We start from the raw sequence: 114,899 nt of genomic DNA, 5'->3' as shown, positions 1-114,899 counted from the left end.
CCGAGAAAAGACTCCCGGGCTTTCCCAGCCCAGGCTGCACTGCAGGCCATGTCACTCAGGAATCCGTCTCGCTCTCGCCGAGCTTGCGATAGAGCGTCTTGCGCCCGATCCCCAGGATGCGCGCGGCGCGCTGCTTATTGCCCTCGACGTGTTCCAGAACCCGGTGCAGGTAGGCCTGCTCCACCTCCGCCAGGCTGGGCCAGTGGCTGTCATCGTCGGTACCAGGAACCGGCAGATCGGCACCGGAAACCGCCCCGGACGGTTCGCCCGAGCCGCTCGCGGGCTCTGACTGGCGCACCCGCTCGGGCAGATCCCGAAACTCGATCACCTCGCCAGACGCAAGGGTGGCCGCGCGCTCCATCAAGCTGGCCAGCTCCCGCACGTTCCCGGGAAAGCCGTAGCGCAGCAGGGCACGCATTGCCTCCGGGCTGAGTTCTCGAACGGGGAGCCCTCGCGCCAGCGCCTGCTCGCGCAGGAACTGCTGCGCCAGGCGCTCAATGTCGGCACCGCGGTCGCGCAGGGGCGGAATCTCGATTCGGAACGTCTCGAGGCGGTAATAGAGATCCTCGCGGAATTGCTCCTGACGGATCCGCTCCTGCAAGTCCTGATGCGTGGCGGCCACAATACGTACGTCCGTTTCGATCTCCTCGTTGGAGCCAACCGGTCGCACGCGCCCGTCCTGTAACAGCCGCAACAGCTTGCTCTGCATGGCCACTGGCATCTCGGCGATTTCGTCGAGGAACAGCGTGCCACCGTCAGCCTCGGTAAAAAGGCCGCGGCGCGCGCCCTTGGCGCCACTGAAGGCCCCGGCGACATGGCCCAGGAGTTCCGACTCCAGCAGGGTCTCCGGGATCCCCGCACAGTTCAACGCAATGAAGGGGCCGTTGGCGCGGTCGCTTTCCGCATGCAGGGCACGGGCAACCAGTTCCTTCCCGGTCCCCGACTCGCCAGTGATGAGCACACTGCCGTCAGCAGCGGCAATGCGCCGGATCAGATCGTGCAGCTTGAGCATTGCCGGGCTCTTGCCCTGCATGCCATGAAAGCTCTCGTCACCAGCAAGGACTTCGCGATACTGACGGACCTCTGCCCGCAGGCGGCGGGCCTCGGCGACACGCTCGGCCGCCAGGCGCAGGTGTTCCAGATCAACCGGCTTGGTCAGGAAATCGTCCGCACCCGCCTTGAGCGCCGTCACGGCCTGATCGATGGTGCCGAAACCGGTGAGCATGATGAAGCCGGGCACCGGCACCGTGTCACGCGCCACCTCCAGCACATGGAAACCGTCGGCGCCGGGCAGACGCAGATCGCTGACCACCAGCGAAACCGTTTGCTGACGCAGGACCTGTTCGGCCTCCTCGGCCGACTCCACTGCGGTGACCGCATAGCCGACTTCCGCCAGTTCCTCGACCAGTAGCTCGCGATGCCCGCGATCGTCTTCGACAACCAGAACGCGGTCGCTGAACCCACCTTCCCGGGACATGCTCATGCCGTTCCTCCATGCGATACCCGAGCGCTGGGAGTCACCTCCGGCCCTGCCGGTTCCGGCTTGCCGTCACGACGGGCGCCGGAGCCGAGCGGCAGCGTCACCACGAAGCGCGTGAGATCCGGATCATGGCGATCCAGCGTCACCTGCCCGCCATGATCCTCCAGCGCCACCTGCGCAACCGCCAGGCCCAGGCCGGTTCCCTCGCCTGTCGGCTTGGTCGTAAAGAAGGGCTCGAACAGGCGCTCGGCCCGCTCGTCGGAGATCCCGCGCCCCGCACGCGGTCCGTCGTCGGCGATTACGCATTCGAGGGTGTCGCCCCGACAACGCCAACTCACCTGCACGCAACCATCGGCCGCCTGAGCCGCGTTGTCGATCAAGTTCTCCAGGGCCTGACCCAGACGCAGACGGTCAGCCGCCACGGTCAGCGGCTCGCCCGCGAGATCGAAACGAACCCGTTCGCACCCCTTGCCGCGCTGCTGCACGCGCGCCACGATCTCGCGCACCAGCCCCTGCAACTCCAGCGGACGCTGTTGCAGCGGGTTGCGGCGAGCGAAGTCTAGAAGCTGGCGCACGATGGTTTCCACGCGCTCCAGTTCCACCTGCAATTCCTGCATCTCCTTGCGCGCAGGGTCGCCGTCGGGCAGCCGTCTTGCGGCACGCTGGGCGCGACCGGCGATGATGCCCAGGGGCGTACCCAGCTCGTGCGCGACCCCGGCCGCCAACTGACCAATGGCCGCCAGCTTTTCCGAATGTCGCAGCTTTTCCTCGAGCCGCGCCTGTTCCTCGCGCTGGGCCTGGAGCGCCGCCTCGGAAGCCTCGCGACGCTCCAGCATGCCGTTCATCGTGATCGCCAGACGGCGCAGTTCCCAGGGGCCCTTTTCCGGGACCCGCAGCCCGCGTTGTCCTTCGCCAATATCACGCATGGCACCAATCAGGCGTCCCACATGGCGTCCGATCGCACGGTGATGGCCAATCAGCACCACCAGCAGAAACAGGACGCTCACCGCGAGCATCACCATGACCCCCTGCCAGCGCAGCTGCGACACATACGCCCGGAAGGGCGACACGTCGCGCGTTACCTGTAGCAGACCGACTATCCGTCCCGCGGAATCCGACAACGGCAGGAAAAACGAAAAGACTTCGCGCCCCTGGTGCTCGTCGAACGCGCCGAGGCTGCCGGTTTCGCTGATTGCCTGAGCCTCGCCCGGGTGACGGATCGTGGGGCTGGGCGGGCCACTGGTGGCCACCATATCGCCCTGGGCATCGTAGACATACACACCAAACACCTGGTCAATCTGGAACAGCGAATCCAGCGACTGCTGCACCGTGGTCACGTCCTGGTCGATCATCGCCGTTGCCACGGGCAGGCGAATGGAGCGCGCCACCAGCTCGATATCGGCCTGCATGCGGTTTTCCATCTGTGTCTGGAATTCCTGCAGCCCGAGCGTCACCGTGCCCCCAACCACCAGCAGCAGGGGCAGCAGGACAAACAGCAACACCGCATTGCGCAGACTGTTCAGACGTGTAGGCATCGAGCGTTCGGGGGCCAGGGCATCGCTGCCATGTTAGGGAAACACTGACGGAATGCGAATTCCGGACAAAAAAAAGCGCGGGTTGAGCCCGCGCCAAGAAAACCACCAAAGGAGGATGGAGGAGTCCGCTGATGCTGACAGGGGGTGCAGCAATCAGCGTATGCAAATCTTCTAATATAACGATCTTCTTGTCAAGCAGCCTCGTACGCAGGGGGTCGTACTCTTGGGCTACTCCGCTCGATCGCTTTTTCTAAAGACTTGCACACCCTTAAAGACGCAGGCGCGCGCGTTCTATTCCCGGATTCTCGTCACGATTTAAAAAAGGCACAATCCGCGTTCTCGTCACGGATCGTTACGCCCTATGCTCCAGCACTTGAGTCACCCGGTAACCGCACTGGCGCAGAACGCGACCTTGATCTGGTGCGACCGGACGCGAACCGGCGCCTGGGTGGACCCCGGAGCCGAAGCCGGCACGCTGATCGAGATTGCGAGCCAACAGGAGGTTCAGCTGGATTGCATCCTGCTGACCCATGGGCACCTCGACCATGTCGGGGCCGCCTCCGAATTGGCGGACCGCTGCCAGATCCCGATCCTGGGGCCGCAGGCCGAGGACGCCTTCTGGCTGGATCAGTTGCCGATGCAATGCCAGATGTTCGGGTTTCCCGAAATGCCCCCACTGGCTCCGGATCGCTGGTTGCACGATGGCGAGGAACTGTCTCTGGGCGAGGTCACGCTGGAGGTACTGCACTGTCCTGGACACACACCGGGGCACATCGTGTTCTTTGACCGCGAAAGCCGCCTCGCGCTGGTGGGTGACGTGCTGTTCCACGGCGCTATCGGCCGCAGCGACTTCCCGCGCGGCAACGGGCCGCAACTGATCGAGTCCATCACCCGTCGCCTCTGGCCGCTGGGCGACGATGTGCGCTTTGTGCCCGGACACGGCCCGGGGTCGACCTTCGGGGAAGAGCGCCGCAGCAACCCCATCGTCGGAGATGCGGCACTCGCCGCTGGCGGTCAGCCCGGGCGCGGACGCTATTATTGATGCGTTTCGCTTCGCTCAACGCATCCTACGAGCGGACCCGCCCCCAAACGAAGAAGGCCGCCCTGTGGGCGGCCTTCCCGATTCCTGCCTGACGACCCGATACGGATCAGCTGTTTGCCCGCAGTGCCGCGATGCGCTGCTCGATCGGTGGGTGACTCATGAACAGCTTCTTCAGCCCCTGAGCCATACCCCCGCGGATGCCGAAGGCCGCCATCTGGTCGGGCATGTCCACCGGGCGTCCCGATGCGCGCGCCAGCGACTCCAGCGCACCGATCATCTTTTCGCGGCCGGCCAGCTTCGCACCCGCCTCGTCGGCGCGGAACTCGCGCTGGCGCGAGAACCACATGACGATGATCGAGGCCAGAATCGCCAGGATGATCTCGGCGACGATGGTGGTGATCCAGAACGCCGGGCCATGACCTGCCTCGTTCTTGAACACCACGCGGTCGACAAAATGACCGGCCACACGGGCCAGGAAGATCACGAAGGTGTTCACGACCCCCTGGATCAGCGCCAGCGTGACCATATCGCCATTGGCGACGTGCCCGACCTCGTGGCCCAGGACCGCCTCGACCTCGCCCTGGCTCATGTTCTGCATCAGCCCGGTGCTCACCGCGACCAGTGCATTGTTCTTGCTCATGCCGGTGGCAAAGGCATTCGGGTCCGGCGAGTCATAGATGCCCACCTCCGGCATGCCGATCCCGGACTCGCGGGCCTGACGCTGCACGGTCTCCACCAGCCACTGTTCGGTGGCGTTGCGCGGCTTGTCGATCACGTGGACCTTCATCGTCTTCTTGGCCATCCACTTGGAGATGGCCAGCGAGATGAAGGAGCCGCCAAAACCGAATACCGCGGCAAAGATCAGCAGCGCATTGAGGTCGAGGTGGACTCCCTCTTCGTCGAGAATGCGCTCCACGCCCAGCAGGCGCAGGGTAATGCTGAGCACGATGATGATGGCGAAGTTCGTCGCCAGAAACAGCGCAATACGTTTCATGAAGCCTTCCTGTACTCCATCAATAAACTCTTCGGGATGTGCTTATAGTCGGGGCACGGCCGCAAAATTCAAGCCCGACCCCCTCCACAGACCACCGTTGGCGCTCGCGGTTCAGGCCGGCCGCACCTCGATCCAGTCGGCGTTCTGGTAGCCGCGCGGCAGCTGGCGACCGCGCCGCGCGCGCTCGCCAACATACTCCGCCCACTCCGCCGGGGCCAGCGCCTTGAAGCGCTTGCCGGCATGCACGACCAGGGTGTCCTGCGGAGAAAGTACGGCCACGCCAAGCACCCGCTCGGAACCGTCCTTGAGTGCCGCGGAAGGGATGCCAATCAGCTTGTTGCCCTTGCCGCGCGCCAGTTCCGGCAGATCGGTGGCCGGGAACAGCAGCAGATAACCGCGCGAAGTGACGACGGCGATGTGATCCTCGTGCGGGTTGCGCACCGGCGCCGGCTGCAGCACGGCGGCCCCGTCGGGCACGGTCAGCACGTTCTTGCCGGCCTTCTGCCGCCCCAGCAGATCACCCAGCTTCGCGACGAAACCGTAGCCGTAATCCGAGCCCAGCAGCCAGCGATCTTCCTCCGCCCCCGTGGCCATACCGACGAAACGCGCGCCCTCCGGCGGGTTCACGCGGCCGGAAAGCGGCTCGCCCTGCCCGCGCGCGGACGGCAAGGTATGGGCGGGGATGGTGTAGGTGCGGCCGGTGGAGTCGATGAACGCGACCGGCTGGTTGCTGCGCCCGGTGACCGCGGCCTGGAAGGCATCCCCGGCCTTGTAGTTCAGACCGCGGGCATCCACATCGTGGCCCTTGGCCGCGCGCGCCCAGCCCTTTTCCGACAGCACGATGGTCAGCGGCTCGGTGGGCACCAGGGCGGATTCGTCCAGTGCCTGCGCGGCGGCGCGCTGGACCAGCGGCGAGCGGCGTTCGTCACCATAGTCCGCGGCGTCCTTCTCGATCTCGCGGCGGACCTGGGTGCGCAGGCGGCGTTCGGAATCCAGGGTCTTCTCCAGCTGGTCACGTTCTTCGCTGAGTTCGTCCTGCTCGCCGCGGATCTTCATCTCCTCGAGCTTGGCCAGATGACGCAGCTTCAGCTCCAGGATCGCCTCGGCCTGGATGTCGGACAGGCCAAAACGGCTCATCAGTTCGGGCTTGGGCTGGTCGTACTCGCGGATGATCGCGATCACCTCGTCGATATTGAGATAGGCGATCAGCAGGCCTTCCAGCACGTGCAGCCGCGCCTGCACCTTCTCCAGACGCCACTGCAGGCGCCGGCGCACAGTCTCGATGCGGAAGGTCAGCCATTCACTCAATAACCCGGCCAGGTCGCGCACCTGCGGGCGCCCGTCAAGGCCAATCACGTTCATGTTCACGCGGTAGGTTTTTTCCAGATCCGTGGTCGCGAACAGGTGCGCCATCAGCGCATCGACATCCACGCGGTTCGAGCGCGGGGTAATCACCAGGCGGGTCGGGTGCTCGTGGTCGGACTCGTCGCGCAGGTCCTCGACCATCGGCAGCTTCTTCGCGCGGATCTGGCTGGCGATCTGCTCCAGCAGCTTGGCCCCGGAGACCTGATGCGGCAGCGCGGTGACCACGATATCGTCGCCTTCGCGTTCATAGCGCGCCCGCGCGCGGATCGAGCCCTGTCCGGTCTCGTAGACCTTTCGCAGTTCGGGGGGCGAAGTGATGATCTCGGCCTCGGTGGGAAAGTCCGGCGCCGGCAGGTGCTCGCACAGCTCCGCGACGGTCGCCTTCGGATGCTCCAGCAGGTGCACGCAGGCCGTGGCCACCTCGCGCAGGTTGTGCGGCGGGATGTCGGTGGCCATGCCCACGGCGATCCCGGAACCGCCGTTGAGCAGCACGTTCGGCAGCCGGGCCGGCAGCACCTTCGGCTCGTCCAGCGCGCCGTCGAAATTGGGCACCCAGTCCACCGTGCCCTGCCCCAGCTCCGAGAGCAGCAGCTGCGCGTAGCGCGACAGACGCGACTCGGTATAGCGCATCGCGGCGAAGGACTTGGGATCGTCCGGGGATCCCCAGTTGCCTTGCCCGTCAACGAACGGGTAGCGATAGGAGAAGGGCTGCGCCATCAGCACCATCGCCTCGTAGCACGCCGAGTCGCCATGCGGATGGAACTTGCCGAGGACGTCACCGACGGTGCGTGCGGACTTCTTGTACTTGGCCGTGGCCGAGAGCCCCAGCTCGCTCATCGCGTAGATGATGCGGCGCTGCACAGGCTTGAGCCCGTCGCCGATGTGCGGCAGCGCACGGTCCAGGATCACGTACATGGAGTAGTCCAGGTACGCCTTCTCGGTGAAGTCCTTCAGCGGCAGCTGCTCGCCACTGTTGGCGAACAGGCTGGGGGTCTCGATATCGGTCATCGGCTTCCTCTAAAGAAGCACTGAATAAAGCCATCCTGGCTTTCTCAGCGCGCACGGCACTGCATCGTCTTGCATACCTTTGCGCTGGCAAAGGGGGTTGCAGCTTGCTTCGGGATCAACCATCTACGGTGGTCGATTCCGGCGGCACGTCCCTGTGCCGCAGGGAAACGCCGATCAATCAGCGTTTCCCTAAGGGCGAATGGATCACCATGGCGGCCTTTTACCGCTCGCCCGGCCCGCGTACTGTAGCGATCACATCGCCACCATTCCATTCCCGGGGAGAATGCCGTGCTGGGTACCGGCTGGACTGCCAGTATCACTGCCATCGCTGTTTTCGCACTGGCCGTTGTCAGTGTCATGCACGCGCTGCTCCAGCGCCGCGAGACCGGCACCGTCATCGCGTGGGTGGGCCTGATCGTTCTGCTGCCGCTTGGCGGCTCGATCCTGTACTGGATGTTCGGGGTAAACCGTATCCGCCGCCGGGCCCACGCCCTGCGCGAGGGACACCTGCTGGTCGATCCCGCCGCCCGCGAGGCCAACGGCCCGGGCATCCCATCGCGCTGGGCGCGGCTGCTGAGCTCTGGCGACCGTCTTGCACCCTTTCGTACCAGCGCGGACAACTCGGTGCGACCATTAACCGATGGCGATCAGGCATACGCGGCCATGCTCGGGGCGATCGACCGCGCATCCCGGAGCATTACCCTGGCGACCTACATCTTTGATTACGACGTAATCGGACAGCGCTTTGTGCGCCACCTGAAGGCCGCCCGCGACCGTGGTGTCGAGGTGCGTGTCCTGATCGATGGCATCGGTGCACGCTACAGCCGCCGCAACACCCTGCGGTTCCTCAAGCGGGCCGGCATCCCGGCCGCCGCCTTCATGCCCGTCCACCATCTGCCGCGCACGCTCGCCGCGTTCAATCTGCGCAATCACCGCAAAATGCTGCTGGTAGATGGCGAGCACGGCTTCACCGGGGGAATGAATATCCGTCGCGGGCACAGTGCAAGCGATCCGGGCCCCCACCCGATACAGGATCTGCACTTCGAGGTCCGCGGCCCCATCTGCCTGCAGCTCCAGCGGGTGTTCGCAGAAGACTGGCAATTCAGTACCCAGGAGGCGCTCGAAGGTACTCCCTGGTTCCCGGAGGAGACCCGCCCGGCCGGTGCGCTCATGTGCCGCGCACTGCCGGACGGCCCCGATGAGGACTTCGAGGTGATCAAGTTTACCCTGCTGGCTGCGATCGCCGAGGCACGCGAGCGCATCACCGTGGTGACGCCCTACTTCCTGCCTGACCTGGAACTGCTGGGCGCCCTCAAGGCTGCGGCTTTGCGCGGCATCGAGGTCGATCTGCTGCTGCCGGAACGCAACAACCTGCGCCTGGTCGAGTGGGCGACCCGCCCCTTGCACGGCGAGTTGCTGGCGCGTGGCTGCCGCATCTGGCTGACACCCCCTCCGTTCAACCACTCCAAGATGATGCTGGTGGATGGTGAATGGCTCCTTGTGGGGTCGGCCAACTGGGACCCCCGCAGCCTGCGGCTCAACTTCGAGTGCAATCTCGAATGTCTGGACCGTGATCTGGGCCAGCAACTCGGCGCATGGGCAGAAGACCTGCGTACGCGCTCCCACCCGCTCACCCTTGAAGATGTCCACGCCCGGCCCCTCCCTGCCCGTCTGCGCGACGGCGCGGCCCGTCTGCTGACCCCGTACCTGTAAATCGCCCACCGCGCGCAAGCCGTGCGCGGTTGTGCTTAACTCAGCAGTACGGAAAGGGATTTCCGCCGCTCCAGGGGGGTTGGTCATGGGTGGTCCAATGATCGCAGCGTTGTATCTGCTCGCCGGGCTGTGCCTGTACGCCACGGCCAGCCACCTGTTGTATGCCGCCCATAGCCTGCGCCGTACGGAGCATCTGCTGTTCGCCGCCATGTGCCTGCTGATGACGGGTGCCGCGATCAGCATTGCACTGTCCTACCAGGCGCCGTCCCTCGAGGCCTATACCGGCCCCATCAAGACCTACTACGCCCTGGTCGCACCCCTGTATGTGCTGTTCGCGGCATTCATCGCACGCTATACCCAAACCCCCGCGCGGGGCCTGCTCGCGATACTGGCACTACTGATGGTCGCCATGTGGATTGCCAATGCGCGGCAACCGCACGGGCTGCAGTTGGGCCAAGTCGCCGAACTGCACATGGTGACCCTCCCCTGGGGCGAGACGTTATCGCTCGCGGTGGGGCCCTCGAGCCCGTGGTACCTGCTGGGCCTGGCCGGCTTGATCCTCGTGTTTGGCTTCGCCCTGTGGGCGCTGATCCGCCTTTGGTACCGCGACAGGGGTCCCGCCCCCCTGATTCTGCTGGCCGCTATCGTCCCGTTCCTGCTGGCCACGCTTCAGGGCACCCTGGTGCGCCTCGGCGTGATCGATTCCATCCCCCTGACGACGTTCGGCTTTCTGGGCATGATCCTGGTGATGAGCCTGGCGCTGCACCGGGAAACCCAGGAACGCATCCGTGAATCCGAACACCGTTTTCGTGACCTGGTGCAACAGGCGCCGATGGCGGTTGAGGTGCTGACACCCGAGGGCCGCGTGCGCCAGGTGAACGCCGCCTGGGAAGCGATGCACGGCCGTTCGAGCGAAGAAATCAGGGGTTCGAATGTCCTGCACCACCCTGACCCCATCGACGGCCAGGTGACCGAAGCGATCCGCGCGGCGGCCCACGGCGACCGGCGGTCCATTGGGCCCTTCGCTTGCCGCATGGGCACCGGTCACGTTGCCGCACCAACCGGGATCCGCTGGCTGAAGGGTCGCGTTTACCCGCTGAAGAATCACCGCGACGAAGTCCAGGACATCATCGTGATGCAGGAGGACATCACACTCGCGCGGCGCGGCGAGGATGCTTTGCGCGTCATCGCCCAGGGTTTCCGCACTGGCGACCGGGAGAGCTTCTTCCAGACCCTCGTACTCCGACTGCGCGAGGTGTTTCGCGCGGACTATGCACTGGCCGGCGTCAACGTCCCGGGTCTGCCCGGCCACGTCGAGACAGCCGCGCTTTGCCGGGATGGCGAGTTAGTGGACAACATCCACTATGCGCTGGCCGACACGCCCTGTGACGAAGTGCTCTCGAAGGGCGTGTGCGTCTATGCGGACCGCGTTCAGGAACTGTTCCCGCACGACGATCTTCTTGTCGAGATGGAAGCACGCAGCTATCTCGGCGCCCCGATGCTCGACAGCCAAGGGCGCGAACTCGGACATATCGCGATCCTGAATCGCTACCCCCTGGACGAGACCGAACAGGCCGCAGGCATTCTCGAAATCTTTGCCGACCGGGCTGCGGCCGAACTCGAACGACTTGAGGGCGAGGAACATATTCGCCGACTCGCCTACCACGATCCGCTGACTGGGCTGGCCAACCGCACCCAACTACACGACACCCTGACCCGGGACATCGAGCGGGCCCAGCACGGAAACCAGCAGGGAGGTCTGATCCTGATCGACCTGGACCACTTCAAGACCATCAACGATGCGCTGGGGCACGCAGTCGGCGACACCGTACTGGCCGCGGTGGCTGACCGCCTGCGACAGCACACGCCCGAACACGCATTGGTGGTACGCCTGGGCGGAGACGAATTCGCCACCTTGATCCACCCCCGGCGCGCGTCACGCCAGGCGATCGAGGCGACGGTAAACGACACCGCTCACCGATTGCTGGACGCCTTGCAGCGGCCCATTGTGGTGGGGGAACGCACCTTCAGCGTTGGCGCCAGCCTGGGATGCGTACTGTTCCCGGATGCAGGCCAGACCTCCTCGGATGCGCTGCGCCACGCCGATATTGCGCTGTACCAGGCGAAACGGGCTGGTCGCGGAGGGGTACAGTTCTACCGTCATGTGCTGCAGGACGAGGCGCGTGCCCGCCTGCACATTGAGGAAGGGCTGCGCCAGGCGCTGGTGAACCACGAGATGCACCTGCACTACCAGCCCCAGTTCGATGCCCAGGACAATCTGGTCGGGGCCGAGGCGCTGCTACGCTGGACACACACAGAGCTGGGCCCGGTCGGCCCGGTGCTGTTCATCCCCATCGCCGAGGAAACCGGACTGATCCATTCCATCGGCACCTGGGTGATTGAGCGTGTACTCGAGAACCTGCAGAACTGGCGCGAACGCGGCCTGCCGCTCCCCCCACGCGTGGCGATCAATATCTCGCCATGGCAACTCGCCCGTCCCGACTTCGTCAACCAGCTCACTCAGCGTGTGCAGGCATCCGGAATCAAACCCGGCCAGATCACGCTGGAGGTCACCGAATCGGGCCTGCTACGCGATCTGTCCGATGCGGTCGGCAAGTTGCGAGCCCTACGCGAATTCGGTGTCCAGATCGCACTGGACGACTTTGGCACGGGGTACTCCTCGCTGGCCTACTTGCGAGATCTGCCGCTGGACGAGATCAAGATCGACAAGTCGTTCGTGGACGAACTCGTGGACAAAGGTGATCAAATGCTGATCGAGAACATCCTCGACATCGGCCACAACATGGGCCTGCGCGTGATTGCCGAAGGCGTGGCACAGCAGGCCCAGCGCCAGCGCCTGCTGGCACTGGGCTGCGCCCGCTTCCAGGGATTTCTCTACGGCCAGCCCATCGCGGAAGACGATTTCCCCGGGTGGCTGGAGCAGCGTGCTACACAGGTAACGCAACAGCAGAATTGATCACGGCGTCTCCAGACCAAGGCCGCAACCCAGCGGCCCGCGCCGCCGATGCCGCGCATTCGGGCGACTGGCGCGGCTGGCATCGACCTGCTCGTACAGCACGATCCCCCCGCCCCCGGCCTCCTTGGCCGCATACATCGCGCGATCCGCCTGCAGCAGCAGGCCCTCCGGATCCGCGCTGTCATGGGGAAAAAGGGCCGCCCCCATGCTCAGCCCAACCTGCACAGCCTCGCGATTGACCTCGATGGGCTCGGCGAAGCGTTCGATCAACTTCAGGCCGACCCCGAGCAGGGCGTCCGGATCGTCCATGTTCTCCAGCAACAGGACAAACTCGTCCCCCCCCATTCGGGCCACCACATCGCTTTCGCGCACCCCCTCGCGCAGACGCCCGGCCACAGTCACCAGCACGACATCACCCGCGTCGTGGCCCAGGCGGTCATTGATTGGCTTGAACCCGTCCAGGTCGCAGACCACCAGAGCCAGCCCCGTCCCGTTGCGCTGGGCGCGGAGCAGGGCCTGGCGCAGGTGCTCCTGGAACAGGCTGCGGTTGGCGAGGCCCGTCAGGGAATCGTGATGGGCCTGATGCCACAAACGCTCCTCCGAGGCCTTCTCGCGTGTCACATCGCGCACCATGCCCAGGACCTGCAGGGGCCGGCCGGTGTCGTCTCGGGCGATCTCGCCTTCCACACGGACATGACACACCCCGCCATCCGGCCGCACGACCCGGTGATCGACGCGATAAACCGCTTCGCGGGCAAGGGCCTGGTTGATGGTTCGCCGCACACGCGTCCGGTCATCCGGGTGCACTGCATGGATATAGGACTCGAAGCCCGCCTCGTCCGACCCGGGGTCCAGCCCGAATAGCTCGAACACATGAGCGGACCAGTTCAGTTGGCCATTGCGTATGTCCCAGTCCCAGAACCCCGCACCCGCACTGCGCTGTGCCTCCTCCAGGCGCGCCGTGGTCTCCTCCAGCTCCGCCGTTCGGCGCGCCACCGCGGCCTCCAGCCCCCCCTGGGTCTCGCGCAGGCGCGCCTCCACCCGCATGCGCTCGTGCAATTCGTCCTGCAGGGCCTGGTGGTTGCGCCGCAGGCGGTAGCGTACGCGCGCCCCAAGAAGGATGATCAGCACCACCGCCAGCGCGGTCGCCCATAGCATCCATTCCTGGCTTCGCTCATGACGCTGCGCCATGGCTTCTATGGCATCCGCATTGTCGCGGTGGAAGGCCTCCAGTATGCGCTCCATCTGACCCAGGACTTCTTCCTGCACCGGCATCAAGTCGGCATACAGCATGCCCAGGGCCTCGTTACGGTCCCCGACCAGGGCGAGATCGACAATATCTTCCAGAAGCGGAGCGCCGATGGAAGTCAGCTCGCGCAACTCCTGCATGCGCTGGCGCTCTGCGGTCCCGGTGGCCTGGGCCTCCGCCGCGGCCAGCGTCTCCACGAACTCGGGTGCGAGATCGCGAAACTCCCGGTAATAGCGCTCCTGCAGCGCGGTGTCCTCCGCGCTCACCACCAGCGATGCACGCAACACGCGCTCGCGCACCAGGCTGCGCATACGGTGGACATGATCAACCCTCTGGATGTGTTCTTCGGTGAGGGTCTGAATATCCTGCTGCAGGTGTTGCACCCGCAGCCAGCTGAACACGGCGATCGCCGCGACCAGCAGCAGCACCAGCGCAAAGACACTGGTGATTCCCGGGGCACGCAAACGTCCGGCGGACATGGTCAGCCCGCCGAGCTTCTGGCCATTACGTCAAACGCCAACGCCCTTGCCGGGTCATCACCGGCCGCGAGGCGGGGCTGGGTCAGGTCCTTGACGCGCATGTTGTCTCCCTGTGTGATCGTGGGTAAACACGACCACACGCGAGAGTGCCCCGGGATGGCGCCAAACTCAAGAGGTAGCCTAGTACCGCCCAACCCGCCCGGGTCCCGCGCGGCACTGGCCCGGGCCTACGCCTCCACGCATTATCAGATCACCCTACCCGGGCAGACGCTCGTCCTGCACATCGGCCAGCGCGAGCCCCGCCTTGAGGCCTTCCTGCAAACACAGGGGGTCGACCGGGCCAGTCTGCTGACCGCATGGAATCCGCGCAGCCACCCCCTGCCGGAGCGGGAGAACCGCAAACACCACGCCCGGCTCGCGCGCGAGCTGGAGCATGGCGGCTGGTCCTGCTGGCCCACTGTCCATCGGGACCCCAACGGCCACTGGCCCGACGAGCCCGGCTACTGCGTACTGGGTATGGGCACCTCCGAGCTGGACGCCTGGCTGGTCGGCTTCGACCAGAACGCGGCCGTGGTAATCGAACCGCCCAGCGTGCCACATCTGGTCTGGCATCCGGCCCTGCGGACAACGGATTAAGAGGGCGCAACGCTGCGCCTCCGCACCGGCTGCCCGGCGCAGCCCCTATTGCGGCATCAGCGGACCACCGGAGGCCACGATGATGGTGACCAGCCCGATCAGGGTGTTGATACCCACCAGCCGGCGGATCTGTCCCAGACGGCGCAGGCCCTCCGCGGTGTCATTCGCCGCGATTGCCTGGCGCATACGGCGGTACGGGGCAAATACCACATGGGCGAAGATCGCCATCATGATGAGACCCAGCGCAAGCATTGTGTGCACGCTGGGATGCACGCTGTCCATACCGCCAAACACCAGGAAGATCATGTGGAAGCCGGTGATCAGCAGCGCCACGACCGCCGCCCACACCCAGGGGAAGAAGCGCTGGAACACCTCTTCCCACAGGCGCAGCCGCGCCATGTCGTCGAGCTGCCGTGCCGCCGTCGGCCGCAGGAACATCCAGGCGAAGAACATCCCGCCAACCCAGATCACGACCGCCAGCACGTGCACCACGGTGGCCAGTGCATACCCTTCCATATTCCGCTCCTTGTCCGTTTCGGATGATTCCGTGGCGCAGTGTAGCCGGGCACAGCGGACTCTGCCGACCCCTGTCTCGCCAACCACCATCCGCCGCTGCCTTCGCGGGTTCTTGCAGCGGCGACGTCCCGAGACGACGATCGACCAATGATCGCCGAGATCCTGAGCGCTACGCTGGAGCTTGCCCTGACGGCCGCGCCGTGGCTGCTACTGGGCCTGGCCGCGGCCGGACTGGTCAAGGCCTTCCTGCCAGAGGCGGCGCTGCAGCGCTGGCTGGGCGGCACCGGTCTGGCACCGACCGCCCGCGCCGCCATTGCCGGGGCACCCCTGCCGCTTTGCTCCTGCGGGGCGATCCCGACCGCCCTGGCACTACACCGGGTCGGCGCGGGACGGGGCCCGACCACGGCGTTCCTGATCGGCACCCCGGGCGTAGGCGTGGACTCGGTCGCGATCAGCTATGCCCTTCTCGGCCCCCTGATGACCGTGGCCCGCGTCGCCGGCGCCCTGGTGACGGCCATTACCACGGGCCTGCTGGTCGGCCGCACGCGCGCTCCCGAGGCGCATGCGGACGATACGCGGACGTCACAAGACTGCTGCACCGCTTCTTCCTGCGACGAAGTGAGCGCACCAGCAACCGCGGCCCCGGGCCCATGGACCCGCCTGCTGAAAGGCCAGCGCTACGCGTTCGGCGACGTTCTGGACGATATCCGTCTCTGGCTGGTGATCGGACTGTTCGTTGCCGGGGCCCTGCTGGCCTTGGTTCCACCGGCCGCACTGGCGGAATACGGCAGCGGGCTACCGGTGATGCTGCTGCTCGCCGTGATCGGCATCCCGATGTACCTGTGTGCGACCGCGGCCACCCCCATCGCGGTCGCCCTGCTGGCAGCCGGGGTTTCTCCTGGCGCCGTGCTGGTATTCCTGCTGGCCGCCCCGATCACCAGCCTCGCCACGCTGGGGGTGTTCCGGCGGGAACTGGGCAACGCGGCACTGAGTCTTTACTTACTGGGCATTGGCGCCAGCACTATCGCGCTGGGTCTGATACTGGATGCCGGGCTGGGCATAACCGGGTTGAGCCCCGGGATCACCCCGGGACAGGCCACCGAATGGATCCCGCCGGCTGTCGAGTGGGCCGCACTGGTCGTGCTGGTGGGGCTCGCCCTGCATCCACTTCGCTGGCCGTTGACAAGGAGCCGTGATGTCCAACCGTTCGATCGGACTCGATGACCGCCTTCAGGCCTATGTGCTGGACCGCTCGCTGCGCGAGTCCAGCCTGCTCGCGGAGTTGCGCGCGGAAACCGCGGGGATGCCTGAGCACAACATGCAGATCGCCCCCGAACAGGGGCAGTTCATGGCCCTGCTGGCGCGGCTGGTCGGGGCCCGGCGCTATCTGGAAGTCGGCACTTTTACCGGCTACAGCGCATTGGCCGTAGGGCAGGTCCTTCCCGAAGGCGGCGAGGTCGTCTGCCTGGATCACAGCGAGGCCTGGACCGCGATCGCCAGACGCTACTGGGACCGGGCCGACTTGGACGCGCGCATGGACCTGCGCCTGGGCGATGCGCGCGCAAGCCTGCAGCAACTGGAGGCCGAAGGGCAGAGCGGCCGCTTCGATCTTGCATTCATCGACGCGGACAAGACCGGTTATCCGGAGTACTTCGAGGCCTGCCTGCGACTGGTCCGCCCGGACGGACTGATCATGGTGGACAATACGCTCTGGCATGGCCAGGTGGCCGACCGTGACTGCGATGACGAAGACACCCGGGCCATCCGCGACTTCAACCAGGCGCTGCATCGGGACGAGCGCATCGACCTCTCGCTGATACCGATTGGCGACGGCCTGACCCTGGCCCGTCGCCGCTGACACTCGGCTACACCGGGGCCAGGAGTCAGCGGCAAAGTCCGTCGCCGGACAACCCCCTGCGGCAGATCACGCGGCGTTCCACCCCCGTCACCGCCCAGCCGTCCTCGCGTTCACGGAGTGTCAGCCGGTATTCATGGTCACGTACGGCATCGTCCCGCAAGTTCTTGACGAAGACCTCGGCCCGCTCCCGCCGCTGGTGGTGAATCTCCAGGCTGGAGTAGTCCGTACCCAGACCCTCGCGCCAGCCGCTGGCACCCACCCAGTCCATCACCGCCGCTCCCGGCGTCGCCGCCGGCTCGAGCTCCGGGATCTCGAGCGTCTTGCGCTCGGTCGGCTGCGGCTGGAACACGTCCGTTGCGCGCTTTTGCTCCGACGGGAACGGCGCACAGCCCACCATTAGCCCGCCCAGCAAAAGCACCCCGATCAGTCGTCTATCTCTCATGGCTGGTCACCCATCGCGTGTCGTGCGTCGCAAATCCATCATCCACTGCAACAAATTCCACTGCACAAACGTCTTATCATCACAGAATCACAAGCCCAATCCCACGGGAGATACGATGATGGACCATATCCGCACGACAGGAATCGCCCTGGTGGCCGCGGCCGCGCTGGCACTCAGTGCCCCGCTCGTGCTGGCCGAGGAGCAGGCCGCCGAGGACGAAACCGCAACCGAAATGGAAGAACTGCGCGAAGAATGGGCGCAGACCCGCGAAGAACTCCAGGCCGATGCCGAACGCGACGACGAAGCGACCCGCTCGCGCACCCGCGAAACCCTGGACGCGATGGACCAGCAGCTCACCACCCTGCGCGAGCGCACACGCGAGGGCTGGGATGACCTGAGCGATGCCACCCGCGAGCGCCGCGAACAGGCCTACGACGGTCTGGTACGCGAACGTGACAATCTGGCGGAATGGTCCGCCGAGACCCGCGAACGTTCCTCCGGCGCCTGGCAGGGTGTGCGCGAAGGGGCCCGCGATGCCTGGGGCGGCGTGCGCGACGGTTCACGCAAGGCTTGGGGATCGGTTCGCGATGCCTTCCGCGGCGATCAGCCGCCAGCCGAACGGGATGATCCGGATGCACAGGAAAATCCGGCCGATCCCGACGACCCGGCCATGGCCAACGATTAAGCACGGAAACGGACCCGAACGATGTTCATTGAGATGGGGGCTGAATGAGCCAAAACCGACACGGACGCCGGCCCGTCATGCTGATTCCGACCCTGGCCACCCTGCTCGCCAGCACGGCTCTGGTCGGTTGCGACGGCCTGCCCGGCCTGGACTCCACCCCGGAACACCACCAGCGGGACTGGGACGACGAAACGCTGCAATATGGCGAGCGGCTGTACATGCAGCATTGCGCGGTATGCCACGGCGAGAATCGCGAGGGTGCGGAGAACTGGCGCCAGCGCGACGAGGACGGCTACATGCCGCCCCCGCCTCTGGATGGCAGCGCCCACACCTGGCACCACCCCTACTGGCAGCTGAGGGACATGATTCGTTACGGCGCCGAAGCGCGCGGCGGCGCCATGCCCAGTTTCGAGGACACGCTGTCCTACGACGACGTGGAGGCAATCATCGCGTACCTGCAGGCACAGTGGCCCGACGAAATTTTCGAGGCATGGATCCGCTACGATCAGAATCACCCGACCCAGGAAGCCTGGGAAGAAGAGATGGGTGAACCCTGGGTCACACACACATCAGATCCGCGCCAGCCTTCTTCCGGACACGATCATCACTGACTAGGGAGACGCTCCAGGCGGTACTCGCGTCACTGCAGCTGCCGGCCGCGCACCTCCCCGGCGCGGGAATAGCGGCCCGGTCCACGACGTCTGCCGAGAAGCAAAGGGCGAAAAGGGGTTATGATCCGCCGCGTTCACGCCCAGGGAATGGAGACGCCGGGGAAGCCCATGCATGAAGCAGCCAGTGGCCGCCGCGAACACGGAAGCCGCCCATGAACCGCCGCCGTAGCGACGTCCTTCCGGACGAAGAGCGCACACGCCTCGAGGGCCTGGTCCAAGAGGAACGCGAAGCACGGCGCCGCGCGGAATCGCTGGCGGAGACCCGCCTGCAGGACCTCTATGCCAAGCAGCAGCAAATCGAGCTGCTCAATACCATCGCGTCCGCGGCCAACCAGTCCGACTCCATTGCCGAAGTCCTGCGCACGGCGCTGTCCGCCATCGGGCAATTCCTCGACTGGCCCGTGGGCCATGCCTACCTCGCGCGCAAGACCGCGAATGGCGAGATGGAACTGACGCCCACCGGCATCTGGCACCTGCACATGCCCGACCCGGTCGAGGCCTTCCGCGAATGTACGGAGGACACGATCTTTCGGCCCGGAGAGGGCCTGCCCGGCCGGGTGCTTGAACAGCGTGTCCCGGTCTGGGTCGAACACCTCGAGCACGACCCGAACTTCCCCCGGCGCGTGGCGGCGGCCCTGAGCGGTCTGCGCTCGGGCTTCGCCTTCCCGGTCATGGTCGGACACGAAATCGCCTGTGTGCTGGAGTTCTTCACCACCGAAACCGCGTCCAGGCAGCCAGACGTGCTGGCCCTACTGGCTCAGGCCGGTATTCAACTGGGCCGAGTGGTCGAACGCAACCGCCACGCCGAACGGCTGATCCATCATGCCTCCCATGACCCGCTGACAGGCCTGCCCAACCGCCGGTTGTTTCACGACCGCCTGGAACACGCGATCGCCCGTTACACACGCGAACCGGAGTCGCTGTTCGCGGTGCTTTTTGTCGATCTCGACCGTTTCAAGCTCGTCAACGACAGTCTCGGTCATACGGCTGGCGACGAGTTGCTGACTCAAGTTGGCCAACGCCTCCTGACGGCCCTCCGGCAGAACGATACGGTATCGCGTCCCGGCAGTAACAGCAGCACGCGACCGGATGACACCCTCGCCCGGCTTGGCGGCGACGAGTTCACGATTCTGCTGGAAGGGCTGCACGAACCCGTGGACGCGCTACGCGTCGCCGAGCGTCTGCAGGCGGTGCTGCACAAACCCTTCTCGATCGCCGGCCAGACGGTTTATGTGACCGTCAGCATCGGCATCGCCACACGCCCCTATGGCCAGGTCTGCCCCATAGCCGGAACGGACGGCGACGGCCCGACCCGCGCGGAGGATCTGATGCGCGAGGCGGATATGGCGATGTACCGTGCCAAATCGCTCGGCAAGGCCCGCTGCGAGTTCTGCGACCCCGGCATGCAATCCCAGGCGCTGGAGAGCCTGCACCTGGAGACCGACCTGCGCGAGTCGGTGGAGCGCAACGCCTTTGTCGTGCACTACCAGCCGATCATGTCGCTGGCGGACAATCGCATTACCGGATTCGAGGCCCTGGTGCGCTGGGAGCGAGACGGTGAACTCCTGTCCCCGGACCGGTTTATCTCGATCGCGGAGGATGCCGGACTGATCCACCTGATCGACATGCAGGTGTTGTACGCGGCCTGCCACCAGCTGCAGCTCTGGAATGCACAACGCAGCGGCCCGCCGCTGACGATCAGCACCAACCTCTCCGCGCGGCAACTCACCCGCCCGGAACTGGTGGACGAGGTCGCGATGATCCTGCAGGGCACGGATACGCCACCGGAGCAACTGCGCCTGGAAATCACCGAGACCGCGACACTGGGCAACCTGGACGAACTCATCGCGACCCTCAAGGGGCTCAAGGCCCTTGGAGTCAGCCTCGCCATGGACGATTTCGGCACCGGGTATTCGTCGCTCAGCTATCTCCACCGTCTGCCGCTCGACATCCTCAAGATCGATCGTGCCTTCGTGGCCGGACTGGATCGCGACGAATACAGCCAGCGCCTGGTGCAGACCGTGATCAATATGGCGCGCAATCTTGGCCTGGAAGCGGTGGCGGAGGGCGTCGAAAGCAATACGCACGCCGCCACGCTGCGGGCCCTTGGGTGCGCCCGCGCCCAGGGGTACTACTACTCCCGCCCTGTACCGGCCGCACAGGCCAGCGAACTACTGGTCGTCGACCGCCTTCCGCCGAGCAATCCCTGACAGCAGTACCCGGGGGAAGCAACTAAACCGCGGCCGGGGCAATCCCTCGGCGGCGGGCCAGCACCTGGCGCACGACCAGCTTCTCCAGTTCCACGACCACGAAGACTGCCAAACCAAACGCCAGAATACGCAGCCAGTCACCAGGACCAATCGCGGTCGTGCCGAACAGGGTGTGCATCACCGGGGCGTAGGTAAACGACACCTGAAGCAGGACGAGAATGCCGATCGCAATCCACATGGTGTGCGAGCGGAACAGCTCCAGGCGCGGCAGTACCGGCTGGTGGATCAGGCGCAGGTTCAACAGGTAAAAGGCCTGGCCGGCGACCAGCGTGTTGATCGCGATGGTACGCGCCAGTTCCTCGCTCACTCCGGCCACCGTCTCCATGTAAACGAAATGCCCGAAGGTCCCGAGCCAAAGAAGGACCGCAACAAACGGGATGCGCCACAACAGGAACCCGGACAACAGCGGCTGATCCGGGTCACGCGGCGGACGCTGCATGACCCCGGGCTCGGCGCGCTCGAAGGCCAGGGCCATGGCCAGGGTCACCGAGGTCACCATGTTCACCCACAGCACCTGCACCGGTGTCAGCGGCAGGGCCAGCCCCATCAGGATCGCCATCATGATGGTCAGTGACTGCCCCGCATTGGTCGGCAGCATGTGCAGGATGGCCTTGCGGATGTTGTCGTAGACGGTGCGTCCCTCCTCGACCGCATGGGCAATCGAGGCGAAGTTGTCGTCCGCCAGCACCATCTCCGAGGCTTCCTTGGCCGCTTCGGTCCCCTTGCCGCCCATCGCGACGCCGACATCCGCGCGCTTCAGCGCCGGGGCATCATTCACCCCGTCCCCGGTCATGGCGACAATCCGGCCGCTGCTCTGCAGGGCCTGGACCAGGCGCAGCTTGTGCTCGGGCGAGGTGCGTGCGAACACGTCGGTGGACTCCGCCATCTGCGCCAGGCGGTCGGCGTCCACGTCATCCAGCTCGTGCCCGGCGTGCGCCTCGGCATCGCGCCCAAGCCCCAGCTGCTCACCGATAGCCCGCGCAGTCGCCAGATGATCGCCGGTGATCATCTTCACGCGGATGCCCGCCTCCCGGCACTCGGCCACGGCCTGGATCGCCTCGTCCCGTGGCGGATCGATGATCCCCACCAGGGCCAGCAGGACAAACCCGCCCTCGTCTATATGTTCGTAATCCAACTCGCGCTGATCGCGCGCCACTTCACGGGTTGCGATGGCCAGCAGCCGCTGCCCCCGTGCGGCGATGGTCTCCATCGCCTGATGCCAGTCATCGCGAGCGAGGCTGTCCACGCCCTCGGCCGTCCGTACCTGGTCGCACAACTCCAGCAGCCGCTCGGGGGCACCCTTCAGATAGATGTACGCATGCCCCTCGTGGTCGTGATGGAGGGTGGCCATGTAGCGGTGGTCGGACTCGAACGGGATCACATCGGTACGCGGCAACCGCTCCGACTCCAGATGCGGGTCGAGCCCCGCCTTGCGCGCGGCCACCACCAGCGCCCCCTCGGTCGGGTCACCCTCCATCACCCAGTCGCCGTCGCGCTCGAACACCTGGGCGTCGTTGCACAAAAGGCCCGCGCGCAGCACCTCCAGCAGGGTCGGCTGCTCGTCGGCCTCCACCGCCTGATCGTCTATCGAAAAATGGCCCTGCGGGGCGTACCCGACCCCGGAGATCCCGTACTCTTCAATCCCCGTGCGCACCGTCTGCACGGTCATCTCGTTGCGCGTCAGCGTGCCGGTCTTGTCGGAGCAGATGGTCGAGACCGAACCCAGCGTCTCCACCGCCGGCAGGCGGCGGATGATGGCATTGCGCCGCGCCATCTTCTGCACGCCGATCGCCAGCGCAATGGTCATGATCGCCGGCAAACCCTCGGGAATGGAGGAGACCGCCAGACTGGCCGCCGCCAGGAACATCTCGTCCAGCGGATAACTGCGCACCCAGTAACCGAAAGCAAACGTCGCGGCGGAGATGACCACGACGACGCCCGCCAGCCAGCGGCCGAACTGCTCCATCTGGCGGACTAGTGGTGTCTGCAGGCTTTCGACCTCGCCCAGCATCGACGAGATGCGACCGATCTCGGTGTGCTCGCCGGTGGCCACGACCACCCCGTGCCCGCGCCCGAAGGCAACCAGCGTGCCGGAAAAGGCCATGCTGGTGCGGTCGCCCAGATCCGCCTCGCGGTCCACGGCCTCGGGGGATTTCTCCACCGCCACCGACTCCCCGGTCAGTACCGCCTCCTCGACCCGCAGATTCTTGACCTCGAGCAGGCGCAGGTCCGCCGGGACACGGTCACCCGCCTGCAGATACACGATATCGCCCGGGACCAGCTCCTCGGCCGGAATCTCGCGCCGGTGCCCATCGCGCAGGGCCAGCGCGTGCGGCGAGAGCATCTTGCGGATGGCATCCAGCGCCTTCTCCGCCTTGCCCTCCTGGACAAAGCCGATCAGCGTGTTGATCAGCACCACGGCCAGGATCACGCCGGTGTCGACCCAGTGGCCCAGCACGGCCGTACCGGCCGCCGCGGCGAGCAGGATGTAGATCAGGATGTTGTGGAAGTGGCGAAAGAAGCGCCGGATCAGGCCCGCCTGCTCCGGCGGACGGAGCTGGTTCCTGCCGTACTCGTCCAGACGCTCCCGCGCCGCGTCCGCAGACAGACCCTCGCGGCGACTGTCACGCTCGTGCAGAGCGGCATCGGGATCCAGGGCGTGCCAGGGGGTCGGCTCGGCCTTTGAAGCCTGCGCGTTTTGTGATTCGTCCATGCCGTATCGGTGACGAGATATGATCCCCCATCCTCGGCGAAGACCCCGCGACCGGCAAGCCTGGCCGCGGGGTTTGTCCCAAGCCTGCCAAGTGGCCTAGAAATTCATGCCCACCTTGGCCATCACGCGAAAGTTGTCCACGTCTTCGCGGCCATTGCGAAAGCGATCACTTTCGGTGAACTGGTGGCGTGCCTCCAGCCCGAGAAACATGCGGTTATCCATGTTGTACTTCAGGCTGCCCCCCAGCTGTGCCGCCCAGACGCCGTTGGTTTCGTCACCCAGCTTGGCGCGCACATAACCCAGCCCGGGGCCAAAACCGATCTGCAGGTTCGGCGTCGCATCGAACATCCAGTGGCTGTTGAGTTCGGCGCTGGTCATGCGTAGCGGATCCTCGCTGTAGCGACTGACGCTGAGATTATGCCGAAGCACCCCGACCGGCGGCTGCAACAACCGGCAGTTGTGACCGAACTCGATGCCATAGCCCCAGTCCGAGCTGGTGCCCGACGGGTCGGGCGAAACCGAACCGGCCATCACGGCCAGGCTTGGCTGGGCACCCCGCTCCTGCGCTTGCGCGATGCCGGTAGTCGCCAGCGCAACGGCACCCGCCGCCAGCACCACCCAGAACGAACGACTCTTCAACATAGCCCACCTCCGCGTCTTTCCATCCAGGACTTGCCACCGGGCCGATTCCCGAACCGCCACCGGCCGACGGCATGACTCGAATCCTAGATCATCGATCGGCACCCGGGAACCTGAACGGAACGCTCAGCGACGGAATACGAGCGCAATGGAATTTTCCGTGACGCAGATGCATCTTCCGGGGCGGGGCCGACCCACGGCGAAAGTTTCCGGGAACACCCGCCCAGTCCCGTACTCAAATGGACTGATTCGCCGGTACCCCGCGTACCCCGGATCGGCTTCAGAATAAATTCAAATGCTTTACGGAGGTCACTCCATGTCCGATCAACCGAACGCGAACCGTCGAGCCTTTCTCCGCCGCGCTTCCGTGGCCGTGGCGGCCATCCCGCTCGCGAGTCTGACAACCTTCGGCGTCGCCTATGCCAAGCCGAAGGCCGAGGACGGTCACGCCCATGATTACGTGAACGACGCAGCCGACGCGGCCGACCACGACGCCTATGAAGACGGTGCGACCTGTGAAAACTGCGCCTTCTGGGCGGGCGAAGAGGAAAACGGCTGGGGTGGCTGCCACCATCAGGCGTTCCAGGAAGTGCTGGTCAACGCCGAGGGCTGGTGCGATGCCCATGTCCGTGGCGGCTGATCACCACACCGCCTGACGGCACTAGTGAACACCGCCTCCGGGCGGTGTTCACGTTTGGGGACCACTCGATCGACGGCCGCGACTTGCGGACTGGGTCACAAACAGGTCAGGCTTGGACCTGAATCGCTCAACTTTCCTTGCCAACTGGACGTTATCGGACGACGACCCGCCCGTGAAAGGACTACCACGTGCTCCACTCCAGTCGCATACCAGCTTGTCCTGCACGCAAGGCCCCACCCCCCCAATCCGAGTTTCCATCTAGCTAGTGGGCCTGGATACCGCCCCACTGACACTGCTGTACGCGCTCAACGGGCTCGCGTTCTTCATTCTTGGCATCGTGGCGCTGATGCTGCCGCGCCGCGAGCGCTTCGTACCCTTCACCACCCATGTGGGTTGGCTGGTTCCGTTTGGGCTGTTACACGGGACCTACGGCTTTCTCAACGCCATCGGGCTGCACCATGACCTGGGAGCGTTCGGCGACCGCGGGTTCCTGGCGGCCTGGCTGGCGGCCTCCTATCTGCCTCTGCTGGAGTTCGGCCGCCGGGTGCTGCTCGATATTCGTCCCCCCCTGGGCCTGCCAGCCTGGTTGGTGTATGGCGCCCTCGGAGCCGGCCTGGGCGCGATGCTGGTGGCCGCCACTGAACCGGCATTGGCACTCGCCAACGGGGCGCGCTATCTGATCGGCTTTCCGGGCGCCTTGCTTACGGGGATCGCATTCTGGCTGCACATGCGGCATCCCGGTTCCGGCGCGGAGGCGAGCCGACTGGTTCCGGCACTGGGAATCGCGTCGGTCGCGTTTCTGGCCTATGCCGCGTTCCTGCCCTTCCCGGCGCAGGTCGATGTCGCCCTTCCCCAGTGGCTGCCGTCCCAGGGGGACTTTCTGGCCGCGACCGGGGTGCCCATACAGGCCCTTCGTACTGCAGCCGCAATTCTCTTTGTACTGGCACTGATCAGCCTCGCCCGCAATATCGGCGCGCAGCACAATGATGATCTGCTCAGAGTACTGGATACGCTCAACGGCTTTGTCTATCGCTGCCGTAACAACCCCCAGTGGGACGTCATCTTCATACACGGCGAGGTCCGTGAGCTGACCGGCTACGACCCCGAGGATTTCTACCGCGGGGATATCACCCCCGCGGGTTGCGAGCATCCAGACGATGCCCCCTACACGAAGAAAGCGGTCCAGGAAGCACTCGAGCGCGACGGCACCTATCAGGTCCAGTACCGACTCGTTAAGCGGGACGGATCTGTTCGCTGGATCTTCGAGCGTGGCGCCGGTGTCTACGATGAACACGGGCGCCTGGCCTATCTGCAGGGCCATGTGTTCGATGCCCATGAACTAGTCACCACGTCCCGCGAACTCGAACGACGCGGTGAGGAACTGGAGGCCTTTCGCAGCACGCTGGACCTGACGCTGGACGGCGTCTTCCTGTTCGATGTGGACAGCCTGCAGTTCATCTATGTCAACCAGGGGGCGATGGACCAGACGGGCCGCACCCGCGAGGAACTGCTGCAGCTGCATCCCTACGACATCAAACCCGAGTATCCGGAGACCCGCTTTCGCAGCCTGCTGGAACCCCTGCGCCGAGGCGAACGTGACCAGTTGCTGTTCGAGACCACGCACCAGCACGCCGCCGGCCATCAGGTACCGGTGCATATCTCGCTGCAGCTGGTCGCCCCCCGTGGCGAACGCCCGCGCTATGTCGCCATCGTGCACGACATCAGTCAGCGCAAGCGCAACGAAGCCGCACTATTGGAGGCGCTAGAGGATCTCGAGACCTCGCGCGACGAACAGGCGCGCCTTCTGGAACTCACGCGCCGCGAGCAGGGGCGCATGGCCTCGCTCCTTTCGGCCATGAGCATTGGTATCCTGTTCGAGGACCGTCAGGGACAAATCGAATACGTGAATCCCGCATTTCGCCGGATGTGGGCGATCTCCGACGAAATCGAATTGATCGGGCAGCCCTCACGCGCGGTGCTCGAACATTCCACCCACCGCTTTGCCCGACCCGATCACGCCTCGCGCCACGTGCTGCACGTACTCGACACCCACGAGATCAGCGAACGCTTCGAAGTGGATCTCTACGATGGCCGCATTCTGACCCAGTTGTCCTACCCGGTACACGACACCGACGAGCGCTCCATCGGGCGGCTCTGGCTGTACGAGGATGTCACGCACGAACGCCAGACGGCCCAACAGCTGGTCTATCTGGCCGAACACGACCCGCTGACCGGCCTGTACAACCGGCACCGCTTCCAGCGCCGGCTGGACCAGGCGATCCAGACCGCGCGCCGCCGTGATACCCATTTCGCACTGATCTATTTCGATCTGGACGAGTTCAAGACCATCAACGACACCTTCGGCCACCGCGCCGGCGACACGGTCCTGGTGCGTGCGGCCGGCGAGATTGCGAGCCTGGTACGTGGCGAGGAGATCTTTGCCCGTCTCGGTGGCGACGAATTTGCCATCCTGATCGACCACGCATCGGAACAGGAGCCCGAAGGCCTGGCCGAGCGGGTAGCGCGCGCGATTTCCGCGATCCCGTTTCGTTTCCGCGGCCAGAACTATCGCCTGACCGCGAGTATCGGGATCGCGCGCTATCCTGAACACGGCGACAATGTCGAGGACCTGGTGGCACACGCCGATGCCGCGATGTACCAGGCGAAGGACGCCGGCAAGAACACCTGGGCGGTCTTCGATCCCAGCCGCAACACCGCCGAACGCATGCTCGAGCGCATGAGCTGGAGTCAACGCATTGGCAAGGCGCTGGAGAATGGACAGTTCGAGTTGCATTTCCAGGGGATCTACCACGTGGAAAACGGGGCGCTGAACCACATGGAGGCCCTGGTTCGCATGCGCGACCCGCTGGCCCCCGACGAAGTGGTGATGCCGGGGCAATTTATCCCGGTAGCCGAAAAAACGGGGCAAATCCTCGATATCGACCGCTGGGTCATCGTCGAGGCCATCGCGCGCCTGGCCAGGCACTCCGAGCTACCGGGGATCGCGATCAACATCTCCGGTCGCAGCTTCGACGAGCCCGGGCTGCCACAGTACATCGAGAGCGAACTGGGCAAGCAGCAGGTCGACCCCAAGCGGCTGATCATCGAACTCACCGAAACGGCGGCCGTCTCCGAGATGCAGGACGCCCAGCGCTTCATTGAGGCGCTGCAGCAAACCGGTTGCCTCGTCTGCCTGGATGACTTTGGCTCCGGCTTCTCCACCTTTGCCTACCTCAAGTACCTGGGTGTCCAGGTGCTCAAGATCGATGGCATGTTCGTGCGCGACTTGGCCAACAACCGCGACAATCAGGCGTTCATCCGTGCGATGGTCGATGTCGCCCGCGGCCTGGAGAAATGGACTGTGGCCGAGTGTGTGGAAGACGCCGCCACCCTTGCGATGCTGGCCGACCTGGGGGTCGATATGGTCCAGGGCTACTACCTGCACCGCCCCTCACAGGACTTTGCACCGGACCACGCCCCTTAAGGTGTGAGGTCCACCCCCCGCATCCTGCTGCTTTCGGCCTACCGCGCGGACAGCCATGCCGCCTGGGCCGACTGGCTGACCCACCAGTTCCCCGCGTTCGACTGGGACCGCCGAGAGTTGCCCGGACGCCATTTTCGGTGGCGCATTCGGGGCAACCCGCTCTCCTGGCTCGAGGGCCTGGGGGACGTCCGCCCGGACGCCATCATTGCGACTTCAATGGTCGACCTTGCAACGCTGCGCGGGCTGCACCCGGCGCTCGCACACACCCCTGCGCTGTACTACTTCCACGAGAACCAGTTCGCCTACCCCGCCAGCCCCCGCCAGAACCGCTCGGTGGATCCGCAGATGGTGCAGCTCTACGGTGCGCTGGCCGCCGATCAGGTCGCGTTCAACTCGCGCTACAACCGCGACTCCTTCCTGGCGGGTGTCGATGCCCTGCTCGCACGCATGCCGGACCAAGTACCAACGGGTCTGAGCGCGACGCTCGCCGCCCGCAGCGAGATCCTCCCTGTCCCTGTCAGCGCCACCCCGCGCCGCAAGGACGCCCAACGCGATGCCAACCTGATCCTGTGGAATCACCGCTGGGAATACGACAAGGCCCCGGGAGACTTCGCCGAGGCCCTGCGACAACTGGCCGACCAGGGGTTCGACTTCCGGCTCGCCCTGCTCGGTCCCCGGCCTTCCAGGACCCCGGACGCCCTCGCGCGGCTGCGCCAGGATCTGGCGGGACACATCGAAGTGGATCGACGTTGCACACGCGCGGAGTACGAACACTGGCTGTGCAGGGCGGGGATCGTGGTCAGTACCGCGCGCCACGAGTTTCAGGGGCTGTCGCTGCTGGAGGCCACGAGTGCGGGGGCGTTGCCACTAGTACCCGATGCCCTGGTCTACCCCGAGCAATACCCCGCAGCCTGTCGTTATCCCGCCGGCGACCCCGGGGCCCTGGCCGCGCGCCTGGGCGAGTGGCTGAACGGCCCGCGCCCGCGCGTCCCCGCTGTCGACCCGTGGTACACACAGCACGTGGGTCCGCAGTGGCAGGAACAGGTGGAAAGGCTCCTGAAGATCCGGCGTTAGGCGGGTCAAGCGGTGCACTCAGGGCAGGAAGTCGCCACGGTCGAGAAAATACAGGGTCTCACGGGCAACGGTCGCATCGAACAGCATCCCCGTATGCGAAACCGGCAGCGTCAGGTGCCGCGAGACATCCGGGCCGCGCGTCTCGTCCACCGCAACGAAGCCGTCCTGCGGGGGCGGCATATGCGCGAACAGCGGCGCCGGCCCGATCGCGCGGCTACCGGCGATCATCCCGATCTCGCGCCCGCGCAGGATCGGGCTGCCGCCCAGCAGACCGCGATCCAGTGCCGCTCCCAGCCACCAGCGGCCGAGCCGGTTGCGCGCCAGGCGCGCGGCGACGCGGCTGCCCGCCAGCGGCGAGCCCAGCATCACGATGCGGCCAGGCCGCTGGACCGGGGCCACGGTAAACAGATGGCGCACGATGATGCCGCCAAGGCTGTGGGCCACCAGGTGCACCAGGTCTCCAGGGACTTCCTCGACGAAGGCGGCGAGAGAACGGGCCGCCTGTTCCGGGGTCTGTCGGCGCGAGGCGTAATGAAAACGGTGAACCTCCAGCCCGCCCGCACGCAGCCGGCGTTCGAGCAACGCCAGTTCCAGACCCGGCATATGCCAGCCATGGACGGTGACAACGCTGGCGCGCATGCCGGCCACGGCGGAGAGACGCCTACCCAGCCTGTTGCGTGGCGCTGGCGCGCAGGCGGATGCCCAGCTCGCGCAGCTGCTTCTCGCCGACCGGCGCCGGGGCGTCGGTCAGCAGGCAGGCGGCCGTCTGGGTCTTGGGGAATGCCATCACGTCGCGGATGGAGTGGGCGCCACTCATCAGCATCACCAGACGGTCCAGGCCGAAGGCCAGACCGCCATGCGGCGGGGCGCCGAATTCCAGCGCATCCAGCAGGAAGCCGAACTTCTCTCGCGCCTCGTCCTCGCCAATGCCCAGGGCCTCGAATGCGGCCCACTGCATCTCGGGGTTGTGGATACGGATGGAGCCGCCGCCGACCTCGGTGCCGTTGAGGACCATGTCGTAGGCGCGGGACAGGGCCTCGCGCGGGTTGTTGCGCAGATCGTCCGGGCTGTCCACCGCCGGGGCGGTGAACGGGTGATGCAGGGCATACAGACGCTTGTCCCCGTCGTCATACTCGAACATCGGGAAGTCGACGATCCACAGCGGCTGCCAGCCCGCCTCGACCATCTCCAGGTCGTGGCCGAGCTTCGCGCGCAGCGCACCGATCGCCTCGTTGACCACCGAGGCCTTGTCGGCGCCGAAGAAAATCAGGTCGCCGGCGGCGGCCGCGGTCTTGTCCAGGATCTGCCGGGTCACGTCCTCCGGCAGGAACTTCAGGATCGGCGACTGGAGCCCGCCCTCGAGATCCGCCGGGTCATTGACCTTGATATAGGCCAGGCCCTTCGCGCCGTAGCGGCCGACGTACTCGGTATAGACGTCGATCTCCTTGCGCGTCAGTTTCGCCCCGCCCGGCACACGCAGCGCGGCCACACGGCCCTCGGGGTCGTTCGCCGGGCCGTTGAACACCTTGAACTCCACCGCCTGCATCACCTCGGTCAGCTCGGTGAACTCCAGCGGGATACGCAGATCCGGCTTGTCGGAGCCGAAACGGGCCATCGCCTCGGCGTAGGCCATGCGCGGGAACGGATCGGGCAACTCGACGCCCTGCACCTCGCGGAACAGGTGCCGAATCAGGCCCTCGGTCACGTCCATCACGTCGGCCTCGTCGACGAACGCCATCTCCATGTCCAGCTGGGTGAACTCCGGCTGGCGGTCGGCACGTAGGTCCTCGTCGCGGAAGCAGCGGGTGATCTGGTAATAGCGGTCCATGCCGGACATCATCAGCAGCTGCTTGAACAGCTGCGGCGACTGCGGCAGGGCAAAGAAGCTGCCCGGATGCGTGCGGCTGGGCACCAGGTAGTCGCGCGCGCCCTCCGGCGTGGCCTTGGTCAGCATCGGGGTCTCGAGGTCGAGGAAATCGCGTTCCTCAAGGAAGCGGCGCATGGCCGCGGAGACCTTCGCCCGCAGGCGCAGGCGCTCCTGCATCACCGGGCGGCGCAGGTCCACGTAGCGATAGCGCAGGCGGGTATCCTCGCCGACGTCCTCGTCATCCAGCGGGAATGGCGGGGTCTTCGCGGCGTTCAGGACCTCCAGCTGCAGACCCAGGATCTCCACCGCGCCGGTGGACAGGTCGGGGTTCTCGGTGCCCTCGGGGCGGCGGCGCACGCGGCCGGTCATGCGGATTACGAATTCGCTGCGCAGCTGCTCGGCGCGGCCGAATACGTCCTCGCGGTCGGGATCGAACACGACCTGCACCCGGCCCGTATGGTCGCGCAGGTCAACGAAGATCACGCCCCCGTGGTCACGCCGGCGGTTCACCCAGCCGCAAAGGGTCACCTCCGAGTCGAGTTCGTTCTCGGTGACACGTCCACACAGATGAGTTCGCATTGCGCTGTTCCAGCCGAAGGGCACGCCCGCGGAGGGCCTGCACGGTTAGTCGGGAAAGCGGGGCAAACTCCGCGCCTGCGCCCGCGAAAAGGCCGGAAATCTTACGATTTGCCCTGCTCTCGCGCAACCGGAGCCGGGGCCTCGGCGGGGCTCGACATCGGCGTAACCACGCCCATGGACATCACGAACTTGAGCCCGTCCTCGACCGTCATGTCGAGTTCGACTGCCTCCTCGCGCGGGACCAGCAGCACGAAGCCGGAGGTGGGGTTGGGCGTGGTCGGGACGAACACCGTGATCACGTCGCGCTCGGTGCGCTCCTGCACCTCACCGGCACCCGTGCCGGTCATAAAGCCCACGGACCACAGCCCCCGACGCGGGTACTCGATCATCACCACCTTGCGAAAGGCCTGGCCACCATCAGCCAGCACCGTCTCGGTGAGCTTCTTGACCGCCCCGTAGATCGAGCTGACCAGCGGGATGCGGTGCACAATGGACTCGCCCAGCGAGACCAGCTTGCGGCCGACGATATTGGCCACGATCACGCCGGTGACGAACACGACCACGATGGCGATCACGATCCCGGCACCGGGGATCGAAAATCCGAGCAAGGCCTCCGGCCGCCAGGCCGGCGGCAGGAGGAGGATGGTGAAGTCCAGCAGGTCGACCAGCAGCTTGATGATGAAGCCGGTGACGATCAGCGGCAGCCAGACCAGCAGCCCTGCAATCAGGTAGCGGCGCAGGGAGACCAGCATCGATCAGGTGCCGGCCGCCGCCGCTTTGGGGGTCGCCTCGGGCTTGCCCGGTGCTGCGGACGCCGTCTTGCCGGAGTCATTGCTGGCGCCACCGCTATCTTTCAGATTGCGCTTGCCATCCTTCTTGAAGTCGGTTTCGTACCAGCCGCCGCCCGCCAAGCGAAAGCCGGCGGCGGAGACCTGCTTGGTCAGGGCCTCGGCGCCACACTCGGGACAGGTGGTGGCCGGCGGATCGGAGATCTTCTGCAGGAGCTCGGAGATCTCGCCACAGTCCTTGCACTGATATTCGTATATGGGCATGCGTGTATTCCTCGGCTACGCGTCCGCGACAACGTCCGCAACAAAACGGTTCGAGGCGTATTATGCGGGCGTTTCCCGGGAATAAAAGGCCTTTCCCGGTCCCAGTATTGCGCCCGTGGCGTACAGCGTCGATCATTCGCCCCATACACGCACGCACTGCCCGCAAGGACCTGTCATGGCCGAAAAGATCGTGATCATGCTGCTGAACCTGGATCTGGACCGCCCCGGCACGCTGGGCGCCCCGTTCTTCCAGGCGACCGTCGCGGCCGCGATGGATCTGGAAGTCGAGATGTACTTTGCCGCCGGTACCACGCGCCTGCTGCGTCAGGGCGTGGCAGACAAGATCTATCCCGGCGAGGCTCGAGAGAAGTCGGTCTACAGCTTCATGCAGGATGCCCACGAGGCCGGCTGCCGCTTCTACGCCTGTGCCGGCGCAATGGACGAGAACGGTCTGACCCTGGACAACGCGATCCCCGAGCTGGACGGCATGCGCGGCGGTGGCGCCTTTATCGGCGAGGTCGTCGAGGACGGCGTGGCCACCCTGACCTACTGAGTCGGGTCCGGTGAGCGAGCCCCAAACCCGTGCTGTCCTGATTACCGGCTGCTCCAGCGGGATCGGGCTGCACACTGCCCGTGCTCTGCGCGAGCGCGGCTATCGTGTGTTTCCTACCGCCCGGCGCGGCGAGGATGTGGCGCGCCTGAAGAAGGAGGGCTTCGAGGCCCTGCAGCTGGACCTGGACGACTCCGCCAGCATTCGCAGCGCGGTCACCGAGACCCTGCACCGGACCGACGGCCACCTCTACGGACTCTTCAACAACGGCGCATACGGCCAGCCCGGCGCAGTGGAGGATCTGAACCGGGCCACCCTGCGCGCCCAGCTCGAGACCAACGTACTCGGCTGGCTGGAGTTGACCAATGCGGTGCTGCCAGCGATGCGCCGCGCTGGCGAGGGACGGATCATCCAGAACTCCTCGGTACTCGGCTTTGCCGCTCTGCGCCTGCGTGGGGCCTATGTGACCTCCAAGTTCGCGATCGAGGGCATGAGCGACACCCTGCGCCAGGAGCTGCACGGCACGGGTATCCACGTGAGCCTGGTCGAGCCCGGCCCGATTCGCAGCGCCTTCCGCGCCAACGCCCTGAAGGCCTTCCGCCGCCACATCCACCGCGAGCACAGCCCCTGGGCCGAGACCTACCGCGCCGCCGAGGCGCGCATGGCCAACGCCGAGTCGGACGCCCCGTTTACCCTCGGCCCGGAGGCCGTCACCCGCTGCGTGGTGCACGCGCTTGAGGCCCGCCGTCCGCGGGTGCGCTACCGCATCACCTTCCCGACCAAGCTGTTCGCCTTCCTCAAGTGGCTGCTACCGGCGCGCGCAATGGATGCCGTTCTGCGCGGGGTATCGCGCGGGGAGAACCGCTGATGCCCGCGCGGCCAGGGGCGGGCGCCGCATGAATCTGATCTTTCTCGCGCTGATTGTGATCGCCGTGGCCACGGCCGCGATCCGCGAGTTCCAGTCCACGGACCCCGACGAACAACCGATGCAGGCCCTGTCCGAAGGCGCGATCGACGCCGCCAGCTCGGCGGTCGAGCTCGCACTCGGGCTGGTCGGGGTCATGGCGCTGTTCCTCGGGCTGATGAAGATCGCCGAGGCCGGCGGCCTGCTCACCGTGCTGGCGCGCCTGCTGCGCCCGCTGATGGTGCGCCTGTTCCCGTCGGTCCCGCCGGAGCACCCGGCGATGGGCGCGATGATCCTGAACTTCTCCGCCAACATCCTCGGGCTGGGTAACGCCGCGACACCGTTCGGCATCCGCGCGATGCAGGAGCTGGAGAAGCTGAATCCGCACCCGGGTACCGCGACCAATGCGATGGCGCTGTTCCTGGCGATCAACACCTCCAGCATCACGCTGCTGCCTACCGGGGTAATCGCGCTACGCGCCTCGCTGGGTTCCGAGGCCCCGGCCGCAATCCTGCCGACCACCTTGTTCGCCACGCTGTTCGCGACCATCGCCGGCATCACCAGCGCCCTGATCCTGCAGCGCTACTTCCGCAGCCCGCCCCCCACCCGCTCGATCGATGCCGATGCCTCTTCCAGCTCCGACGGGCTGGAAGAAACGATCCGGGAAGCCAGCCAGGACAGCACCGAACCAGCGACGGCCGAAAACCGCGAACAGGACAGCGGCCAGCCCGATCAACAGCCGATGAACATCGAGGTCCCCACCGAGGGCTATCCGGCCTGGGTCTCGATCCTGGTCCTGCTGGGGGTGCTGGCGATCATCCCGCTGACGATCGTGTATGGCCAGGCAATCGCCCCCTGGATCATCCCGGGGCTGGTCGTCGGCTTCCTGTCCTACGGGGTGATCCGCGGCGTGCCGGTCTACGAGGTCTTCGTCGAGGGGGCCAAGGAGGGCTTCAACGTGGCCCTGCGCATCATTCCCTATCTGGTGGCGATCCTGGTCGCGGTGGGGATGCTGCGCGAGAGCGGTGCGCTGGGGATGTTCGTCGGGCTGGTCGGTCCGCTGACGACCCCGTTCGGCCTGCCGGCCGAGGCCCTGCCGATGGCCCTGCTGCGCCCGCTGTCCGGCTCCGGCGCCTACGGGATCATGGCCGGCATCATGCAAGACCCGGCCACCGGCCCGGACACCCACGTCGGCATCCTCGTCTCCACCCTGCAGGGCTCGACCGAGACCACGTTCTACGTGCTCGCCGTGTACTTCGGCGCGATCGGCGTCAAGCGCGTACGCCACACCCTGGCCGCTGCACTGACGGCCGATGCCGTCGCGGTAATCGCGGCCGTGACCATCGTGGCCATCCTGTTCCTGTAACGAGTCTCCCGCGCAGCGCGGTCAGTTCGGCGGACCGCCGGGATTGATGTCCTTGTCCTTGACGATGAAGTAGACACCGATCGCGGCCAGCGCCATCCACAGCACCAGCGCGATCACCCCGAGGTATTCCCACAGGGTGACGAAGAAGAACAGCATCAGCGCAGCCGCAGCGAGGAAGATGTTGCCGATTACGAAGTTCGAGGGACGGCGGGATCCGTTGTCGGACATTCCAGACTCCTGAGGGAACAGCGCGCGAGTCGCTACTGTTTCTTGTAGGGGGCGAAGTCGAACTGTCCGGCGGTCATGTCGTCCCACAGGTCGCTCTGCAGCACGGCCAGCAGCTTGAACAGCCTGCGCAGGTCCGGGTCATCCATAAAACGCTGGTCCTCGCTGGCCTTCAGGGCCTCGACCAGTGTTGCACACTGCTCGCGGCTGATCCCGAGGACATTCAGGCCCTCTTCTCCCATCTCGACATCCATCGGGTAACTCCCGTTCGGTCAAAGCGGAGATTGTAGCGGCTCGCGCGTCGGCAGCGAAAACGCCGGATCCGGACTCCGGCATTGCGCCCGCAGGCGCAATGCCGGTGACGCCTACGCGCTCTGGGCGCGGATCGCCTCGGTGCGGTTGCGCACGTACAGGTAATACAGCACCGGGATGATCACCAGCGTCAGCAGCGTGGAGACGAACACGCCGAAGATGAGCGAGATCGCCAGGCCGGAGAAGATCGGATCGTCGAGGATGAACCCGGCGCCGACCATCGCCGCCAGGCCGGTCAGGATGATGGGCTTGGCGCGCACCGCGCCGGCATGCACCACCGCGTCGATCACGTCCACGCCGCGGCGGATCTCGTCGTTGATGAAGTCCACCAGCAGGATCGAGTTGCGCACGATGATCCCGGCCAGCGCGATCATCCCGATCATCGAGGTCGCGGTGAACTTGGCGTCCATGAAGAACGCATCCATGAACGCATGCCCCGGCATCACCCCGATCACCGTCAGCGGGATCGGCGCCATAATGATCAGCGGCACCATGTACGAGCGGAACTGAGCGACCACCAGCAGGTAGATCAGGATCAGCCCCACCGAGTAGGCGATGCCCATGTCGCGGAAGGTCTCGTAGGTCACCTGCCACTCGCCGTCCCATTTCAGCGAGAAGTTGTACGGGTTGTCCGGCTGGTTGATGAAGAGCTGCTCGAGCGGCTCGTCATAGGCCATTGGCTTGTCGCGCAGCCCGAAGAACATCTCGAACATGCCGTACAGCGGGCTGTCCAGCCCGCCGGCCAGATCACCCACCACATAGACCACCGGCAGCAGATTCTTGTGGTGGATCGAGTGCTCGAGGCTGGAATCCACTACGTTGACGACCTCGGACAACGGCACCAGGGCACCGTTTCGCGCGCGCACCTTGAGCCCCAGCACGGGGCCCAGGCTGCCCTTTTCGGCCTGGTCGAATTCGAGCCGAACGGGGACCGCGTACTTCACGTTGGAGCCGTAGAGGTAGGTCACGTCCTCGCCGGACAGCGCGGTCTCGATCGCCTGCACCACCGCCTGCTGCGAAACACCCAGGCGCGCGGCCCGCTCGCGGTCCACCTGCAGGATCTTCTTCGGCCCCGGGTATTCCACCGAGTCGTCGATGTCGGTGATGCCCTCGGTGTTCTCGAACACCTCGCGCACCTTCTTCGCGACCTCGATCTGGCCGCTGTAGTCCGGGCCGTAGATCTCGGCCACGATCGGCGACATCACTGGCGGCCCCGGCGGCACCTCGACCACCTTCACCGCCCCGCCGTGGTGGTCGGCGATCATGTTGATCGCCTCGCGGACGCCGAGCGCGATGTCGTGGCTCTTGCGCGAGCGGTCATTGGCGTGGGTCAGGTTCACCTGGATGTCCCCGACATGACTGCCCTCGCGCAAGTAGTACTGCCGCACCAGGCCATTGAAGTTGATCGGCGCGGCGGTACCCGCGTAGGTCTGCACGTTGTCGACCTCGGGCACGGTCTTCAGGTAATCGGCCATCTCGGACAGCACCATGGAGGTGCGCTCCAGGCTGGTCCCCTCCGGCATGTCCAGCACCACCTGGAACTCCGACTTGTCGTCGAACGGCAGCATCTTCATGACCACCAACTGGAAGTACGCCAGCGAGACGGAACCCAGGATCAGCACCAGCGTACCCACCCACAGCGCCAGACGATTGGCCTTCTTGCGCCCGCCAGTCCCCAGGAACGGCATCAGCAGGGTGTTGAAGATCTTCATCAGGCCGGCAGAGGCACTCTCGCCCTCCGGGGCGTGGCCACCCGCGGCCGGGGCGGCGTGCTCGTGCTGCTCGGCCTGACGCCGCAGGACCTTGTACGTCAGCCAGGGCGTGACCACATAGGCCACCGCCAGGGAGATGATCATCCCCATCGAGGCGTTGATCGGGATCGGACTCATGTACGGCCCCATCAGGCCGGTGACGAACGCCATCGGCAGCAGCGCCGCGATCACGGTAAAAGTTGCGAGGATCGTCGGCCCGCCCACCTCGTCCACCGCGACCGGGATCGCTTCGAGGAACTTCTTGCCACCCTGGACCATGTGCCGGTGGATGTTCTCCACCACCACGATGGCGTCGTCCACGAGAATCCCGATGGAGAAGATCAGCGCGAACAGCGACACGCGATTGAGCGTGAAGCCGTAGGCCCAGGAGGCGAACAGCGTGATCGCCAGCGTAATCACCACCGCCACGCCGACGATGAAGGCCTCGCGCCAGCCCAACGCGATCCAGACCAGGATCACCACCGAGGCCGTCGCCAGCACGAGCTTCTGGATCAGGGTGTTCGCCTTGTCGTCGGCGGTCGCGCCATAGTTGCGGGTAATCGTGGTCTCGATACCGTCGGGTATGTACGTCCCGCGCAGCTGCTCGAGCCGCTCGATCAGGGCGTCGGCGATATCCGGAGCATTGGTGCCCGGCTGCTTGGCAATCGCCACGGTGACCGCCGGGTGGCTCTCGCCAATACGCGCACGATCCCCGGCGGCCGCACCATGGGCAAAGCGCACATGTTCGGTCGCATACGCCGGGCCCTGGATCACCTCGGCGACGTCGGACAGGTAGATCGGGCGGTCGTCGTGCATCCCGACCACCAGCCCGGCGAAGGCCTCGGGCTCGGTGATGAAGTCGCCGGCCTGGATCAGGATCTCCTGGTCGTCCTGGTACAGGCGGCCGGCATCGCGGGAGAAATTCGAGGCCTGCAGGCTGTCGCGCAGGTCGTCCACCGACAGGTTATAGGCGGCCAGCGTCTCCGGCTTGAAGCGCACATGCACCACATGATCCGGGCCCCCGACGGTATAGATGTCACGGGTGCCGGGGACGCGCTTGAGTTCGGATTCCAGGGCATGCGCCACGCGCAACAGATCATGGCCGCCGCGCTCCTCGTCCTCGGTCCATAGCGTTACGTTGACGATCGGGACGTCGTCGATGCCCATCGGCTTGATGATCGGCTCGCCGACCCCCAGCCCCTGGGGCAGCCAGTCCTGGTTGGAGAACACCTGGTTGTACAGGCGCACGAGCGCTGCCGTGCGGTCCTCGCCGACCTCGAACTGAATGGTGATCTGCGCCATGTTGGGGCGCGAGGTGGAATAGATGTCGTCGATGCCCTCGATCTCCGAGAGCACCTGCTCGGCGGGCGTTGCCACCAGCTGCGCGACCTCCTCGGCGCTCGCCCCGGGGAACGGGATGAACACGTCGGCCATGGTCACATTGATCTGCGGCTCCTCCTCGCGCGGGGTGACGAGAATCGCGAACAGCCCCAGCAACAGGCCCAGCAGGGCCAGAAGCGGCGTGATCTGGGTTGTCAGGAAGGCCTGGGCGATGCGCCCGGAAATCCCCATGCGGCCGGATGCCGCGTCCGTGCTGACATCACTCATCGGCACCCACCGGCTGGTGTTCCTTCAGGTAGATCGCCGCGTGCACCGGATCCAGCGCCACGCGCTCGCCCTCGCTCAGGCCACCCAGGATCTCGATATCGCCATCATATGTGCGGCCCACACGCACTTGACGAAAGCGCACCCGGTCCTCGTCGTCGATCACGTACACGGCGGTAACCTCGCTGCGATAGACGACGGCCTCGCGCGGGACGGTCAGGCGCTCGACGTCGTCCAGGAAGAACGCCGTCTTCACGAACATGCCGGGGAACAGACCCAGGTCCTCCTGCTCCGGCAGATTCACGCGGATACGGAAGGTGGAGCTCGCCGGGTCGGCATAGGGGAAGATGGTCAGGCTCTCGGCCACGAGCCGCTGGTCGTCATTCAGCAGAACCTCGGCCTCGCGGCGCTCGCGTACCGCGTGGATCAGCCGTTGCGGGATATCCACCTCCACGCGCAGACGGTCCAGGCTAATCCCCGAGAGCAGCGGCGAGCCGGGGCTGACCGACTCCCCGAACTCCACGTGGCGCTCAGTAACGATTCCGGAAAACGGTGCGAACACTTCGGTGTAACCCAGCTGCTCACGGGCCTCCTCGACGCGGGCCTCGGCCGAGCGCAAACGCGCCCGGGCCGATTCCAGCTCGGCCTCCGCGCGCTCGAATTCCGAACGCGATACCACGCCCCGCTCGAATACGTCCTGGATGCGGTTGAACTCGGAGCGTGCCTCGCCAAAGCGGGCACGGGCCTCGGCCAGATCGCCCTCGGCCTGGCTCACACGCGCCTGCTGCTCGGAATCGCTAATGCGCAACAGCAGCTCGTCCGCCTCGACGAAGTCGTCTACGTCGACGTAGATCTCGCGCACCCGGCCGGAGGTCTGCGCCGAGATCGTGGAACGCTGCACGGCCTCGACGCGACCATCCAGGATGCGCTCCTGCGCAAGGGCCTGGCGTTCGGCGGTCGCAGTCTCGAACGGAAAGTCCGCCTGGGCGGCGAACGGCAGTAGCAATAGGGCCCAGAGGGCCGGGCGCATCCACTTGGGTGTCATCGGCTTAAGTTCCTTCCCTGCTATCGATTCCGGCGGGGCATCTTATATTAGAGTTTTCTAATTTATACGCCGATTGCGCGCCAAGGGCAACGCCGACGCCAGAAAATACCCTACGGTGAGTATAGCTATATCTTCAGGCGGCACACCGTGGCCTGCACGGCCCGTCCACTGGCCGTATCATGTGGCGCCTTAGCCAATCGAAGGGGAGCCGAGATGCCGCTTCTGCGAGTCGAGACCAACGCCACCCTGCCCGACGATGCTGCGGGACTGTGCCAGCGCCTGTCCTCGCAGGTCGCCGAATGGCTGGGCAAACCGGAGGGCTACGTGATGGTCGCCTGCACGCACAACCCGGCGATGTGCTTCGCCGGCAGCACCGACCCGCTCGCCTACTGCGAGCTGAAGAGCATTGGCCTGCCCGAGGGCCTGACGCGCGAACTCTCGCGCAAGCTGTGCGATGCGCTGCAGGCCGAACTGGCTCTGGACCCGGCCCGGGTCTACATCGAGTTCGCCGACGCTCCGCGCCATTTTTGGGGTACCAACGGCACAACGTTCTGAATCGTCGCGGCCCGGTGGGCCGTCATTTCTCTCACGCACTTGATAACGGACTGCCCCGATGCGCGTCTCGCAATTCCCGCTGAACACCCTGAAGGAAACCCCGGCCGACGCCGAAATCGTCTCCCACCAGCTGATGCTGCGTGCCGGCTATGTCCGGCGCCTGGCCGCCGGGCTGTACACCTGGTTGCCACTGGGGCTGCGCGTGCTGCGCCGGGTGGAGAACATCGTGCGCGAGGAGATGGACCGCGCGGGCGCGCTGGAGGTGCTGATGCCGGCCGTGCAGCCAGCCGAACTGTGGCAGGAGTCCGGTCGCTGGGACTTCTACGGCGCCGAGCTGCTGCGCCTGAAGGATCGCCACGAGCGCGACTTCTGCTTCGGGCCGACCCACGAGGAAGTCATCACCGATCTCGTGCGCCGCGAGATCCGCAGCTACCGCCAGCTGCCGGTCAACTACTACCAGATCCAGACCAAGTTCCGTGACGAGCGCCGCCCGCGCTTCGGCGTAATGCGCGCCCGCGAGTTCCTGATGAAGGACGCCTACTCCTTCCACCTGGATGCCGCCTCGCTGGGGCAGACCTACCAGCAGATGCACGATGCCTACTGCCGCATCTTCGGACGCTGCGGACTGGACTTCCGCGCGGTAGAGGCCGACACCGGCGCGATCGGCGGCAACGCCTCGCACGAATTTCACGTGCTCGCCAGTTCGGGCGAAGACGCGATCGCCTTCTCCCCGGGCGGCTATGCCGCCAACGTCGAGCTCGCCACGTGCCCGAAGCCGGCCCAGGCCCCGCCCCCCAGCGGTGAAATGGAAAAGATCGCGACCCCCGGGGTCCATACCATCGAGGACCTGGCGAACTTTCTCGACATCCCGACCGCACAGACCGTCAAGACCCTGGTCGTCGCCGCCTCCGACGAGGTCGATGCCGATCTGGTCGCGCTGGTCCTGCGCGGCGACCACGAGCTCAATGCCGTGAAGGCCGAGAAACACCCGTGGGTTGCCGAACCCCTGCGCATGGCCGAGGCGGCCGAGATCCGTGCCGCCTTCGGCGCCGACCCGGGTTCGCTGGGGCCCGTGGGCAGTCCGATCCCGGTGCTGGCCGATCGGACCGCACTCGGCATGGCCGACATGGTGGTTGGGGCCAACGAGGACGGCCACCACCTCAAGCACGTGAACTGGGAGCGCGACCTGCCCAGTCCGGAGAGCGCCGATCTGCGCAACATCACCGAGGGCGAGCCAGCCCCGGACGGCTCCGGCCCGATCGAGATCCGCCGTGGTATCGAGGTCGGCCACATCTTCCAGCTCGGGGACAAATATTCGCAGGCCCTGGGTGCGCGTGTGCTCGACGAGGACGGCCGCGAACAGGTGGTGACCATGGGCTGTTATGGCATCGGCGTCTCGCGCGTGGTCGCCGCCGCGATCGAGCAGAACTCGGACGAGCGCGGCATCTGCTGGCCGACAGCGATCGCCCCCTTCGACATCGCCCTGTGCCCGATAGGCGCCAAGAAGTCCCAGCGCGTGCGCGAGGCCGCAGAGCAGCTGCACGACGAACTGGAGGCCGCCGGCTTCCAGGTCCTGCTGGACGACCGCGAACAGCGTCCCGGCGTAATGTTCGCCGACATGGAGCTGATCGGCATCCCGCACCGCCTGGTCATCGGCGAACGCGGCCTAGACGCCGGCGAACTCGAATACCAGGTGCGCACCGCCAGCGAGGCCGAACACCTCCCGATGGACGGCCTGCTCGACGCCCTGCGCGAACGCCTGCAATGACCGCTCGGCGGTCACCGCACCTCGTTCGCAGCCAAGGGCGAGGAAGCAGCGGACGCATATCTGGATCGGCGTTCCATTAGATGTCCCGATACGGCAACCGTTTGCGCACTAATAACGTAGCGCGTTAATATTGATCCATGATCCAGAGCTACCGCGGCAAGGAAGCCGCGCGGCTGGCCCGGGGCGAGAGGGCGCGCCGGCTTCCCAACGAGGTAACGCACCGGGCACGAATGCGTCTGGCGCGCATCCACGCTGCCACACGCCTCGAGGATCTGCGCCAGCCTCCCTCGCATCGACTAGAGGCCCTGAAAGGCGGCCGCGCAGGCCAGCACAGCATCAGGATCAACGACCAGTGGCGCATCTGCTTTGAATGGCGAGACGGTCACGCCTACAACGTCGAGATCGTTGACTACCACTGACTCGACGACCACCACCACGGAGGCGACGATGACAACTCAGCATATCGAGGCCCCGATCCACCCAGGCCAGCACTTGGCCGAATTCATCGAGGAGGCAGGCATCAGCCAGTACCGCCTAGCGCACGACATCAGCGTGCCCCCCCGTCGAATCAACGAGATCGTGCAGGGCAAGCGCGCGATCACGGCGGATACGGCGCTTCGCCTGGGCCGTTATTTCCGCACCTCGCCCGAGTTCTGGATGAACCTCCAGGATCACTTCGAGCTCGATCAGGCCCGCCAGTCCCTGGGGCCTCGGCTCGAGCAAGAAGTACGTCCACGCGTTGCCTGATTTAGGCGGCTCCCGCATCGACGACCGTCCCGCCCCAACCGATCCCGACAAACAGGGCCTCCTCTGATGGAATCGGTCGCCTTCACCCTGGAAATGGGGATCGTGTTCGGGCTGCTGGTCCTGACGATCCTGCTGTTCGTCACCGAGATTATCCGGATCGACCTGGCGGCGCTGAGCGTACTGTTCCTGCTCGGCATGGTCGCGCTGGTACCGGGCGTGGCGCCAATCGTCGAGGGGGAGGAACTGTTCTCGGGCTTCGCCTCGAACGCGGTGATCGCGATCATCGCGGTGATGATTATCGGCACGGGCCTGGACCGCTCCGGGGTGATGAACCGCCTGGCCGACCTGATCCTGCGCTTTGGCGGGCACACCGAACGTCGGGTCATGGCCACGACCTCGGGTGCCGTGGGCATCGTCACCTCCTTCATGCAGAACATCGGGGCCGCCGCCCTGTTCATGCCGGTGATCAACCGCATCGGCGCGGCCGCGCGCATCCCGCGCTCGCGCCTGCTGATGCCGATGGGCTTTGCCGCCATCGTAGGCGGCACGCTGACGCTGGTCGCCTCCAGCCCGCTGATCCTGCTCAACGACCTGATGCCCGGGCACCTGGACGACTTCGGGCTGTTCGACGTGACCCCGATCGGGCTGGCGCTGCTGGCCACCCTGATCCTGTACTTCGCAATCCTCGGGCACTGGGTCCTGCCAGCCCGCGAGCCCTGGAGCGAGGACCCGGACGAGAGCCGGGTACAGACCACCTCGGCCTGGTTCCGGGACGTATATGGCATGGACTTCGGTGTGCGCGAGGCCCGCCTGGGCGAGGACAGCTCGCTGGCCGGGATGCGCGTGGGCGACTTCGAGGCCGCCTTTGACGTGCATGTGGTGGGCGTCACCACCGGCGACGAGACCCGCATCGAGCCCAACCGCGAAATCGAACTGGAACGCGGTGCTCACCTGGCCATCCTGGGCCCGGTCACCACGATCGAGAAGACCTGCGGCAACACCGGGACAATCCTCAAGGACGAACTGGACGTATTCGCGCGTGCAATGTCGGCCCGTTATGGCGGGATTGCCGAGGTGATCGTACCCCCCGGCTCCGACCTGATCGGCCAGACCGTGCGTGACAAGGGTATACGCCGGACCTACGGCATCTCCGTACTCCGTATCCAGCGCGGGGACGACCTGATCATCGACGAGGTCCCCGATACCCCGCTCAAGGCCGGCGACACCCTCGTGGTGCATACCCCCTGGGAACACCTGCAGGCACTGGAGGATGACCGCGACTTCGTCGTGGTCACCAGCCGCTACCCGCGTCGTCGGCGCGAAGCGCCCGCCAGCCATCGGCCGCTGGCCGCCCTCGGCTCGCTGGCGCTGGGACTGGGACTGGTGCTGTTCACCGATCTGCCTTTGGCACTGGCCCTGCTGGGGGGTGCGCTGGGGATGATCTTGACCGGCGTGATCGCGATGGACGAGGCCTACCGCGGTATCAGCTGGAAGACAGTGTTTCTGCTGGCCTCGCTGATCCCGCTGGGGCTCGCGGTGGAGAACTCCGGCGCCGGCGAATGGATCGCGACCAACGGCATGGCACAACTGGAGGGGATGCCGGTCTGGGTGCTACAGGTCGCAGTGTTCCTGCTGACCACCTTCTTCACGCTGGTGATGTCGAATGTGGGAGCCACCGTCCTGCTGGTCCCGCTGGCCGTCAGCTTCGCCACCGTCGCCCAGGGTGTGGGCATCGACGCCGATCCGCGGGTGTTCGCGCTGATCGTGGCGATCGCCGCGTCCAACTCCTTCCTGCTACCCACCCACCAGGTGAATGCCCTGATCATGGACCCGGGCGGCTACCGCGTGGCCGACTACCTGCGCGCCGGCTCGCTGATGACCCTGCTGTTCATGGTCGTCTCGCTGATGGTGATCAACCTGATCTTCTGACCATGACCGGCCGCGCCGGGAGGCCAAAGGGAAACACTGATCAATGTACACGCTCGCGCTCGAGTCGCTTTTGCGTGCGAACAAGGCGCGGTGACTGCCGTGCAGTCATTCTGCACAAGGGAACCGCAACGCCGTGCGCGCGCAAAAGCGGCCGAGCCCCGTCTCTCAGTAGCTTGTAGGGGTTGGCACCCCAGGTTCCCCGATTCTGCGTTGCGCCGCTTGCGGGTAGAACCACTACCCGCTGCCCGACGCGCCTTGTCTCGGAAAACCTGGGGTGCCAACGCGAGTGTGTACATTGATCAGTGTTTCCCTACGTCAGGACGTGGTCGCGCGCCAGCGACAGGCCCCACCAGCGGACTCGTCCAGCGTGCGCAGCAGGGCCTCGTGCGCGGCCTGTTCGTCGGCGTCCGGTTCGATCACCGGTAGGGGCTTGCCGGAGCGCTGCGCGCGCACCGGCGCACCAGCCTCGGCACCACCCTCGCCCCCGGCGTCCAGCCCGAGCGCCACCTGCCCCCCGGTCATCGCCAGATAAACGTCCGCCAGCAGCTCGGCATCGAGCAGCGCGCCGTGCAGCGTGCGCCCGGAGGCATCGATCTCGTAGCGCTTGCACAGCGCGTCCAGCGAGTTGCGCGTGCCCGGGTGCATACGCCGTGCCATAACCAGCGAATCCAGCACGGTGCAGGCCTCCGCCAGCTCCGTCACGGGCGCGGCGTCGCCCAGCAGGCGCAACTCGTGATTGAGGAAGCCGACATCGAACGGCGCATTGTGGATGATCAGCTCGGCCCCGCGCACGAACTCGATGAACTCGCCGACCACATCGGCGAAACGCGGCTTGTCGGCGAGGAACTCGTTAGTGATCCCGTGGATCTCGATCGCCCCGGCATCGATCTCGCGATCCGGCTGCAGGTACTCGTGCAGTTTGCGCCCGGTCGGGCGACGGTTGTCCAATTCCAGGCAACCGATCTCGATGATGCGGTGCCCTTCGCCCGGCTCCAGGCCGGTGGTCTCGGTATCCAGCACGATCTGTCGCATGGTGACGGTCTCAATTCTCGATGGGTTGGCCGGCCAGCAGCGCGTCGATCCCCGCATTGGCCAGCTGGTCCGCGCGCTCGTTCTCCGGGTGGCCACTGTGACCGCGCACCCAGTACCACTCGATGTCGTGGCGCGCGGCCTGGGCGTCGAGCGCCTCCCACAGGTCACGATTCTTCACCGGGGAGCCACTGGCGGACTTCCAGTTACGGCGTTTCCAGCCGGGCAGCCATTCGGTCACGCCCTGCTTGACGTATTTCGAATCCGTGACCAGTTCCACCCTGCAGGGGCGCTTGAGCGTCTCCAGGGCACGGATGGCGGCCGTCAATTCCATGCGGTTGTTGGTCGTCTCGGGCTCCGCCCCGTGCAGCTCGCGCTCGGTGCCGCGATAGCGCAGGATCGCGCCCCAGCCACCGGGGCCGGGGTTACCGCGACAGGCGCCATCGGTATAGATGTACACACGCTCTTCATCCATGGACTGACTTCGATTCGCTGCGGCTCGAAGTGCGCGAGGATACCAGCCCCGGCCGCAGGCGGGGGCCCGGGCTGGCGAAGCGATACTGCGTAGCCGGACGCAACGGCAGGTCCACCCGCTTGTGGGCAACCGTCAGGATCACGCTGGCCAGAGGCGGCAACCCCCGACGGGTCCAGGCATCCACCGGGGCCAGCCGCTGCTGCCAGGTTTCGGACAGACCGGGAGGCAGCAGACTGAGGCTCCACTGCTCCAGCACCTCCAGATCGGCGGACTCCATGAACTCGCGGTACTGGCGACGCCGGAGCCCCTCGGGCAGCGGCGAAACCCGAACCCCGCCCTGATCACCCAGCTGCAGGCGGTTGCCCTCCAGCATGAAGATCATGCCCTCCGGCTCCAGTACCCGCGCGGCCTCGGCCACCACGGCGGCCGGCAGATCACTGTAGGCACAGGGATGAGCCAGCACGATGCGGCGCGCGCAGTCCGATTCCAGCGGCCAGAACTCCGGCTCCATCAATAGCCCGGGACGCGAGGAGTCCATGCGCACGATCGGACCACCCAGGGTGTCGGATTCCTCCAGCATCGGGACCGGCGAGAGCTCGATCGCCACCTCTCCGGGGCCGGGTGCGGCATGTTGCCGAATGCGTTGCAAAAGCCGCTCGCGAACCCGCCGACCCTGCGGCTTCTCGTACCAGTGAGAAAGCCAGCGCAAAAAAGGGTCTTGGTGATACTCCGAGTGTGGTTTATCCTTCAGCGCCATGATGATCCGACCCCGCTCCCGACTACCACTTGGCTTAACCCTAGGCCTGACGACCCTGCTGGTCTCTGCCTGTAGCCTACACGACTCCGAACGCGCACTGGATACCTCTCAGGTCGACAAGCCTGTGGTGGAGGGTCCAACTCAGGCAGACGTTCAGGCAGCCATGGAGCGGCAGGCCCGCGAGGCCGCCGACCAGGCCGCGGAAACCGACGACCTCTGGGAGCGTACCCGCCTGGGCTTCGGCTTTACCGATGATCTGCACCACGAACGGGTGGAGCAGTACATCGAGCATTACCGCAACAACCCGCGCATCATCCAGCTCTCGACCGAGCGGGCGGAGCCGTTCGCCTACTTCATCCTCTCCGAGATCGAGAAGCGCGACATGCCGGCCGAACTGCTGCTGCTGCCGATCGTGGAAAGCGGTTTTGCCGCTGAGGCCACATCGAGCGGCCGTGCGGCTGGCATCTGGCAGTTCATCCCCGCCACCGGTGACCACTTCGACCTGGCACGCGACGAGTGGTACGACGGACGCCGTGACGTCTACCAGTCCACCCTCGCGGCACTGGACTATCTGGAGGCGCTTCATCAGCGCTTCGATGACTGGTACCTGGCCCTGGCGGCCTACAACTTCGGTCAGGGCAACGTGACGCGGGCGATCGAACGCAACGCCGCGCGCGGGGAACCCACCGACTACTGGAACCTGGAGTTGTCCGCCGAGGCAACCGCCTACGTACCGCGCCTGCTGGCCCTGCGCGAGCTGTTCCTGAACCCCGACGAGCACGGAACACAACTCACCCCGATCGCCAACGAGCCGGCCCTGGAACGGATCGAGCCCGGTCGCCAGGCCGATCTCGCCCTGATCGCCGAGATGATCGGGCTTGAGGCGGATGATCTGAAGCGCCTGAACCCTGGCTATCAACGCCACGCGACCCACCCCTCCAACGCCCAGCACCTGTTCGTTCCGCATGATGCGGCCGAAGCTCTGGAAGTGGCGCTGACCGAACACGGAGAAAACCCGCTGATCCGCTTCCGCGAGTACACGGTGGCCAGTGGCGACAACCTCGGTTCCATCGCCCAGCGGGCCGGCACCCGGGTGGCCGTGCTGCGCGAGATGAACGGACTCAACGGCGACAATATCCGTGCGGGGCAGACCCTGAAGCTGCCGGTCACCGGACAGGAAGACGCCGAGATCCAGGTCGCGGCCGCGGCCGAAGCAGGCGAGCTCGACACCTATGAAATCCAGGAAGGCGACAGCCTGTGGACGATCAGCGAGCGCACGGGCATGACCATCAGCGAGCTGCGCGCGGCGAACGAGCTTGAGCGCGACGCCATCCTGCGCCCGGGCGATACGTTGCAGGTCGCCCAGGCCAATGGGGGAAGCTCGTCGGATAACGGCCGCAGCGTGGCCTACGAAGTCCAGCCCGGGGACTCCCTGTCCAGCATCGCCCGTCAGTTCCAGGTCTCGGTCAGTGACCTGCGTCGCTGGAACTCACTCAACGGCGACGGCATCCGTGCAGGCGAAACCCTGACGCTGTACGTCGCCGAGGCCGACGAAGAGGCCATTGCACGAGCCCGCGACGTGTAGCCACAACCCGCCACGGGCACTCGGGCAAGAGCCCGGCCGATCCGGGACGTCCGCCGATACCCGGGCGAACGCCCCAATAGGTGCCAGACGAAGCCGCGGGCTCAGGCCGCCTCGCGGCCTCCAGCAGTGTCCGACAGCGCGCGGTTCCACGCGGTCATTCCGCCCACCACGTTGTACACCTCGCGATACCCCAGCCGTTGCAGGATGGAACCGGCCACGGTCGAGCGGTAACCACTGCCGCACACCACCGTAACGGCCTCGCTACGGTCGATCGCGGGAACACCGTCACGCGTATCGGCCACCGGCTGATTGACGGCCCCTTCGGCATGGCCAGCGGCGTACTCGGAGACCGCCCGGACGTCGAGCAGACGGACATCACCACGACTCAACGCCTCACGGGCACGGCCCGCGTCCAGCTGAGCCAGGGTCGCCAGGGGCAGGCCAGCCATGCTGTAGGCCCCATGCCGCCGCGCACATAGCCTTCGATGTAGTCGCGCCCGGTGCGCACCAGGTACCGCACGGCCCGTTCGATCATCGCCGGGTCACCATCCTGGTCGACCAGCACGATCGGGGTGTCATCCGGCGTGACCCAGCCGGCCCAGTTGGCGAACGGACCATCGATGCCGATGCCCAGGGCATTCGGGATGTGACCGCCACCAAATGCCAGCGGATCGCGCAGGTCGATCACGGTAATCTCGCCGGACTCGGCACGGCGCGCGACCTCGGAGGGCTCCAACGGCCGGTCCAGACCCGGGAGCGGGATGACCGAACGCGGGCCCTCGGAGTTGATGCGCTTGTTGCGCGGGTAGAAATCCGGGATGGGCGGCAGGCCGTCCAGCAGCTTAGCCACGAAGGCATCTTCGTCCAGCGCCGGATCCAGATACGGATTCGTACGCCGTTCGTAGCCCAGCGTGGACACCGGCCGTCCGGCCATACCGGCCCCGCAGGCGGAACCGGCCCCGTGGCCCGGATGCACTTCAACGCCATCGGGCAGATCGCCCAGTTGGTCACGCACACTGGCAAACATCTGGCGCCCCAGCGCCTGCTTGGCCTCGTCGCCGAGCAGGTCCGGGCGCCCCAATGCGCCGACAAACAGGAAGTCGCCGGTCAGGATCGCGATCGGGTCCTGCTCGGCACGGGCGCCGTCGTACACCATGAACATCAGGTGTTCGGGGGTGTGCCCCGGCACGTGGCGGGTCTCCAGGCGTACGTTACCCAAACGGATGACGTCGCCGTGGTGCAGGTCCTCGTGCGGGAACTGCACGTGAAAGTGTTCACCTTCGTCATGTCCGGACAGCAGCAGATGCGCGCCGGTCTTGTCCGCCAGCTCGCGGGCACCGGAGGCGAAATCGGCGTGAATATGGGTATCCATCACGTACGCGATGCGGTAGCCATGGCGTTCCGCGTAGTCCAGGTACACATCCACGTCGCGCCGGGGATCCACGACGGCGATTTCGCCGCTGCCCTGGCAACCGACGACGAAAGAAAACTGGGACAGACCGGTGTCCTCGAAGCGTTCCAGAATCATGCCCCCTCCTTCAGGTTCGGGTTCGTGCTAATTTCTGACTAATTTGGTCAGTTATTAGCACGAAAGTTCCCGAAGGGCCAGATTGAATGGGACTGGATCAGTGATCGCCGGCGGCGCGCGGGATGGTCTCGACGTCGACCTCGGCCTCCAGCCGCACCGCATCCGGGTCCAGCCCCGCCTCGTCAAACAACTGGCGATAGCGACGCTCGGGCAGACTCAGACGCAGCTGAATACCACCGTCCGGGGCGGTCTGTTCGGACTCGACTGCCTTTTCCTCGTACAGCCGCGCGCGAAGGCGCCCGGCACTGGCCGGCAATTCGACCCAGCCGCGGAGCATGGACTCGGTAAAGGTCTCGGCCAGGCGCCGCTCGAGCCGGGCCACGCCCTCGCCGGTGTGGGCCGACAGCCAGAAGGCGTCGTCCGCCATGCCGAACCGGTCCTCCGGCGCGGCAGCCGGATTCTCGAGGCGGTCGATCTTGTTGTAGATGCGCCAGCACGGCACGTCCTCGGCACCGATTTCCTTGAGTACCTCTTCCACCTGGCGGATGCGTGCCTCGCGCTCGGGATCGGCCGCGTCGATCACGTGCAGCAGCAGCGCGGCCTCGCGGGTCTCGGTCAGGGTTGCCTTGAAGGCCGCGACCAGCTCATGCGGCAGGTCGCGCACGAACCCGACCGTGTCCGCCAGGATCAGCGACTGGTGCGGAGCCAGGTCCAGCCGCCGCAGGGTCGGGTCCAGGGTCGCGAACAGCTGATCCGCCTCGTACACATCGGAGTGCGTCAGGCGGTTGAACAGCGTGGACTTGCCGGCGTTGGTATAGCCCACCAGGGACACGGTGGGGATCTCGTTGCGCAGACGCGCCTGACGCCCCTGCTCGCGGGTGCGCTCGACTTTCTCCAGGCGTCGTTCGATATGCTTGATGCGCGCGGCCAGCAGGCGGCGGTCGGTTTCGAGCTGGGTTTCCCCCGGCCCGCGCAGGCCAATGCCGCCCTTCTGGCGCTCCAGGTGAGTCCACCCGCGCACCAGCCGCGTGGCCATGTGCCGCAACTGGGCCAACTCGACCTGCAGCTTGCCTTCGTGCGACCGCGCGCGCTGGGCGAAGATGTCGAGGATCAGCCCCGCGCGGTCCAGCACACGGCATTGCAAGTGACGTTCGAGGTTGCGTTCCTGGCTGGGCGAGAGCGCGTGGTTGAAGATCACCACATCGGCGCCCTGGGCCTCGACCGCGGCGCGAATCTCGTCGGCCTTGCCGGCGCCCACGAACAGACGGGGGTGCGGGCGGTCGCGTGAACCCCGTACGAGTTCCAGCACATCCGCACCAGCGGAGCGGACCAACTCGTCGAATTCCTGGACCTGGGCCTCGATATCGGGGTTTTCGCCGATGGCCAGTGCCACCAGCACGGCGCGATCGCCGGCGCTGTCGGGGCGCTCAAACAAAAAAGACGAACCTCCCGCTCATGCTCAAGAAACCCTATGCCTCCGCTTCAGCGGTAGCGGCCTCTTCGCCCTCGGTATTCATGCGCACCTGGCGGGACGGAACGATGGTCGAGATCGCGTGCTTGTACACCATCTGCGAGACGGTGCTGCGCAGCAGCACCACGAACTGATCGAAGGACTCGATCTGCCCCTGCAGCTTGATGCCGTTGACCAGATAGATCGAGACCGGCACACGGTCCCGACGCAGCGCGTTCAGGAAGGGTTCCTGCAGCATTTGCCCTTTGGCCATCAGTGCGTTCCTTGGTTGTTATTCTTCATCTCGCCACACGCCGGATGCTCCTCCAGCAAGCCCTGGCGGGGCCTTTCCAGAGAGTAGCACATCAACGATCGAAGTCCGCGTGGCGAACCACGTTCAACACTTCCGACCGATCGACGGTGGACGCGTTCAATCGCGCATGCAGGGGAAACCGCCGCAGCCCCGTCAGCTGGCGTTTGGCCAGTTGCCGTGTCGCGGCGATCGCCCGCTCGCGGAACTGCGCAAAGCCGAGCTCCCCCGCCAACCACTGCCAGCCCTGGCGATAGCCCACCGCGCGCTGGGAGGGGTGCTCCGCCGTCAGCCCCGGTCGCTGCTGCAGGGCCATCAGTTCGTCGACAAACCCGGCCTCCAGCATCGCATCAAAGCGCTGGGCGATCCGTTCGCGCAGGACGTCACGATCCTCCGGCCACAGGGCCATCGATACCCAGCCCTTCGGTACGCGGGCCGCCGCACCCTTCTGGAAGCTGGACAACGGCCGTCCGGTCGCCTCGAAGACCTCCAGCGCCCGCAGGATACGTTGCGGGTCGTTCGGGTGGATACGCGCCGCCGCCTCCGGATCCACGTTGGCGAGTTCGCGATGCAGAACCAGCCCGCCCTCCACGTCCAGGCGCGCCCGCACCCGTTCGCGCACCGGAGCCGGCACCTCGGGAATTTCGTCAAAGCCATCCAGCAGGGCACGCAGGTACAGCAGGGTTCCGCCCACCAGCAGGGCCACCCGACCGCGCGCATGGATCCCGGCGATTACCTCCTCGGCGTCGTGCGCAAAGTCGGCGGCACTGTAGGTGTCCTCCGGATCGCGAATATCCAGAAGATGGTGCGGCACGCGGGCGCGTTCCTCCGCAATCGGCTTCGCGGTGCCGATATCCATGCCCCGATACACCAACGCGGAATCGACGCTGATAATCTCGCCTTCCAGCGCCTCGGCGAGCGCCAGCGACAGCGCGGTCTTGCCCGAGGCCGTCGGTCCGGCCAGGATCACGACCGGCGGGCGGCCGGGTCCGAATGTGTCCACTATCGCCCCCGCAGGAACAAACGATCCAGCGCCTGGTGGTCGAGCTCCACCCAGGTCGGGCGGCCATGGTTGCACTGGCCGGAACGCTCGGTCGCCTCCATGTCGCGCAGCAGTTGGTTCATCTCCGGGAGCGTCAGGCGGCGTCCGGAACGCACCGAACCGTGGCAGGCCATGGTGCCGAGCACGGCATTCATCTCGCCCTCGGCACGGTGGCTGTAGCCCACGGCCGCGAGATCCGCGAGCACATCGCGCACCAACTGGACGGTGTCACGCCCGCGTAGCAGCGCCGGGGCCGCGCGCAGGGTCAGCGTCTCCGGCCCCGAACGATCCAGCTCGAAACCCAGGGCACCCAGTACACCGGCATGTTCCTCGGCCAGCGCGGCTTCGGTGGGTGTCACGTCCAGCGACTCCGGCACCAGCAGGGGTTGCGAGGTGATGCCCTGCGCACCCCACTCGCGCTTGAGCCGCTCATAAGTAATACGCTCGTGCGCCGCATGCATGTCGACCACGATCAGGCCGTGCGCATTCTCGGCGAGGATAAAGGTCTCCGCGACCTGTCCCAGGGCGAAACCCAGCGGTGGCATGCCTGCCGCTCCAGCGTCCTCATCCGCGCTGTCTGCCGCCTCGAATGCCCGGGTCTCGGGCTCGGCCACCGCAGCAGGCCCGCGGAACTCGGCCCAGGCCGCTCCATAATCCGGTGATCCGCCAGCCGCATAACCAGGGCGCTCGCCCAACCCGGCCGCAGTGGGCCGGTCCTGGGTCCGGTACTCGGGCACGCCCAGCCCGCTCAGGGCTCGCTCGCGCGGGAAGGCTGCGGTGGCCCGCTCCTGCACCGCCTGAGCGGCCCCGGTGTCAGGCGGCAGATACCCCGGCATCCCGCCATCCCCGGGACGGACATCTGCGAGTGCCTTGTGCAGGGCGTGAAAGATGAAGTCGTGCACCATCCGCGACTCGCGGAAACGCACCTCCTGCTTGGTGGGGTGGGCATTCACGTCCACCTGCACCGGGTCCAGTTCGAGTTCCAGCACGAACATTGGATGGCGCCCGTGGTACAGCACATCCTGATAGGCCTTGCGCACGGCTGCCGCCAGCACGCGGTCGCGAATCGCGCGACCGTTGACGAAGAAATACTGCTGGTCGGGCTGGGCCCGGGACTGGGTCGGGGCGCCCAGCCAGCCCGAGAGCTTGAGGCCGGCGCGCTGCTCGTCCACCGGCGTCGCCGCGTCCATGAAGGCCTCGCCCAGCAGGGCGCGCACGCGCTCGGCGGGATCCCCCGCGGCGGGCAGATCCAGCACTACGCGGTCGTTGTGGCGCAGGGTGAAGGCGACTTCCGGGCAGGCCGCGGCCTGGGTACGGATGACCGTCTCGCAGTGGTTGAATTCGGTACGCTCGGTACGCACGAACTTGCGCCTTGCGGGGACGTTGAAGAACAGATCCCGAACCTCGACCGTCGTGCCCACCGGGTGCGCAGCCGGCGCCGCCTCGCGAACGACATCCGATCCGTCGCCGGTGAGGCGCCAGCCGTTGCGCTCGCCCTCCACGGCCGAAGTCATGGACAGACGCGAAACGGACGCGATCGAGGGGAGCGCCTCGCCGCGAAAGCCGAGGGTGTGCAGGGCCTCCAGGTCCTCCATCGAACGGATCTTGCTGGTCGCGTGGCGGGACAGTGCCAGCGGGAGCTCGTCGCGATGAATGCCGCAACCATTGTCGCTGATCTGGATCAGGCGGATGCCGCCCTGCTCGAGACGGATCTCGAGGCGGGTCGAGCCCGCGTCCAGGGCATTCTCCACAAGCTCCTTGACCACCGAGGCCGGGCGCTCGACCACCTCGCCCGCCGCGATCTGGTTGATCAGTTGCTCGGAGAGTTTCTCGATGGACACGCGCACAACCGTGGACCGCAGAATGGGCCCACAAGCCTAGGGAAATGCGACTCGATTTGCACGTACCGCGCGGGCGTCCCTGCACGGACCACGGCGAGACAAACCGGAATCCGTGACGGACATCCGCCTGCGGACGTCAGGAATCGCGCGGTATTCGCAGGACCTGACCGGCGTAGATACGATCGTCGCGGACATTATTCGCCGAACGCAGATCGGCCAGCGACAGGCTGTAGCGGTCGGCGATCCCCGAGAGCGTCTCACCGGGGCGAATGATGTGCTGGTCCGGCTGGCCATCCGCGATCAGCGTGCCCGGACGGGCATGCGTCGAGAAATAGGACCGCAGACCGGTCAGCAGTGCATCTGCCAGCGAGTTCTGGAAGTCCGTGCTGCGCAGCTTGCGCTCCTCGGACGGGTTGGAGATGAACGCGGCCTCGACCAGGATGGACGGGACATCGGGTGATCGCAGCACCGCGAAGTTGGCCCGCTCGACCTCCGGCTTGCGCACCTTGCCCACCCGGTGTAGCTCGGAGATCACGCGCTCGGCCAGCGTGTTGCTTGCCTCGAGGCTGCCGCTCTGAGCGAGATCCAGCAGCACGTTGGTCAGCGAGTCATCCTTGCCGTTGATCGGCACGCCACCCAAGCGCAAGTCGGCCTGGTTCTCGCGCTGGGCGAGGAAACGGGCGGCCTCGCTGGAGGCCCCGCGCTCGGAAAGCATGTACACCGAAGAGCCCTGCACGTTCCGATTGGCGATGGCATCAGCATGAATCGACATGAAGACGTCGGCGTCCGCCGCACGGGCGCGCTCGATGCGCTCGCGTAGCGGCAGGAAATAGTCGCCGGTGCGGATCATCACCGCCTTCATGCCGCGCTCGTCCTTAATGCGCTCGGCCAGGCGCTTGGATATCTGCAGGACCACATCCTTCTCGCGAGTCCCGCCGGGACCAATCGCCCCCGGGTCATGTCCACCGTGCCCGGCATCGATGGCGACCACGACATCACGCAGGTTCTCCTGCGAACGCCCGCGGCGCGGCTCGCCGTTGTCGCGGGATTCCTCGCGGGCCGATTGCGTCGGCGCACCCTCGCGACTGGTCAGGTCCAGCACCAGTCGATGGGGAGAGTCCTGGGCGGGCATCAACTTGAAGCTGCGCGGTTCGATCGGCTTGCGCAGGTCGAACACCACGCGCAGATCACCGCCATCCCGTGGTGCGTGGCGAATGGACTCCACAACCGAACGCGGATTGGAACTGACCTTCAGCTCGTCCAGCGCGCGGGCGTTCTTGATATCCACCACCAGGCGATCGGGCGACTCGAGCTTGAACATCGAGTACTCGGCATCGCCATCCATGTCGAAGACCAGGCGCGTCGTGTCGCCATCCACGGACATGCGCACCCGCTCGACGCCCGTGCGCGCAAGCGCGGGCAGCGGCAGCCCGACCAGCCCCAGGGCGGTCAGGGCGCGCAGCACCTGGCGGCGGCGCATATCCGGAATCGAGCTTTGGCCCACGGCGAATCCCTTTTAATTCAGGGGGTCTGCCTACATTGTGGACGCTTTTTCTGGAAAAGCAATAGCAAAATTCGTTCTTTATGAGCGAGATATCGCGGTTTTTGCGTGTGTCATTGCAACTGATGCCTTGCCCAACAAGAACCGCAGCCCCTCTCAGGGGCTGGATTTGTTCCATTTTTTCATTGGGTTATCAGGATGAAGGGGCTTGCGCGGCGCGCGCCCGGTAGTTGGAGGCTGCCGGTCCGGAGACATGGAGCATGCGGCCACTCGGCTCGCACGACTCCAGCCGCACCCTCAGGTCCGGCTCTGGTAGCCAGCCCGCGCCGCGCTCGGGCCACTCGACCAGCCAGAGCGCCTGCTCGCCAAAGGCCTCGCGCACCCCCAGATACTCCAGCTCCTCCGGGTCCGCCAGGCGATACAGGTCGAAATGCAGCACGCTGCGCCCGTGGAGTTCGTAGGGCTCCACCAGCGTGTAGGTGGGGCTGCGCACGTTGCCCGCATGCCCCAGCGCCTGCAGGAAGCCACGCGTCCAGGTGGTCTTGCCCGCCCCAAGATCCCCCTCCAGGTAGACGATCCGCAGGCCTTCCATCCCCGCAAGGGCCGCACCGGCCCGCTCCGTGGCCGCGGCGTCCGGCAGCCGGATCCCTGCGTTCACGCCCCCTCCTCCCCGGCTGCGGCCGGAAGCGCATCCGCCAGCTCGCCCGCCAGCAGCCCGCGCCAGCTGCCCAGCCGCGCGCGCAGGGCCTGGCCCGCCGCACAATGCCACGCCGCCCCGATCTCGGCCGCGGCACGCGCCTCGAGCCCCTGCGCACGCAGTGCGACGATCACCCCCGTAAGTACGTCCCCGCTACCGGGGACCGCCATGCCAGCATGACCTCCGGTCACGCAGGTCAGCGGCGCACCGCCAGCGTCGGCGACCAGCGTCCCGGCCCCCTTGAGCAAACACACGCCGCCGAAGCGCTGCGCCAGCTCGAGCACGGCCCCCGGTCGATTTGCCTCCACCTCCGCCGCCGGACGATTCAGCAGGCGACCGGCCTCGCCCGGATGCGGCGTCAGGACCCAGGAATCCGTCTGACGGGGCGTCGCAGCCAGCAGGTTCAGGGCATCGGCATCCACCACCAGGGGCACCCCCGCATCCGCGACCGCGTGCCACAGGCGGCGCCCCCACTCCTCTGTGCCCAGCCCCGGCCCCGCCGCGATCACATCCACCTGACGGGCCAGGTGCAACAGATCGGCCGGCTCGCGCACCACCCGCACCATGATTTCGGGCCGGTCGGCATTGGCCCAGGCCGCATGGTCCTCGTGCGTGGCCAGTGTGACCCGCCCGGCCCCGGCGCGCAGGGCCGCCAGCGCCGTCAGACGGGCCGCCCCGGAGAATCCCGGCGCGCCCCCGACCACCAGCACATGCCCGGCGTCGCCCTTGTGCGCCCCCGGCCGGCGGGCCGGCAGGCGATCCCGCCAGTCCTCCGGGCCCAGGTGCCGGGCCCGCGGCATCACCTCCCGGGCTATCTGCTCGGGCAGATCCAGCCGCGCCACCTCCACGGTACCCGCGCAGTCCACGCCCGCGCCCGTGTGCAGGCCCAGCTTGTCGGCAATCATGGTCACGGTATGCCGGGCGCGCACCGCGGGTCCCGGCACCGCACCGGTGTCGGCATTGACGCCCGAGGGGATGTCCGCGGCCAGCACGGGCCGCCCGGAGGCATTCAGGCGCTCGACCACCTCGCCGTAGGCGTCGTGGAGCGGCCGCTCCAGCCCGATACCAAACAGACAGTCGACCCACAGGTCGGTGTCCGCTGGGTCGAAGCCCTCGAGCGGCGCCACCGCGCCCCCGTGCTCGATCCAGCGCCGATGTGCCTGACGACCATCCGACTCCGGGCGCGCACGCGAAGGACCGCCGTGGAGCCGTACATCCAGGCCGGCCTGCGCGGCCAGTCGCGCCAGCACGTAGCCGTCGCCCCCGTTGTTGCCGGGGCCACAGAGGATGCCGAGTCGGCGCACATCGGGCCAGTGAGCCCTGACGGCCGCCAGAAGGGCCGCCCCGGCGCGCTCCATCAACTCCCCGGGCGCGATCTCCGGCAGGGCCATTCCGGCCGCATCCAGCGCCCGCATGCCCTCGCTGTCATAGAGCGCGCTGGTCAGGGGGATCACCCCGGGTCCATCATTCACGTTTCTTGCCCCGATCGTATGATTGCCGAAATCGTGCCTGAGCCTCTCGATCCACGCCAATGTCACGCGCTGGCCGAACAGATTCGGGCCTGGGGCCGCGAACTGGGCTTCCAGGCGCTGCGCATCGCGCCCGCCATGGTCCCGGAGGCGGATCGCCAGCACCTGGACCGCTGGCTGCAGCAGGGCTCGCACGGCGAGATGGGCTGGATGGCCGAACGCGCCGCACTGCGCCACGACCCCGCACAACTGATGCCGGGCGTACAGCGCGTGATCAGCGTGCGCATGGACTATTTCCCGCCGCGCACCCGGCGCCCGGCCATCCAGCTGGCCGAACGGGACCGCGCCTATGTCTCCCGCTACGCCCTCGGCCGGGACTACCACAAGCTGATCCGCAAGCGCCTGACCGAGCTGGGCCGGCGCATCGAAGCCGCGGCAGGGCCGCACGGCTATCGCGCCTTCACCGACAGCGCGCCCATTCTGGAAAAGGCCCTGGCCGCCCGCGCCGGGCTCGGCTGGATCGGCAAGAACACCAACCTGCTCGCCCGCGAGAGTGGGTCCTGGTTCTTTCTGGGCGAGCTGTTTACGGACCTGCCGCTCCCGGTGGACGACCCGGTCGGCGAACACTGCGGGGCGTGTACCGCCTGTCTCGACATCTGCCCGACCCAGGCCTTTCGCGGACCCTACGACCTGGATGCCCGGCGCTGCATCTCCTACCTGACCATCGAGCTGAAGGGATCGATCCCCGAGGAGCTGCGCCCGCTGATCGGCAACCGCATCTACGGCTGCGACGACTGCCAGCTGGTCTGCCCGTGGAATCGCTTTGCCGAGGTCTCCGCGGAACCCGACTTCGTCGCCCGCCACGGGCTGGATGCGGCCAGTCTGGTGGAACTGTTCGGCTGGGACGAAACCACCTTCCTGCAGCGCACCGAGGGCATGGCCATCCGCCGTATCGGCCACGAGCAGTGGCTGCGCAATCTGGCGGTCGCCCTGGGCAATGGCCCGGCTTCGATTGACGCCGAGACGGCCCTTCGCGCTCGCGCCGACCACCCCTCCGCGCTGGTACGTGAACATGTGGACTGGGCGCTCGGGCAACTGCGCAACCGTCGTGAGCACCCATCCCCGCCGCCCTCGGCGGACCACCTTTCCCGTCTCACAAAGGCTCCCCAATAGACCGGCACGCAGGCAACGGCAACCGTGGCTTGCCAGCACAACCGCGACAGGTGACACTCGGGAGCCGACTCCTTTTTCTGCCCGACATCTCACGAAAGGACGCACCCTGTCGCCATGCCCGATCACCCGGACAGCACCCGCTTTCAGCGCCTGTTTGAACAGGCCCCGGAGGCACAACTGGTGCTCAACTGCACGGGCAGCGTCGTCGCGGCGAACCAGGCCGCGGTACACCTGCTGGGTTACTCACAGGACGAGCTGACCACCGGCATCCACATCACCGAACTGGATCTCGAAGCCACACAGGCCGACGTCGACCGCTCGCACGGCCGACCGGACGAGCGCCTGCCGGCCCGCTTCGAGAGCCGTTTTCGCCGTCGGGACGGAGACGAGTTTCCGGCCGAAATTCATATCAACGCGATACACACCGGCGACGACATCGAGGTTCTGACCACGGTCCGCGACATCACTCGACAACAACAGGCAGAACAGGCCCTGCGCGAGGTGGAGACGCAACTGTCGGCCACTATTCGCCACGCCCCCCTGATCTTGTTCGGACTGGACCCCAATGGAGTTTTCACACTGTCCGAGGGGGCCGCCCTGAACAGTCTGGGCCTGACCCCCGGCGAGGTCGTCGGACAGGACGCTCGCATCCTGTACGCCGACTATCCGGCCATCCTGACCGCGATCGATCGCGCCCTTGCCGGAGAGCGCTTCCAGAGCGAGGTCCGCGTCGGCGAGAGCCACTTCGCCATCGCCTGGATGCCGATGGAGGTTACCCAGTCATCACAACAGGGTGTCCTCGGCGTCGCCTGGGACATCACCTCGCTGCGTGCAGCCGAGGCGAGTACCGCCTCGGAGCGGGATCGGCTCCTGACCACACTGCACTCGATCCGCGACGGCGTACTCACCGCGGACACCACCGGACGCCTGACCTATCTCAACCCCTCGGCCCGCGACCTTCTGGGCGTGGATGCCACGGCGGTGCAGGGCCAGCGCCTCGACGAGGTACTGGAGCTCGAGGACACGCATACCGGCCACCGGGTCATGAACCCGGTTACGCAGTGCCTGGAAACAGGCATGACCCTCGAATCGCCGGAGCGGGTGCTGCGGCGTCGAGATGGGGCCGCCCGCGTGGTACGCCTGCTGGTCTCGCCCCTGCGCCGCCCGGACCACCACAGTGAAGGCGTGGTGGTCGTGCTGCACGATCACACCGAGCTGTGGCGGATGACCCAGCAACTGAATCACCAGGCGACCCACGACGAACTCACCGGCCTGTGTAACCGGCGCGAATTCGAACGCCGACTGGACGAGGCCCTGCGTACCCTGGAAGAGGGCGATACGCCCCACGCGCTGTTCTACATGGATCTGGACCAGTTCAAGATCATCAACGACACCTGCGGCCACCAGGCCGGGGATGCACTGCTGCGCGAGTTGGCCGACCTGCTGCCGACGCATATCCGCGACAGCGACACCCTGGCGCGGCTTGGGGGCGACGAGTTTGGCCTGCTACTGACGCACTGCCCGGTGGGGCGTGCGGAGGCCATCGGCAAGAAGCTCCTGACGACTGCCCAGGGCCTGCGTTTCTCCTGGCAGGACCGCCGCTTCGATGTGGGCATGAGCATCGGCCTGGTCCCGATCGAGGGCGCCGGCCAGAACCTCCCCGAGGTGCTCAGCCAAGCCGATTCCGCCTGCTACGTGGCCAAGGATCTCGGGCGCAACCGGCTCTACACCTGGAAACCCTCCGACCAGATCCTGCGTCGGCGTCATGGCGAGATGGAGTGGGTCGGGCGCTTGCGCACCGCGCTGGAGGAGGCCCGGTTCGTCGCCTACGCGCAACCGGTCAAGCCCCTTGGCGGCACCGACCTGCCGCTGGACCATGCCGAGATCCTGCTGCGTCTGCACGGCGAGGACGGCACCCTGATCGCCCCGGGTGCCTTTATACCGGCCGCCGAGCGGTACCACCTGATGCCCGAGATCGATCGCCACGTGGTCGAGCTCGTGTTCAGCCAACTGGCCGATCACCGGGACCAGAACCCGGATCATGCCCCAGTCGTGGTGTCGATCAACCTGTCAGGGCAGTCACTGGCGCAGGACGGGATGCTCGAGTTCATTACCAGCCGCATGAGCCAGTTCCGCATTCAGGCACAGCAGGTCATCTTCGAGGTCACCGAAACCGCTGCGATCAGCCATCACGACCGCGCGCAGGGGCTGATTCGCGCATTGCGCTACATGGGCTGCCGCTTCTCCCTGGACGACTTCGGCAGCGGGCTGTCCTCGTTCGGCTATCTGAAGAACCTGCCGGTCGACTTCCTCAAGGTGGATGGCAGCTTCGTCCGCGATATCGCGACCAACGCCGTCGATGCGGCGATGGTCACCGCGATCCACCGCGTCGGCCATGTACTCGGGCTGCGCACCATCGCCGAGTGCGTGGAATCCGAGGAGACCATGGATCACCTGCGCGAGATCGGGCTCGACTTCGTACAGGGCTATTACCTGGCCAGGCCGATTCCGCTGACCGATTACCTCAGCGATCTTTGCAGTTCCTGACCGGGCTTGAACCCTGGCCTGACGCCTCAACCCTTCAGATAGCCAACGCTTTCGCCTTGCCGCGGGCAAGCTGTTAGCGTGCGCCCATTCTCAACTGATCAACCGTGGGACCCCATGCCGTATTCGGAAGAACAGATCACCTCGACCCATCGCTGGTCGGACAAAACCTTTAGCTTCAAGACCACGCGCCCGGAAGGCCTGAAGTTCAAGAACGGGCAGTTCGTGACGCTGGGGCTGCGCCCCGAGGGCAAGCTGATCCCGCGCGCCTACTCGATCGTCTCCGAACCGGAGGCCGAGGAATTGGAGTTCCTGAGCATCCACGTGCCCGATGGCGCACTGACCAGCCGCCTGGCCCAGGCTGGACCGGGCGATTCGGTCTGGATCAACACCAAGGTCACCGGTTCGCTAACCTTCGACTACGTGCAGCCCGGACGCACCCTGTACATGCTGGCCACGGGGACGGGGCTGGCCCCGTTCATCTCGCTCATCCGCAGCCCGGAGCTGTTCGAGCACTTCGAAAACGCAGTGCTGGTACACAGCGTGCGTACCGTCGAGGAGCTGGCCTACCGCCAGGAGATCGAGTCGCGCATCAGCGACCGCCTGCGCTACGTGCCGACGGTGACGCGCGAGAACCACGACTTCGCCTGCCCGATCGCACAGCAGCCGTATGACAACAACCAGCGCGGGGCCGACATGTTCCGCTCCGGCGAGCTGTTCCAGATCCTCAGCCTGCCCCCGGCGGATCCGGAGCACGACCGCGTGATGCTCTGCGGCAATCCGGCGATGAACCGCGAAATGAGCGAGTGGCTGGTTGAACACGGCTGGACCCAGACCAACTACAAGGGGGTCGGCAACTTCACCGTGGAACAGGCCTTCGTGACCACGATGTCCGACTCGGACGACTGACTATTTCTGAGCCAGTAGCACCCAGCGCGCCGCATTGATCCGCTGCAGGGCGGCCGTATCACCACCCCGGTCGGGGTGGTGGCGCTGCGCCAGGCGACGGTACTGCTGCCGGATCGCATCCGCATCGACCGGATCCTCCAGCCCCAGCACCTCGAGCGCCTGTTCACGCCGCTCGTCGCATGCCAATTGCGACCAGAACTCGCCCAGCAGTGCCTCCACCGCGGCCGCGTCCATCCCCTCCAGCCGCGTCAGATCCAGGTAGTAGCTCCGCAGGGGGTCAGCCCGAGCGGGCACCCCGGATGCCGTGTCCACCGCCCGTAGCGGCTCGATCCCGATATCCAGACAGTGGATACGCAGCCATTCGCCCCCCTGCGCCAGCACATCGCGCAGCCGGTACAGGCAATGGAACAGCAGGAAATGGGTCTGGAACAGGCTCAGCGGCTCCTGCAGGCGCGCCGCGGCGAACGGCTCCACCCCCTGATCGTGCAGTTGCGCAATCAGGGCATGCTCGGTGCATCCCCGAGGGTTCGCACGCAGGGACTCCAGCACCCGTTCCAGCAGCGCCGCGTCCACCGGCGAACCGGCCGGGCGATCCCCATTGCTCATGCGCCTGGAAACTCCCCGTCGACATAGACCCAGTGCCCGTCCTCGCGGCAAAAGTGGCTGCGCTCGTGCAGGCGCACCCCCTGGCCGCGCACCCGCGAACGGGCGACGAACTCGACCCAGCCCTCCCGATCCTCCGGCCCACCTGCTTCGGTCGCGCGGATCGTCAGACCGAGCCAGCGCTGATCGGGCTCCAGCGACAGGGATTCGGGGCGTGTCGCGGTAGCCCACGTAACCAGCAGGTAGTCCTCGCGACCCTCCACGAAGGCAGCGTAGCGCGAGCGCATCAGCGCCTCCGCCGTCGGGGCCGCGGCCGTGCCGTCCAGATACCGCCCGCAGCAAGCCGTACGGTCCAGCCCGGATCCACAGGCGCATGCGTCCCCCTTCCTGCGGCTGGCCTTGCCCAAGCGATATCCCCCCTACGTCTGCGCCCCCAGCATGCCCGAGCCATTGCCCCGGGTCGAACCCGCACTTGTTGGGAAAAAATTCCCAAAGCTGGCCTTCCGCGCATGGAAACGTTAGGTTGCGAAGGCCTCCTGGAGAAACCAATGGCCAACATCCTGATCATGGGCTGCGGCGATCTCGGCTGCGGGGTCGGAGAACGACTCGCTGCTGCCGGGCATTCGGTCTGGGGCCTGCGACGCCAGCCTGAGCGCATCCCGGAACCGATCCGGCCGCTGGCCGGCGACTTCGCCTGCGCGGACGCGCTGCCACCACTCCCCCCGGCGCTGGATACCGTCTATTTCATCGCTACCCCGGGCGAGTTCACCGAGGAGGCCTACCGCCGCGCCTATGTCGACGGTCTGCGCAACACCCTCGCCGCGCTGGAGCAGGGACATCAGCGGCCGCGCCGCATCGTGTTTGTCTCCAGTACCTCGGTGTTTGGCGCCGACGACGGCCGCTGGGTGGACGAGACCAGCCCCGCCGAGCCCACCCGCTTCTCCGGACGCTGCCTGCTGGAAGCCGAGCAGTTGCTGGCCGACAGCGCGTTTGCCGGCGTGGTCGTACGCTTTGGCGGCATCTATGGGCCGGGGCGCGAGTACCACCTGCGCAAGGTCCGCGAGGGCGTGCGCGGCCAGCACGAAGCACCGGTCTGGACCAACCGCATCCACCGCGAGGATTGCGTGGGTCTGCTGACCCATCTGTTTCATCTGGACACCCCCGAACCGCTTTACCTGGGCGTCGATGACGCCCCGGCGTTGCGGCATGAACTGCTCGGCTGGCTGGCGCAGAAGTTGGCGATCGATCCGCCGGGGACGCCGCCGATGCCGGCCGGTGATGTTCGCGGAAAACGCTGCCGCAACGACCGGCTGCATGCCAGTGGTTATCGACTGCGCTACCCCGACTACCGCACCGGCTATCGTGCGCTGCTCGACCGGCTCGCCACCACCTGAGCCACACCCTCACGCCTTTCAGACTAGGCATGGTTCGTCGGCTGGTGTTTACGGTGGCTTCGTCCAGCCGCCTGCCTTGTTGTGGCAGGCCCTGGTTCGGCATCCGGTGTTTATGTGCCTTCGGTCCGCACTCTGCCATGCGCTCACTCGCGAGCGCGCGCCGGGGGGCAGGTAGGATGCGGATGAGCGCAGCGAATCGCATCAGGGGGTTGCCCCAGCATCGGCATGGTGCGTTTCGCTACGCTCAACGGACCCTACAGCTAGGGGCTTATGGCAGGCGCTGGAACACCTTCTGTTTGGCACTTCCCTCCCCGATATTAGCCCTTGTGGAGGGCGTGACAGGCCGGAGCGGGACCAGCCACGAGACGGCCGGACCGGGAAACAGCGTGAGGGCGGGTCAGACCGGGCGGTGGGGGCAGGCGCTGTCGCTGCAGTCGCCGTACAAAACCAGGGCGTGGTCCTTGATGGAGAAGCCGTGCTGGCGTGCGATCTCACGCTGGCGAGTCTCGATGGTTTCGTCGAAGAATTCTTCCACGCGGCCGCACTGATTGCAGACGATGTGATCGTGGTGCCCGCCACGCTCCAGCTCGAACACGGCCTGGCTACCTTCCAGATGCAGCCGGCACACCAACCCCGCCGCCTCGAACTGGGTCAGTACGCGGTAGACCGTGGCCAACCCGATCTCCTCGCCGGAGTCGAGCAGCTCGCGGTAGATGGCCTCGGCCGTCAGGTGACGCGTCTCGGAGTTCTCGAGGATCTCCAGAATCTTCATCCGCGGCAGCGTGACCTTGAGCCCCGCTTTCTTGAGATCGCTTGTTTCCATCCTTCGATTCCCGTCACCGGATTGCTTGAGAGCATCCGGACGCTTTGGTGTACCATGCGCGTTCAACGGCCCATCCGACTTCTGGGGACCCGCCGGCTCGATGATCAAGATTCTCATTTCTATTGCCGTGGCTGCAAGCTTGCTCAGTGCCTGCAGTGGCTTCAACCAGTTCCGCCTCGACGTGCAGCAGGGCAACGTCATCGACGCGACACAGGTGGCCCAGATCCAGCCGGGCATGACCCGGCAGCAGGTCCGCTTTCTGATGGGGTCGCCACAGATCGACGGCGCGTTCAAGCGCGAAGACCGCTGGGACTACGTCTACTATCGCCGACCCGGCATCGGTCCCACGGAGCAGCGCCGCGTAACGGTGTTCTTCGAGAATGGCGTGGTCAGCTATGTCGATTCCGACGTGCCGCAACCGGTCGCGCTGGACGAATACCCGGTCGACATCGACGACAACTGATCGCAGCCGGCCGGATCAATCGCTGGCCGAATCGTTTCCACCCTCGGTTTCGCCCTCCTGCTTCTGGCCTGCAGGTTTTGCGGAAGCCTGATCGTCCCCCTTCTGCGCGCCCCCCTTGCCGGGCTTTTTCCGATTCTTGCCGGCCCGCTGACGACGGACCTCTTTCGGGTCGGCAATCAACGGGCGGTAGATTTCGATGCGGTCCCTGGGGCGCAGCACCGTGTCGCGACGGGTGAGCTTGCCAAATATCCCGACCTTGGCATTGTCCAGATCGATCTCGGGAAACTGCGCGTCGATCTCCGATTGCCGCAGGGCGGCGTCTACGGTCGTCCCCTCGGGCACGACCAGTGGCAGGATCACCTGGCGGTCGGGGCGCGCATAGGCCACCTCGATGCGGATCGTGCCCTCCCCCGACTCGGGGCTGACCGCCTCCGTATCATCGGCCACCGTAGACCTCGCGCGCACGCCGTACGAAGGCGTCGACGAAAGAGTTGGCCAGCTGATGGAAGATCGGCCCGATCGCGAATGACATCAGGCGGCTGGCGAATTCGAACTCCAGCTCCAGCGAGATTCGCGTCTGGCCGTTTTCCAGGTCGGTAAAGCGCCAGGTGCCGTGCAGGCGGCGAAACGGCCCGTCGACCAGATGGATATCGATGCGCTCGGGGCGTTGCACACGATTGCGGGTGGTAAACGACTTGTGCAGGGCGCCCTTGGCCATCTCGATGGTGCCTTCCACCTCCTCGTCGTTGCGCATGCGCGCACGCGAACTCCGACAACCCGGCAGAAACTGGGAGTAGGAATCCACGTCATTGACGAGGTCGAACATCTGCTCGCGGGTGTACGGGACCTCCGCCGAGCGCCGAACTGTCGAGGACATCAAATAAGCTCCACCGCGCGCAGGAACACAAACAGGATGGCGATCGGGGCTACGAAGCGCACCAGGAAATACCAGATCTGGTACAGCCCCCCGAGTTTCATGCGCAGCTCGGACTGGACCGAGCGCTCGGTCATGCGCCAGCCCACGAATACCGCGATCAGAAACCCGCCCAGCGGGAGCAGGATGTTAGCAGTCACATAGTCCAGCAGGTCCAGGATCCCCATGTTGAACAGGGTGTAATCGGACCAGACGTTCAGCGACAGCAGTGCGCCGATCCCCAACAGCCAGGCGGCGATGCCGATGCTGGCGCTCGCGGCCACGCGCGTCATGCCGATGTTCTCCACCAGGTAGGCGACCGCCGGCTCGATAATGGAGATCGACGAGGTCCAGGCCGCGAAGACCAGCAACACAAAGAACATGGTCCCGAAATAGAGCCCACCCGGCATCTCCGCGAACGACAGCGGCAGCGTGACGAAGATCAGGCCCGGGCCCTGCTCGGGCGAAAGGCCCGCGCCCAGCACGATCGGAAAGATCGCCAGCCCAGCCATGATCGCCACTAGGGTATCGGCCCCCACCACGGTTGCCGACGTCCGCGCGATCGAGGCCTCGCTCTGCAGGTAGCTGCCATAGATCATGATCGCGCCCATGCCGAGGCTCAGCGTAAAGAACGCCTGCCCCATCGCCAGCAGCACCGCGTTGGCCGTTAGCGCCGAGAAGTCCGGGTACAGCAGGAACTCCAGCCCCGCGATAAAGTGCCCTTCCACCATCGCGTAGCCGACCATCACCACCAGCATCACGAACAGCAGCGGCATCAGGATGGTCACGGCCTTCTCCAGACCGGACTGCACGCCGCGCGCGACCACCATCGCGGTCATCACCATGAAGATCGTATGCCAGGCCAGCAGGGCCTCGGGATTAGAGAGCAGGCCATCGAACATGGCCTCCGAGCCATCCGCATCCAGCCCCATGAAACCGCCCGTGCCGGACTTGAACACATAGGACAGCGACCAGCCGGCCACCACGCTGTAGAACGACAGGATCAGGAACCCGGCGAGCACACCGATCCAGCCGATCATGCCCCAGCCTCGGCTCAGCCCCTCCTCGCGCGCCAGCGTCACCATCGTGTTGATCGGGCTCTGGCGGCCGCGCCGGCCCAGCAGGATCTCGGCCATCATCACCGGCAGCCCGATCAGCAGGATGCAGCCGAGGTAGACCAGCACGAAGGCCCCGCCCCCGTTGTCGCCCGCGATATAGGGAAAACGCCAGATATTGCCGAGTCCGACAGCCGACCCGGTGGCCGCGAGGATAAAGGCCAGGCGGGTCGTCCACTGACCGTGGATGGAAGTCGTGGCAGGCATCAGCGGCTCCTTGTTGGTTGTACCCGTTCCTGCATACGGCGCAGCCATATCGATTCGCGAACAACGGCGCGTGGCGGCACAAGCGGGGCTTCGAGTCGCCCGGAATTGTGGGGCACGCTTACCGTGGGCTCAACTGTGCGCGGCAAACGCTGACCCGTGACGCGAACGCGAACCTGTACGTTATGCGTGTTCCCCTCGGCTTTCGTCCCGCGCGTGCAGTACACTGCGCGGGCCATGGGAAAGCCAAAAAAGAAAAAGGATGCCGGTTCCAACACCATCGCGCTGAACCGCAAGGCGCGCCACGATTTCTTTATCGAGGACCGTCTGGAAGCGGGGCTGGAACTGCAGGGCTGGGAGGTCAAGTCCATGCGGGCCGGGCGCGCCCAGCTCAGCGAGGCGTACGTGCTGCTGCGCAAGGGCGAGGCGTTCCTGTTCGGGGCTCACATCACCCCGCTACCCACCGCCTCCACCCATATCAACCCGGACCCGAGTCGCACGCGCAAGCTGCTGCTGCACCGCTCGGAGATCAACCGCCTGATCGGCGCGGTGGAACGCAAGGGCTATACCCTGGTCCCCATGGCCCTGTACTGGAAGCATGGCCGCGCCAAGCTGGAGATCGGCCTGGCCAAGGGCAAGAAGGATTTCGACAAGCGCGCCGCCAAGAAGGACAAGGACTGGCAGCGCGAGCGTGCGCGCATCCTCAAGAGCGGCTGAGGGAGAAACCGAGGCGCGGCATCACTCGGTCGGATGGGGCCGGCCCTTCCTCCACCAGTGGCGAGTCAGCCAGCCCAGTTTCGTCACCGCCAGCACCCCCGCTGTCAGCGCCTTGACGGGCCGCAGCAAGCGCAGCCCGCGCAGCTGGTCCACCGCGAACCCCAGCAGAAACGCCCTGGGAATCATCTCCGGTGACCCCAGACGCTGCAGCGCGTGCCACCAACCGGTGGCACGCACATCGTCGCGCAGTTCGTCGACCTCGCCATGCAGCCGCAGGCGCAGTTCGCGAGCACGGCCCCGCAGGCCCAGCCAAGTGCCAGCCATGGGCTACTCGGTATCCCGGCTCTCGGGCCGTGCAACCAGATTCCGCACCAGGGCACGCGTCTCCGGGTAGGTCATGCCGTGCAGCAGCCGGCCAATGCCACGCGCAACCAGCCACGCCAGCACACCGGTCAGCGCCGCCACGATCACCAGCGACAATGCCGGCGACACCCCCGCATAGGCCTGCAGCAGCATCACCACGGCCGCGACCAGCGCCAGCCACACCGTGACCACCAGTAGCCCCAGCACCACCGCAAACACGATGACCCCCACCGCATTGCGCACCAGTTGCCGGGTCTCGGTCCCCAGCAACTCGCGCGAATCCCCCAGGATACGGCCGAGGTCCTGCATTACGTCCCCGGGGTCGGCGGTATCGGAATCCGGTCGCTCGCGCGCCGGCCCGTCGTCCTGCGCCGCCATGGCCTACTTGCGGCGGGTCAATGCCGAGAACAGGGTCCCGGCCACAAAGGCCAAGCCGATCGCGGTCAGCGGGTTGTCGCGTACGTAGTTGCCGACCACGCGCAAGACGTCCTCGGAACTCTGACGCGCCTTCTCCGCCCGTTCGCGAACCTCTTCATCCGCGTGCGAAAGGCCCTCGCGGATGCGTTCCTCGGCCGTACCGGCATGTTCCGCCACGCGGTCCACGGCCTCATGGGCCTGGGCCGCCACGCGTTCAGTGGTGGAGGCGTCAAGCTCCGCTTCATCCTGCTTCTTCGCACTGCTGCTTTTCGTCGTTGCCATTACACGTACTCCCTATCGCGGGTCTGGTTCATCTTCCGACCCCTCCCCCGCGGAATTGGTTGCAGGGTCGTCGAAACCACTCAACCCCGTCAGAATTTCCGGGTCTTCCTCAATCACCTCCGAGGTATCCACCAGGGCCGTACTCCACTTGACCCTGAAGTGCTTCCAGAGGCTGGCCACAAACGCCGACAACGGCACAGCCAGGATCATGCCGATAATGCCGCCCAGCGCCGTCCCCCAGAAGAAGATCGAGATCACGACAATCGCCGGATGCAGCCCGGAGCGATCCGCCATGATCTTCGGCGTCAGCAGCCAGCTCTCGATCAGTTGCACCACGGCAAACACCACGAGCACCAGCGCAACCAGGGTCAATCCACCGCCCTCAGGCTGGAGATAGGCCACCGGAAGAGCCAGCGTCAAGCCGACGATCGTCCCCAGATAGGGCACGATATTGAGAAACCCCAGCATCAACCCGAACAGGATCGCCGCCTGCAGGCCGATCAGCGAGAACCCGGCGGCCAGCAGAACCCCCATGATCAGGGCAATCACCACCTGCCCCTGGAAGAACGCCGTCACGTAACCGACAAACAGGCGGCCCAGGAACATCAGCTCACGCTGGGTCTGGGGCCGAAAGACCGACAGGACCTCGCGCCCGCCCTCCTTCAGGCGTTCCCCCGACAGCAGCGCAAAGAACAGATACAAGGGCACAAAGGCCAGCCCGACAACCACCGTCACGTAGTGCATCAACTGCGAGCCCACACCTTCCAGGTTCGGCATGATGCTCTGGAGATCCAGGTCCTCCAGCATCGAGGCCACGCGCTCGGTCGCGTTAGGGAAATTGCGCGAGAATGACTCGTAGGCATTCTCCGCCAGTTCCGGGGCACCCTTGATGAACTCCTGAACCTGATGGCTCGCTGTGGGCACCACCAGTACCGCGACGACCACCAGCGCAATCAACACCACACCGAACAGCGAACTCACCGCCCCCATCCGCGAGAATCCCGCAATCCGCTGCAGCCAGCGCACCACCGGGTAGAGGATCAGGCTCAGCACCCCGGCCACCGACAGCGGCAGCAACAAGGCGTAGAAAAACGACACCACCTGCGCCAGCAACCAGACCAGCAGAGCCACCAGTCCGGTCAACGCCATAAACGCAGCCAACACGGCGACATAGCGAAACAGGGTCCGCTCGAAGGCGCTGAACTCGATGCTCGACTTGGGCTGGTCTTCCACGAGGAACTCGCCTTAGGGAAACACTGAGGGGTTAGATTGACCCTAACGACCCGGGCATCGTCTGCCACGGCGCACACCGCTATTTCAGGCACTGGATCACAAAAACTTCCCGCATCGCCGTACCTGCCCTTCGCAGCCGGCGAACCAACGCCATCGCAAACCACGGAAGCCGAATTCCCACCGCCGCATTGAAGCGCCATGCCGAACGGGGTCCGCACCGGGCGATCCGCGCGCGGCGTCGTTATAATGCGCGGCTTTCGCCCATTCCGACCCGAGCGCGCCCGCGATCATGGACAAGAGCTTCGACCCGAAAAGCATCGAGCAGACCCAGTACGAACGCTGGGAGGCCGCGAACATCTTCGCGCCGCCGGAATCGGGCGAGGCCAGCTACTGCATCCTGCTGCCGCCGCCGAACGTGACTGGCACCCTGCACATGGGGCATGCGTTCCAGCACACCCTGATGGACACCCTGATCCGCTATCGGCGCATGCACGGCGACCGCACCCTGTGGCAGGGCGGCACCGACCACGCCGGGATCGCCACCCAGATGGTGGTCGAGCGCCAGCTCGCCGCCGACGGCACGGGCCGCCACGACCTTGGGCGTGAGAAGTTCCTCGACGCCGTCTGGGACTGGAAAGCCGAGTCCGGAGGCACCATCACCCGCCAGATGCGCCGACTGGGCGATTCCATGGACTGGTCGCGCGAGCGCTTCACCATGGACGAGAACCTGTCCGCGGCGGTGCGCGAGGTCTTTGTGCGCCTGCATGAGGAGGGCCTGATCTACCGCGGCAAGCGCCTGGTCAACTGGGACCCGGTGCTGCACACCGCGCTGTCCGACCTTGAGGTGCTGTCGGAGGAGGAAAGCGGCCACCTGTGGCACTTCCGCTACCCGCTGGCCGACGGCTCCGGGCACCTGACCGTTGCGACCACCCGCCCGGAAACCATGCTGGGCGATACCGCCGTGGCGGTGCACCCGGAGGACGAGCGCTACCGGCACCTGATCGGCCAGACGATCAAGCTGCCACTGGTCGGGCGCGAGATCCCGATCATCGCCGATGACTACGTCGAGGCCGAGTTCGGCTCCGGCTGCGTGAAGATCACCCCGGCGCACGACTTCAACGACTACGCGATGGGCCAGCGTCACGACCTGCCGGTGATCAACATCCTGACCATCGACGCCTGCCTGAACGACAACGTACCCGAGGCCTATCGCGGCCTGGACCGCTACCAGGCGCGGCAGAAGGTCGTCGACGACCTGGACGCACTGGGGCTGCTGGAGAAGATCGACGATCACAAGCTGATGGTCCCGCGCGGCGACCGCTCCGGCACCGTGGTCGAGCCCTACCTGACCGACCAGTGGTACGTGAAGGCCGGCCCGCTGGCCGAGCCGGCGATCAAGGCGGTGGAGGACGGCCGCATCCGCTTCGTGCCGGAGAACTGGTCCAAGACCTACTTCGAGTGGATGCGCAACATCGAGGACTGGTGCATCTCGCGCCAGATCTGGTGGGGCCACCGCATCCCGGCCTGGTACGACAGCGATGGCAACGTGTACGTCGGGCGTTCCGAGGACGAGGTGCGCGAGAAGCACGGCCTGGCGGCCGATGTGGTGCTGACCCAGGACGAGGACGTGCTCGACACCTGGTTCTCCTCCGCGCTGTGGCCGTTCTCCACCCTCGGCTGGCCGGAACAGACGCCGGAGCTGCGCGACTTCTACCCGACCAGCGTGCTGGTCACCGGCTTCGACATCATCTTCTTCTGGGTCGCCCGCATGATCATGATGGGCGAGCACTTCATGGGCGACGTGCCCTTCCGCGAGGTGTACGTCACCGGCCTGATCCGCGACTCGGAAGGCCAGAAGATGTCCAAGTCCAAGGGCAACGTGATCGACCCGATTGACCTGATCGACGGCATCAGCGCCGACGACCTGGTGGCCAAGCGCACCCAGGGCCTGATGCAGCCGCAGATGGCCGCGAAGATCGAGAAGACCACGCGCAAGGCCTTCCCCGACGGCTTCCCCGCCTTCGGTACCGACGCCCTGCGCTTTACCCTGGCGGCGCTGGCCACCACCGGGCGCGACATCAAGTTCGACCTCGGTCGCATCGAGGGCTACCGCAACTTCTGCAACAAGCTGTGGAACGCCTCGCGCTTCGTGCTGATGAACGTCGAGGGGCAGGACTGCTCGGCCGCCGCCGACACGGCGGAACACCGCACCCTGGCCGATCGCTGGATCCTCGACCGCCTGGCCGCCACCGCCGCGACCGCCACGCAGCAGCTCGATGCCTACCGCTTCGACCTCGCCGCGCAGACGCTGTACGAGTTCACCTGGCACGACTACTGCGACTGGTACCTGGAGCTGACCAAGCCGGTCCTGAACGACGCGGCCACGCCGGAGGCGGTCAAGCGCGCCACGCGCAATACGCTGGTCACCGTGCTCGAGGCCCTGCTGCGCCTGCTGCACCCGGTGATGCCGTTCATCACCGAGGCGATCTGGACCAGTGTAAAGCCGCATGCGGGGATCGGCGATGACATCGAGTTCCTGGTGCAGCGCCCCTGGCCCGCGCAGGACGGCTTCCCGAATGACGCCACCGCCACCGCCGAGCTCGACTGGGTCAAGGACTTCATCACCGGGCTGCGCCGCATCCGTGCCGAGATGGACATCGCACCGGGCAAGCCCCTGCCGGTGCTGGTCAAGAACTGGAGCGAGGCCGACCAGGAGCGCTACACGCGCCACCGCGGCCTGCTGGAGTTTTTGGCGAAGCCCGAGAGCGTCACCTGGCTGGATGCGGCCGACGAGGCACCAGAGTCGGCGATGGCGCTGGTCGACGACATGCAGCTGCTGATCCCGCTGGCCGGGCTGATCGACAAGGATGCCGAGCTGGCACGCCTGGACAAGGAGATCGGCAAGCTCGACAAGAACCTCGAGCAAAGCGAGAAGCGCCTGTCCAACGAGAGCTTCGTCGACCGTGCCCCGGCCGAGGTGGTGCAGAAGGAACGCGACCGCGTCGCCGAGATGCAGGCCACCCGCGAACAGCTCGCCGACCAGCGCGAACGCATCCGCGCGATGTAGCGACGGCGACCGCTACTGCAGGGAATCAGCTGATCCGGTCGAGCATCCCCTGATGGCGGATCAGCCGGGCGAACAACCGCCCTGTGTGATACCAGTGCAGCATCCAGATTTCCCGCGCCAGCCGCAGTTGCGGTACCCGCGGCGAATGCTCGGCAGGGCAGGGACAGACCTCGAGCCCCACCCCGCGCGCAATGGCCACCGCCCGGGGCAGATGGAAGCGACTGGTCACGAGCACGCAGCTCGGCAGGCGGCCGCCAAGGCGCTGGGCCAGGAGATCGCGGGCGTTTTTCAGGTTCTCCAGGGTGTGTCGAGAGTCCTCTTCACAGAAGATACGAGAGGCCGGGATGCCGCGCCGGCGCAGAAAGGCGGCCCCCGCGGCCGACTCGCTGGGCCCTTCCGGTGAGGTATACCCGCCCAGCAGCAGAACGCGGGCCTCCGAGTCGCGGCGCAGCAGGCGCAGGGCCCGCAACAGGCGCAAGCGGTAACCCGGTCCAGGGCAACTCTCTTGTAACTGCTGCCCCAGGACGATGATCCAGGGCGCCCGCCCCGGACAATTCAGGCTCCGAACCCACAGATGCATGCGCGCCCACAGCGCGAGCCAGCTAAGCCCCGCCGTCAGCACAATGACCAGATTGGACAGCCCAAAGGTCAGCAGCCCGTCCGGCCCGACGCGCCGCAGCCCTACCCGACCGCCGATCACGACTTGCCCCCCATACTTGCCCCCTGGCGATTCGCTGGCGGTCGACTTGTCGCGTCCCATGAGAGCACCCACTCTGCCGGCCCGCCCTGCAAAACCGCTTATTCCCTGCATTTGGAGGGTACCACGCCCCTCTGGGGTTGCGTATCATCGGCCCCGGGCCGGGAGGTGCACGGCGCGCCCAGCACCTCCCAAGGGAAACAATGAGAATTTCCCTAGGGAAACACTTTCGGATTCCGCCGCTACTTAGGGGAGAGACGTGGCATCACAAACCGCAATGGAACAGGAAGTCGCCCGACTGATCGTCGACAGCCTGAATCTCGAAGAGGTCAGCCCCGAGGACATCGAGCCGGAGGCCCCCTTGTTCCGCGAGGGCCTTGGGCTGGACTCGATCGATGCCCTGGAACTGGCACTGGCCATCTCGCGTGCCTATGGCGTGCAGATCCGCTCCGATGACGAGAACAACCGCCAGATATTCGCATCCTTGCGGGCCCTGACCGCCCATATCGAGGCGCATCGATCCACGTCGTGAACGCTCGCCTCACCGCCGGGGTAGCACTGGGCTACCCGGTGGCCGTGATCGCAGGCAGCTTCCTGGACGTGCCGCAACTTCCACTGGCCTGGCTCGCGCTGATTGCCCTGGTCGTGGCGTGGCCAGCCCTGCCCATGATCGGGCGCGTGGCAATGGCACTGGCGCTGGGCGCCCTGGTGGTGCTCCTGGGCACCGAACCGGCCGGCAAAGGGCTGATCTACGCGATACCGGTACTGATTCAAGGGGCGCTGGCATGGCTGTTCGCCCGCTCGCTGCGTCCGGGCAAGACACCCCTGATTACGCAGTACGCCCTGGCGTTGGGGGCCACGGACAGCCAGGAAGTGCGGCGTTATACACAGCGGCTGACCGTCGCCTGGGCCCTGTTGTGCGGTGGGCTCGCCCTGCTGTCGGCGGTCCTCGCGATAGCGGTGTCCACCACCACCTGGGCCCTGTTCGCAAACGGGATCAATTATCTGTTCCTTGCGGCCCTGTTCGTGCTGGAATATCCGTTACGGCGCTGGTTTCTGCGCGATGAGCCCCGGGCGGGTTTGCTGCCCTATCTCACCGCATTGGCGCGCGCCGACCATCGTCGCATCCTGAGGCAATAATGAGGGACTCGAACACGCCAGCGCTGCTCGCCGATCATTCCACGCCACTCGCCTGGGTGGCAGGGCGCGGCGTATCGCGTGCCGCATTTCTGGCAGACGTTCGAGCCCTTGGCCAGCGCATCCCGGCCGGCGGGGCTCACTTCAACCTGTGCGAGAACCGCTATCGCTTCACGGTCGCGTTTGCCGCGATCCTGTTGCGCGGGGGCACCAACATCCTCCCGCCCAATCGAGCCCGCCAGACCCTGAGCGAAATTGCCGAGCGGCATCCCGGCGCCCATGCCCTGGTGGACGAGCCGGATCTTCCGATCCGCATGCCGGTCATCCCGGTGACCGAGGACGGGACACGGCCCGCCCGCGACTCGGCCATACCCGCGATCCCGGCGGACCAGCTGGCCATTCACGCCTACACCTCCGGCAGTACAGGTCACCCCACGGCCCACAGCCGCCGCTGGGACAGTCTCCACATCGTGACCCAACAGGCCCTGCAACGCTTTGGGCTGGACGCCGATGGCGGAACGCTGGTGGGTACCGTACCTGCGCAACACATGTACGGCCTGGAATCCACGGTGCTGTATGCCCTGCTCGGCCCCTGCACACTGCTGGCCGACCGTCCGTTCTTCCCGGACGACATCCGCCGGGCCCTTGTCGACCACGCGCCGGCGAATCTGGTCACCACCCCGTTCCATCTGGATGCCTGCCTGCGCGCGGGCCTGGCCTGGCCCAGGGCGGCGCGCGTACTCAGCGCCACCGCCCCGCTGGAGCGTGAACGGGCACAGTCCGCGGAAACGCTGTTCGGCACAACCGTCCGCGAGATCTACGGCTGCACCGAGGCCGGCGCGATCGCCAGCCGCGAGACTGCACGGGAATCCCTCTGGACAGTCTATGACGGCATCCGGCTAACCACGCTGGACAGCGATCAGGTCGCAGTACAGGGACCTCAGCACCCGATGCCGGTACCTTTGCCCGACCGCATCGAGCTGGAGGATGCCCAGCACTTTCGCATGTGCGGACGCCTGGCGGACCAGCTCAATATTGCCGGCAAACGCGCTTCCCTCACCGAACTCAACCGTCGCCTGAATGCCATCCCCGGCGTACGGGATGGCGTGTTCATTCCGCCCGATCCGGAGCGGACAGGCGGAACCGCACGCCTGGCTGCGATCGTCGTGGCGCCCGAACGCTCCGAGGCCGAGATCCTGACCGCACTCGCGGAAACCACGGACCCGTTGTTTCTCCCGCGTCCCCTGATCCGCGTGGACACCCTCCCTCGCAGCGCGACGGGCAAGGTGCCGCGCCAGGTCCTGCTGGATCTGCTGGACCAGCACAGCCAGTGCGCCTGAACCATGACATCGATCACCGCCACCCGCCGCATCCCGGATAGCCACCCGTCACTGCCCGGACACTTCCCGGATCAGCCCGTCGTGCCCGGGGTGGTCATCCTCGACACGGTGGATGCGGTCGCGCGCGAAAGCGGTCTGGGCTCGGTGGCCGCCCTGCCGCGAGTGAAGTTCCTGGCGCCGCTCCTGCCGGGCGTCGAGTTCCGTGTGGAGATCGACTCACCCGGGACCAGCGGCCTGTGTGCGTTCCGCGTCGTCCGCGACGGCCCGGAGACCCCCGAAGTCCTGTGTAGCGGACAGCTAAGGCTGCGCGACGGCGGTCAATCGGCATGAGCCGCGGGTGGTTCAGCCAGGGGGAGCGAGGATCCCCCCTGGCCCTGCGCATCATCCTGTGGGTCGCCTTGCATCTCGGCCGGCCGGCCGGACGTGTGCTGCTGTATCCGATTACCGCCTATTTCCTGCTGTTCGCTCCCAGGTCCCGGGGTTACAGCCGGGATTATCTGCGCCGGGTGCTCGGGCGCGAACCGCGCCTGCGCGAAATCGCCCGTCACTTCCACAGCTTCGCGTCGGTGATCCTGGACCGCGTCTTCCTGCTGGCCGGCAAGGATGACTGCCTGGACCTGCATGTCTACGACCGCGAGATCTTTCTGGAACATGTCGAAAGCGGCCGCGGTGCCCTGCTGCTGGGGGCCCACCTTGGCAGTTTCGAGGCCTTGCGGGTGCTGGCGGTCGGCAAACACGACTTTCCGGTTCGGGTCCTGATGTACCGCGACCACAACCAGCGCATCACCCAGCTGCTGGAGGCGCTCAACCCCCAGGTCGCCGCATCGGTCATTCCCCTGGGCGAGATGGAAACCCTGCTGCACGCGCGCGACTGCCTGGAGCAAGGAGGAATTGTGGCCACCCTGGCCGATCGCGTGGCCGAGAGCGACAAGATGATCGAGTGCCGGTTTCTCGGGGGCCGGGCCTGGTTTCCCCAGGGTCCCCTTCTTCTGGCAGCCGTGCTGAAAGTCCCGGTTATCCTGTGCTTTGGGCTCTATCGCGGCGGCAATCGCTACGATATCGTCTTCGAACGCTTCGCCGATTCCATCGAGGCGCCCCGCGGCCAACGCGAGGCCGCACTGGCCGAATGGGTCCAGCGCTACGCCGATCGCCTCGAGGCACGTGTGCGCGAAGCCCCGTACAACTGGTTCAACTTCTATGACTTCTGGAATGACTCGTCCCGCTAAGCCTTGCTTCCGGCACCTGCTCGGCGTCCGTGCACTGGTCCTGGCGGTGCTCCTCCTGGCCTGCCCGCTGTTCGCAAAGGCGGAGACCTCTGGCGACACGCTGGACCAGATCCTGAAGGCACTGGCCGACGATCCACCCTCGCACATCGACTTCCGCGAGACCCGCGAAGACCCCCTGCTCGAATTTCCCGAGACCCGTACCGGTACGCTCGTGTTCGAACCACCGGACACCCTGGAGCGCCGGATGGATGGCGACGGCGGCGAACGCGTGCGTATCGAAGGGCGCCAGGTGATCGTGGAACGTCGAGGTTCCAGCCGCGAGGTGGACCTGGACGAACAGCCAGGCCTGGCCGCCTTCGCCGCGCTGTTTCGCTCCCTGGCCAAGGGGGAGCGCGAGGGGCTGGAAGAACACTTCGAGGTCGCGACAGAGGGCACCCTGGCCGCCTGGACGCTGGAGCTTACCCCGCGTGACCGGGCCCTTCGTCGCATGATCCTGGGACTCGAGCTCCAGGGCGAGGACGGCGCACTCCTGCGCCTGGATACCGAAGAATCCGGAGGGCGCCGCAGCCGTATGCAACTCGATCCCCAGGGCGGCGACTGATCAGTGCCGCGCCGTTTCGCCCTCTCACCGGGACCGGCATTCTGGCTGATCGGACTGTTGATCGCGGCGGGGATCCTGCTGTGGCGCGGCGAACTGGTGACCGACCTGCAGGGTTTTACCCCGGAACCGGTCACCGAGAGCGGAGTCGCCCTGGATCCCGGGGGCGGTCCTGCCGGACGAATCCTGCTGATTGGCATCGAGGGCGGCGATAGTGACACACGCGCGGAGGCCAGCGACCACCTGGTGCGAGTGCTGCGCGACGACCCCACAGTCGCAGAGATCCGCAACGGACGCCTCGACCCGGACGATCCCGCCCTGGATTTCCTGCTCGAGCACCGCTATCTCCTGAGCCCCGAGGTCACCCCGGAGCGCTTCTCCGTCGAGACCCTGCGCGCGCAACTGGAGGAACGCCGGGAGGACCTGGGAAGTGCCGCTCCGCTGATGCCCCGGGAGCTGATCGGCCGGGACCCCACGGGCGAATCGCTGGTGGTACTGGAGCAGCTCGGCCAGGCCGGAGGCGCGGGGCAGCGCGACCGCCACGGCGTCTGGGTTGACCCGGATCGTGACCGCGCCCTGCTGGTTCTGCACAGTGCGGCGGACGGCATGGACCTGGATGGTCAGGAATCGCTCCTGAAGGCGCTGGACAGGGCCTTCGCCGAGTACGCGGACGATCTGGACCTGCTCGTCGCGGGTCCTGCGGTGATCGCAGTCGAGTCGCGCGGGCGCATCCGGGGCGAGATCACGGTTTTCAGCCTGGCCGCGAGCCTGGCCCTGGCCACGCTCCTGCTGGTCGTGTTCCGCCACCCCCACCCGGTCTGGCTCGCGGCCGTTCCGCTGGCCACCGGTATCCTGGCCGGTGCGGCAGTGGTGACGCTGGTGTTCGGTCATCTGCACGGGATCGCGCTGGCATTCGGGATCACTGTGCTGGGCATCGCGCTCGACTACCCGTTGCACCTGTTCGCGCACGGCCGACAGCCGCCGAGTGACGGGATGCACGGAGTCGCGCGCGAGCTGTGGCCGGCCATTGGTCTGGGCGCCGGGAGCACCGTACTGGTCTACGCACTGATGGCAATCACGGGCTTTTCCGGCATGGCCCAGCTCGGGCTGTTCGTGCTGACCGGGGTCGGCGTGGCGGCCATCACCACGCGCTGGGTGCTGCCCCGCCTGATGCCTAAGACACTCCAGCGCGATGGTGTGCCCCCGGCCCGACTGCGGGTACCGACCGCCCTGACGCAGCCGCCCCTGACGGTACGCTGGGTCCTGGCAGCCGCTGTTCTGGGGGCCCTGGTGGTCATCGCCAGCACCGACCCGTTCCCCTGGGAGGACAACCTGGGCGCGCTGCACCCGGTGCCGCAGGAGCACATCGACCGCGACCGCGAACTGCGCCATGCCCTGGGACTTCCGGATATCCGCCATGCCCTGCTGATCACCGCTCCGGACCCCGAGCGAGCGCTGCAGACCGCCGAGGCGCTGAACCCGGGCCTTGAAGATCTGCGCGACCAGGGGACGCTGACGGACTACGACCATGCGGCCCAGTCCCTGCCGAGCCAGACCCTGCAGCGCACCCGCCAGGATGCCCTGCCCGCCGCGGACACCCTGCGCGAACGACTGGACACCGCGCTAGACGGGCTGGGCTTTCGCGCGGACGCCTTCGACCCCTTTCTGGAGGACCTAGCACGCACGCGCGAGCTGGAACCGCTGACCCCGGAGACGCTGCCGGAAGGGCCGCTGCGCCAGACGACAGGCACCCTGCTGATGCCAGACGAGGAGCGCGGCGACTGGACGGCCTGGGTGCGCCTGAGCAGCGTGGAGGATGCGACGGAGGTGAGGCAGTGGCTGCAACGGGAACCGCTGGCGGACCTGCCCGACCTGACCGAGGTGAGCGTGCAGCATATCGATTTTCTGCGTGCCTCGGAGGATCTGGTCATCGGGTTCCGCGATCAGGCGCTGGAACGACTGGCGCTCGGCGTGGTGGCCGTGGCACTGCTGCTGCTACTGGTCACCCGTGCACCCGGGCGCAGCCTGCGCATCCTGACAGCAGTGGGCAGCGGGCTGATCCTGACCGTGGCCGCATTGATTCTGCTCGGGATCCCCTTGTCCCTTTTCCACCTGATTGCGCTGCTGCTGATTGTGGGGCTCTGCCTGGACTATGCGGTGTTCTTCAGCCGTCCCCTGAAAGACGAGCAGGCGAGGCAACTTACCGCTGCCTCGGTCAGCATTTGCGCGCTGTCCACTTTGGCCGTGTTTGGTCTGCTGGCCATGTCCAGCCTGCCGGTACTGCGCGCCATGGGCCTCACCGTAGTGCTGGGCGTGGTATTTTCCTTTCTCGCAGCCGCGCTTCTGGCGCAGCCCCCCCGGTCACGCCGTACAGTAGTCACCAACCCCTGACCCCACCGCCAGAAGTCCCGCCAATCGCAGCCCGCCGAATGAACCCACTGGTAATCTCCGCCCACACCCTGACCTCCGCCACCGGAACCGGCCGCCAGGCCAATGCCGATGCACTGCGCAAAGGGAACAGCGGGCTGCGCGCCTGCGACCTGGAATCCGTGCGTCTGGACACCCACATCGGGCGCGTGGCAGGCGTCGAAGGCATCGCGCTGAAGGATCGGCTCGCCCCGTTCCAGTGCCGCAACCACCAACTGGCCGAACTGGGGCTGCGTCAGGACGGCTTTATCCAGGCAGTCGAGGCCGCCCGGGCGCGCTACGGTGCCGGACGCATCGCAATCCTCATGGGCACCAGCACCTCGGGCATCGCGGCGACGGAGCAGGCCTACCACCGCCGCAACCCGGCTACCGGGGAGCTGCCGCCGGACTACGACTATCAGCACACGCAGAACATGTTCTCGCTGGCCGATTTCGTCGCCACTCGGCTCGAACTGCGGGGGCCGGCAATGGTGACCTCCACGGCCTGTTCGTCCAGCGCCAAGGTCTTCGCTGATGCGGAACGCTTTATTGCGGCGGGGCTTTGCGACGCCGCAGTGGTCGGCGGGGTCGACAGCCTCTGCGGGATGACCCTGCATGGATTCAATGCGCTGCAGCTCGTCGCACCGGGCCCCTGTCGGCCGCTACACGCCGAGCGCGCAGGGATTTCCATCGGCGAGGCCGCCGGTTTCTTCCTGCTGGAGAAGGCCGACAGCGGCGCGGCGGGCCCCAGACTGATCGGCTACGGCGAATCCAGCGATGCTCACCACATGTCCGCGCCGCATCCGGAAGGGCTCGGCGCGGCACGGGCCATGGAGCAGGCCCTCCAGCGTGCCCGACTGCCCGCGGAGGGGATCGACTACGTACTCATGCATGCCACCGCGACCCCGGCCAACGATCGCTCCGAGGCGCGCGCCCTGGTACACCTGTTCGGCGCGGACAGTCGCGCCACCGGCACCAAGGGCCTGACCGGCCACACCCTCGGCGCGGCCGGCGCGGTCGGGGTCGCTCAGGCGCTGGCAAGCCTGGAGCGGGGCTTCGTACCCGCCACGGCGGGACTGGACCAGCCAGACCCGGAACTGCAACTGGACGCCCGCATGACCGCCGAGGAGCGCGACATCCGCCATGTACTCGTAAACGCATTCGGCTTTGGTGGCAACAACTGCAGCCTGCTGCTGGAGGCCGCATGAAGGTCGGCATTGCGGCCGTGGGCCTTCTGGGCCCCGGATTCGACGATTTCGCTTCGGCACGCCCCGTTCTCGCCGGGCACGAGGCCTATGTACGGGCACCCGCGAAGATCCCTCCGACCAGCCTGCTGCCGGCCAATGAACGCCGCCGCACCACGGACACGATTCGGCTGGCGCTGAAGGTCGCGGAGGAGGCTACGGCCGATTGCGATCGCAGCCAGTTGCGCTCGGTGTTCGCCTCGTCCTCCGGGGACATGGACATCATCGACCGCATCTGCGATGCCCTGACGCAGCCGGAACCCATGGTCTCGCCGATGCAGTTCCACAACTCGGTACATAACGCGCCGGCCGGCAACTGGTCGATCGCGACGGGGAATCCGGCTCCGGCAACGGCCCTCTCCGGCTTCGATGCGACGCTGGTGGCGGGGCTACTGGAGGCCGCCACACTACTGCAGGCTGACGGTGGCAAAGTCCTGCTGGCCGCCTACGATGTCGCCTCCATGGCCACGTTCCGGCGTGTACGGCCCATCACCGAGCCCTTTGCCGTCGGCCTGCTACTGGCCCCCGCGGGTGACGGGCGCCCCACACTCGAAATGGCCCTGGGAGAAAGTGGCGATCCCACCCCCTGCCGCCAGGACGCGCTGGAGGCCCTGCGCGGCACCAACCCAGCCGCCCGTGCCCTGCCCCTGCTGGAGGTGCTCGCGCGCGGCGAAGGTGGCCATGTTACGCTTGCCGCGCCGCTGGGACGATCGCTGGAGATTCGCGTCACGCCTTGATCTCCGCATTCTTCCTTAACAACGGATCAGGACGATCCCACATGAAGGCCGCCACTCCCCAACTGAACCACGAGGCGATCTGCCGCATGCAGGCGCGATGTGTTTGCTGGAGTCCGTGCTCGAATGGGACGAGCAGGCGATCCGTTGCCGCGCCACCGGCCACCGCGCCCCCGACAACCCCCTGCGTAACGCAACCGGGCTCCCGGCCCTGGCGGCGCTCGAGTACGGCGCCCAGGCGATGGCCGTGCATGGCGCCCTGCTGGCCGACACCGGGCCACCAAAGGCCGGCTTCCTGGCCGCGGTAAGCAACCTGCGCGTACACCGCGCTCTGCTGGACGACCTGAGTGCGGATCTCGACATCACGGCCCGCAGCGTGATGTCGGATCGCAACAGCTCCATCTATGATCTCGAGGTGTCGGCCGACGGCGAGCCCGTCCTGTCCGCGCGGGCGACCGTGATCCTGCAACCGGAGGACACCCCGACATGAGCCATCGCGCACTGATCACCGGCGCCAGCGGCGCCATCGGCCAGGCCATTGCGCGGGCGCTCGCCAGTGCCGGCTGCGAGGTGCTGCTGCACGCACACCGTAACCCCGAGCCCGCCCGGGAACTGGCCGATCAGATCCGCTCCGACGGGGGCCAGGCCGATATCCTGGTCTTCGATATTACCGATGCCGATGCCGCACGCGCGCAGCTGGAACCCGTCGCAGCCGCACAGCCCGTGCAGGTCCTGGTGCACAACGCGGGCGTGCACGACGATGCCCCCCTGGCCGGCATGAGCCCCGAGCAATGGGCCCGGCCGATCGATGTCGCGCTCAACGGGTTCTACAACGTGGTGCAGCCGCTACTGCTGCCCATGATCACCACCCGCTGGGGACGTGTGATTGCGATCTCCTCCGTGGCCGGCGTGGTCGGCAACCGTGGCCAGGCCAATTACGCCGCGGCCAAGTCGGGACTGCACGGTGCCATCCGCTCGCTGGCGCAGGAAGTCGGGTCACGCGGCATCACGGCCAATGCGGTGGCCCCGGGAATCATCGAAACTTCGATGAGCGAATCCAGCTTCGACGCCGAAACGATCAAGCGCATGGTGCCCGTGCAGCGCGCCGGACGTCCCGAAGAGGTCGCCGGACTGGTGGCCTATCTGGCCTCCGAACAGGCCGGCTATGTCTCCGGGCAGGTGATCGGTATCAATGGCGCACTGGCCTGAGTCGAGCCGATGGCGGTCGTCCACGCCCTGATACCGGCCCATAACGAGGCACCCACGATCGCCACCGTGGTCGCGGCTACTCGTCCCCACGTCGACCGGGTGATTGTGGTCGACGATGGCTCGCGGGATGACACCGCCGACCGGGTCCCATCCGAACCCGGGGTCGTGGAGGTCCTGCGTTTAGCGCGAAACCGCGGCAAGGCGAACGCGCTGTGGACTGGTATGCAGCACGCCCTGGAACAGGGGGCGGATGCCGTGGTCACGTTGGATGCGGATGGCCAGCACGATGCCTCGGAGATACCGAACCTGATCGCCGCCTGGCGCACCCACCCCGACCATCTGGTAATCGGGGCGCGGCTCAAGGGGCGGGAAGCCACGCCCCCTCTGCGTCTGTTCGGCAACCGGACCGCCGACTTCTGGATTGGCTGGGCCTCGGGACAACCTCTGCACGATTCGCAGTCCGGCTTTCGCCTGTATCCGGCATCGCTACTGCGACGGCTCACGTTGCCCCATGACGAGCGCCGCAGCTTTGTATTCGAGAGCGAGGCCCTGATCGAGGCCGAGCGCCTGGGGTTCCCGGTCACCCTGGTTCCCGTACGCTGCATCTATCCGGATCAGCACCGCGCAAGCCATTTCCGGGCCGCCACGGACACCCTGCGCATTATCCGGATGGTCGCCCTGCGCCTGCTTGCACGCGGTTTGCACCCACTCGGCCTGCTGCGGCATCTGGGGCTGCTTCGCCGGCCCTGAAAGTCACGGAACAGTCGGATTCTTAAATCTTTTTCTCGGGACAGGCGTGGCAATTCGCAGCCACGCTGCCTACACTGCGAAGTGATCATTCATCATCAAGGACGACACTATGTCGACAAGACTCCTGCTGGTCCTTTTCGTGGCTGGCGTGCTCCTGCTGGCAGGCTGCCGCGGCACCGCCCCGGTGCAAGACGTCAGCGACACCACGGTGACCGACGTGCACGGCGAGCGCCCGAGCGCGGAGCAGATGCAACAGGCCATCCGCAACGCCGGCGCGGCACTCGGATGGGAGATGAGCGAGGCCGACCCCGGTCTGCTGGAAGGCCGACTGGCGCTGCGCGACCACGTCGCGGTGGTCGAGATTCCCTACCGGGATGGGGAGTACAGCATCCGCTACAAGGATAGCTCGAACCTCAACTACGAGGATGGTCGCATTCACCCCAACTACAACAACTGGGTGCAGAACCTGGACAACCAGATCCGCGCGGAAGTCTCGGCCCTCTGACCCCCACCCTCCCCAGGGAAACCCAAAAGGCCGGGCTCATGCCCGGCCTTTGATCAATCCGCCCACCCGAAACACCCGGTAGCAGACGCAACGCCTCCGATCCCGTCCTCTGTCTAGTCGTCACGTGGGCGCGACGCCCGGCTGTCGGTGTCGGAGGATTCACGGTAGTCGCTCTCATAGCGCCGGTCGGGCCCCTCACCCTCCGGCTCCGAGTCACGTTCACGATGGTCGCGGCCTTCGCCATCGCCATAGTCGCGATTCGGCACGTTCGACAACAGGCGTCCCGCGCGATCCTCCAGGCGATCCCGCGTGGGCTTGTCCGCCAGCTCCCCCGCACTCTGCGCGAGGTGGTGATAGAGGTCGCGATACGAGCCCGCCATCGTCGCGAACAGGGTGGCCGTCCGATCGAAGTGGTCGTTGACCTGACCCCGATAGCGCGTCAGTTCCTGCATGCGCCGATCCAGTTCCTCCTCCAGCTCGCGTATGAGTTTGCGCTCATCGCTGGTCACACGGCCCACCCAGAAACCCACCAGGCCAGCCACCACGATCGCCAGAATCCCAAGGGCCGTCCACAGCCCGACTGCCGTCTGATCTTCCACTGTCACCTTCCACGAGGAAACACGAAGGCCATTGTGCCGCACGACTACGGTGAACGCACTCGCTGCCCCCCGCCGCTGCCGTGCTAATCTCCTTCGACGCGAACCACGTCAACGGAACCCACCCAACCTGGCGAGGGGTACATGTTCGATCAACTGCCGAAACCGTCGATCGACGCATCCGAAGGACGCTGAACGATGAGCCGGATGAAGACCGCGGGCTGGACACTCCCGATCCTCATTATCGGCCTGGCCGGGCTCCTGTCCGGCTGCGCCCCCACCACGCTCAAGGCCCCGGCCGCCCCCGAGGACCCGGTCATCGTGGCCGTGCTGGACCATGGCCGCCATTCCAGCCTGGTCATCCCCAGCGATCCACCCGGGCACTGGTTGCGCTATTCCTATGGCGACTGGTCGTTCTACGTGGAACGCGAGACGGGACCCGGTGCGATGCTCGCAGCCGTGTTTGCTTCGACCCCGGCTGCACTGGGCCGCCAGGAGCTCGAGGGTGTCAACCTGAACGCAGCCGTGCGGGGCGGACTGCGGGTTCCGCTGGAGGACATCCACCACATCGAGGTCCCGGCCACGCGAGCACGCGCGCTGGTCGAAAAACTGGAGGCGATATGGGAGGACGGTGCCGACGAGCGCGTCGACTCGGACACCTGGGGCATGAGTTTCGTTGGTCACCCGGATGCCTACACGCTGCGACACAACTCGAACCGCGTGGTCGCGCAGTGGCTGGAGAGCCTGGATGTCGAGGTTTCGAGGAAACCGATACTGTCGAACTGGCGGGTCGAGGTCCCTTGATCCAGATCCCCGGCCTGTGGCATGGCACGAAACTGCCCTCAAACGGCCTGCGGGCAACCTTGTGCTAGGGAGACGCTGATTTAATCGCGCGTCCGCGCTCGAGTCGCTTTTGCGTGCGAACAAGGCGCGGTGACTGCCGTGCAGTCATTCTGCACAAAGGAGCCGCAACGCCGTTCCCGCGCCCGTTTTTGATCAACAACGGGCGGGTAGAACCACTACCCGCTACACGACGCGCCTTGTCTCGGAAAACAGGGGGCACCAACGCGGACGTGCAATTAAATCAGCGTCTCCCTAGAGGCCGTGCACCCATTCCAGGACGGCGTCCTGGAGGTTCCGCCCATGCCCAATGTGCGCCCGTGAGCCGTTCACCATCACCGCGACGATCACGTCGTCGCCGCTGGAAGTGCGGACATATCCCGCCACCGCCGAGACCTCGTTGATGTGGCCGGTTTTCAGGTGCATCTGTCCGCGCAAATCACCATTTCGGAAGCGGTTACGCAGGGTTCCATCCAGTCCTGACAGCGCCAGGGAGGATTGGAACTCGGGACGGTGTGGGTGCTTCCAGCCCGCCTCAAGGATCTCGCCGAGTTGGCGCGCGGTCATGCGGGCATCGCGACTGAGACCCGAGCCGTTGTCGACCACCATGCCGCCGACATCCACGCCCATGTCGCGCAGCGAATTGACCAGGGCCTCGCGCCCCTTCTCCATCGTTGCGGGCGGGCCCTTCTTGCGCGCCCCCAGGGTGAGCAGCAGGTGATCGCTCATCACGTTCGAGCTCCACTTGTTGGAGACCCGGATCAGATCCGACAGGGGCCGCGAACGGTGGCGCACAATCGGCTCATCGTGCAGCACGGGCAGCACACCCGTACGCACCGTACCCGCCAATTCACCCCCCCACTGATCCCAAGCCATGCGGAACATCTCGGCATGATTGGCCTCCGGAGTGAGCACCGAACGCAGCATCTCGTAGTTGCCGCAATTCACTGGATACTGTCCGGAGAAGGTCACCCGCTGGGCGTCCTGATCGACATTGAACCGGATCCCCCTTTGCCACTCGCCGCAACCACCGCGCGTCGGTTGCAGGCGGTTGACGACCTCGAGCCCGGGCAGGGGTGGATCGACCACCACATCGATGCCGTTGCCGCGGCGTTCGGGACGCACATGGAAGCGCTGGGCATTGGAATTCACATGCAGGGCATACGGCAGCTGGTTGTACGCCCGCAGTGGCTGGCGGTTGAAGTCTCCAGGGTCCCCATTCGGGAGCTGGAAGTGGCTGGCATCCAGGATCACATCGCCCTCGATGCGCTTGAGCCCGGTACGGCGCAACTCGCCGATCATGCTCCAGTATTCCTCGCTCACCATGCCCGGGTCGCCCGTCCCGCGGATCACCAGGTCGCCGCGCAGCACACCGTCCTGAACAGGGCGGGTGGCCCAGATCTCGGTTGTCCATGTGTAGTTCGGCCCCAACTCGTGCAGGGCCGCCAGCGAAGTGGCCAGCTTGACCGTCGAGGCCGGGTTAAAGGGGGTGTCTGCGTTGAGCCGGGCGAGAACGGCGCCGTCCGGGACACGCTGCACCCAGAGGCCCACCGAGGCGGGAGACAGACCTTGAGCCTGAATGGCCCGCTGCAGGGGCGATGGCAGGTGTTCGAACTGCGCCTGGGCCGGCGAGCCGACCAGCAACAGAGTCAAACACAGGATCCAGAAAAACGAAGTCCGGCGGAGCCACCGTCGGGAACCCCAGAAAAGACTCATGCGCATCGAAGCCACCACCCCGCAGCGGACACCGTATCGACACGACAATAGTCACCCGCCATGGGAAGACTGGCAAGCCCCAAACGAACACAAACCCGGGCAAGCCAGGCAACCTCGAGATCGTCTCAGGCGCGTTCGAACGGAAAGTCGATGACCTGCTCGATACGCTCCGCGCCCAATAGCTGCATCAGCAGGCGATCCACCCCCAGCGCGACACCGGCACATTCCGGTAGACCCGACTCCAGCGCGGCCTCCAGATGGGCATCCGGCTGGGGCAGCGTCTGGCCTCGCTGGCGACGCAGAGCCTGCTCACGCTCGCGCCGCTCGTGAAACTGGCCGGGGTCGCTCAATTCGTGGTAACCATTGGCCAGTTCCAGCGCACCCCAGTACACCTCGAAGCGCGCCGCGAGCCGGACATCATGCCGACAGGGGCGCGCCAGCACCGCCTGGCTCTCGGGATAGTCAAACACCACCGTGAGCCGGTCGCCGGGAAACCCCGGCGCAATCACCAGGCTGATCAGGAAATCCAGCCAAGCGTCCCGATCCAGCACCCCCTGAATCTCCAGCCCGTGCTGCGCCGCAACAGCCTGCAGCTCGTCGGCATCCGCCACCAGGGGTTCCACTCCCAGATACTGCTGGAACAACGCCTGGTAAGAGATCTCGCGCAAGCGAGTCGGGCGCCTCCAGCTCGCGTCCAGGGCCGCCTGGCTCATGATCAGCGCCACCACCTCGCGCGCCAGGCGGCGGTGGTCCATCCCGTGGCGATACCACTCCAGCAGGGTAAACTCGGGATTGTGACGGGGCCCGGATTCGCCGCCCCGAAAGACGCGAGCAATCTGGTAGATGTCGGGCGCGCCATCGGCAAGCAGACGCTTCATCGGGTATTCCGGCGAGGTCTGCAGATAACCGCTGGCGCCGTCCGTGCTGGTCGCGGCCCAACTCTCGACCATCGGATCCAGCGGCGCCCCGTGGCCCAGGATCGGGGTCTCCACCTCGAGCACATTGCGTGCGGCAAAAAACCCGCGCAGGCCTGCCAGCAACCGTGCGCGCGCCTCCCGGGCCGCCGCGGCGCCCGGTCGCCAGTCGGTCACGCCAGATCTCCTGTAACGATCAGACGCGCGAGACGTACTCGCCGGAGCGGGTGTCGACCTTGACCGTCTCGCCTTCCTCGACGAACAGCGGGACCTTGACCACCGCACCGCTCTCGAGCGTTGCGGGCTTGGTACCGCCCTGGGCGGTATCACCGCGCACGCCCGGGTCGCACTGGGTGATCTTCATCTCGACAAAGGACGGCGGCACCACCGACAGCGGTTCGCCGTTCCACAGGGTTACGGTGCAGATGTCCTGCTCCTTCAGCCACTGGCCGGAATCCCCCAGCGCGGCCTCTCCGACGGCATACTGCTCGAAGGTATCCGGCACCATGAAGTGCCAGAACTCGCCATCGTTGTAGAGATACTGCATCTCGGTATCCATGACATCGGCCGCCTCGACCGACTCACCGGACTTGAAGGTCTTTTCCAGCACCCGCCCCGTGCGCAGGTTGCGCAGCTTGACGCGGTTGAAGGCCTGGCCCTTGCCCGGCTTGACGAATTCGTTCTCGACGATGGCCTGCGGGTCGCCATCCAGCAGGAGTTTGAGACCGGCCTTGAATTCGTTGGTACTGTAGGTTGCCATTGCGCGTCAGTCCTCAAGCGATTGCGTGGCGCGGACACGACCGCCCACAAACGAGCCCGCCATGTCCACAAAGCCCGTCATGATAACGCGCACGCCGCGGGGAACCCAGCCGATCCAGCGGAACCCGGCGGAGCGCCTCACCCCCGCCTGGCAGCAAGCCCTCGCCAGCGCGATCCGTGACCCGGAAACCCTGGCCCGCGAACTGGAGCTGGAGCCGGACCGCCTGCCCGGCCTGCACGCCGGCCATGCCCTGTTTCGCGTGCGTGTCCCGAGAAGCTACCTCGCGCGCATGCGCAAGCGGGATCCACACGACCCCCTTTTACTTCAGGTTCTGCCGCAGAATCGGGAAACCGAGGAGCATCCGGGATTCGTGGCGGATCCGGTGGGCGACCACGACGCCCTGGCCGCACCTGGCCTCGTGCACAAATACCACGGTCGTGTTCTGCTGCTGACGACCGGGGCCTGCGCAGTGCACTGTCGCTACTGTTTCCGCCGCGAGTTTCCGTATAGCGAACACAACGCATCGCAACAGGACTGGTCGCCGGCACTCGCCTACATCAAGGCCGACATATCGATCCGCGAGGTTATCCTGAGCGGTGGCGACCCGCTGTCGCTGTCGGATCGCCGCCTCGCCGACCTGGCTCGACGCCTGGAGGCCATTCCCCACCTCGAGCGCCTGCGCATCCACACGCGGCTGCCGGTCGTCCTGCCGGAGCGGGTGGATGACCAGCTGCTGGACTGGCTGGGCAACGGACGCCTGCGTCATGTGCTGGTCCTGCATGCCAACCACCCACGAGAATTTGCCGAACCGGCCGCCCCGGCCCTCGCGCGTCTGCGCGAGCGCGGCATTGCACTGCTGAACCAGGCGGTTCTGCTGGCCGGGATCAACGATGATCCCGACACCCTCTGCGAACTCCAGGAGGCCAGTTTTCACCACGGGGTCCTGCCCTATTATCTCCACCTGCTCGATCGTACGCGGGGGACCGCTCATTTCGAGGTCCCGGAACGGCGTGCGCTGGAGTTGCACCAGGCCATGCATGCGCGATTGCCCGGCTACCTGGTACCGCGTCTGGTCCGCGAGATCCCGGGGGAACCCGGCAAAACGCCCTGGTGGACCGAGATGTGAAGCCGAAAGCGCTGCACTTAATCAGCGCCCCCCTGGAAGGTGCTAGAGTGAGCGAATGCCCGGCCACCGACGGTGCGATCCCCAGACCCCAGCCATGAACGACGTCCTGCCCAAACTGCCAACCCGCACCGCCGGACCCGAGAGCTTTCCGCACCGCCAGCCACGCAGCCTGCGCCAGTGGTGCCGGGCGCTCCCGTCGGCAGACCCGGAGTCGGCCTTTTCCCACTTGCGCCAGGCGCTAAGGGAGCTGAACGGCCTTGCGCTGGAACCCGGCGTCCGCTTCTCGCTGATCACCCTGCTGGAGGAACCCCTCCTGCCATTGCTGCAGCGTACCGGGAGATCCCTCTCTCAGCGCACACTCCCGCTTGGGCCACGCAGCCTGAAACGCGCACGCGAACAGACCGAGGCGCTGGACAGCCTGCTCACCGCCTGGCTGCTGATCGCGCGCGAACACGAAGGGCAGAAGGAACGCAGTGCACAGGCGTTGCAAGCCGCCATGGCCTTGAACGCCTCCCTCGCCGTGCACCACTGGCGCCTGTATCAACCACTCCCGGACGACTTCTGGCGGCGCACTTACGCGATCCTGTCATGGGCACGCGAGCGGGGACTCACCCAAAGCCCCCCTCAAAGCGATTCCCGCTACGGCCCCCTGTCCATGGCCCCAGTCGAGACACTCGCGGCACGATTGATGATGCTGGGCGGGAGCGCCCCCAACGCGCTGGAAGTAGGCGAGGTGGACCTGCTGGCGCGCTGGCTGGACCGCATATCCCTCTCCTGTGCCGATGGGCTGTCCGCGACCCGGAGGCCCGACCTCCCGGTTCTGTGCGCCGCGCTCGACAGCAACCATCCGCCTGGCCTGACACTGCGCGAACATGCCCGCCTGCATGCCGACTGCTGTGTTGGGGTCGGTCCAGCACTGGATCAGTTGCGCGAGACCCCCGGCCTGCTGGAACCACATCGGCACACTGACGAACGCAGCCTGACCGAACGCCTGCTGCGACTGTGGTCGCAACTACCCACCCGCCAGCATTCGCGCGAAACGACCGAGGGGCAGCACCGGTTGTGTCTGCTGGGGCTGGACCGTATTCACCATTGTCTGTTCGAGGAACTGGAGCAGCGCAGGCGCGGCACACCCGGCACCGCAGCGCCTCCACCCTCCAACCAAGTCCCTCGCGATACCGATCGCGTGGGGGTCTACCACCTGTCGACCGCGGCGGAACAAGGATCCGACTTCGCCCTGGTGGATGGCTCCGGACCGGAACGGCCACAGCCCGAACTGAAGCCGCTGACGACCGAACCGCCCGATCCGGCCGCCGCGGCCTGGGAGAATGTCAGCCGCGGACTCGAAAGCGCACGCCAGAACGAGCGCCGTGCACCGATCGTCAAACGGCATCCACCAGAGCACTGGACAGTGGACGACATCGGGGCGGGCGGAGTGCGTCTGCGGCTGGCTCAACCACGCCAGCCGCTGCTGATTGGCGACCTGGTTGCCCTGCGCCACCTCGACGGTCACGACTGGACCATCGGGGTCCTGCGCTGGATCCGTTACGACAGCGAGATCGAGATCAGCATCGGGGTGGAGTTTCTGGCCGAACGCGGCCTTCCCGTGCAATTGCAGGACTACCGTAACCGCCGCGCAGCCGGCCGGGTACACCCGGGCCTGTTCGCATCGACCCGCAGCGATCGCCGTGGGGCAGCGCTGTTCATGCCCGCCCAGGTGTTCGATCACGAAAACCGTATCGTATGCTGGCTGGCCGGGCGCCCGCGCGTGCTGGAACTGGACAACGAACGCACGGGTACGACACTGTTTACCGAGGCTGGCTGCCGGATGACCGATCTGACGCTGGGGAGACGGCCGCCCAATGACATGGAAGCCAACGAAGCGGTGACTGATCCGGCCCAAGGCGGGCTGTCGCTCACACCGCGTGAACGCAATAATGGACCCGCATGAGCGAAACCATCCGCATCCTCTTCGTCACGGCGAACCCGAACCTCGCCGAACAAGTCATCAGCAGCATTCGTACGCGCGGCAGCGCGGTACGCCCCGAGCAGGTTGAAACCCAGGACGCCCTGATCACCGCGCTGGAGAACACCCGACACGACGTGCTGGTCCTGATCGAGCGATCGCTGGAACTCTCGCGTGAGGACGTCGAGAACGCCCTGCGTGACAGCGGCCGCCGCATCCCGCTGGTTCTGCTGACCGAGCGCCCGGAGGCCGAGCGTCTCCTGGACTACGAGGGCGGGTGTTTCGCGGTCGTGGACCACGAACAGGTGGATCTGGCGAGCCTGATGGCCATCCGCGCGGCCGAGCAGCGGCGCCTGCGCCAGCGTGTTCAGCGCCTGGAGGCCTCGCTGCATGAATCCGAACGCCGCTGCCAATTGCTGCTCGACAACTCGCGCGACGCAATCGCCTATGTCCATGAAGGCATGCACCTGTATGCCAACGCCTCTTGGCGCGAGCGCTTCGGCATCGACGACCCGGACGAAGTCGACGGGCTGCCGTTGATGGATCTTGTCACGACCGACGACCGGGGCGAAATGAAAGCGCTCCTGCGCCGCTTTCAGAATGGCGAGGAGGGGGATACCGCCCGTGCCCACTTTCGCTTGCAAAGCATCGAGGGGCTGCCGTTCGAAGCGGACCTGCGGCTGTCCGCGGCGACCGTGGAGGGCGAGGTCTGCACCCAGCTCCAACTGGAGGCCAGCCAGGACGACCCCGAACTGGCCGAGAAGATCGACTTTCTCTCGCAGCGAGACCTGGTCACCGGCCTGTACAACCGCCAGCATTTCCTGGCCATGATCGAGAACGCGCAGGCCCGAGCCGAGGAGACGGAGAAGCCCTTCGCCCTGCTGACCCTGGCGGTCGACCGGTTCGCGGATACCCGCGCCAAGGTCGGCATGTCGGCCGCCGATCTGCTGCTGGCGGATATGGGCAAGCTGATCGAGGATCACTTTCCCGAGCCCGCGATTGCCGCACGCCTGGAAGGAGAGCATTTCGCAGTACTGGCACCGGAAACCCGACGCCAGGAGATCGAGGAACGCATCCACGGCCTGATGCAGGCCGTTACCGGGCATGTGTTCGAACTCAACCAGTCCTCGACCAACTGCACCCTCTCGGCTGGCGTGGTGATCGCCGACGAAAGCGCACCCAGCACCGAGGATCTGCTCAGCCAGGCCCACCGGGCACTGGAAGAGGCAATCGAAGCGGGCGGCGGAGTTCATCGCTTCTACCACCCGGCCGAAGGCGAGATGACCCAGGGCCAGGCCGACCAGCAGTGGAAGCTGCGCATCCAGGATGCCCTGGACCACGATCGCCTGGAACTGCGCTTCCAGCCGATCGTACACCTGCACGGCAACGACCGGCCGCGATATTCGGTGTTCGTGCGCCTGCGCGATGCCGACGGCCACCTGCACGAGGCACCGGCGTTCCTGCCCGCGGCCGAACGGTCGGGGATGGCCCCTGCAGTGGACCGATGGATCGTCAAGACCGCACTGGCCGAACTCGCCGAATGCCTGAAGACCGAGTCCGACACTCAGTTCTTCCTCAAGCTGGGCACCGGCTCACTCGAAGACCCGACAGTGGTCAACTGGCTCAACGACGACCTCCGCGCCCTGCGCATCCCGGCCGACAATGTCGTGGTCGAGCTCAAGGAACCCACCGTGGTCACCAACCTGAAGCCGGCGATGAACGTATCGCGCGGTCTCGCCGAGATGCACAGCCACCTGTGCATCGACGACTTCGGCAACGGCCTGAACCCGTTCCAGTTGCTGCAGCACCTGGAGGCCGACCACATCAAGCTGGATCCCTCGTTCGTCGAGGGGCTGGCGGAGAACGAGGAAAACCAGGACGCAATCCGCGAGTACGTCGACGCAGCACACGCCAAGGGCAAACAGGTAATTGTGCCGCACGTCGAGGACGCCGGCGTGCTCGCCGTGCTCTACGGACTGAACGTGAATCTGGTGCAGGGGTACTTCATCCAGTCGCCCCTGGCCAAGCCAACGTTCGACTTTGAGGCGTCCTGACCCCGCCTACTTTGACCAGAAGTTCAGGTCCTCGAAAAAGCCCTTCACGCCATCCAGCCAGGAGTGCGCTTGCGGGCTGTGCTTGGTGCCGCCCGCCTGGGTCGATTCCTCGAACTGGCGCAGCAGCGCCTTTTGCTCCTTGGTCAGGTTGATCGGGGTCTCCACGGTCACCCGGCAGATCAGATCGCCGACACCACCCCCGTGCACCGACTGCACGCCCTTGCCGCCAACGCGGAATTGCTTGCCGGTCTGGGTCTCGGCCGGCACCTTCAACTTCACCCGGCCATCCAGGCACGGGACCTCCAGCTCGCCGCCGAGTGCCGCGATGGCAAACGAGATCGGCACGTCAATGTGCAGGTCCGATCCGTCGCGACGGAACAGCTTGTGCGGCTTGACCCGCACCTGCACGTAGAGATCACCCGGCGGGCCGCCGTTGATCCCGGCCTCGCCCTGGCCGGCCAGGCGGATGCGGTCGCCGCTATCGACCCCGGCGGGGATCTTCACGTCCAGCGTGTTCTGCTCCTGCACCCGGCCATTGCCGTTACAGGCCTTGCAGGGGTTGGCGACGATCTTGCCCGAGCCCTCGCAACGCGGGCAGGTCTGCTGCACCGAGAAAAAGCCCTGCTGGATACGCACCTGACCCACGCCGTTACAGGTGGGGCAGGTTTCCGGAGAGGTCCCCGGTTCGGCACCCGAGCCGTCACAAGCCTGGCAGGATACGGTGGTCGGAATGCGGATCTTGACCTCGGTGCCGAACACGGCCTCCTCGAGGGTGAGGTCCAGGTTGTACTGCAGGTCGGAGCCGCGGAATGCGCGCGAACCGCGTGCGCGGCCACCGCCTCCCCCGAAAATGTCGCCGAAGATGTCCTCGAAGATATCCGAGAAGTTGGAGGCCCCGGCACCACCAAAGCCCCCGGCCCCGCCATCGACGCCGGCATGGCCGTAGCGGTCGTAGGCGGCCCGCTTCTGGTCGTCGCTCAGGACGTCATAGGCGGCCCGCGCCTCCTTGAACTTGGCCTCGGCCTCCTCGTCCCCCGGATTGCGGTCGGGGTGGTACTTCATCGCCAGACGGCGAAAGGCCTTCTTGATGTCGGCGGCCGAGGCGTCCTTGGAGACGCCCAGCACCTCGTAGTAGTCGCGTTGTGACATGGTCATTCCCAGCTAGCCCGAATGTTCGCGTGAACGCGGAGTGCCTTCACGCAAACGCCCGGAGGGTACCCCGGGCGCGGCGTTAAAACGACAGGGAAACGCGCGGGCCTCCCTGGCGGTGGGACACAAGGCCCCACCGGGTGTGGCATCAGCCCTGCTTTTTCTGGTCGTCGTCGACTTCCTCGAACTCGGCATCCACGACATCGTCACCCTGCTGGCCGCTATCGGCCTGCTCGGCCCCGGCCTCGCCCGCGGCATCCGCGTTCTGGGCATAGGCCTTCTCGGCCAGCTTGCCGGAGGCCTCGGCCAGCTTCTGCGTCGCCTGCTCGATGGCCTCGGCGTCATCACCCTCCATGGCCTGCTTGACCTCGGCGACGGCCGATTCGATCGCGGAGCGCTCCTCGTCGGAGACCTGATCGCCCAGATCCTTCAGCGACTTCTCGGCCGAGTGCACCAGGGCGTCGGCCTGGTTGCGCGCACCGACCAGCTGCTGGAACTTCTTGTCTTCCTCGGCGTGGGCCTCGGCATCCTTGACCATCTGTTCGACTTCGTCATCGGACAGACCGGAGGAGGCCTTGATCACGATCTTGTTCTCCTTGCCGGTCGCCTTGTCCTTGGCCGAGACGTTCAGGATGCCGTTGGAGTCGATGTCGAAGGTGACCTCGATCTGCGGCACGCCGCGCGGCGCGGCCGGGATATCCTGCAGGTCGAAGCGGCCCAGCGACTTGTTGGCGCTGGCCATGTCGCGCTCGCCCTGCAGCACGTGCACGGTCACGGCCGTCTGGTTGTCCTCGGCCGTGGAGAACACCTGGTTGGCCCGGGTCGGGATGGTGGTGTTCTTCTCGATCAGCTTGGTCATCACGCCGCCCATCGTCTCGATGCCGAGCGACAGCGGGGTCACGTCCAGCAGCAGCACGTCCTTGACGTCGCCACCCAGCACACCGGCCTGTACCGCGGCACCGACCGCGACAGCCTCGTCCGGGTTCACGTCCTTGCGCGGCTCCTTGCCGAAGAACTCCTGCACCGCTTCCTGCACCTTGGGCATGCGCGTCTGGCCACCGACCAGGATCACGTCGTCCACCTCGGAGGCGGACAGGCCGGCATCCTTCAGCGCAACCTTGCACGGCTCGATGGAGCGCTTGACCAGGTCGTCGACCAGGCTCTCCAGCTTGGCGCGGGTAATCTTCAGCGCCAGGTGCTTCGGCCCGGTGTTGTCGGCCGTGATGTACGGCAGGTTGACCTCGGTCTGCTGGCTGGACGACAGCTCGATCTTGGCCTTCTCGGCGGCCTCCTTCACGCGCTGCATCGCCAGCGGGTCGCCCTTGATGTCGATGCCCTGGTCCTTCTTGAACTCCTCGACCAGATAGTCGATCAGGCGGTTGTCGAAGTCCTCGCCACCCAGGAAGGTATCCCCGTTGGTCGCCAGCACCTCGAACTGGTGCTCGCCATCGACCTCGGCGATCTCGATGATGGAGATATCGAAGGTACCGCCACCCAGGTCGTACACGGCGATCTTGCGATCACCGCGCTTCTTGTCCATGCCATAGGCCAGCGCGGCCGCGGTCGGCTCGTTGATGATGCGCTTGACCTCGAGCCCCGCAATCTTGCCGGCGTCCTTGGTCGCCTGGCGCTGCGAGTCGTTGAAGTACGCCGGGACGGTAATCACGGCCTCGGTCACGGTCTCGCCCAGGTAGTCCTCGGCAGTCTTCTTCATCTTCTGCAGCACGCGCGCCGAGATCTCCGGCGGGGCCATCTTCTTGCCCTGCACCTCGATCCACGCATCGCCATTGTCGGCCTTCACGATATTGTAGGAGACGAGCTTGATGTCCTTCTGGACCTCGCCTTCGTCGAACTTCCGCCCGATCAGGCGCTTGGCCGCAAAGATGGTGTTCTGCGGGTTGGTGACCGCCTGACGCTTGGCTGACTGGCCAACCAGCACCTCGCCGTCCTCTGAAAAGGCGACGATGGACGGGGTGGTACGGGTACCTTCCGCGTTCTCGATGACCTTGGCCTGGTCGCCTTCCATGACGGCGACACAGGAGTTGGTGGTCCCGAGGTCGATACCGATGATCTTGCCCATGACTGAATTCTCCTGATGCGAAAAATGTTCGTTGCAGAGGCTGCTCTCTGCCTGGATGTACGGGAATCTGGGGCCCGGGCCGCCCTTTTCAAGCCCCCGGGCTGAACGGGCCGCGAGCCGGTCAGGCGCTCTCGTCGATGTTGGGCGACGTCGGCGCCTTGGAGACCACCACCATCGCCGGGCGCAGCACGCGGTCCTGCAGCAGGTAACCCTTCTGCATCGTCGCCACCACGGTATTGGGGGGACTCTCGGGATCCTCCTGCATGGACATGGCCTGGTGGCGTTCCGGATCGAAACGCTCGCCCGTCGGGTCCTCGGCCTTGATGCCGAATTTTTCGAAGACCTTGTTCAGGTTCTTCAGGGTCAGCTCGGCCCCCTCGATGATGCGTTCGACATCCTTGGACTCGCGGGCGGCCTGCAGGCCCATTTCCAGGGAATCGCTCACCTCCAGCATCTCGGAAGCGAATTTTTCCATCGCGTACTTGTGTGCATTCTCCAGTTCGCGCTCGAAACGCCGGCGCTGGTTTTCCAGTTCCGCCTGGGCGCGCAGGGCCTGGTCGCGACGCTCCTCGGCCAGGGCCTCAAGTTCCTGCAGGCGTGCCTCGGCACCGTCGACATCCTCGCCGGACGACTCCTGCATCTCCTCCGAATCTGCGGCCTCGAGTGCCTCTTCCTGTTCCTGGGGTTCGCGCTGGTCGGACATGTCTGCCTCACGAGAAATCGCTAAAAAGAAAACGCACACCGGACCTTGCGGGGCGGCATACGCGGTTCAATTCGTCTTGACTGTCAGAACTCTGGGGACATCCGGGCCGGTTTCAAGGGCATCCGGCTATTTCGTGTCGTGGGCCGGATCACCCAGCGCCGAACCCAGCAGGCGCGCGGTCACATCGACAATCGGAATCACGCGATCGTAGGACATGCGAGTGGGTCCAATAACCCCGAGTACGCCGACCACTTCCCCGTCGACACTGTACGGGGCGGTCACCACCGAGCAGTTCTCGAACCAGTCGAGGCCGGACTCGCGACCGATGAAGATCTGCACCCGGTCGCTGCGGATGCACTGGTCCAGAATGCCGAGGATCTCGCGCTTCTCGTTGAACGCCTCCAGCAGCTGGCGAAGACGGTCGATGTCGGCCAGTTCCTCGTAGCTGAGCAGGTGCGTCTGTCCCGCCACCACGACGTCGTCCGGATCCTCGCCGGCCACCGCCTTTTCGCCCAGATCAATGGCCGCCAGCATCATCGCATCGAGGTTCTCGCGCACGTCGCGCATCTCGCGCAGCAGGGCATCGCGCACCGCGTGCAGGCTCTTGCCGGCCAAGTGCGCGTTCAGATAGTTGGCCATGCGCTGGAGATCGTCCTGATCGAAATCGCGCTCCAGCTCCAGCACCCGGTTCTGCACCTCCTTGCCGTCGATCACCAGGATCGCCAGCACCCGACGTTCGCCCAGCCGGAGGAACTCGAGCTGGCTGAGTGCCACGTTGCGGTGGCGCGGCAGACGCACCATGCCCGCCATGCGCGTCACCTGCGACAGCAGGTTGGAGGTCGCCCCCATCAGGTCCTGAGTGGTCGCGTTCGGGTCGAAACCCGACTGGATCGCACGGATCTCGTCGGCCGTTGGCTCGCGCACCTCCAACAGGCTGTCGACGAACAGGCGGTAGCCGCTCGCGGTCGGGATCCGCCCAGCGGAGGTGTGCGGCGCCTGAATCAGACCCAGGTCCTCAAGATCGGCCATCACATTGCGCACCGTCGCCGCACTGACATTGAGCCCGGAGGTGCGCGCGAGGGTACGCGAGCCGACCGGCTGACCGTCGCGGATATAGCTCTCGATCAGGGTCCGCAGCAGGGTACGGGCCCTGGCATCCAGATTGATCGCAGCGTTTTCCATCGGTGATCAGCGCTCCATGTGGGCGAGTGACAATGCCCAGTGTTCGATCCGCACCGAGAGACGTCAAGAAACCGCGGATGCAGTCCCCCGCCCTTTTCCGGATAATGCCGCCATGATGCCGGAATTCAACACGATCGGGCTGGTGGGCAAGACCAGCGACTCGCGCACGGGCCCACTGGTGGCGCGGCTGGTGGAATTGCTGCGTACGCGCGGCCGCCAGGTCCACATGGAGCAGGACATCCCCGGCTTCGATCGCCCGGACGACATCACCCTGCTCCCCCTGACCGAACTGGCCGAGGCAGCGGACCTGCTGATCGTGATCGGGGGCGACGGCACCCTGCTGGCCACCGCCCGTCAGATCGCGGACAGCGAGACCCCGGTACTCGGCATCAACCTCGGGCGGCTGGGCTTCCTGGTGGACGTCTCGCCGGAGACGGCCTGCGAGGAACTGGGCGAGGTCCTCGACGGGGCCTATGAGCTGGAACCGCGCGCGATGCTCGAGGCCGAGCTGATCCGCGACGGCGTCACCATTCACGAGGGCATCGCGCTCAACGACGTGGTGCTGCACGTGCTGAGCGTGGTGCGCATCATCGAATTCGACACCGCGATCGACGGCATGGACATCGGCCGCCTGCGCGCCGACGGGCTGGTCGTGGCCACCCCCACCGGCTCCACTGCCTACGCCCTGTCCGCCGGTGGCCCGATCCTGACCCCGCAGCTGGATGCGATGGTCATGGTCCCGGTCTGCCCGCACAGCCTGAACCACCGCCCGCTGGTGGTCAGCGGACGTTCCACGGTGGAGATTCGCCTGTCCAGCGGGAGCCGGTCGCCGGCCCAGATCGCGCTGGATGGCCAGGAGAACATCGACTTTGCCCCAGGCGATCTGGTGCGCATCCGCCGCCGCGAGCGCAACCTGACCCTGATCCACCCGCGCGAGCACTACTTCCTGCGCGTGCTGCGCACCAAGCTGCGCTGGGGCGAGCAGCCCTGATCCCGCCATGCTGCGACTGATCAGCATCCGCGACTTTGCGATCATCGACCACCTCGAACTGGAGCTGGACACGGGCCTGAGCGCCCTGACCGGCGAGACCGGGGCCGGCAAATCCATCCTGATCGACGTGATCGGCCAGCTGCTGGGCGACCGCGCGGACGCCGGCATGGTGCGCGAGGGCGCCGAGCAGGCCGACCTGTCCGCGGAGTTCGCCCTGCCCAACACAGGCCCGGCCGGCACATGGCTGACCGAACAGGATCTGGCGGACCCCGATGACGACGCGGTGCTGCTGCGGCGGGTCCTGACCCGCCAGGGCAAGAGCCGCGCCTGGATCAACGGCCGCCCGGTTGCGGTCGGCCAGCTGCGCACCCTGGGCGAGTGGCTGGTGGACATCCACGGCCAGCACGCCCATCAGCAGCTGCTGCAGCGCGACACCCAGCGCCACTGGCTGGACGGCTTTCTCGAAGGCGACCGGGTATCCCGCGTACGCGAGGCCCATCAAGCCTGGCGCGAGGCCGCCCGGGCGCTGGAGCAGGCCCGCGAAAGCCAGGCGGACACCTCCGACCGTCTCGACCTGCTGCGTTTCCAGACCACCGAACTGGCCGAACTGGCCCCGGTGCAGGACGAATATCCGCAACTGCTGGTCGAGCAGAACCAGCTCGCCCACGGCACCGAGGTACTGACCGCGCTGCAGACCGCCAGCCAGCAGATCGAGGACGACGCCGGACTCGATGCCCAGATCGGCCATGTCCTGCACGCACTGCAGGACGCCGCGCAGCACGACGAACGGGTCAACCCGGCTGTGGAGCTGCTGGAATCCGCGCGCATCCAGATCATTGAGTCCAACGACACCCTGCGCCGGCTGGCCGACGGCATCGAACTGGACCCGGCGCGCCTGGCCGAGCTGGACCAGCGCGTCGGCGAGTATCTGCGCCTGGCGCGCAAGCACCGCGTCGACCCCGAGGCCCTCCCGAGCCTGCACGACGAACTGCAAACGGAGCTGGACGCCCTGGAGAACGGCGACCAGACGCTCGAGGCCCTGGAAGCGCGCGAACAGGAGACCCGTACCGCCTTTGATGCGGCCGCCAAGGCGCTGAGCCAGGCCCGCCAGCAGACCGCCAGCCGCATCGGCCAGGCGGTCACCGACACCATGCAGGAGCTGGGCATGGCCGGCGGCCACTTCGAGATCGCGATCGAGGCCGCCGACAAGCCACAAGCGCACGGTGTGGATCACATCGAGTTCCGCGTCGCCGCGAACCCCGGCGCCGCCCCCCAGCCGATGGCAAAGGTCGCCTCCGGCGGCGAGCTCTCGCGTATCGGGCTCGCGCTACAGGTGCTGGCCAGCCAGCAGCAGACCGTGCCCACGCTGATCTTCGACGAGGTCGACAGCGGCATCAGCGGCGCGGTCGCCGAGGTCGTCGGGCGCAAGCTGCGCACCCTGGGCGAGCGCCATCAGGTCCTGTGCGTGACGCACCTGGCGCAGGTCGCCGCCCAGGCCCACCAGCAGCTGGAGGTGCAGAAGTCGCACGGCAAGGACGGCACCCGGACCGCCATCCAGCCGCTCGACGACGAGCGCCGCGTAGAGGCCCTGGCCCGCCTGATCGGCGGCACCCAGCTCACCGAGACCACCCGCACCCACGCCCGCGAACTCCTCGCCGCGGCTGGCTAGTCCGGCACGGAGACCACAAGGCAAAACGTAGAATGCAATGAGCGCAGCGAATCGCATCACTCCAGGCGTGAAGCCTGTTTCAGCCCCAACGATGCGATTCGCTCCGCTCATCAGCTTCCTACCCCTCGCGGGCCGTGGAGCGGATGCTACAGGATCACCACAAGTGGGCCATGCGGTTCAGGGCCGCGCTGGCCAGGTGCCGTCCACCAGATGGCGCGCGCCGGGCGGCAGACGCGGCATCCAGTAGACCCAAAGGGCCGCCGGGCCATCCTCGGTCCAGGCGGGCACGAGTGCACGGCGATACTCGCCGCGGCCGTCCGGGCGGACGCCCTCGAGGGCATCGACGCGTGGCAGGGTCCGCCGCGGGTCGGGCAGGCGGATCCACTCGCCATGCACGACCTCCTGTGTCGTCTCAGGAAAAGGCGACGCCAGCCCCCGAAAACGGCGCTGACGCCCCGCGTCTCGGACAGGGTCCTGCCCGGCATTCAGCAGAATGCTGCTGTCGGGGATCTGTACGGCGGGGTAGCCCACGGGCAGATCATAGAGCGACCCCGCGATGGTGGCCGCACGAATCCAGAGGGCCCGCGCGCAGAATGTGCGGTGGTTGGCAAAGCCCTGCTTCAGCGTCCCGTACACGAACAGGTCGACGTAGCCCGACATCGCTACTCTCGCGGGAGCTTTACCACCGGGCGCCACAGACGCGCGGACTCCGGGACCTGACCGGGCCAGTCGACCACGTAGTCGATCAGAGGGAGATCAGGGGCATCGCACTCGCGGATGACCCGGCCGGCCACGGAGACGCGCGCGCGCTTGACCGTCTCCGGATCCCCCGTGAGCAGCGGGTGCCAGGTGGGCAGTGGCTGGCCCTCGAAGCGCAGCCGATAGGCGCAGGTAGGCGGCAGCCAGTGGTAGCTCGGGAGGTCCTGCAGGGTGAGCTGGATGCAATCGGGCACGAAGGAACGCCGGTTCGCGTAGTCCGAGCAGGCGCCCGTCTCGCAGTCGAGCAGATCACAGGCCAGCCAGGTAAAGGCAAGATCGCCCGAATCCTCGTCTTCCAGCTTGTGCAGGCAACAACGGCCGCAGCCGTCACAAAGGGCCTCCCACTCGGCGTGGTTCAGCGTCTCGAGCGGACGTTCCCAGAACGGGACCTCGTCTGCAGGATCACTCATGGTCCTCGCCGATCATGCGCCGCCCCTCGTCGCGCAGGCGATTCATGGTCTCGCCCCAGCGCTCCTGGGTCACATAGTGCATCAGCACGCGGCCCCGGCGCGGCACCATGATGGCCAGGCCGCGATCAGGATAAAGCCAGTAGCTGTGGTCGGAATCGACCTGCATCCGCTCGGCCGGTTCGCCAAAGCGCTCTTCCAGGACGTCGGGGGTCCAGCGCGCGCGGGGGATGTAGCTCATCTCCACGATCGGCACATTGCCCAGCGAACTGAGCGCCTCGTCGCTCAGCCCGTAGCGCCATGCCCCGCTGGGCATCGGCCGGTCGGAGGTCGTCTGGGACTCGATGCGATCAAGCTCGGCCTCGTCCAGATCCGGACGCAGCACCAGGTTCGTTTCGAACGGCGGGATGCGCGCATTCACGTAATAGGCCTCGACCGAACGGCTCCCGTCCGGGTCCACGAACAGGCGGATATCCGGTACCGGCAGGCGGCCCATCTGGTCGGCCATGGTCGATTCACCCAGCGTAAAGCCCAGCACGCGGGTGCGCTGCTCGTCGATCACCTGCACCTGCCAGGGCAGGTCGGTGAACTGCTGGGTACGCTGACCGCCCGGGTTGGAATAGACCCACATCGCCAGCGCCATGATCACGGCCATCGCGATCAGTCCCACGATCCAGCGTATCTGCATGCGTTGCACTCTCCGACGCGGGGCGGCCCCGGCGCGCCGGCTCTCGTATAATGCCGGCCCTCCCGCTGACCACCGGATGACAGCACGCCATGTTCTCACGTTTGTCCGCCTGGATCACCGCCCGCTCCGTGCCTGCCGGCAGTGCCGGTCGCATCGTCCTGCTGGCCCCGAAAAAGACCCTGCTGGCCGCCGGCGACTGGCTCGACGACCTGGCCGCCACCGTGGGCCCACTAACGCTCGGCGTAACCGATGCCGAACGTGATGGGGGCTTGCCCGACCCGGGTGGTGACCGGCCCGCAGTGGCACTGCCGCCGGAGCTGGCCCTGGAACGCCTGGCACGCCTGCAGCCACGAGCCGTGGTCGTCATCGGCCCGGTCGGCGAACTGGGCTCGTCACTCGCCACGATCAGCGCGCCCCGCCTCTGGGTAAACGCCGAGGGCGACGCCTCGACCGACATCGAGTGGGCCGAGGTCTTCGCCGCGCGCGATCAGGCCTGCAACGCGCCTGGGGCACGGGTAATCGGCGACCCAATCGCCGGTGCCGTCGATCTGCCCGCGGCCCCGGCTCCCGACACGGACTTCTGCGAACGCTTTCGCGAATACCACGAGAAGGGGCACCCCATCCTGCTCGCCCCCAACACGGGGCCTGGCGAGGAGGCCTTTGCGTTCGCGGTACTGTTCGCCGTGCTGCGCAAGACCGCGGCGATCCTGCTGCTGGCGCCCGCGGACCGCGAGCGCCACGAGCCGGTGTACCGCGACGCGATCAAGTATTCGCTCCCGATCATCCGCCACAACCGCTTCATGACGTCCTTTGTGCCCCGCAAGAATCGGGTCTATTACATTGAGGATCCCGACACCCTGCACTCGGCCTACGGTTGCGCGCACGTGACCCTCCCTGGCGGCACACTGGCCGCTAGCGAGACGCCACCGGACCTCGGGCTGCCCCTGGCTCACGGCAGTGCCGTTATTTGTGGACCGGCGGAGAACCCGACTCAGCCGGACGCCGCCACCCGTCTGCGCCTGGCCGCCGAGCACACCGGCCTGGTTTCGCGCTGCAGCACACCAGAAGAGGTGGCCGACGAGGTGCTCGCACGCCTGGCAGAGAGCCGGACCGCACAGGATCGACGCGACGACCTGGCGCAATGGCAGCAGCGCCAGGCCAATGCCCGCTCCAGCGTTCGCGATGCCCTGACCGACAGTCTCGCCAACACATGAAGCGTCTTCCAAGTAATTGATCTATAATTATCAAGACGTTCATTAAACGGATTCACTCGATGATCGATGGTAGCGCGTCCCTGACGGGCATCCAGAACGGTGTCACCAGCATGCGCGAGCAGGCGCATACGGTGGCCACCGAGCCGGCCGGCGGGCGCGAAAGCACGACCGCACAGGTCGGCATGATTGCGAGCCAGAACCAGGTCGAGGCCTCGGTGAAGACCCTGCAGGCCGAAGACCGGTTGATCGGGTCGCTGCTGGACGTGCGCGCCTGAGACAACGGGTTCCGGGAGGCGGACGATGGAAGTCCCAGTCAGTAATCCTTCAGCGGCGGTCCCGCTCGGCACCCGGCCGACGGGCTCTGATCGCCTGGGGCTCGGCCAGACTTCGGCACCCGCGGAGTTTGATCGCCCACTGAACGACCCCGAGGCCGGCGAGGCCCGCCGCCCGATCGAGGACGACGCGGAACAGGATAGCGATCGCCGCGGTGGCGACCAGAGTGACCGCACACTGGAGTTCGACGCGCGTTCCGAACAGGAACTGTCGAGCCGTGCGCGCATCAGCGCCGAGCAGGAGGCGGCCCGCATGCGCCGCGATGGCGACACGCTGGACGATGCAGCGATTCATGATGGCAGTTCGCTGGGGCAGGACGGCGTCGAGGCCTTGCGCCGCCGGGTGGAACTGGCCGTGCGCCTGGCAGGCCCCACCGAGGAGCCACGGCGCGAACTTAACGTGGTGGTCTAGTCACGCCACCTTAAGCACCAACCCCGCCGATTATTGCAGCCGCGTCACCGGCTGTCCCTGGCTTTGCAGCCACTCGCGGGCCTTCTCGCCCGCATGCAGGCGTTCGTCAGGGGTCAGTTCTCGGGCCACGCGCTCGCGATAACGGGCCGCGTTGGCCACACCCATCTCGGCGGCAATCGCATACCACTTGAACGCCGACACGTCCGAGCGCTCCACACCCTCGCCCATCGCGAACAAACGTCCCAGATTCGAGGCACCTCGTCCCTCGCCGCCCTCGGCTGCCAGCAGATACCACTGCGCGGCCTGTTCGGCGTCCTGCGGCAGCCCGCGCCCTTCATCGAACTTGAGTCCGAGATTGAACATCGCCTGAGCATTGCCGCGCTCGGCCGCTACGTGAAACCAGCGGGCGGCCTCGTTGGCATCGGGGGCAACGCCATCGCCCTGTTCGTAAAGGACGGCGAGATTGAAAGCGGCATCGGGAAAGCCTGCCTCCGCTGCACGGCGGTACCAGCGCGCGGCCGCCTCCGGATCGCGCGGCTGATATTGTCCCTCGTCGGCCAGCACCCCCAGGTTGTAGGCGCAGCGGGCATCGCCAGCAGCGGCACCGGCCCGCCAGCCATCGATCGCAGCTTCGATATCACCACGTCCCCAGGCCTTGCGGGCCTGCTCCACGAGATTTTCCAGTTCAGGGGTATCGGCCATGATCGGTTCTTTGTTACCCAGTCGCTTCCGGGACTCTCGGCATCGATATGAGTTCAACTTTACCGGGCGCCACGCCGGGGGTCGATTCGGCACACGGTCTTTCGTGATACCCGGCACAGGCGCAGTTGAAGCAGAAAATTCGGTCGAACTCGTGACGCCTGGGACTGTCCCCTGCTCCGAAAGCTCGGTGTTTTTTTCACACACCTCTCACACCAAGCCTTCGAGGAAGAGGAGAGTAACCATGAAACGATCCACTGGAATTCTGGCGACGCTTGCGATCGCCCCGTTCGCCCTGCTGGTCGGCTGTGGCGATGGCGAAATGGACATGGAAGAGTTCGAGCAGCAGCAGATGGAGCAGCAGGAACAAGGCGGGGGCGAACCGATGCAGCCACCGGCCGACGAGGGTATGCAACAGCAGCAGCCCCCGCAGGAAGGCGGCCAGATGCCGGACGAAGAGGGCAGCATGGAACCACCCGCGGACGGGGGTGGCGAACAGGACTTCTAGTCCTGCCGCCCGCCTGAAGCGCACAAAGGGAGGGGCCTGGCCCCTCCTTTTTTGTGTCTGGCCGACTGCCTCGAACCGCAAAAAAGAGGGCAGCGGCACAGGCCGCTGCCCTTTCACGCCAGCACCCTGACAACGAACAATCAGTTGTCGAAGGTGTCTTCCATCTCGTCACCAGCGTCGTCCATCGCATCGCCGGCATCGTCCATGGCGTCATCAATGTCTTCGCCCGCCTCTTCGGCCGGACCCTGGGTATCGCAGCCGGCGAGGCTGGCACCGCCCAGCGCCAGCATCAGCGCCAGGAAGAAAATCGTCAGTCGGGATTTGTCGAGCATCGGTTCACTCCTTTACCGGAAAATGGATCCTTCAAGTAGATAGTCCAATCGGCGACCTCTGTCGAGGACCGCCGCTTGCTGGACTCGGGCATTGGGACCATAAACCAGCCGGAATGATCGCCGCTCCGCCCACCGGCCCCGCCACACTGTGATCGCCGTCTGGTTTTCGGCGGGCTCGCTGGCAAACCATCAGAAACGGGCATTCAGCGAGACGAACAGGCGCCGGGGCTCGTAGAGGTTGTTGTAGACATTGCTGAAGGTGGTTTCTCCGGTGTCCTCCCGGGTATAGGGCCGGTAATCCTTGAAGTCCTTGTCGAAGAGGTTGTAGATCGTCGCGTTCAGGGTGACGTTCTCGGAAATGTGGTACGCGGCACCGACGTTCACCATCGTGAACCCGTGGAAATCCCCCAGGGCATCGTAGGCACCCTGCGCGCTGCCGCCGTCCTGCGGCTCGTGATAATTGCGCGGGCGGAAGGCGCTCGAACGGTACTCGGCCTCGGCGAAGGCCTCGACCCGCGGGGTCGCCTGCCAGTCCAGTCGGGCATTCAGCATGTGCTCGGGCACGCTGGCCAACGGGTCGCCGACGTTGCTGGCGGCGGTCCCGCCCCGTTTCACCTCGCTGTCCGTCCAGGTGTAGTTGGCCGAGAACGCCCAGTTGGGCGCAAAGCGGTAGCGCGTCGCAAGCTCGACCCCCCGCACCACGGACTCGCCAATATTCACGTCGATGCCTTCATTGGCCCCGGTGCCACGCTCGATCTTGTCCTTGAGCTCGTTGCGGAACACGGTCGCCTGAGCCGAAAAGTCCTGGCGGTTGTCATAGGCGACAGTGAACTCGACGTTGGTGCTGCGCTCGGGCTCCAGGTCCGGATTGCCGAACAGCGGCGTGGAGCCCCCGTCGCCATAGCCGATCACCCCGTCGCTGATCTGTTCGATGTACGGGGCGCGAAAGCCCTGGCCGATCCCGCCCTTGAGCGTGACGGTGTCCGTCGCACTGAACACCCCGTAAAGGCGCGGTGTAATCTGACTACTGAAGTTCTCGTTGTCGTCAAACCGCAGACCACCGGTCAGGGTGAAGCGGTCCGTCATGAACCACTCGTCTTCGACGAACAGGCTGTACTGCCAGAAGGACAGCGAATCCGGCAGGATGCCGTCTTCCAGCTTCGGACGCAGATACTGCCCCCCGACCGTCAGCACGTGGTCATCCAGATACGTGACCACCTGAGTATCCAGGATTGTGGTGTCCAGGCGGAGCGTTCGCGGTGCGCCTTCGCGCGAGGAATCCGGAACGGCCCCCTCGTTGATCGTACGCCCGAGCGTCTCCACCCGATCCTGGGTCAGAGTGGTCTCCCAGGTCCCGAAGTCGTAATCGCCCCGATGGCCGAGACGCACCTGATCGCGCTGGAACTCGAGTTCGCGCGAATATCCGCGCAGGAAGTCCTCGCGTGAATCGCCCGTGCCCGTCAGGCGCCCGAGCTGTCCGCGCGAGTTGTCGTAGCTTTGCCGCGTGGTATCCAGCCGCAGGGAGAATTCATCCTGCGCATTGGGTGTAAACAGCAGGCGGCCGCCAAAGGTCTCGACATTCGCGCTCGTCGGGTTCTGCCCCATAGTGCGGTTGTCCGTCAGGCTGGGCTCGGTGCCGGGGATGTCGATGCTGGAGGCCGAACGCTCGTACAGACGGGTATATAGCTGCATGGACAGGCGTTGGTCCACCAGCGGGCCGGCAAGATAGCCCTCCAGGGTGGAGTAGCCGCCAAAGTCGGAATCCGACTGGAACGTATGCCCCAGCGTCGCGGAGCCCTCCCACTCGTCGTCCGGCTTGCGGGTGATGATGTTGACCACGCCTCCGATCGCGTCGGAGCCATACAGGGTCGACATCGGCCCGCGAATCACCTCGATCCGTTCGATGGCCGCAACCGGAGGGATGAACACGCTGGAGGTATCAGTGAACGCATTCGGGGCCACGGTGCCGGAGACGTTCTGGCGTACGCCATCGATCAGCACCAGGGTGTACTCCTCGGGCAGCCCGCGCAGGCTGATCGTCTGATTGCCAGTCTTGCCGCTGCGGGCATCCAACGAGCGTACGTTCACCCCTTCGATCCCGCGCAGTGCGTCCGCGAGGCTGGTGACCTCGCGGCGCTCCAGCTCTTCGCGCGTCACCACGGAGATGCTGGCCGGCGCCTGTTCGAGATCCTGCTCGAAACCGCCCGCCGTGATGACGACCGGTGCCAGGCGTTGTTCTTCCTCTGGCGGGTTGGCCTGTACCGCCTCCTGGGCGTGGACGACCGAAACAGCGAACGGAAAGCCGAGAGCGGCGCTGGCGATACCAGCCAGCAGCGGAGTATTGCGGGTTGTTTCGAGCATGACGCAGTCTCCCTTTTGTAAAGGTCGCCCCCTTCACGGGGCCGGGAGGCTGGCTGGCTCGAACCGGGGTCTCGCTGGCTGGCATTCGGATTTTGGACAGGCTTACTTGGTCAGGATCAGTTTGTCGTTGGCAGTCTGGCGCAGGGTGTACCACTCGCCCCGGTGCCGGATACGGATCTGGCGCGCGGGACCGAGCAGGTCCTCGCTGGCCACCTCGCGCGGGCCGGCGGCCGGGCGCGAAGATGATGAACCGATGGTTCTGTCTCGCGCGTTCATCGCTCGGCCTCCGGTTCGGAGACAAAGGCCATGCGGCTCACGCCCGACTGGCGCACCTCGGCCATCACCCGGGCCAGCCGCTCGTAGCGCGTGTCCTGGTCCGCGCGCAGATAGATCGCGACGTCGGGCTGCTGCTCGACCGTCTCGCGCAGGCGCTCCGGCAGGCGGTTCAACGAGACCGGGTTGTTGTTCCAGTAGATCTCGCCGTCCCTGTCCAGCGAGAGCGTAACGCTGTCCGGCAGCTCGTCCGCGGGCTCGCTGGTCGCCTGGGGCAGTTCCAGCTCCACCGAGTGAGTGATCACCGGCGCGGTAATGATGAAAATCACCAGCAACACCAGCATCACATCCACCAGCGGGATCACGTTCATGTCCGACATCGGCTCATTGCTGTCGCCCAGGCGTCCAAAGGCCACGCTCACACCCCCTGGGGCAGGCCGGCCCCGGCGGAGGCACCCGCCTGGACATCGTCACGTGCTGTGTCGGCGCGGCGCGCCTGGCCCGGCTGCAGATCGGAATGCATCAGCAGCGCATGCAGATCATGGGCGAATGCCTCCAGCGTCTGGTGCTGCAGCCTCTGGGCGCGGTTGAATACATTGAAAAATGCCACGGCGGGGATCGCAGCCGCCAGGCCTGCCGCCGTCGCAATCAGCGCCTCGCCAAGCGGGCCGGCGACCAGGTCCATGGAGACACTGGCCTCCGTCGAGATATCGATCAGGGCCGCGTGGATACCCCAGACCGTACCCAGCAGCCCCACGAACGGTGCCAAACTGCCGACCGAGGCCAGAATCGTATTGCCCGCCTGCATGCGCAGGTTCTCGCGGTCCATCGACTGGCGGATCATGCGGACCACGTGATCGTCCAGCTGCTGCTCGGCCTTGTCGCTGCCGTCGCGCACGCCGCGATAATGGTCGAACGCGTGGTAACCATCCTGCGCAATCGATGCGAGCGGCCCCCGGCAATTGCCCGCGACGTTGCGAAAGCACCGAGCACTCTGGCTCTCCTCGAACGCGGCCAACGTCCGGCGGTTCTGCCGACGCACGCCCAACAGTGTGAAGAACTTTCCTGCCGCGATCGCCCAGGTGGCGATGGACATCACCAGCAGGGTCAGGAACACCCCGACCAGCAACGGGTCGCCGTGGCGGAATACATAAAAGACGTCGAAATCACTCATGGCTCTTGGCACTCGGCATTGCGTTTGAAGGGTTCGACTGAAAAGCACCGGGGCGCGTTAGCGCAGCTGGAATTCCATCGGCACGACAACCTCGGCCTCGACGGCACGACCACCCCGGCGCGCCGGCTCGAATCGCCAGCGCTCGACGGCCGACAGAGCGGCTTCATCCAGGCGGTCGTAACCACTGGATTCTTCGACCTCCCAGCGGACCGGTTCGCCTTCGGCCGACACTGTGACCCTCAACATCACGGTTCCTTCCTCGCGACGGCGCTGCGAGATACGCGGGTAGTCGGGCGGCGGGTTATCCAGATAATCCGCTCCGAATCCGGGCTCCTCGAACGGCTCATCCCCCTCGCCGGGCTCACCCACCGCGTCCTCTGAGGCGGTGTCCGCCGCATCTTCAGAGTCCGTGTCCTCGCGAGAGTCCGCTTCCGAATCCGTGGTCTGTTCTGGTTCTGGTTCTGGTTCTGGTTCTGGTTCTGGTTCTGGTTCTGGTTCTGGTTCTGGTTCTGGTTCTGG

At 66.2% G+C, this 114,899-nt stretch carries 107 protein-coding genes and 1 pseudogene; 51 read left to right on the top strand and 57 right to left on the bottom strand.

Features of this window, described 5'->3' with window-relative positions:
• Nucleotides 1-55: 55 nt before the first annotated feature.
• Nucleotides 56-1,483, bottom strand: coding sequence for a sigma-54 dependent transcriptional regulator (locus F623_RS0104185; RefSeq protein WP_018868014.1), 1,428 nt, complete (start codon nt 1,481-1,483; stop codon nt 56-58).
• Nucleotides 1,480-3,015, bottom strand: coding sequence for an ATP-binding protein (locus F623_RS0104180; RefSeq protein WP_018868015.1), 1,536 nt, complete (start codon nt 3,013-3,015; stop codon nt 1,480-1,482). The genes F623_RS0104185 and F623_RS0104180 overlap by 4 nt, the downstream gene beginning before the upstream one ends.
• Before the next feature lie 361 nt (nt 3,016-3,376).
• On the opposite strand from F623_RS0104180, the gene F623_RS0104175 reads away from it, so the two are divergent.
• Complete coding sequence (locus tag F623_RS0104175) at nt 3,377-4,057, top strand: MBL fold metallo-hydrolase (protein ID WP_018860556.1); 681 nt, start codon at nt 3,377-3,379, stop codon at nt 4,055-4,057.
• A gap of 106 nt (nt 4,058-4,163) precedes the next feature.
• Here the strand turns inward: F623_RS0104175 and htpX are convergent, their stop codons facing one another.
• Both htpX and parC read right to left on the bottom strand, forming a co-directional pair.
• Entirely contained in the window at nt 4,164-5,051 is an 888-nt protein-coding gene (gene htpX, locus F623_RS0104170) for a protease HtpX (RefSeq protein WP_018860557.1), read from the bottom strand.
• Nucleotides 5,052-5,162: 111 nt separating this feature from the next.
• Nucleotides 5,163-7,424: a DNA topoisomerase IV subunit A gene (gene parC, locus F623_RS0104165; RefSeq protein ID WP_018868016.1), complete on the bottom strand. Its 2,262-nt coding sequence runs from the start codon at nt 7,422-7,424 to the stop codon at nt 5,163-5,165.
• 288 nt (nt 7,425-7,712) lie between these two features.
• Here parC and F623_RS0104160 point away from each other — a divergent pair, with 288 nt between their 5' ends.
• Both F623_RS0104160 and F623_RS0104155 read left to right on the top strand, forming a co-directional pair.
• Complete coding sequence (locus F623_RS0104160; protein ID WP_018868017.1) at nt 7,713-9,137, top strand: phospholipase D-like domain-containing protein; 1,425 nt, start codon at nt 7,713-7,715, stop codon at nt 9,135-9,137.
• Between the two features lie 85 nt (nt 9,138-9,222).
• On the top strand, nt 9,223-12,114 hold the full coding sequence (locus F623_RS0104155; protein WP_018868018.1) for an EAL domain-containing protein: 2,892 nt from the start codon (nt 9,223-9,225) through the stop codon (nt 12,112-12,114).
• Here F623_RS0104155 and F623_RS0104150 read toward each other — a convergent pair whose 3' ends face one another.
• Nucleotides 12,115-13,842 (bottom strand): diguanylate cyclase domain-containing protein, encoded by a 1,728-nt coding sequence (locus F623_RS0104150; RefSeq protein WP_018868019.1) that lies wholly within the window; start codon nt 13,840-13,842, stop codon nt 12,115-12,117.
• Nucleotides 13,843-13,998: 156 nt separating this feature from the next.
• Here F623_RS0104150 and F623_RS0104140 point away from each other — a divergent pair, with 156 nt between their 5' ends.
• Complete coding sequence (locus F623_RS0104140) at nt 13,999-14,478, top strand: DUF3293 domain-containing protein (RefSeq protein WP_026279332.1); 480 nt, start codon at nt 13,999-14,001, stop codon at nt 14,476-14,478.
• A gap of 45 nt (nt 14,479-14,523) precedes the next feature.
• On the opposite strand, the gene F623_RS0104135 is transcribed toward F623_RS0104140, so the two are convergent.
• Nucleotides 14,524-14,994 carry a CopD family protein gene (locus tag F623_RS0104135; protein WP_018860563.1) on the bottom strand — a complete coding sequence of 157 codons (471 nt, stop codon included), beginning with the start codon at nt 14,992-14,994 and terminating at the stop codon, nt 14,524-14,526.
• 147 nt (nt 14,995-15,141) lie between these two features.
• On the opposite strand from F623_RS0104135, the gene F623_RS0104130 reads away from it, so the two are divergent.
• Nucleotides 15,142-16,218, top strand: a complete 1,077-nt coding sequence (locus tag F623_RS0104130; protein WP_018868023.1) for an SO_0444 family Cu/Zn efflux transporter — start codon at nt 15,142-15,144, stop codon at nt 16,216-16,218.
• Complete coding sequence (locus F623_RS0104125; RefSeq protein WP_018860565.1) at nt 16,190-16,852, top strand: O-methyltransferase; 663 nt, start codon at nt 16,190-16,192, stop codon at nt 16,850-16,852. Before F623_RS0104130 ends, F623_RS0104125 begins: the two co-directional genes overlap by 29 nt.
• Before the next feature lie 25 nt (nt 16,853-16,877).
• Here F623_RS0104125 and F623_RS12815 read toward each other — a convergent pair whose 3' ends face one another.
• Nucleotides 16,878-17,294 (bottom strand): hypothetical protein, encoded by a 417-nt coding sequence (locus F623_RS12815; RefSeq protein WP_038040164.1) that lies wholly within the window; start codon nt 17,292-17,294, stop codon nt 16,878-16,880.
• Between the two features lie 115 nt (nt 17,295-17,409).
• Between F623_RS12815 and F623_RS0104115 the strand changes: the two genes are divergently transcribed.
• The 3 genes from F623_RS0104115 to F623_RS0104105 all read left to right on the top strand — a co-directional run bounded on the left by F623_RS0104115 (nt 17,410) and on the right by F623_RS0104105 (nt 20,860).
• On the top strand, nt 17,410-17,979 hold the full coding sequence (locus tag F623_RS0104115) for a hypothetical protein (RefSeq protein WP_018860567.1): 570 nt from the start codon (nt 17,410-17,412) through the stop codon (nt 17,977-17,979).
• Nucleotides 17,980-18,056: 77 nt separating this feature from the next.
• Complete coding sequence (locus F623_RS0104110; RefSeq protein ID WP_018868024.1) at nt 18,057-18,590, top strand: cytochrome c; 534 nt, start codon at nt 18,057-18,059, stop codon at nt 18,588-18,590.
• 212 nt (nt 18,591-18,802) lie between these two features.
• Nucleotides 18,803-20,860, top strand: a complete 2,058-nt coding sequence (locus F623_RS0104105; RefSeq protein ID WP_018868025.1) for a bifunctional diguanylate cyclase/phosphodiesterase — start codon at nt 18,803-18,805, stop codon at nt 20,858-20,860.
• Nucleotides 20,861-20,882: 22 nt separating this feature from the next.
• Here the strand turns inward: F623_RS0104105 and F623_RS0104100 are convergent, their stop codons facing one another.
• Nucleotides 20,883-23,633 (bottom strand): cation-transporting P-type ATPase, encoded by a 2,751-nt coding sequence (locus F623_RS0104100; RefSeq protein WP_018868026.1) that lies wholly within the window; start codon nt 23,631-23,633, stop codon nt 20,883-20,885.
• Nucleotides 23,634-23,729: 96 nt separating this feature from the next.
• Nucleotides 23,730-24,275: an outer membrane beta-barrel protein gene (locus F623_RS0104095; protein WP_018860571.1), complete on the bottom strand. Its 546-nt coding sequence runs from the start codon at nt 24,273-24,275 to the stop codon at nt 23,730-23,732.
• 313 nt (nt 24,276-24,588) lie between these two features.
• Between F623_RS0104095 and F623_RS0104090 the strand changes: the two genes are divergently transcribed.
• The 3 genes from F623_RS0104090 (at nt 24,589) to F623_RS0104080 (ending at nt 29,470) form a co-directional block, all read left to right on the top strand.
• Nucleotides 24,589-24,912 (top strand): high-potential iron-sulfur protein, encoded by a 324-nt coding sequence (locus F623_RS0104090; protein ID WP_018860572.1) that lies wholly within the window; start codon nt 24,589-24,591, stop codon nt 24,910-24,912.
• 265 nt (nt 24,913-25,177) lie between these two features.
• Nucleotides 25,178-28,396 carry an EAL domain-containing protein gene (locus F623_RS0104085; RefSeq protein ID WP_018868027.1) on the top strand — a complete coding sequence of 1,073 codons (3,219 nt, stop codon included), beginning with the start codon at nt 25,178-25,180 and terminating at the stop codon, nt 28,394-28,396.
• A 3-nt stretch (nt 28,397-28,399) separates the two neighbouring features.
• The gene (locus F623_RS0104080; RefSeq protein ID WP_018868028.1) at nt 28,400-29,470 is read left to right on the top strand and encodes a DUF3524 domain-containing protein; all 1,071 of its coding nucleotides are present in this window, start codon (nt 28,400-28,402) and stop codon (nt 29,468-29,470) included.
• Between the two features lie 18 nt (nt 29,471-29,488).
• Here the strand turns inward: F623_RS0104080 and F623_RS0104075 are convergent, their stop codons facing one another.
• The 4 genes from F623_RS0104075 to F623_RS0104060 all read right to left on the bottom strand — a co-directional run bounded on the left by F623_RS0104075 (nt 29,489) and on the right by F623_RS0104060 (nt 32,968).
• On the bottom strand, nt 29,489-30,118 hold the full coding sequence (locus F623_RS0104075; RefSeq protein WP_026279333.1) for a triacylglycerol lipase: 630 nt from the start codon (nt 30,116-30,118) through the stop codon (nt 29,489-29,491).
• Between the two features lie 13 nt (nt 30,119-30,131).
• Nucleotides 30,132-31,916 (bottom strand): aspartate--tRNA ligase, encoded by a 1,785-nt coding sequence (gene aspS / locus F623_RS0104070; protein WP_018868030.1) that lies wholly within the window; start codon nt 31,914-31,916, stop codon nt 30,132-30,134.
• A 101-nt stretch (nt 31,917-32,017) separates the two neighbouring features.
• The gene (locus F623_RS0104065) at nt 32,018-32,668 is read right to left on the bottom strand and encodes a DUF502 domain-containing protein (RefSeq protein WP_018860577.1); all 651 of its coding nucleotides are present in this window, start codon (nt 32,666-32,668) and stop codon (nt 32,018-32,020) included.
• Between the two features lie 3 nt (nt 32,669-32,671).
• Complete coding sequence (locus tag F623_RS0104060) at nt 32,672-32,968, bottom strand: FmdB family zinc ribbon protein (RefSeq protein ID WP_018860578.1); 297 nt, start codon at nt 32,966-32,968, stop codon at nt 32,672-32,674.
• A gap of 175 nt (nt 32,969-33,143) precedes the next feature.
• Here F623_RS0104060 and F623_RS0104055 point away from each other — a divergent pair, with 175 nt between their 5' ends.
• The 3 genes from F623_RS0104055 to F623_RS0104045 are packed head-to-tail and all read left to right on the top strand — an operon-like array spanning nt 33,144 to nt 35,788.
• The gene (locus F623_RS0104055; protein WP_018860579.1) at nt 33,144-33,521 is read left to right on the top strand and encodes a DsrE family protein; all 378 of its coding nucleotides are present in this window, start codon (nt 33,144-33,146) and stop codon (nt 33,519-33,521) included.
• Nucleotides 33,522-33,531: 10 nt separating this feature from the next.
• Nucleotides 33,532-34,386 (top strand): SDR family NAD(P)-dependent oxidoreductase, encoded by an 855-nt coding sequence (locus F623_RS0104050; protein ID WP_018860580.1) that lies wholly within the window; start codon nt 33,532-33,534, stop codon nt 34,384-34,386.
• 28 nt (nt 34,387-34,414) lie between these two features.
• Nucleotides 34,415-35,788: a nucleoside recognition domain-containing protein gene (locus F623_RS0104045; protein WP_018860581.1), complete on the top strand. Its 1,374-nt coding sequence runs from the start codon at nt 34,415-34,417 to the stop codon at nt 35,786-35,788.
• Between the two features lie 21 nt (nt 35,789-35,809).
• On the opposite strand, the gene F623_RS0104040 is transcribed toward F623_RS0104045, so the two are convergent.
• The 4 genes from F623_RS0104040 to F623_RS0104025 form a co-directional block, all read right to left on the bottom strand.
• Nucleotides 35,810-36,016 carry a hypothetical protein gene (locus F623_RS0104040; RefSeq protein ID WP_018860582.1) on the bottom strand — a complete coding sequence of 69 codons (207 nt, stop codon included), beginning with the start codon at nt 36,014-36,016 and terminating at the stop codon, nt 35,810-35,812.
• 32 nt (nt 36,017-36,048) lie between these two features.
• Complete coding sequence (locus F623_RS0104035) at nt 36,049-36,267, bottom strand: hypothetical protein (protein WP_018860583.1); 219 nt, start codon at nt 36,265-36,267, stop codon at nt 36,049-36,051.
• A gap of 111 nt (nt 36,268-36,378) precedes the next feature.
• Nucleotides 36,379-39,684, bottom strand: a complete 3,306-nt coding sequence (locus tag F623_RS0104030; protein WP_018868031.1) for an efflux RND transporter permease subunit — start codon at nt 39,682-39,684, stop codon at nt 36,379-36,381.
• Nucleotides 39,677-40,726, bottom strand: coding sequence for an efflux RND transporter periplasmic adaptor subunit (locus F623_RS0104025; RefSeq protein WP_018860585.1), 1,050 nt, complete (start codon nt 40,724-40,726; stop codon nt 39,677-39,679). The genes F623_RS0104030 and F623_RS0104025 overlap by 8 nt, the downstream gene beginning before the upstream one ends.
• 213 nt (nt 40,727-40,939) lie before the next feature.
• Here F623_RS0104025 and F623_RS0104020 point away from each other — a divergent pair, with 213 nt between their 5' ends.
• The 5 genes from F623_RS0104020 (at nt 40,940) to F623_RS0104000 (ending at nt 45,725) form a co-directional block, all read left to right on the top strand.
• Complete coding sequence (locus F623_RS0104020; protein ID WP_018860586.1) at nt 40,940-41,281, top strand: phenylpyruvate tautomerase MIF-related protein; 342 nt, start codon at nt 40,940-40,942, stop codon at nt 41,279-41,281.
• A gap of 58 nt (nt 41,282-41,339) precedes the next feature.
• Complete coding sequence (locus F623_RS0104015; RefSeq protein WP_018860587.1) at nt 41,340-43,049, top strand: proline--tRNA ligase; 1,710 nt, start codon at nt 41,340-41,342, stop codon at nt 43,047-43,049.
• Between the two features lie 137 nt (nt 43,050-43,186).
• A complete protein-coding gene (locus tag F623_RS0104010; protein ID WP_026278562.1) occupies nt 43,187-43,468 on the top strand; it encodes a type II toxin-antitoxin system RelE/ParE family toxin in 282 nt (93 codons plus the stop codon).
• Nucleotides 43,469-43,496: 28 nt separating this feature from the next.
• Nucleotides 43,497-43,796 carry a HigA family addiction module antitoxin gene (locus tag F623_RS0104005; protein ID WP_018860589.1) on the top strand — a complete coding sequence of 100 codons (300 nt, stop codon included), beginning with the start codon at nt 43,497-43,499 and terminating at the stop codon, nt 43,794-43,796.
• Nucleotides 43,797-43,862: 66 nt separating this feature from the next.
• Entirely contained in the window at nt 43,863-45,725 is a 1,863-nt protein-coding gene (locus F623_RS0104000; protein ID WP_018868032.1) for an SLC13 family permease, read from the top strand.
• 315 nt (nt 45,726-46,040) lie between these two features.
• On the opposite strand, the gene dnaQ is transcribed toward F623_RS0104000, so the two are convergent.
• From dnaQ to F623_RS0103985, 3 genes are read right to left on the bottom strand one after another with little or no spacing between them, the layout of a single operon-like run.
• On the bottom strand, nt 46,041-46,757 hold the full coding sequence (gene dnaQ / locus F623_RS0103995) for a DNA polymerase III subunit epsilon (RefSeq protein WP_018868033.1): 717 nt from the start codon (nt 46,755-46,757) through the stop codon (nt 46,041-46,043).
• Nucleotides 46,758-46,767: 10 nt separating this feature from the next.
• On the bottom strand, nt 46,768-47,229 hold the full coding sequence (gene rnhA / locus F623_RS0103990; protein WP_018868034.1) for a ribonuclease HI: 462 nt from the start codon (nt 47,227-47,229) through the stop codon (nt 46,768-46,770).
• Nucleotides 47,222-47,986, bottom strand: a complete 765-nt coding sequence (locus F623_RS0103985; RefSeq protein ID WP_026278563.1) for a hypothetical protein — start codon at nt 47,984-47,986, stop codon at nt 47,222-47,224. The genes rnhA and F623_RS0103985 overlap by 8 nt, the downstream gene beginning before the upstream one ends.
• Between F623_RS0103985 and F623_RS0103980 the strand changes: the two genes are divergently transcribed.
• Nucleotides 47,985-49,571, top strand: coding sequence for a LysM peptidoglycan-binding domain-containing protein (locus F623_RS0103980; RefSeq protein ID WP_026279334.1), 1,587 nt, complete (start codon nt 47,985-47,987; stop codon nt 49,569-49,571). The genes F623_RS0103985 and F623_RS0103980 overlap by 2 nt on opposite strands.
• A gap of 101 nt (nt 49,572-49,672) precedes the next feature.
• Here F623_RS0103980 and F623_RS12810 read toward each other — a convergent pair.
• The 8 genes and pseudogenes from F623_RS12810 to F623_RS0103940 all read right to left on the bottom strand — a co-directional run bounded on the left by F623_RS12810 (nt 49,673) and on the right by F623_RS0103940 (nt 59,412).
• Nucleotides 49,673-51,099, bottom strand: a pseudogene (locus F623_RS12810) (rhodanese-like domain-containing protein).
• A gap of 97 nt (nt 51,100-51,196) precedes the next feature.
• Entirely contained in the window at nt 51,197-52,534 is a 1,338-nt protein-coding gene (gene hflX / locus F623_RS0103970; RefSeq protein ID WP_018860596.1) for a ribosome rescue GTPase HflX, read from the bottom strand.
• Between the two features lie 34 nt (nt 52,535-52,568).
• Nucleotides 52,569-52,823 carry an RNA chaperone Hfq gene (hfq, locus tag F623_RS0103965; protein ID WP_012981909.1) on the bottom strand — a complete coding sequence of 85 codons (255 nt, stop codon included), beginning with the start codon at nt 52,821-52,823 and terminating at the stop codon, nt 52,569-52,571.
• Between the two features lie 91 nt (nt 52,824-52,914).
• On the bottom strand, nt 52,915-53,862 hold the full coding sequence (gene miaA / locus F623_RS0103960) for a tRNA (adenosine(37)-N6)-dimethylallyltransferase MiaA (protein WP_018868037.1): 948 nt from the start codon (nt 53,860-53,862) through the stop codon (nt 52,915-52,917).
• Nucleotides 53,862-55,742, bottom strand: a complete 1,881-nt coding sequence (gene mutL / locus F623_RS0103955) for a DNA mismatch repair endonuclease MutL (protein ID WP_018860598.1) — start codon at nt 55,740-55,742, stop codon at nt 53,862-53,864. Before mutL ends, miaA begins: the two co-directional genes overlap by 1 nt.
• Before the next feature lie 136 nt (nt 55,743-55,878).
• A complete protein-coding gene (locus tag F623_RS0103950) occupies nt 55,879-57,222 on the bottom strand; it encodes an N-acetylmuramoyl-L-alanine amidase (RefSeq protein ID WP_018860599.1) in 1,344 nt (447 codons plus the stop codon).
• 214 nt (nt 57,223-57,436) lie between these two features.
• A complete protein-coding gene (gene tsaE / locus F623_RS0103945; protein WP_018868038.1) occupies nt 57,437-57,901 on the bottom strand; it encodes a tRNA (adenosine(37)-N6)-threonylcarbamoyltransferase complex ATPase subunit type 1 TsaE in 465 nt (154 codons plus the stop codon).
• On the bottom strand, nt 57,898-59,412 hold the full coding sequence (locus F623_RS0103940; protein WP_026279335.1) for a bifunctional ADP-dependent NAD(P)H-hydrate dehydratase/NAD(P)H-hydrate epimerase: 1,515 nt from the start codon (nt 59,410-59,412) through the stop codon (nt 57,898-57,900). The genes tsaE and F623_RS0103940 overlap by 4 nt, the downstream gene beginning before the upstream one ends.
• 18 nt (nt 59,413-59,430) lie before the next feature.
• Here F623_RS0103940 and queG point away from each other — a divergent pair, with 18 nt between their 5' ends.
• From queG to F623_RS0103925, 3 genes are all read left to right on the top strand, one after another.
• Nucleotides 59,431-60,582, top strand: coding sequence for a tRNA epoxyqueuosine(34) reductase QueG (gene queG / locus F623_RS0103935; protein WP_018868040.1), 1,152 nt, complete (start codon nt 59,431-59,433; stop codon nt 60,580-60,582).
• Nucleotides 60,583-60,696: 114 nt separating this feature from the next.
• The gene (locus tag F623_RS0103930) at nt 60,697-63,129 is read left to right on the top strand and encodes an EAL domain-containing protein (protein ID WP_018860603.1); all 2,433 of its coding nucleotides are present in this window, start codon (nt 60,697-60,699) and stop codon (nt 63,127-63,129) included.
• Nucleotides 63,130-63,243: 114 nt separating this feature from the next.
• Nucleotides 63,244-64,035: a ferredoxin--NADP reductase gene (locus tag F623_RS0103925; RefSeq protein WP_018860604.1), complete on the top strand. Its 792-nt coding sequence runs from the start codon at nt 63,244-63,246 to the stop codon at nt 64,033-64,035.
• Here the strand turns inward: F623_RS0103925 and F623_RS0103920 are convergent, their stop codons facing one another.
• Together F623_RS0103920 and F623_RS0103915 are read right to left on the bottom strand one after the other, a co-directional pair.
• Complete coding sequence (locus tag F623_RS0103920; protein WP_018868041.1) at nt 64,036-64,641, bottom strand: DNA-J related domain-containing protein; 606 nt, start codon at nt 64,639-64,641, stop codon at nt 64,036-64,038.
• Entirely contained in the window at nt 64,638-65,045 is a 408-nt protein-coding gene (locus tag F623_RS0103915) for a YchJ family protein (protein WP_081618316.1), read from the bottom strand. Before F623_RS0103915 ends, F623_RS0103920 begins: the two co-directional genes overlap by 4 nt.
• Before the next feature lie 141 nt (nt 65,046-65,186).
• Between F623_RS0103915 and F623_RS0103910 the strand changes: the two genes are divergently transcribed.
• Nucleotides 65,187-66,032: an SDR family oxidoreductase gene (locus F623_RS0103910; RefSeq protein ID WP_018860607.1), complete on the top strand. Its 846-nt coding sequence runs from the start codon at nt 65,187-65,189 to the stop codon at nt 66,030-66,032.
• Nucleotides 66,033-66,429: 397 nt separating this feature from the next.
• Here F623_RS0103910 and fur read toward each other — a convergent pair whose 3' ends face one another.
• Complete coding sequence (gene fur / locus F623_RS0103905; RefSeq protein WP_018860608.1) at nt 66,430-66,855, bottom strand: ferric iron uptake transcriptional regulator; 426 nt, start codon at nt 66,853-66,855, stop codon at nt 66,430-66,432.
• A 100-nt stretch (nt 66,856-66,955) separates the two neighbouring features.
• Between fur and F623_RS0103900 the strand changes: the two genes are divergently transcribed.
• Complete coding sequence (locus F623_RS0103900) at nt 66,956-67,318, top strand: outer membrane protein assembly factor BamE (RefSeq protein WP_018860609.1); 363 nt, start codon at nt 66,956-66,958, stop codon at nt 67,316-67,318.
• Between the two features lie 15 nt (nt 67,319-67,333).
• Here the strand turns inward: F623_RS0103900 and F623_RS0103895 are convergent, their stop codons facing one another.
• The 3 genes from F623_RS0103895 to F623_RS0103885 are packed head-to-tail and all read right to left on the bottom strand — an operon-like array spanning nt 67,334 to nt 69,553.
• On the bottom strand, nt 67,334-67,765 hold the full coding sequence (locus tag F623_RS0103895) for an RnfH family protein (protein ID WP_018860610.1): 432 nt from the start codon (nt 67,763-67,765) through the stop codon (nt 67,334-67,336).
• Nucleotides 67,755-68,195 (bottom strand): type II toxin-antitoxin system RatA family toxin, encoded by a 441-nt coding sequence (locus F623_RS0103890; protein WP_018868043.1) that lies wholly within the window; start codon nt 68,193-68,195, stop codon nt 67,755-67,757. The genes F623_RS0103895 and F623_RS0103890 overlap by 11 nt, the downstream gene beginning before the upstream one ends.
• Nucleotides 68,195-69,553 carry a sodium-dependent transporter gene (locus tag F623_RS0103885; protein WP_018860612.1) on the bottom strand — a complete coding sequence of 453 codons (1,359 nt, stop codon included), beginning with the start codon at nt 69,551-69,553 and terminating at the stop codon, nt 68,195-68,197. Before F623_RS0103885 ends, F623_RS0103890 begins: the two co-directional genes overlap by 1 nt.
• 234 nt (nt 69,554-69,787) lie before the next feature.
• Here F623_RS0103885 and smpB point away from each other — a divergent pair, with 234 nt between their 5' ends.
• Nucleotides 69,788-70,267, top strand: coding sequence for an SsrA-binding protein SmpB (gene smpB / locus F623_RS0103880; RefSeq protein ID WP_018138063.1), 480 nt, complete (start codon nt 69,788-69,790; stop codon nt 70,265-70,267).
• Between the two features lie 21 nt (nt 70,268-70,288).
• Here smpB and F623_RS0103875 read toward each other — a convergent pair whose 3' ends face one another.
• The 4 genes from F623_RS0103875 to F623_RS0103860 are packed head-to-tail and all read right to left on the bottom strand — an operon-like array spanning nt 70,289 to nt 72,562.
• A complete protein-coding gene (locus tag F623_RS0103875) occupies nt 70,289-70,591 on the bottom strand; it encodes a hypothetical protein (RefSeq protein ID WP_018860613.1) in 303 nt (100 codons plus the stop codon).
• A gap of 3 nt (nt 70,592-70,594) precedes the next feature.
• Entirely contained in the window at nt 70,595-71,008 is a 414-nt protein-coding gene (locus F623_RS0103870; protein WP_018860614.1) for a phage holin family protein, read from the bottom strand.
• Between the two features lie 3 nt (nt 71,009-71,011).
• Nucleotides 71,012-71,329, bottom strand: coding sequence for a YqjD family protein (locus F623_RS0103865; protein ID WP_018860615.1), 318 nt, complete (start codon nt 71,327-71,329; stop codon nt 71,012-71,014).
• 12 nt (nt 71,330-71,341) lie between these two features.
• Nucleotides 71,342-72,562 carry an AI-2E family transporter gene (locus tag F623_RS0103860; RefSeq protein WP_018860616.1) on the bottom strand — a complete coding sequence of 407 codons (1,221 nt, stop codon included), beginning with the start codon at nt 72,560-72,562 and terminating at the stop codon, nt 71,342-71,344.
• Nucleotides 72,563-72,851: 289 nt separating this feature from the next.
• On the opposite strand from F623_RS0103860, the gene F623_RS0103855 reads away from it, so the two are divergent.
• Entirely contained in the window at nt 72,852-75,629 is a 2,778-nt protein-coding gene (locus tag F623_RS0103855) for a valine--tRNA ligase (RefSeq protein ID WP_018868044.1), read from the top strand.
• A 25-nt stretch (nt 75,630-75,654) separates the two neighbouring features.
• Here the strand turns inward: F623_RS0103855 and F623_RS0103850 are convergent, their stop codons facing one another.
• Entirely contained in the window at nt 75,655-76,329 is a 675-nt protein-coding gene (locus tag F623_RS0103850) for a YdcF family protein (RefSeq protein ID WP_026278566.1), read from the bottom strand.
• A 256-nt stretch (nt 76,330-76,585) separates the two neighbouring features.
• Here F623_RS0103850 and F623_RS0103845 point away from each other — a divergent pair, with 256 nt between their 5' ends.
• The 13 genes from F623_RS0103845 (at nt 76,586) to F623_RS0103785 (ending at nt 87,475) form a co-directional block, all read left to right on the top strand.
• Complete coding sequence (locus F623_RS0103845; RefSeq protein WP_231367679.1) at nt 76,586-76,858, top strand: phosphopantetheine-binding protein; 273 nt, start codon at nt 76,586-76,588, stop codon at nt 76,856-76,858.
• Nucleotides 76,855-77,466, top strand: coding sequence for a hypothetical protein (locus F623_RS0103840; protein WP_018860620.1), 612 nt, complete (start codon nt 76,855-76,857; stop codon nt 77,464-77,466). The genes F623_RS0103845 and F623_RS0103840 overlap by 4 nt, the downstream gene beginning before the upstream one ends.
• The gene (locus tag F623_RS0103835; RefSeq protein WP_018860621.1) at nt 77,466-78,803 is read left to right on the top strand and encodes an AMP-binding protein; all 1,338 of its coding nucleotides are present in this window, start codon (nt 77,466-77,468) and stop codon (nt 78,801-78,803) included. Before F623_RS0103840 ends, F623_RS0103835 begins: the two co-directional genes overlap by 1 nt.
• Nucleotides 78,804-78,806: 3 nt before the next feature.
• A complete protein-coding gene (locus F623_RS0103830) occupies nt 78,807-79,133 on the top strand; it encodes a hypothetical protein (RefSeq protein WP_018860622.1) in 327 nt (108 codons plus the stop codon).
• Nucleotides 79,130-80,029 (top strand): lipid A biosynthesis acyltransferase, encoded by a 900-nt coding sequence (locus F623_RS0103825; RefSeq protein ID WP_018860623.1) that lies wholly within the window; start codon nt 79,130-79,132, stop codon nt 80,027-80,029. The genes F623_RS0103830 and F623_RS0103825 overlap by 4 nt, the downstream gene beginning before the upstream one ends.
• A gap of 46 nt (nt 80,030-80,075) precedes the next feature.
• Complete coding sequence (locus F623_RS0103820) at nt 80,076-80,630, top strand: LolA-related protein (protein ID WP_018860624.1); 555 nt, start codon at nt 80,076-80,078, stop codon at nt 80,628-80,630.
• Between the two features lie 3 nt (nt 80,631-80,633).
• On the top strand, nt 80,634-83,018 hold the full coding sequence (locus F623_RS0103815) for an MMPL family transporter (protein WP_018868045.1): 2,385 nt from the start codon (nt 80,634-80,636) through the stop codon (nt 83,016-83,018).
• Between the two features lie 38 nt (nt 83,019-83,056).
• Nucleotides 83,057-84,241 carry a beta-ketoacyl-[acyl-carrier-protein] synthase family protein gene (locus F623_RS0103810; RefSeq protein WP_018868046.1) on the top strand — a complete coding sequence of 395 codons (1,185 nt, stop codon included), beginning with the start codon at nt 83,057-83,059 and terminating at the stop codon, nt 84,239-84,241.
• Entirely contained in the window at nt 84,238-85,014 is a 777-nt protein-coding gene (locus tag F623_RS0103805) for a beta-ketoacyl synthase chain length factor (protein ID WP_018868047.1), read from the top strand. The genes F623_RS0103810 and F623_RS0103805 overlap by 4 nt, the downstream gene beginning before the upstream one ends.
• Nucleotides 85,015-85,111: 97 nt before the next feature.
• The gene (locus tag F623_RS0103800; protein ID WP_018868048.1) at nt 85,112-85,501 is read left to right on the top strand and encodes a hypothetical protein; all 390 of its coding nucleotides are present in this window, start codon (nt 85,112-85,114) and stop codon (nt 85,499-85,501) included.
• Complete coding sequence (gene fabG / locus F623_RS0103795) at nt 85,498-86,220, top strand: 3-oxoacyl-ACP reductase FabG (RefSeq protein ID WP_018868049.1); 723 nt, start codon at nt 85,498-85,500, stop codon at nt 86,218-86,220. Before F623_RS0103800 ends, fabG begins: the two co-directional genes overlap by 4 nt.
• 9 nt (nt 86,221-86,229) lie before the next feature.
• Nucleotides 86,230-86,970: a glycosyltransferase family 2 protein gene (locus F623_RS0103790; protein WP_018860630.1), complete on the top strand. Its 741-nt coding sequence runs from the start codon at nt 86,230-86,232 to the stop codon at nt 86,968-86,970.
• A 109-nt stretch (nt 86,971-87,079) separates the two neighbouring features.
• A complete protein-coding gene (locus F623_RS0103785; RefSeq protein ID WP_018860631.1) occupies nt 87,080-87,475 on the top strand; it encodes a hypothetical protein in 396 nt (131 codons plus the stop codon).
• A 113-nt stretch (nt 87,476-87,588) separates the two neighbouring features.
• On the opposite strand, the gene F623_RS0103780 is transcribed toward F623_RS0103785, so the two are convergent.
• Nucleotides 87,589-88,074, bottom strand: coding sequence for a YhcB family protein (locus tag F623_RS0103780; protein WP_018860632.1), 486 nt, complete (start codon nt 88,072-88,074; stop codon nt 87,589-87,591).
• Nucleotides 88,075-88,278: 204 nt separating this feature from the next.
• Between F623_RS0103780 and F623_RS0103775 the strand changes: the two genes are divergently transcribed.
• Nucleotides 88,279-88,875 (top strand): hypothetical protein, encoded by a 597-nt coding sequence (locus F623_RS0103775; RefSeq protein ID WP_018860633.1) that lies wholly within the window; start codon nt 88,279-88,281, stop codon nt 88,873-88,875.
• Nucleotides 88,876-89,166: 291 nt separating this feature from the next.
• Here F623_RS0103775 and dacB read toward each other — a convergent pair whose 3' ends face one another.
• From dacB to efp, 3 genes are all read right to left on the bottom strand, one after another.
• Complete coding sequence (gene dacB, locus F623_RS0103770; RefSeq protein WP_026278568.1) at nt 89,167-90,633, bottom strand: D-alanyl-D-alanine carboxypeptidase/D-alanyl-D-alanine-endopeptidase; 1,467 nt, start codon at nt 90,631-90,633, stop codon at nt 89,167-89,169.
• Between the two features lie 119 nt (nt 90,634-90,752).
• On the bottom strand, nt 90,753-91,718 hold the full coding sequence (gene epmA / locus F623_RS0103765) for an EF-P lysine aminoacylase EpmA (protein WP_018868050.1): 966 nt from the start codon (nt 91,716-91,718) through the stop codon (nt 90,753-90,755).
• 19 nt (nt 91,719-91,737) lie between these two features.
• Nucleotides 91,738-92,301 carry an elongation factor P gene (efp, locus tag F623_RS0103760; protein WP_018868051.1) on the bottom strand — a complete coding sequence of 188 codons (564 nt, stop codon included), beginning with the start codon at nt 92,299-92,301 and terminating at the stop codon, nt 91,738-91,740.
• Between the two features lie 61 nt (nt 92,302-92,362).
• On the opposite strand from efp, the gene epmB reads away from it, so the two are divergent.
• The 3 genes from epmB to F623_RS0103745 all read left to right on the top strand — a co-directional run bounded on the left by epmB (nt 92,363) and on the right by F623_RS0103745 (nt 97,447).
• Nucleotides 92,363-93,427, top strand: coding sequence for an EF-P beta-lysylation protein EpmB (gene epmB / locus F623_RS0103755; protein ID WP_018868052.1), 1,065 nt, complete (start codon nt 92,363-92,365; stop codon nt 93,425-93,427).
• Nucleotides 93,428-93,521: 94 nt separating this feature from the next.
• Nucleotides 93,522-95,378 carry a PilZ domain-containing protein gene (locus F623_RS0103750; RefSeq protein ID WP_018860637.1) on the top strand — a complete coding sequence of 619 codons (1,857 nt, stop codon included), beginning with the start codon at nt 93,522-93,524 and terminating at the stop codon, nt 95,376-95,378.
• Nucleotides 95,375-97,447 (top strand): EAL domain-containing protein, encoded by a 2,073-nt coding sequence (locus F623_RS0103745; protein ID WP_018868053.1) that lies wholly within the window; start codon nt 95,375-95,377, stop codon nt 97,445-97,447. Before F623_RS0103750 ends, F623_RS0103745 begins: the two co-directional genes overlap by 4 nt.
• A 6-nt stretch (nt 97,448-97,453) precedes the next feature.
• Here F623_RS0103745 and dnaJ read toward each other — a convergent pair whose 3' ends face one another.
• The 4 genes from dnaJ to hrcA all read right to left on the bottom strand — a co-directional run bounded on the left by dnaJ (nt 97,454) and on the right by hrcA (nt 102,561).
• The gene (dnaJ, locus tag F623_RS0103740; protein WP_018860639.1) at nt 97,454-98,602 is read right to left on the bottom strand and encodes a molecular chaperone DnaJ; all 1,149 of its coding nucleotides are present in this window, start codon (nt 98,600-98,602) and stop codon (nt 97,454-97,456) included.
• Between the two features lie 142 nt (nt 98,603-98,744).
• Nucleotides 98,745-100,676 (bottom strand): molecular chaperone DnaK, encoded by a 1,932-nt coding sequence (dnaK, locus tag F623_RS0103735; protein WP_018868055.1) that lies wholly within the window; start codon nt 100,674-100,676, stop codon nt 98,745-98,747.
• Nucleotides 100,677-100,797: 121 nt separating this feature from the next.
• On the bottom strand, nt 100,798-101,379 hold the full coding sequence (grpE, locus tag F623_RS0103730) for a nucleotide exchange factor GrpE (RefSeq protein WP_018868056.1): 582 nt from the start codon (nt 101,377-101,379) through the stop codon (nt 100,798-100,800).
• 126 nt (nt 101,380-101,505) lie between these two features.
• On the bottom strand, nt 101,506-102,561 hold the full coding sequence (hrcA, locus tag F623_RS0103725; RefSeq protein WP_018860642.1) for a heat-inducible transcriptional repressor HrcA: 1,056 nt from the start codon (nt 102,559-102,561) through the stop codon (nt 101,506-101,508).
• Between the two features lie 112 nt (nt 102,562-102,673).
• Between hrcA and F623_RS0103720 the strand changes: the two genes are divergently transcribed.
• Nucleotides 102,674-103,552 carry an NAD(+) kinase gene (locus F623_RS0103720; RefSeq protein WP_018860643.1) on the top strand — a complete coding sequence of 293 codons (879 nt, stop codon included), beginning with the start codon at nt 102,674-102,676 and terminating at the stop codon, nt 103,550-103,552.
• A 7-nt stretch (nt 103,553-103,559) separates the two neighbouring features.
• Entirely contained in the window at nt 103,560-105,221 is a 1,662-nt protein-coding gene (recN, locus tag F623_RS0103715) for a DNA repair protein RecN (RefSeq protein ID WP_018868057.1), read from the top strand.
• A 177-nt stretch (nt 105,222-105,398) separates the two neighbouring features.
• Here recN and F623_RS0103710 read toward each other — a convergent pair whose 3' ends face one another.
• Genes F623_RS0103710 through F623_RS0103700 form a run of 3 tightly spaced genes read right to left on the bottom strand, consistent with a single transcriptional unit; the run spans nt 105,399 to nt 107,075 of the window.
• Entirely contained in the window at nt 105,399-105,881 is a 483-nt protein-coding gene (locus tag F623_RS0103710) for a gamma-glutamylcyclotransferase (protein WP_018868058.1), read from the bottom strand.
• A 2-nt stretch (nt 105,882-105,883) separates the two neighbouring features.
• A complete protein-coding gene (locus F623_RS0103705) occupies nt 105,884-106,390 on the bottom strand; it encodes a YcgN family cysteine cluster protein (protein ID WP_018860646.1) in 507 nt (168 codons plus the stop codon).
• A complete protein-coding gene (locus tag F623_RS0103700) occupies nt 106,383-107,075 on the bottom strand; it encodes a hypothetical protein (protein ID WP_018860647.1) in 693 nt (230 codons plus the stop codon). The genes F623_RS0103705 and F623_RS0103700 overlap by 8 nt, the downstream gene beginning before the upstream one ends.
• 89 nt (nt 107,076-107,164) lie before the next feature.
• Here F623_RS0103700 and F623_RS0103695 point away from each other — a divergent pair, with 89 nt between their 5' ends.
• The 3 genes from F623_RS0103695 to F623_RS0103685 are packed head-to-tail and all read left to right on the top strand — an operon-like array spanning nt 107,165 to nt 109,033.
• Nucleotides 107,165-108,289, top strand: coding sequence for a hypothetical protein (locus F623_RS0103695; RefSeq protein ID WP_018860648.1), 1,125 nt, complete (start codon nt 107,165-107,167; stop codon nt 108,287-108,289).
• Between the two features lie 59 nt (nt 108,290-108,348).
• Nucleotides 108,349-108,564: a hypothetical protein gene (locus F623_RS0103690; RefSeq protein ID WP_018860649.1), complete on the top strand. Its 216-nt coding sequence runs from the start codon at nt 108,349-108,351 to the stop codon at nt 108,562-108,564.
• Between the two features lie 25 nt (nt 108,565-108,589).
• Entirely contained in the window at nt 108,590-109,033 is a 444-nt protein-coding gene (locus F623_RS0103685) for a hypothetical protein (RefSeq protein WP_018860650.1), read from the top strand.
• 30 nt (nt 109,034-109,063) lie between these two features.
• On the opposite strand, the gene F623_RS0103680 is transcribed toward F623_RS0103685, so the two are convergent.
• Nucleotides 109,064-109,735, bottom strand: coding sequence for a tetratricopeptide repeat protein (locus F623_RS0103680; protein WP_018860651.1), 672 nt, complete (start codon nt 109,733-109,735; stop codon nt 109,064-109,066).
• A 241-nt stretch (nt 109,736-109,976) separates the two neighbouring features.
• On the opposite strand from F623_RS0103680, the gene F623_RS0103675 reads away from it, so the two are divergent.
• Entirely contained in the window at nt 109,977-110,240 is a 264-nt protein-coding gene (locus F623_RS0103675; RefSeq protein ID WP_018860652.1) for a hypothetical protein, read from the top strand.
• Between the two features lie 140 nt (nt 110,241-110,380).
• Here F623_RS0103675 and F623_RS0103670 read toward each other — a convergent pair whose 3' ends face one another.
• From F623_RS0103670 to F623_RS0103645, 6 genes are all read right to left on the bottom strand, one after another.
• Nucleotides 110,381-110,572 carry a hypothetical protein gene (locus F623_RS0103670; RefSeq protein ID WP_018860653.1) on the bottom strand — a complete coding sequence of 64 codons (192 nt, stop codon included), beginning with the start codon at nt 110,570-110,572 and terminating at the stop codon, nt 110,381-110,383.
• A gap of 189 nt (nt 110,573-110,761) precedes the next feature.
• The gene (locus tag F623_RS0103665; RefSeq protein ID WP_018860654.1) at nt 110,762-112,933 is read right to left on the bottom strand and encodes a TonB-dependent receptor domain-containing protein; all 2,172 of its coding nucleotides are present in this window, start codon (nt 112,931-112,933) and stop codon (nt 110,762-110,764) included.
• 102 nt (nt 112,934-113,035) lie between these two features.
• Nucleotides 113,036-113,209, bottom strand: a complete 174-nt coding sequence (hemP, locus tag F623_RS13030) for a hemin uptake protein HemP (protein ID WP_018860655.1) — start codon at nt 113,207-113,209, stop codon at nt 113,036-113,038.
• Nucleotides 113,206-113,622 carry a biopolymer transporter ExbD gene (locus tag F623_RS0103655; RefSeq protein WP_026278569.1) on the bottom strand — a complete coding sequence of 139 codons (417 nt, stop codon included), beginning with the start codon at nt 113,620-113,622 and terminating at the stop codon, nt 113,206-113,208. Before F623_RS0103655 ends, hemP begins: the two co-directional genes overlap by 4 nt.
• Nucleotides 113,623-113,624: 2 nt before the next feature.
• Nucleotides 113,625-114,380: a MotA/TolQ/ExbB proton channel family protein gene (locus tag F623_RS0103650; RefSeq protein ID WP_018860657.1), complete on the bottom strand. Its 756-nt coding sequence runs from the start codon at nt 114,378-114,380 to the stop codon at nt 113,625-113,627.
• A gap of 57 nt (nt 114,381-114,437) precedes the next feature.
• A complete protein-coding gene (locus F623_RS0103645) occupies nt 114,438-114,749 on the bottom strand; it encodes an energy transducer TonB (RefSeq protein WP_018868059.1) in 312 nt (103 codons plus the stop codon).
• Nucleotides 114,750-114,899: the final 150 nt, after the last annotated feature.

The sequence above is a fragment of the Thioalkalivibrio sp. ALD1 genome, assembly GCF_000381245.1.
GTDB lineage: Bacteria > Pseudomonadota > Gammaproteobacteria > Ectothiorhodospirales > Ectothiorhodospiraceae > Thioalkalivibrio.
This window is presented reverse-complemented; position numbering and strand designations above follow the sequence as displayed.

Coding starts and splice junctions, on each gene's coding strand:
- F623_RS0104185 (WP_018868014.1), bottom strand. CDS start 1,483: ATGAGCATGTCCCGGGAAGGTGGGTTCAGCGACCGCGTTCTGGTTGTC.
- F623_RS0104180 (WP_018868015.1), bottom strand. CDS start 3,015: ATGCCTACACGTCTGAACAGTCTGCGCAATGCGGTGTTGCTGTTTGTC.
- F623_RS0104175 (WP_018860556.1), top strand. CDS start 3,377: ATGCTCCAGCACTTGAGTCACCCGGTAACCGCACTGGCGCAGAACGCG.
- htpX (WP_018860557.1), bottom strand. CDS start 5,051: ATGAAACGTATTGCGCTGTTTCTGGCGACGAACTTCGCCATCATCATC.
- parC (WP_018868016.1), bottom strand. CDS start 7,424: ATGACCGATATCGAGACCCCCAGCCTGTTCGCCAACAGTGGCGAGCAG.
- F623_RS0104155 (WP_018868018.1), top strand. CDS start 9,223: ATGGGTGGTCCAATGATCGCAGCGTTGTATCTGCTCGCCGGGCTGTGC.
- F623_RS0104150 (WP_018868019.1), bottom strand. CDS start 13,842: ATGTCCGCCGGACGTTTGCGTGCCCCGGGAATCACCAGTGTCTTTGCG.
- F623_RS0104140 (WP_026279332.1), top strand. CDS start 13,999: ATGGCGCCAAACTCAAGAGGTAGCCTAGTACCGCCCAACCCGCCCGGG.
- F623_RS0104135 (WP_018860563.1), bottom strand. CDS start 14,994: ATGGAAGGGTATGCACTGGCCACCGTGGTGCACGTGCTGGCGGTCGTG.
- F623_RS0104130 (WP_018868023.1), top strand. CDS start 15,142: ATGATCGCCGAGATCCTGAGCGCTACGCTGGAGCTTGCCCTGACGGCC.
- F623_RS0104125 (WP_018860565.1), top strand. CDS start 16,190: ATGTCCAACCGTTCGATCGGACTCGATGACCGCCTTCAGGCCTATGTG.
- F623_RS12815 (WP_038040164.1), bottom strand. CDS start 17,294: ATGAGAGATAGACGACTGATCGGGGTGCTTTTGCTGGGCGGGCTAATG.
- F623_RS0104115 (WP_018860567.1), top strand. CDS start 17,410: ATGATGGACCATATCCGCACGACAGGAATCGCCCTGGTGGCCGCGGCC.
- F623_RS0104110 (WP_018868024.1), top strand. CDS start 18,057: ATGCTGATTCCGACCCTGGCCACCCTGCTCGCCAGCACGGCTCTGGTC.
- F623_RS0104105 (WP_018868025.1), top strand. CDS start 18,803: ATGAACCGCCGCCGTAGCGACGTCCTTCCGGACGAAGAGCGCACACGC.
- F623_RS0104100 (WP_018868026.1), bottom strand. CDS start 23,633: ATGGACGAATCACAAAACGCGCAGGCTTCAAAGGCCGAGCCGACCCCC.
- F623_RS0104095 (WP_018860571.1), bottom strand. CDS start 24,275: ATGTTGAAGAGTCGTTCGTTCTGGGTGGTGCTGGCGGCGGGTGCCGTT.
- F623_RS0104090 (WP_018860572.1), top strand. CDS start 24,589: ATGTCCGATCAACCGAACGCGAACCGTCGAGCCTTTCTCCGCCGCGCT.
- aspS (WP_018868030.1), bottom strand. CDS start 31,916: ATGCGAACTCATCTGTGTGGACGTGTCACCGAGAACGAACTCGACTCG.
- F623_RS0104065 (WP_018860577.1), bottom strand. CDS start 32,668: ATGCTGGTCTCCCTGCGCCGCTACCTGATTGCAGGGCTGCTGGTCTGG.
- F623_RS0104060 (WP_018860578.1), bottom strand. CDS start 32,968: ATGCCCATATACGAATATCAGTGCAAGGACTGTGGCGAGATCTCCGAG.
- F623_RS0104055 (WP_018860579.1), top strand. CDS start 33,144: ATGGCCGAAAAGATCGTGATCATGCTGCTGAACCTGGATCTGGACCGC.
- F623_RS0104045 (WP_018860581.1), top strand. CDS start 34,415: ATGAATCTGATCTTTCTCGCGCTGATTGTGATCGCCGTGGCCACGGCC.
- F623_RS0104040 (WP_018860582.1), bottom strand. CDS start 36,016: ATGTCCGACAACGGATCCCGCCGTCCCTCGAACTTCGTAATCGGCAAC.
- F623_RS0104035 (WP_018860583.1), bottom strand. CDS start 36,267: ATGGATGTCGAGATGGGAGAAGAGGGCCTGAATGTCCTCGGGATCAGC.
- F623_RS0104030 (WP_018868031.1), bottom strand. CDS start 39,684: ATGAGTGATGTCAGCACGGACGCGGCATCCGGCCGCATGGGGATTTCC.
- F623_RS0104025 (WP_018860585.1), bottom strand. CDS start 40,726: ATGACACCCAAGTGGATGCGCCCGGCCCTCTGGGCCCTATTGCTACTG.
- F623_RS0104020 (WP_018860586.1), top strand. CDS start 40,940: ATGCCGCTTCTGCGAGTCGAGACCAACGCCACCCTGCCCGACGATGCT.
- F623_RS0104015 (WP_018860587.1), top strand. CDS start 41,340: ATGCGCGTCTCGCAATTCCCGCTGAACACCCTGAAGGAAACCCCGGCC.
- F623_RS0104010 (WP_026278562.1), top strand. CDS start 43,187: ATGATCCAGAGCTACCGCGGCAAGGAAGCCGCGCGGCTGGCCCGGGGC.
- F623_RS0104005 (WP_018860589.1), top strand. CDS start 43,497: ATGACAACTCAGCATATCGAGGCCCCGATCCACCCAGGCCAGCACTTG.
- F623_RS0104000 (WP_018868032.1), top strand. CDS start 43,863: ATGGAATCGGTCGCCTTCACCCTGGAAATGGGGATCGTGTTCGGGCTG.
- dnaQ (WP_018868033.1), bottom strand. CDS start 46,757: ATGCGACAGATCGTGCTGGATACCGAGACCACCGGCCTGGAGCCGGGC.
- rnhA (WP_018868034.1), bottom strand. CDS start 47,229: ATGGATGAAGAGCGTGTGTACATCTATACCGATGGCGCCTGTCGCGGT.
- F623_RS0103980 (WP_026279334.1), top strand. CDS start 47,985: ATGATGATCCGACCCCGCTCCCGACTACCACTTGGCTTAACCCTAGGC.
- F623_RS0103985 (WP_026278563.1), bottom strand. CDS start 47,986: ATGGCGCTGAAGGATAAACCACACTCGGAGTATCACCAAGACCCTTTT.
- hfq (WP_012981909.1), bottom strand. CDS start 52,823: ATGGCCAAAGGGCAAATGCTGCAGGAACCCTTCCTGAACGCGCTGCGT.
- F623_RS0103950 (WP_018860599.1), bottom strand. CDS start 57,222: ATGCGCCGCCGCCAGGTGCTGCGCGCCCTGACCGCCCTGGGGCTGGTC.
- queG (WP_018868040.1), top strand. CDS start 59,431: ATGATTGCCGAAATCGTGCCTGAGCCTCTCGATCCACGCCAATGTCAC.
- F623_RS0103930 (WP_018860603.1), top strand. CDS start 60,697: ATGCCCGATCACCCGGACAGCACCCGCTTTCAGCGCCTGTTTGAACAG.
- F623_RS0103925 (WP_018860604.1), top strand. CDS start 63,244: ATGCCGTATTCGGAAGAACAGATCACCTCGACCCATCGCTGGTCGGAC.
- F623_RS0103920 (WP_018868041.1), bottom strand. CDS start 64,641: ATGAGCAATGGGGATCGCCCGGCCGGTTCGCCGGTGGACGCGGCGCTG.
- F623_RS0103910 (WP_018860607.1), top strand. CDS start 65,187: ATGGCCAACATCCTGATCATGGGCTGCGGCGATCTCGGCTGCGGGGTC.
- fur (WP_018860608.1), bottom strand. CDS start 66,855: ATGGAAACAAGCGATCTCAAGAAAGCGGGGCTCAAGGTCACGCTGCCG.
- F623_RS0103900 (WP_018860609.1), top strand. CDS start 66,956: ATGATCAAGATTCTCATTTCTATTGCCGTGGCTGCAAGCTTGCTCAGT.
- F623_RS0103890 (WP_018868043.1), bottom strand. CDS start 68,195: ATGTCCTCGACAGTTCGGCGCTCGGCGGAGGTCCCGTACACCCGCGAG.
- F623_RS0103885 (WP_018860612.1), bottom strand. CDS start 69,553: ATGCCTGCCACGACTTCCATCCACGGTCAGTGGACGACCCGCCTGGCC.
- smpB (WP_018138063.1), top strand. CDS start 69,788: ATGGGAAAGCCAAAAAAGAAAAAGGATGCCGGTTCCAACACCATCGCG.
- F623_RS0103875 (WP_018860613.1), bottom strand. CDS start 70,591: ATGGCTGGCACTTGGCTGGGCCTGCGGGGCCGTGCTCGCGAACTGCGC.
- F623_RS0103870 (WP_018860614.1), bottom strand. CDS start 71,008: ATGGCGGCGCAGGACGACGGGCCGGCGCGCGAGCGACCGGATTCCGAT.
- F623_RS0103865 (WP_018860615.1), bottom strand. CDS start 71,329: ATGGCAACGACGAAAAGCAGCAGTGCGAAGAAGCAGGATGAAGCGGAG.
- F623_RS0103855 (WP_018868044.1), top strand. CDS start 72,852: ATGGACAAGAGCTTCGACCCGAAAAGCATCGAGCAGACCCAGTACGAA.
- F623_RS0103835 (WP_018860621.1), top strand. CDS start 77,466: ATGAGGGACTCGAACACGCCAGCGCTGCTCGCCGATCATTCCACGCCA.
- F623_RS0103830 (WP_018860622.1), top strand. CDS start 78,807: ATGACATCGATCACCGCCACCCGCCGCATCCCGGATAGCCACCCGTCA.
- F623_RS0103825 (WP_018860623.1), top strand. CDS start 79,130: ATGAGCCGCGGGTGGTTCAGCCAGGGGGAGCGAGGATCCCCCCTGGCC.
- F623_RS0103810 (WP_018868046.1), top strand. CDS start 83,057: ATGAACCCACTGGTAATCTCCGCCCACACCCTGACCTCCGCCACCGGA.
- F623_RS0103805 (WP_018868047.1), top strand. CDS start 84,238: ATGAAGGTCGGCATTGCGGCCGTGGGCCTTCTGGGCCCCGGATTCGAC.
- F623_RS0103800 (WP_018868048.1), top strand. CDS start 85,112: ATGTGTTTGCTGGAGTCCGTGCTCGAATGGGACGAGCAGGCGATCCGT.
- fabG (WP_018868049.1), top strand. CDS start 85,498: ATGAGCCATCGCGCACTGATCACCGGCGCCAGCGGCGCCATCGGCCAG.
- F623_RS0103790 (WP_018860630.1), top strand. CDS start 86,230: ATGGCGGTCGTCCACGCCCTGATACCGGCCCATAACGAGGCACCCACG.
- F623_RS0103785 (WP_018860631.1), top strand. CDS start 87,080: ATGTCGACAAGACTCCTGCTGGTCCTTTTCGTGGCTGGCGTGCTCCTG.
- F623_RS0103775 (WP_018860633.1), top strand. CDS start 88,279: ATGAAGACCGCGGGCTGGACACTCCCGATCCTCATTATCGGCCTGGCC.
- dacB (WP_026278568.1), bottom strand. CDS start 90,633: ATGCGCATGAGTCTTTTCTGGGGTTCCCGACGGTGGCTCCGCCGGACT.
- efp (WP_018868051.1), bottom strand. CDS start 92,301: ATGGCAACCTACAGTACCAACGAATTCAAGGCCGGTCTCAAACTCCTG.
- epmB (WP_018868052.1), top strand. CDS start 92,363: ATGTCCACAAAGCCCGTCATGATAACGCGCACGCCGCGGGGAACCCAG.
- F623_RS0103750 (WP_018860637.1), top strand. CDS start 93,522: ATGAACGACGTCCTGCCCAAACTGCCAACCCGCACCGCCGGACCCGAG.
- F623_RS0103745 (WP_018868053.1), top strand. CDS start 95,375: ATGAGCGAAACCATCCGCATCCTCTTCGTCACGGCGAACCCGAACCTC.
- dnaJ (WP_018860639.1), bottom strand. CDS start 98,602: ATGACCATGTCACAACGCGACTACTACGAGGTGCTGGGCGTCTCCAAG.
- dnaK (WP_018868055.1), bottom strand. CDS start 100,676: ATGGGCAAGATCATCGGTATCGACCTCGGGACCACCAACTCCTGTGTC.
- grpE (WP_018868056.1), bottom strand. CDS start 101,379: ATGTCCGACCAGCGCGAACCCCAGGAACAGGAAGAGGCACTCGAGGCC.
- hrcA (WP_018860642.1), bottom strand. CDS start 102,561: ATGGAAAACGCTGCGATCAATCTGGATGCCAGGGCCCGTACCCTGCTG.
- F623_RS0103720 (WP_018860643.1), top strand. CDS start 102,674: ATGATGCCGGAATTCAACACGATCGGGCTGGTGGGCAAGACCAGCGAC.
- recN (WP_018868057.1), top strand. CDS start 103,560: ATGCTGCGACTGATCAGCATCCGCGACTTTGCGATCATCGACCACCTC.
- F623_RS0103710 (WP_018868058.1), bottom strand. CDS start 105,881: ATGTCGGGCTACGTCGACCTGTTCGTGTACGGGACGCTGAAGCAGGGC.
- F623_RS0103705 (WP_018860646.1), bottom strand. CDS start 106,390: ATGAGTGATCCTGCAGACGAGGTCCCGTTCTGGGAACGTCCGCTCGAG.
- F623_RS0103700 (WP_018860647.1), bottom strand. CDS start 107,075: ATGCAGATACGCTGGATCGTGGGACTGATCGCGATGGCCGTGATCATG.
- F623_RS0103695 (WP_018860648.1), top strand. CDS start 107,165: ATGTTCTCACGTTTGTCCGCCTGGATCACCGCCCGCTCCGTGCCTGCC.
- F623_RS0103690 (WP_018860649.1), top strand. CDS start 108,349: ATGATCGATGGTAGCGCGTCCCTGACGGGCATCCAGAACGGTGTCACC.
- F623_RS0103685 (WP_018860650.1), top strand. CDS start 108,590: ATGGAAGTCCCAGTCAGTAATCCTTCAGCGGCGGTCCCGCTCGGCACC.
- F623_RS0103680 (WP_018860651.1), bottom strand. CDS start 109,735: ATGGCCGATACCCCTGAACTGGAAAATCTCGTGGAGCAGGCCCGCAAG.
- F623_RS0103675 (WP_018860652.1), top strand. CDS start 109,977: ATGAAACGATCCACTGGAATTCTGGCGACGCTTGCGATCGCCCCGTTC.
- F623_RS0103670 (WP_018860653.1), bottom strand. CDS start 110,572: ATGCTCGACAAATCCCGACTGACGATTTTCTTCCTGGCGCTGATGCTG.
- F623_RS0103665 (WP_018860654.1), bottom strand. CDS start 112,933: ATGCTCGAAACAACCCGCAATACTCCGCTGCTGGCTGGTATCGCCAGC.
- hemP (WP_018860655.1), bottom strand. CDS start 113,209: ATGAACGCGCGAGACAGAACCATCGGTTCATCATCTTCGCGCCCGGCC.
- F623_RS0103650 (WP_018860657.1), bottom strand. CDS start 114,380: ATGAGTGATTTCGACGTCTTTTATGTATTCCGCCACGGCGACCCGTTG.